112 protein-coding genes, 2 tRNA genes and 9 pseudogenes (2 of these 123 running past the window's edge) are annotated in these 108,860 nt (G+C 62.4%); 67 read left to right on the forward strand and 56 right to left on the reverse strand.

What is annotated here, in order from left to right; genetic code table 11:
* The 8 genes from AC1RGE_RS07100 to hpaI form a co-directional block, all read left to right on the forward strand.
* Positions 1-615: the 3' portion of a fumarylacetoacetate hydrolase family protein gene (locus AC1RGE_RS07100; RefSeq protein ID WP_492583751.1), read on the forward strand. 45 nt of this gene lie to the left of the window's left edge; only the last 615 of its 660 coding nucleotides appear in the window; the start codon falls outside the window, past its left edge; its stop codon occupies positions 613-615.
* Positions 616-624: 9 nt separating this feature from the next.
* A complete protein-coding gene (locus AC1RGE_RS07105) occupies positions 625-1,425 on the forward strand; it encodes a fumarylacetoacetate hydrolase family protein (protein WP_019095470.1) in 801 nt (266 codons plus the stop codon).
* On the forward strand, positions 1,426-2,886 hold the full coding sequence (gene hpaE / locus AC1RGE_RS07110; protein ID WP_492583753.1) for a 5-carboxymethyl-2-hydroxymuconate semialdehyde dehydrogenase: 1,461 nt from the start codon (positions 1,426-1,428) through the stop codon (positions 2,884-2,886).
* Positions 2,887-2,940: 54 nt separating this feature from the next.
* The gene (gene hpaD / locus AC1RGE_RS07115) at positions 2,941-3,798 is read left to right on the forward strand and encodes a 3,4-dihydroxyphenylacetate 2,3-dioxygenase (protein WP_041118526.1); all 858 of its coding nucleotides are present in this window, start codon (positions 2,941-2,943) and stop codon (positions 3,796-3,798) included.
* A gap of 65 nt (positions 3,799-3,863) precedes the next feature.
* The gene (locus AC1RGE_RS07120; RefSeq protein ID WP_011061656.1) at positions 3,864-4,253 is read left to right on the forward strand and encodes a 5-carboxymethyl-2-hydroxymuconate Delta-isomerase; all 390 of its coding nucleotides are present in this window, start codon (positions 3,864-3,866) and stop codon (positions 4,251-4,253) included.
* A gap of 135 nt (positions 4,254-4,388) precedes the next feature.
* Complete coding sequence (locus AC1RGE_RS07125) at positions 4,389-5,696, forward strand: MFS transporter (RefSeq protein WP_011061657.1); 1,308 nt, start codon at positions 4,389-4,391, stop codon at positions 5,694-5,696.
* A gap of 2 nt (positions 5,697-5,698) precedes the next feature.
* A complete protein-coding gene (hpaH, locus tag AC1RGE_RS07130) occupies positions 5,699-6,502 on the forward strand; it encodes a 2-oxo-hept-4-ene-1,7-dioate hydratase (RefSeq protein WP_015635875.1) in 804 nt (267 codons plus the stop codon).
* Between the two features lie 10 nt (positions 6,503-6,512).
* Positions 6,513-7,313, forward strand: a complete 801-nt coding sequence (hpaI, locus tag AC1RGE_RS07135; protein ID WP_011061659.1) for a 4-hydroxy-2-oxoheptanedioate aldolase — start codon at positions 6,513-6,515, stop codon at positions 7,311-7,313.
* Between the two features lie 102 nt (positions 7,314-7,415).
* On the opposite strand, the gene AC1RGE_RS07140 is transcribed toward hpaI, so the two are convergent.
* Positions 7,416-8,555: a glycerate kinase gene (locus AC1RGE_RS07140; protein ID WP_492583755.1), complete on the reverse strand. Its 1,140-nt coding sequence runs from the start codon at positions 8,553-8,555 to the stop codon at positions 7,416-7,418.
* A gap of 469 nt (positions 8,556-9,024) precedes the next feature.
* Positions 9,025-10,146 carry a sugar diacid recognition domain-containing protein gene (locus AC1RGE_RS07145; RefSeq protein WP_492583757.1) on the reverse strand — a complete coding sequence of 374 codons (1,122 nt, stop codon included), beginning with the start codon at positions 10,144-10,146 and terminating at the stop codon, positions 9,025-9,027.
* A gap of 191 nt (positions 10,147-10,337) precedes the next feature.
* Between AC1RGE_RS07145 and AC1RGE_RS07150 the strand changes: the two genes are divergently transcribed.
* Positions 10,338-11,648 carry an MFS transporter gene (locus AC1RGE_RS07150; protein ID WP_011061662.1) on the forward strand — a complete coding sequence of 437 codons (1,311 nt, stop codon included), beginning with the start codon at positions 10,338-10,340 and terminating at the stop codon, positions 11,646-11,648.
* A gap of 78 nt (positions 11,649-11,726) precedes the next feature.
* Here the strand turns inward: AC1RGE_RS07150 and AC1RGE_RS07155 are convergent, their stop codons facing one another.
* Together AC1RGE_RS07155 and AC1RGE_RS07160 are read right to left on the reverse strand one after the other, a co-directional pair.
* Complete coding sequence (locus tag AC1RGE_RS07155; protein ID WP_492583759.1) at positions 11,727-12,137, reverse strand: VOC family protein; 411 nt, start codon at positions 12,135-12,137, stop codon at positions 11,727-11,729.
* Positions 12,134-12,865, reverse strand: coding sequence for an SDR family oxidoreductase (locus AC1RGE_RS07160; RefSeq protein ID WP_161466322.1), 732 nt, complete (start codon positions 12,863-12,865; stop codon positions 12,134-12,136). The genes AC1RGE_RS07155 and AC1RGE_RS07160 overlap by 4 nt, the downstream gene beginning before the upstream one ends.
* Before the next feature lie 100 nt (positions 12,866-12,965).
* Here AC1RGE_RS07160 and AC1RGE_RS07165 point away from each other — a divergent pair, with 100 nt between their 5' ends.
* From AC1RGE_RS07165 to rarD, 3 genes are all read left to right on the forward strand, one after another.
* Entirely contained in the window at positions 12,966-13,865 is a 900-nt protein-coding gene (locus AC1RGE_RS07165) for a LysR family transcriptional regulator (protein WP_011061665.1), read from the forward strand.
* A 227-nt stretch (positions 13,866-14,092) separates the two neighbouring features.
* Complete coding sequence (locus AC1RGE_RS07170) at positions 14,093-15,106, forward strand: aldo/keto reductase (protein ID WP_053158935.1); 1,014 nt, start codon at positions 14,093-14,095, stop codon at positions 15,104-15,106.
* 204 nt (positions 15,107-15,310) lie between these two features.
* Positions 15,311-16,192, forward strand: a complete 882-nt coding sequence (gene rarD / locus AC1RGE_RS07175; RefSeq protein ID WP_492583761.1) for an EamA family transporter RarD — start codon at positions 15,311-15,313, stop codon at positions 16,190-16,192.
* A 48-nt stretch (positions 16,193-16,240) separates the two neighbouring features.
* Here the strand turns inward: rarD and hpaR are convergent, their stop codons facing one another.
* The 3 genes from hpaR to AC1RGE_RS07190 all read right to left on the reverse strand — a co-directional run bounded on the left by hpaR (position 16,241) and on the right by AC1RGE_RS07190 (position 19,076).
* Positions 16,241-16,663 carry a homoprotocatechuate degradation operon regulator HpaR gene (gene hpaR / locus AC1RGE_RS07180; protein WP_011061668.1) on the reverse strand — a complete coding sequence of 141 codons (423 nt, stop codon included), beginning with the start codon at positions 16,661-16,663 and terminating at the stop codon, positions 16,241-16,243.
* Positions 16,664-16,791: 128 nt separating this feature from the next.
* The gene (hppD, locus tag AC1RGE_RS07185; protein WP_011061669.1) at positions 16,792-17,868 is read right to left on the reverse strand and encodes a 4-hydroxyphenylpyruvate dioxygenase; all 1,077 of its coding nucleotides are present in this window, start codon (positions 17,866-17,868) and stop codon (positions 16,792-16,794) included.
* A 251-nt stretch (positions 17,869-18,119) separates the two neighbouring features.
* A complete protein-coding gene (locus AC1RGE_RS07190; protein ID WP_492583763.1) occupies positions 18,120-19,076 on the reverse strand; it encodes a DMT family transporter in 957 nt (318 codons plus the stop codon).
* A gap of 85 nt (positions 19,077-19,161) precedes the next feature.
* Between AC1RGE_RS07190 and AC1RGE_RS07195 the strand changes: the two genes are divergently transcribed.
* The 3 genes from AC1RGE_RS07195 to AC1RGE_RS07205 all read left to right on the forward strand — a co-directional run bounded on the left by AC1RGE_RS07195 (position 19,162) and on the right by AC1RGE_RS07205 (position 22,271).
* Complete coding sequence (locus AC1RGE_RS07195) at positions 19,162-20,034, forward strand: LysR family transcriptional regulator (protein ID WP_011061671.1); 873 nt, start codon at positions 19,162-19,164, stop codon at positions 20,032-20,034.
* Positions 20,035-20,123: 89 nt separating this feature from the next.
* A complete protein-coding gene (locus AC1RGE_RS07200; protein WP_492583765.1) occupies positions 20,124-21,662 on the forward strand; it encodes an EAL domain-containing protein in 1,539 nt (512 codons plus the stop codon).
* Positions 21,663-21,905: 243 nt separating this feature from the next.
* On the forward strand, positions 21,906-22,271 hold the full coding sequence (locus AC1RGE_RS07205) for a histone-like nucleoid-structuring protein, MvaT/MvaU family (protein WP_011061673.1): 366 nt from the start codon (positions 21,906-21,908) through the stop codon (positions 22,269-22,271).
* A 230-nt stretch (positions 22,272-22,501) separates the two neighbouring features.
* Here AC1RGE_RS07205 and AC1RGE_RS07210 read toward each other — a convergent pair whose 3' ends face one another.
* Positions 22,502-23,029, reverse strand: a complete 528-nt coding sequence (locus AC1RGE_RS07210) for a DUF4946 domain-containing protein (RefSeq protein WP_015635885.1) — start codon at positions 23,027-23,029, stop codon at positions 22,502-22,504.
* A gap of 198 nt (positions 23,030-23,227) precedes the next feature.
* On the opposite strand from AC1RGE_RS07210, the gene gloA reads away from it, so the two are divergent.
* A complete protein-coding gene (gene gloA / locus AC1RGE_RS07215; protein ID WP_011061675.1) occupies positions 23,228-23,749 on the forward strand; it encodes a lactoylglutathione lyase in 522 nt (173 codons plus the stop codon).
* 172 nt (positions 23,750-23,921) lie between these two features.
* On the opposite strand, the gene ahpF is transcribed toward gloA, so the two are convergent.
* From ahpF to AC1RGE_RS07230, 3 genes are all read right to left on the reverse strand, one after another.
* Positions 23,922-25,487 carry an alkyl hydroperoxide reductase subunit F gene (gene ahpF, locus AC1RGE_RS07220; RefSeq protein WP_011061676.1) on the reverse strand — a complete coding sequence of 522 codons (1,566 nt, stop codon included), beginning with the start codon at positions 25,485-25,487 and terminating at the stop codon, positions 23,922-23,924.
* 124 nt (positions 25,488-25,611) lie between these two features.
* Positions 25,612-26,175: an alkyl hydroperoxide reductase subunit C gene (ahpC, locus tag AC1RGE_RS07225; RefSeq protein ID WP_011061677.1), complete on the reverse strand. Its 564-nt coding sequence runs from the start codon at positions 26,173-26,175 to the stop codon at positions 25,612-25,614.
* A 151-nt stretch (positions 26,176-26,326) separates the two neighbouring features.
* A complete protein-coding gene (locus AC1RGE_RS07230) occupies positions 26,327-27,265 on the reverse strand; it encodes a site-specific integrase (protein ID WP_019094164.1) in 939 nt (312 codons plus the stop codon).
* Positions 27,266-27,445: 180 nt separating this feature from the next.
* Here AC1RGE_RS07230 and AC1RGE_RS07235 point away from each other — a divergent pair, with 180 nt between their 5' ends.
* A complete protein-coding gene (locus tag AC1RGE_RS07235) occupies positions 27,446-28,453 on the forward strand; it encodes a DNA-binding protein (protein ID WP_011061679.1) in 1,008 nt (335 codons plus the stop codon).
* Here the strand turns inward: AC1RGE_RS07235 and gorA are convergent, their stop codons facing one another.
* Together gorA and galU are read right to left on the reverse strand one after the other, a co-directional pair.
* A complete protein-coding gene (gene gorA, locus AC1RGE_RS07240; RefSeq protein ID WP_492583767.1) occupies positions 28,454-29,812 on the reverse strand; it encodes a glutathione-disulfide reductase in 1,359 nt (452 codons plus the stop codon).
* A 130-nt stretch (positions 29,813-29,942) separates the two neighbouring features.
* On the reverse strand, positions 29,943-30,782 hold the full coding sequence (gene galU / locus AC1RGE_RS07245; RefSeq protein ID WP_011061681.1) for a UTP--glucose-1-phosphate uridylyltransferase GalU: 840 nt from the start codon (positions 30,780-30,782) through the stop codon (positions 29,943-29,945).
* Positions 30,783-31,247: 465 nt separating this feature from the next.
* Between galU and AC1RGE_RS07250 the strand changes: the two genes are divergently transcribed.
* Positions 31,248-31,529 carry a hypothetical protein gene (locus tag AC1RGE_RS07250; protein ID WP_011061682.1) on the forward strand — a complete coding sequence of 94 codons (282 nt, stop codon included), beginning with the start codon at positions 31,248-31,250 and terminating at the stop codon, positions 31,527-31,529.
* Positions 31,530-31,543: 14 nt separating this feature from the next.
* Here the strand turns inward: AC1RGE_RS07250 and AC1RGE_RS07255 are convergent, their stop codons facing one another.
* The 4 genes from AC1RGE_RS07255 to AC1RGE_RS07270 form a co-directional block, all read right to left on the reverse strand.
* On the reverse strand, positions 31,544-31,774 hold the full coding sequence (locus AC1RGE_RS07255) for a hypothetical protein (RefSeq protein ID WP_011061683.1): 231 nt from the start codon (positions 31,772-31,774) through the stop codon (positions 31,544-31,546).
* A 69-nt stretch (positions 31,775-31,843) separates the two neighbouring features.
* Positions 31,844-32,695 carry a c-type cytochrome gene (locus tag AC1RGE_RS07260; RefSeq protein ID WP_492584254.1) on the reverse strand — a complete coding sequence of 284 codons (852 nt, stop codon included), beginning with the start codon at positions 32,693-32,695 and terminating at the stop codon, positions 31,844-31,846.
* Between the two features lie 65 nt (positions 32,696-32,760).
* On the reverse strand, positions 32,761-33,411 hold the full coding sequence (locus AC1RGE_RS07265; protein ID WP_011061685.1) for a c-type cytochrome: 651 nt from the start codon (positions 33,409-33,411) through the stop codon (positions 32,761-32,763).
* 297 nt (positions 33,412-33,708) lie between these two features.
* A complete protein-coding gene (locus AC1RGE_RS07270) occupies positions 33,709-34,059 on the reverse strand; it encodes a hypothetical protein (protein ID WP_011061686.1) in 351 nt (116 codons plus the stop codon).
* A gap of 211 nt (positions 34,060-34,270) precedes the next feature.
* Between AC1RGE_RS07270 and AC1RGE_RS07275 the strand changes: the two genes are divergently transcribed.
* The 5 genes from AC1RGE_RS07275 to ada all read left to right on the forward strand — a co-directional run bounded on the left by AC1RGE_RS07275 (position 34,271) and on the right by ada (position 37,434).
* A complete protein-coding gene (locus tag AC1RGE_RS07275; protein WP_011061687.1) occupies positions 34,271-34,573 on the forward strand; it encodes a DUF1883 domain-containing protein in 303 nt (100 codons plus the stop codon).
* A 29-nt stretch (positions 34,574-34,602) separates the two neighbouring features.
* Positions 34,603-34,773, forward strand: coding sequence for a hypothetical protein (locus AC1RGE_RS07280; RefSeq protein WP_011061688.1), 171 nt, complete (start codon positions 34,603-34,605; stop codon positions 34,771-34,773).
* A 103-nt stretch (positions 34,774-34,876) separates the two neighbouring features.
* Complete coding sequence (locus AC1RGE_RS07285; protein ID WP_011061689.1) at positions 34,877-35,593, forward strand: 2OG-Fe(II) oxygenase; 717 nt, start codon at positions 34,877-34,879, stop codon at positions 35,591-35,593.
* A complete protein-coding gene (gene alkB, locus AC1RGE_RS07290; protein WP_492583769.1) occupies positions 35,583-36,263 on the forward strand; it encodes a DNA oxidative demethylase AlkB in 681 nt (226 codons plus the stop codon). Before AC1RGE_RS07285 ends, alkB begins: the two co-directional genes overlap by 11 nt.
* An 85-nt stretch (positions 36,264-36,348) precedes the next feature.
* Positions 36,349-37,434, forward strand: coding sequence for a bifunctional DNA-binding transcriptional regulator/O6-methylguanine-DNA methyltransferase Ada (gene ada, locus AC1RGE_RS07295; RefSeq protein WP_492583771.1), 1,086 nt, complete (start codon positions 36,349-36,351; stop codon positions 37,432-37,434).
* Here ada and AC1RGE_RS07300 read toward each other — a convergent pair.
* The gene (locus AC1RGE_RS07300; protein ID WP_011061692.1) at positions 37,386-37,874 is read right to left on the reverse strand and encodes a GyrI-like domain-containing protein; all 489 of its coding nucleotides are present in this window, start codon (positions 37,872-37,874) and stop codon (positions 37,386-37,388) included. The two genes, ada and AC1RGE_RS07300, sit on opposite strands and share 49 nt — an antisense overlap.
* 214 nt (positions 37,875-38,088) lie before the next feature.
* On the opposite strand from AC1RGE_RS07300, the gene AC1RGE_RS07305 reads away from it, so the two are divergent.
* The 7 genes from AC1RGE_RS07305 to AC1RGE_RS07335 all read left to right on the forward strand — a co-directional run bounded on the left by AC1RGE_RS07305 (position 38,089) and on the right by AC1RGE_RS07335 (position 45,281).
* A complete protein-coding gene (locus AC1RGE_RS07305; protein WP_011061693.1) occupies positions 38,089-39,153 on the forward strand; it encodes an NAD(P)H-dependent flavin oxidoreductase in 1,065 nt (354 codons plus the stop codon).
* A 174-nt stretch (positions 39,154-39,327) separates the two neighbouring features.
* Positions 39,328-40,095, forward strand: coding sequence for a molybdate ABC transporter substrate-binding protein (gene modA, locus AC1RGE_RS07310; protein ID WP_011061694.1), 768 nt, complete (start codon positions 39,328-39,330; stop codon positions 40,093-40,095).
* Complete coding sequence (gene modB, locus AC1RGE_RS07315) at positions 40,096-40,776, forward strand: molybdate ABC transporter permease subunit (protein ID WP_015635894.1); 681 nt, start codon at positions 40,096-40,098, stop codon at positions 40,774-40,776.
* A 4-nt stretch (positions 40,777-40,780) separates the two neighbouring features.
* Positions 40,781-41,863, forward strand: coding sequence for a molybdenum ABC transporter ATP-binding protein (gene modC / locus AC1RGE_RS07320; protein ID WP_019094157.1), 1,083 nt, complete (start codon positions 40,781-40,783; stop codon positions 41,861-41,863).
* Positions 41,864-41,943: 80 nt separating this feature from the next.
* On the forward strand, positions 41,944-42,981 hold the full coding sequence (locus AC1RGE_RS07325) for a DNA topoisomerase IB (protein ID WP_123430656.1): 1,038 nt from the start codon (positions 41,944-41,946) through the stop codon (positions 42,979-42,981).
* A gap of 178 nt (positions 42,982-43,159) precedes the next feature.
* Entirely contained in the window at positions 43,160-44,800 is a 1,641-nt protein-coding gene (locus AC1RGE_RS07330; protein ID WP_492583773.1) for an ABC-F family ATP-binding cassette domain-containing protein, read from the forward strand.
* An 88-nt stretch (positions 44,801-44,888) separates the two neighbouring features.
* Positions 44,889-45,281: a VOC family protein gene (locus AC1RGE_RS07335; protein WP_011061699.1), complete on the forward strand. Its 393-nt coding sequence runs from the start codon at positions 44,889-44,891 to the stop codon at positions 45,279-45,281.
* 20 nt (positions 45,282-45,301) lie between these two features.
* Here AC1RGE_RS07335 and AC1RGE_RS07340 read toward each other — a convergent pair whose 3' ends face one another.
* Positions 45,302-45,622 (reverse strand): YbjQ family protein, encoded by a 321-nt coding sequence (locus AC1RGE_RS07340; protein ID WP_492583775.1) that lies wholly within the window; start codon positions 45,620-45,622, stop codon positions 45,302-45,304.
* Between the two features lie 123 nt (positions 45,623-45,745).
* Positions 45,746-45,904, reverse strand: a complete 159-nt coding sequence (locus AC1RGE_RS07345) for a hypothetical protein (RefSeq protein WP_011061701.1) — start codon at positions 45,902-45,904, stop codon at positions 45,746-45,748.
* A gap of 179 nt (positions 45,905-46,083) precedes the next feature.
* Between AC1RGE_RS07345 and AC1RGE_RS07350 the strand changes: the two genes are divergently transcribed.
* On the forward strand, positions 46,084-46,368 hold the full coding sequence (locus AC1RGE_RS07350; protein ID WP_492583777.1) for a hypothetical protein: 285 nt from the start codon (positions 46,084-46,086) through the stop codon (positions 46,366-46,368).
* Between the two features lie 193 nt (positions 46,369-46,561).
* On the opposite strand, the gene AC1RGE_RS07355 is transcribed toward AC1RGE_RS07350, so the two are convergent.
* On the reverse strand, positions 46,562-46,948 hold the full coding sequence (locus tag AC1RGE_RS07355) for an MliC family protein (RefSeq protein ID WP_019094152.1): 387 nt from the start codon (positions 46,946-46,948) through the stop codon (positions 46,562-46,564).
* Between the two features lie 269 nt (positions 46,949-47,217).
* Between AC1RGE_RS07355 and AC1RGE_RS07360 the strand changes: the two genes are divergently transcribed.
* A complete protein-coding gene (locus tag AC1RGE_RS07360; protein ID WP_072441566.1) occupies positions 47,218-47,892 on the forward strand; it encodes a polysaccharide lyase family 7 protein in 675 nt (224 codons plus the stop codon).
* A 64-nt stretch (positions 47,893-47,956) separates the two neighbouring features.
* Here AC1RGE_RS07360 and AC1RGE_RS07365 read toward each other — a convergent pair whose 3' ends face one another.
* Positions 47,957-48,556 carry a GNAT family N-acetyltransferase gene (locus AC1RGE_RS07365; protein WP_011061704.1) on the reverse strand — a complete coding sequence of 200 codons (600 nt, stop codon included), beginning with the start codon at positions 48,554-48,556 and terminating at the stop codon, positions 47,957-47,959.
* Positions 48,557-48,773: 217 nt separating this feature from the next.
* Here AC1RGE_RS07365 and AC1RGE_RS07370 point away from each other — a divergent pair, with 217 nt between their 5' ends.
* On the forward strand, positions 48,774-49,721 hold the full coding sequence (locus AC1RGE_RS07370; RefSeq protein ID WP_258610840.1) for a hypothetical protein: 948 nt from the start codon (positions 48,774-48,776) through the stop codon (positions 49,719-49,721).
* 71 nt (positions 49,722-49,792) lie between these two features.
* On the opposite strand, the gene AC1RGE_RS07375 is transcribed toward AC1RGE_RS07370, so the two are convergent.
* The 6 genes from AC1RGE_RS07375 to AC1RGE_RS07400 all read right to left on the reverse strand — a co-directional run bounded on the left by AC1RGE_RS07375 (position 49,793) and on the right by AC1RGE_RS07400 (position 53,688).
* On the reverse strand, positions 49,793-50,176 hold the full coding sequence (locus AC1RGE_RS07375; RefSeq protein ID WP_492583779.1) for a c-type cytochrome: 384 nt from the start codon (positions 50,174-50,176) through the stop codon (positions 49,793-49,795).
* A gap of 483 nt (positions 50,177-50,659) precedes the next feature.
* Entirely contained in the window at positions 50,660-50,980 is a 321-nt protein-coding gene (locus AC1RGE_RS07380; RefSeq protein ID WP_041774282.1) for a hypothetical protein, read from the reverse strand.
* 265 nt (positions 50,981-51,245) lie between these two features.
* Positions 51,246-51,878, reverse strand: coding sequence for a hypothetical protein (locus tag AC1RGE_RS07385; protein ID WP_492583781.1), 633 nt, complete (start codon positions 51,876-51,878; stop codon positions 51,246-51,248).
* Positions 51,879-52,512: 634 nt separating this feature from the next.
* Positions 52,513-52,599, reverse strand: a tRNA-Leu gene (locus AC1RGE_RS07390).
* 356 nt (positions 52,600-52,955) lie between these two features.
* Positions 52,956-53,156, reverse strand: coding sequence for a hypothetical protein (locus AC1RGE_RS07395; protein WP_492583783.1), 201 nt, complete (start codon positions 53,154-53,156; stop codon positions 52,956-52,958).
* 268 nt (positions 53,157-53,424) lie between these two features.
* Positions 53,425-53,688, reverse strand: a complete 264-nt coding sequence (locus tag AC1RGE_RS07400; RefSeq protein WP_015635907.1) for a DUF1652 domain-containing protein — start codon at positions 53,686-53,688, stop codon at positions 53,425-53,427.
* 352 nt (positions 53,689-54,040) lie between these two features.
* Between AC1RGE_RS07400 and AC1RGE_RS07405 the strand changes: the two genes are divergently transcribed.
* Complete coding sequence (locus tag AC1RGE_RS07405) at positions 54,041-54,529, forward strand: P-loop nucleotide/nucleoside kinase family protein (protein ID WP_011061709.1); 489 nt, start codon at positions 54,041-54,043, stop codon at positions 54,527-54,529.
* A 607-nt stretch (positions 54,530-55,136) separates the two neighbouring features.
* Here AC1RGE_RS07405 and AC1RGE_RS07410 read toward each other — a convergent pair.
* Positions 55,137-55,745: an NAD(P)H-dependent oxidoreductase gene (locus AC1RGE_RS07410; protein ID WP_492583785.1), complete on the reverse strand. Its 609-nt coding sequence runs from the start codon at positions 55,743-55,745 to the stop codon at positions 55,137-55,139.
* A 93-nt stretch (positions 55,746-55,838) separates the two neighbouring features.
* Between AC1RGE_RS07410 and AC1RGE_RS07415 the strand changes: the two genes are divergently transcribed.
* The 3 genes from AC1RGE_RS07415 to AC1RGE_RS07425 all read left to right on the forward strand — a co-directional run bounded on the left by AC1RGE_RS07415 (position 55,839) and on the right by AC1RGE_RS07425 (position 57,901).
* Entirely contained in the window at positions 55,839-56,480 is a 642-nt protein-coding gene (locus AC1RGE_RS07415; protein WP_011061711.1) for a TetR/AcrR family transcriptional regulator, read from the forward strand.
* Positions 56,481-56,534: 54 nt separating this feature from the next.
* On the forward strand, positions 56,535-57,071 hold the full coding sequence (locus AC1RGE_RS07420; RefSeq protein WP_072441549.1) for a hypothetical protein: 537 nt from the start codon (positions 56,535-56,537) through the stop codon (positions 57,069-57,071).
* 95 nt (positions 57,072-57,166) lie between these two features.
* Positions 57,167-57,901 (forward strand): HAD family hydrolase, encoded by a 735-nt coding sequence (locus tag AC1RGE_RS07425; protein ID WP_492583787.1) that lies wholly within the window; start codon positions 57,167-57,169, stop codon positions 57,899-57,901.
* A 125-nt stretch (positions 57,902-58,026) separates the two neighbouring features.
* Here AC1RGE_RS07425 and AC1RGE_RS07430 read toward each other — a convergent pair whose 3' ends face one another.
* Complete coding sequence (locus AC1RGE_RS07430; protein ID WP_011061714.1) at positions 58,027-58,512, reverse strand: winged helix-turn-helix transcriptional regulator; 486 nt, start codon at positions 58,510-58,512, stop codon at positions 58,027-58,029.
* 116 nt (positions 58,513-58,628) lie between these two features.
* Between AC1RGE_RS07430 and fabF the strand changes: the two genes are divergently transcribed.
* Entirely contained in the window at positions 58,629-59,897 is a 1,269-nt protein-coding gene (gene fabF / locus AC1RGE_RS07435; protein WP_011061715.1) for a beta-ketoacyl-ACP synthase II, read from the forward strand.
* A 64-nt stretch (positions 59,898-59,961) separates the two neighbouring features.
* Here the strand turns inward: fabF and AC1RGE_RS07440 are convergent, their stop codons facing one another.
* The 3 genes from AC1RGE_RS07440 to AC1RGE_RS07450 form a co-directional block, all read right to left on the reverse strand.
* Positions 59,962-60,429: an anti-virulence regulator CigR family protein gene (locus AC1RGE_RS07440; protein WP_011061716.1), complete on the reverse strand. Its 468-nt coding sequence runs from the start codon at positions 60,427-60,429 to the stop codon at positions 59,962-59,964.
* A 132-nt stretch (positions 60,430-60,561) separates the two neighbouring features.
* Entirely contained in the window at positions 60,562-60,795 is a 234-nt protein-coding gene (locus tag AC1RGE_RS07445) for a YceK/YidQ family lipoprotein (RefSeq protein WP_011061717.1), read from the reverse strand.
* Positions 60,796-60,864: 69 nt separating this feature from the next.
* The gene (locus AC1RGE_RS07450) at positions 60,865-61,368 is read right to left on the reverse strand and encodes a hypothetical protein (protein WP_015635914.1); all 504 of its coding nucleotides are present in this window, start codon (positions 61,366-61,368) and stop codon (positions 60,865-60,867) included.
* Between the two features lie 196 nt (positions 61,369-61,564).
* On the opposite strand from AC1RGE_RS07450, the gene AC1RGE_RS07455 reads away from it, so the two are divergent.
* Together AC1RGE_RS07455 and AC1RGE_RS07460 are read left to right on the forward strand one after the other, a co-directional pair.
* Positions 61,565-61,810, forward strand: a complete 246-nt coding sequence (locus AC1RGE_RS07455; RefSeq protein WP_011061719.1) for a hypothetical protein — start codon at positions 61,565-61,567, stop codon at positions 61,808-61,810.
* A gap of 104 nt (positions 61,811-61,914) precedes the next feature.
* Entirely contained in the window at positions 61,915-62,556 is a 642-nt protein-coding gene (locus AC1RGE_RS07460; protein WP_015635915.1) for a hypothetical protein, read from the forward strand.
* Between the two features lie 134 nt (positions 62,557-62,690).
* Here the strand turns inward: AC1RGE_RS07460 and AC1RGE_RS07465 are convergent, their stop codons facing one another.
* Complete coding sequence (locus AC1RGE_RS07465; protein ID WP_011061721.1) at positions 62,691-63,659, reverse strand: threonine ammonia-lyase; 969 nt, start codon at positions 63,657-63,659, stop codon at positions 62,691-62,693.
* A gap of 227 nt (positions 63,660-63,886) precedes the next feature.
* On the opposite strand from AC1RGE_RS07465, the gene AC1RGE_RS07470 reads away from it, so the two are divergent.
* The gene (locus AC1RGE_RS07470; protein ID WP_019093062.1) at positions 63,887-64,360 is read left to right on the forward strand and encodes a hypothetical protein; all 474 of its coding nucleotides are present in this window, start codon (positions 63,887-63,889) and stop codon (positions 64,358-64,360) included.
* Positions 64,361-64,450: 90 nt separating this feature from the next.
* Here AC1RGE_RS07470 and AC1RGE_RS07475 read toward each other — a convergent pair whose 3' ends face one another.
* Together AC1RGE_RS07475 and AC1RGE_RS07480 are read right to left on the reverse strand one after the other, a co-directional pair.
* Entirely contained in the window at positions 64,451-64,588 is a 138-nt protein-coding gene (locus AC1RGE_RS07475; protein WP_011061723.1) for a PA0050 family protein, read from the reverse strand.
* Between the two features lie 61 nt (positions 64,589-64,649).
* Positions 64,650-64,790, reverse strand: coding sequence for a PA0050 family protein (locus tag AC1RGE_RS07480; protein WP_003083582.1), 141 nt, complete (start codon positions 64,788-64,790; stop codon positions 64,650-64,652).
* 291 nt (positions 64,791-65,081) lie between these two features.
* Here AC1RGE_RS07480 and AC1RGE_RS07485 point away from each other — a divergent pair, with 291 nt between their 5' ends.
* The 6 genes from AC1RGE_RS07485 to AC1RGE_RS07510 all read left to right on the forward strand — a co-directional run bounded on the left by AC1RGE_RS07485 (position 65,082) and on the right by AC1RGE_RS07510 (position 69,540).
* Complete coding sequence (locus tag AC1RGE_RS07485; protein ID WP_015635918.1) at positions 65,082-65,555, forward strand: hypothetical protein; 474 nt, start codon at positions 65,082-65,084, stop codon at positions 65,553-65,555.
* A gap of 120 nt (positions 65,556-65,675) precedes the next feature.
* Positions 65,676-65,837 (forward strand): DUF2986 domain-containing protein, encoded by a 162-nt coding sequence (locus AC1RGE_RS07490; RefSeq protein WP_072441542.1) that lies wholly within the window; start codon positions 65,676-65,678, stop codon positions 65,835-65,837.
* 442 nt (positions 65,838-66,279) lie between these two features.
* A complete protein-coding gene (locus AC1RGE_RS07495) occupies positions 66,280-66,843 on the forward strand; it encodes a hypothetical protein (RefSeq protein ID WP_011061726.1) in 564 nt (187 codons plus the stop codon).
* Between the two features lie 25 nt (positions 66,844-66,868).
* Positions 66,869-67,264 carry a hypothetical protein gene (locus AC1RGE_RS07500; protein WP_492583789.1) on the forward strand — a complete coding sequence of 132 codons (396 nt, stop codon included), beginning with the start codon at positions 66,869-66,871 and terminating at the stop codon, positions 67,262-67,264.
* 559 nt (positions 67,265-67,823) lie between these two features.
* Positions 67,824-68,483, forward strand: coding sequence for a class I SAM-dependent methyltransferase (locus tag AC1RGE_RS07505; RefSeq protein ID WP_019093065.1), 660 nt, complete (start codon positions 67,824-67,826; stop codon positions 68,481-68,483).
* A gap of 7 nt (positions 68,484-68,490) precedes the next feature.
* Positions 68,491-69,540, forward strand: a complete 1,050-nt coding sequence (locus AC1RGE_RS07510; RefSeq protein WP_123577926.1) for a hypothetical protein — start codon at positions 68,491-68,493, stop codon at positions 69,538-69,540.
* Between the two features lie 260 nt (positions 69,541-69,800).
* Here the strand turns inward: AC1RGE_RS07510 and AC1RGE_RS07515 are convergent.
* Positions 69,801-70,196: pseudogene (locus tag AC1RGE_RS07515) on the reverse strand (DUF1214 domain-containing protein); the annotation flags it as partial.
* 206 nt (positions 70,197-70,402) lie between these two features.
* On the opposite strand from AC1RGE_RS07515, the gene AC1RGE_RS07520 reads away from it, so the two are divergent.
* Positions 70,403-71,446 (forward strand): hypothetical protein, encoded by a 1,044-nt coding sequence (locus AC1RGE_RS07520; protein WP_011061732.1) that lies wholly within the window; start codon positions 70,403-70,405, stop codon positions 71,444-71,446.
* A 139-nt stretch (positions 71,447-71,585) separates the two neighbouring features.
* Positions 71,586-71,966 carry a hypothetical protein gene (locus AC1RGE_RS07525; protein ID WP_492583791.1) on the forward strand — a complete coding sequence of 127 codons (381 nt, stop codon included), beginning with the start codon at positions 71,586-71,588 and terminating at the stop codon, positions 71,964-71,966.
* Positions 71,967-71,993: 27 nt separating this feature from the next.
* Here the strand turns inward: AC1RGE_RS07525 and AC1RGE_RS07530 are convergent.
* Positions 71,994-72,202 (reverse strand): annotated as a pseudogene (locus tag AC1RGE_RS07530) (2,4-dienoyl-CoA reductase); the annotation flags it as partial.
* Here AC1RGE_RS07530 and AC1RGE_RS07535 point away from each other — a divergent pair.
* The 4 genes and pseudogenes from AC1RGE_RS07535 to AC1RGE_RS07550 form a co-directional block, all read left to right on the forward strand.
* A pseudogene (locus tag AC1RGE_RS07535) lies at positions 72,177-72,526 on the forward strand (IS3 family transposase); the annotation flags it as partial. The pseudogenes AC1RGE_RS07530 and AC1RGE_RS07535 sit on opposite strands and share 26 nt — an antisense overlap.
* 173 nt (positions 72,527-72,699) lie before the next feature.
* Entirely contained in the window at positions 72,700-73,359 is a 660-nt protein-coding gene (locus AC1RGE_RS07540) for a carbonic anhydrase (protein ID WP_492583793.1), read from the forward strand.
* Between the two features lie 499 nt (positions 73,360-73,858).
* The gene (locus AC1RGE_RS07545; protein ID WP_492583795.1) at positions 73,859-74,821 is read left to right on the forward strand and encodes a bifunctional GNAT family N-acetyltransferase/nucleoside diphosphate kinase regulator; all 963 of its coding nucleotides are present in this window, start codon (positions 73,859-73,861) and stop codon (positions 74,819-74,821) included.
* A gap of 605 nt (positions 74,822-75,426) precedes the next feature.
* Positions 75,427-75,879, forward strand: a complete 453-nt coding sequence (locus tag AC1RGE_RS07550) for a DUF1090 domain-containing protein (RefSeq protein WP_492583797.1) — start codon at positions 75,427-75,429, stop codon at positions 75,877-75,879.
* 968 nt (positions 75,880-76,847) lie between these two features.
* On the opposite strand, the gene AC1RGE_RS07555 is transcribed toward AC1RGE_RS07550, so the two are convergent.
* Complete coding sequence (locus AC1RGE_RS07555) at positions 76,848-77,864, reverse strand: fimbrial protein (RefSeq protein ID WP_492583799.1); 1,017 nt, start codon at positions 77,862-77,864, stop codon at positions 76,848-76,850.
* Between the two features lie 149 nt (positions 77,865-78,013).
* On the opposite strand from AC1RGE_RS07555, the pseudogene AC1RGE_RS07560 reads away from it, so the two are divergent.
* The 6 genes and pseudogenes from AC1RGE_RS07560 to AC1RGE_RS07585 all read left to right on the forward strand — a co-directional run.
* Positions 78,014-78,193: pseudogene (locus tag AC1RGE_RS07560) on the forward strand (IS630 family transposase); the annotation flags it as partial.
* A pseudogene (locus AC1RGE_RS07565) lies at positions 78,189-78,257 on the forward strand (IS66 family transposase); the annotation flags it as partial. The pseudogenes AC1RGE_RS07560 and AC1RGE_RS07565, both read left to right, overlap by 5 nt.
* A gap of 690 nt (positions 78,258-78,947) precedes the next feature.
* Positions 78,948-79,186: pseudogene (locus tag AC1RGE_RS07570) on the forward strand (low affinity iron permease family protein); the annotation flags it as partial.
* Positions 79,187-79,462: 276 nt separating this feature from the next.
* A complete protein-coding gene (locus tag AC1RGE_RS07575; RefSeq protein WP_492583801.1) occupies positions 79,463-79,918 on the forward strand; it encodes a PA2171 family ribosome-binding persister protein in 456 nt (151 codons plus the stop codon).
* 345 nt (positions 79,919-80,263) lie between these two features.
* On the forward strand, positions 80,264-80,530 hold the full coding sequence (locus AC1RGE_RS07580; RefSeq protein WP_492583803.1) for a DUF6555 family protein: 267 nt from the start codon (positions 80,264-80,266) through the stop codon (positions 80,528-80,530).
* Between the two features lie 55 nt (positions 80,531-80,585).
* Positions 80,586-80,849, forward strand: a complete 264-nt coding sequence (locus AC1RGE_RS07585) for a hypothetical protein (RefSeq protein WP_492583805.1) — start codon at positions 80,586-80,588, stop codon at positions 80,847-80,849.
* A gap of 60 nt (positions 80,850-80,909) precedes the next feature.
* On the opposite strand, the gene AC1RGE_RS07590 is transcribed toward AC1RGE_RS07585, so the two are convergent.
* The 5 genes and pseudogenes from AC1RGE_RS07590 to AC1RGE_RS07610 all read right to left on the reverse strand — a co-directional run.
* Entirely contained in the window at positions 80,910-81,446 is a 537-nt protein-coding gene (locus tag AC1RGE_RS07590; RefSeq protein ID WP_492583807.1) for a lysis system i-spanin subunit Rz, read from the reverse strand.
* Positions 81,443-81,995, reverse strand: a pseudogene (locus tag AC1RGE_RS07595) (glycoside hydrolase family 19 protein). Before AC1RGE_RS07595 ends, AC1RGE_RS07590 begins: the two are co-directional and overlap by 4 nt.
* A 27-nt stretch (positions 81,996-82,022) precedes the next feature.
* On the reverse strand, positions 82,023-83,066 hold the full coding sequence (locus AC1RGE_RS07600) for a phage late control D family protein (RefSeq protein ID WP_492583809.1): 1,044 nt from the start codon (positions 83,064-83,066) through the stop codon (positions 82,023-82,025).
* 61 nt (positions 83,067-83,127) lie between these two features.
* A complete protein-coding gene (locus tag AC1RGE_RS07605) occupies positions 83,128-83,334 on the reverse strand; it encodes a tail protein X (RefSeq protein ID WP_492583811.1) in 207 nt (68 codons plus the stop codon).
* Positions 83,309-83,410 (reverse strand): annotated as a pseudogene (locus AC1RGE_RS07610) (phage tail protein); the annotation flags it as partial. The gene AC1RGE_RS07605 and the pseudogene AC1RGE_RS07610, both read right to left, overlap by 26 nt.
* On the opposite strand from AC1RGE_RS07610, the pseudogene AC1RGE_RS07615 reads away from it, so the two are divergent.
* Positions 83,390-84,181 (forward strand): annotated as a pseudogene (locus tag AC1RGE_RS07615) (tyrosine-type recombinase/integrase). The pseudogenes AC1RGE_RS07610 and AC1RGE_RS07615 sit on opposite strands and share 21 nt — an antisense overlap.
* A 101-nt stretch (positions 84,182-84,282) precedes the next feature.
* Here AC1RGE_RS07615 and AC1RGE_RS07620 read toward each other — a convergent pair.
* Positions 84,283-84,356: transfer RNA gene (locus tag AC1RGE_RS07620), tRNA-Cys, on the reverse strand.
* A 405-nt stretch (positions 84,357-84,761) separates the two neighbouring features.
* Here AC1RGE_RS07620 and AC1RGE_RS07625 point away from each other — a divergent pair.
* The 3 genes from AC1RGE_RS07625 to AC1RGE_RS07635 all read left to right on the forward strand — a co-directional run bounded on the left by AC1RGE_RS07625 (position 84,762) and on the right by AC1RGE_RS07635 (position 88,290).
* Entirely contained in the window at positions 84,762-85,862 is a 1,101-nt protein-coding gene (locus AC1RGE_RS07625) for a polyamine ABC transporter substrate-binding protein (protein WP_019094478.1), read from the forward strand.
* 53 nt (positions 85,863-85,915) lie between these two features.
* Positions 85,916-87,334 carry an aminotransferase gene (locus AC1RGE_RS07630; RefSeq protein WP_492583813.1) on the forward strand — a complete coding sequence of 473 codons (1,419 nt, stop codon included), beginning with the start codon at positions 85,916-85,918 and terminating at the stop codon, positions 87,332-87,334.
* A 74-nt stretch (positions 87,335-87,408) separates the two neighbouring features.
* Positions 87,409-88,290: a helix-turn-helix transcriptional regulator gene (locus AC1RGE_RS07635; protein WP_011061748.1), complete on the forward strand. Its 882-nt coding sequence runs from the start codon at positions 87,409-87,411 to the stop codon at positions 88,288-88,290.
* A gap of 105 nt (positions 88,291-88,395) precedes the next feature.
* Here the strand turns inward: AC1RGE_RS07635 and AC1RGE_RS07640 are convergent, their stop codons facing one another.
* The gene (locus AC1RGE_RS07640) at positions 88,396-89,436 is read right to left on the reverse strand and encodes an ABC transporter substrate-binding protein (protein WP_011061749.1); all 1,041 of its coding nucleotides are present in this window, start codon (positions 89,434-89,436) and stop codon (positions 88,396-88,398) included.
* A gap of 514 nt (positions 89,437-89,950) precedes the next feature.
* Here AC1RGE_RS07640 and AC1RGE_RS07645 point away from each other — a divergent pair.
* The 3 genes from AC1RGE_RS07645 (at position 89,951) to AC1RGE_RS07655 (ending at position 93,442) form a co-directional block, all read left to right on the forward strand.
* Positions 89,951-91,099 carry a MalY/PatB family protein gene (locus AC1RGE_RS07645; RefSeq protein ID WP_011061750.1) on the forward strand — a complete coding sequence of 383 codons (1,149 nt, stop codon included), beginning with the start codon at positions 89,951-89,953 and terminating at the stop codon, positions 91,097-91,099.
* A 278-nt stretch (positions 91,100-91,377) separates the two neighbouring features.
* Complete coding sequence (locus tag AC1RGE_RS07650; RefSeq protein ID WP_401260224.1) at positions 91,378-92,436, forward strand: Rieske 2Fe-2S domain-containing protein; 1,059 nt, start codon at positions 91,378-91,380, stop codon at positions 92,434-92,436.
* 55 nt (positions 92,437-92,491) lie between these two features.
* On the forward strand, positions 92,492-93,442 hold the full coding sequence (locus AC1RGE_RS07655) for a PDR/VanB family oxidoreductase (RefSeq protein ID WP_401260226.1): 951 nt from the start codon (positions 92,492-92,494) through the stop codon (positions 93,440-93,442).
* A 4-nt stretch (positions 93,443-93,446) separates the two neighbouring features.
* Here AC1RGE_RS07655 and AC1RGE_RS07660 read toward each other — a convergent pair whose 3' ends face one another.
* The 6 genes from AC1RGE_RS07660 to mdlC all read right to left on the reverse strand — a co-directional run bounded on the left by AC1RGE_RS07660 (position 93,447) and on the right by mdlC (position 101,445).
* Positions 93,447-94,160, reverse strand: a complete 714-nt coding sequence (locus AC1RGE_RS07660; protein WP_011061753.1) for a GntR family transcriptional regulator — start codon at positions 94,158-94,160, stop codon at positions 93,447-93,449.
* A gap of 267 nt (positions 94,161-94,427) precedes the next feature.
* A complete protein-coding gene (locus AC1RGE_RS07665) occupies positions 94,428-95,666 on the reverse strand; it encodes an OprD family porin (RefSeq protein WP_492584256.1) in 1,239 nt (412 codons plus the stop codon).
* 138 nt (positions 95,667-95,804) lie between these two features.
* A complete protein-coding gene (locus tag AC1RGE_RS07670) occupies positions 95,805-97,280 on the reverse strand; it encodes an aldehyde dehydrogenase family protein (protein WP_011061755.1) in 1,476 nt (491 codons plus the stop codon).
* A 138-nt stretch (positions 97,281-97,418) separates the two neighbouring features.
* On the reverse strand, positions 97,419-98,342 hold the full coding sequence (locus tag AC1RGE_RS07675) for a ketopantoate reductase family protein (RefSeq protein WP_041118691.1): 924 nt from the start codon (positions 98,340-98,342) through the stop codon (positions 97,419-97,421).
* 43 nt (positions 98,343-98,385) lie between these two features.
* Positions 98,386-99,777: an MFS transporter gene (locus AC1RGE_RS07680; RefSeq protein ID WP_015635941.1), complete on the reverse strand. Its 1,392-nt coding sequence runs from the start codon at positions 99,775-99,777 to the stop codon at positions 98,386-98,388.
* Between the two features lie 81 nt (positions 99,778-99,858).
* Positions 99,859-101,445 carry a benzoylformate decarboxylase gene (mdlC, locus tag AC1RGE_RS07685; protein WP_492583815.1) on the reverse strand — a complete coding sequence of 529 codons (1,587 nt, stop codon included), beginning with the start codon at positions 101,443-101,445 and terminating at the stop codon, positions 99,859-99,861.
* Positions 101,446-101,560: 115 nt separating this feature from the next.
* Here mdlC and AC1RGE_RS07690 point away from each other — a divergent pair, with 115 nt between their 5' ends.
* Entirely contained in the window at positions 101,561-102,457 is an 897-nt protein-coding gene (locus AC1RGE_RS07690) for a LysR family transcriptional regulator (RefSeq protein ID WP_492583817.1), read from the forward strand.
* Positions 102,458-102,503: 46 nt separating this feature from the next.
* Here the strand turns inward: AC1RGE_RS07690 and AC1RGE_RS07695 are convergent, their stop codons facing one another.
* The 4 genes from AC1RGE_RS07695 to AC1RGE_RS07710 all read right to left on the reverse strand — a co-directional run.
* Positions 102,504-103,829: an MFS transporter gene (locus AC1RGE_RS07695; RefSeq protein ID WP_492583819.1), complete on the reverse strand. Its 1,326-nt coding sequence runs from the start codon at positions 103,827-103,829 to the stop codon at positions 102,504-102,506.
* Positions 103,830-104,397: 568 nt separating this feature from the next.
* A complete protein-coding gene (locus tag AC1RGE_RS07700; RefSeq protein ID WP_492583821.1) occupies positions 104,398-106,152 on the reverse strand; it encodes an acyl-CoA dehydrogenase family protein in 1,755 nt (584 codons plus the stop codon).
* Between the two features lie 59 nt (positions 106,153-106,211).
* The gene (locus AC1RGE_RS07705; protein WP_492583823.1) at positions 106,212-107,453 is read right to left on the reverse strand and encodes a thiolase family protein; all 1,242 of its coding nucleotides are present in this window, start codon (positions 107,451-107,453) and stop codon (positions 106,212-106,214) included.
* Positions 107,450-108,860 carry the 3' portion of a feruloyl-CoA synthase gene (locus tag AC1RGE_RS07710; protein ID WP_492583825.1) on the reverse strand. The gene runs 473 nt beyond the window's last position, so the window shows 1,411 of its 1,884 coding nt (coding positions 474-1,884); its start codon lies off the right edge, out of view; its stop codon occupies positions 107,450-107,452. The genes AC1RGE_RS07705 and AC1RGE_RS07710 overlap by 4 nt, the downstream gene beginning before the upstream one ends.

Consider the following 108,860-nt stretch of genomic DNA (forward strand, 5'->3'; position numbering starts at 1 on the left):
GTTGCGCTGAACTACCAGGGGTTGCTGCAGAGCCATCTGCAGAGCTTCACCCAGCCGCCCTACCAGAAGCCGCCGGTGAAGCCGGTGCTGTTCATCAAGACCCCCAACACCCGCAACAGCCATGAGGCGCCGGTGGTGTTTCCCCAAGGTGTAGAGCGCCTGCAGCCCGGCCCGGCCCTGGGCGTGGTGATCGGCAAGCGCGCCAGCCGGGTGCGCCTGGAAGACGCCCTGGAACACGTGGCCGGCTACACCATCGTCAACGAATTCAGCCTGCCGGAAGACAGCTACTACCGCCCCGCGGTCAAGGCCAAGTGCCGGGACGGCTTCTGCGCCATGGGCCCGGAGCTGGTACCGGCCGCCGAGGTGCCCGACCCCCATGCCCTGAGCCTGGAGCTGTGGGTCAACGGCGAGCGGGTGCAGCACAACAGCACCGCCAACCTGGTGCGCAGCATTCCCCAGCTGATTGCCGAGATCAGCGAGTTCATGGCCCTGCACCCCGGTGACGTACTGATCACCGGCACTCCGGAAGGCCGGGTCGATGTACGCCCCGGCGATCGGGTCGAAGTGCAGATCAGCGGCCTGGGCCGCCTCGCCAACACCATCGTGGCCGAATAAGGAACCGACATGAAACATGCACGCATTCGTTATCAGGGCCAGGTCCACCAGGCCCTGGTCACCGGCCCCAACACCCTGCAACTGGAAGACGGCCGGGTCCTGGCCGAAGACCAGGTGCAGTGGCTGCCGCCGGCCACCGGGACCATGTTCGCCCTGGGCCTGAACTATGCCGACCACGCCGCCGAGCTGGCCTTCAAGCCGCCCACCGAACCGCTGGTGTTCATCAAGTCTCCCGGCACCTACACCGGCCACAAACAGGTGACCTGGCGCCCGGACAACGTCGCCTACATGCACTACGAGTGCGAGCTGGTGGCGGTGATCGGCAAGACCGCGCGCAACGTCAAGCGCGAGGATGCCCTGGACTACCTGGCCGGCTACACCCTGTGCAACGACTATGCGATCCGCGACTATCTGGAGAACTACTACCGGCCCAACCTGCGGGTGAAGAACCGCGATGCCACCACCCCGGTAGGCCCGTGGATCATCGACGCGGCCCAGGTACCCGAACCCAACAACCTGACCCTGCGCACCTGGGTCAACGGCGAGTTGCGCCAGCAAGGCAGCACCGCCGACATGATCTTCGACATCCCCTACCTCATCGAATACCTGTCCGGCTTCATGACCCTGCAACCGGGGGACATGATCGCCACCGGCACCCCCGAAGGCCTGTCCGACGTGGTGCCCGGCGATGAGGTGGTGGTGGAAATCGAAGGCATCGGCCGGCTGGTCAACCGCATCGTCAGCGAAAGCGAATTCTTCACCCATCACGCCCACCCGGAGCCCACTGCCGTGGCCAAGGAGCACGCATAAATGATCAAGCACTGGATCAACGGCCGCGAAGTCGAAAGCCGCGAAGTGTTCACCAACTACAACCCCGCCACCGGTGACGCCATCGGCGAAGTGGCCAGCGGTGGCGCCGAGGAAATCGCCCAGGCGGTGGCCGCGGCCAAGGAGGCCTTCCCGAAATGGGCCAACACCCCGGCCAAGGAGCGCGCGCGATTGATGCGCCGCTTGGGGGCGCTGATCGAGGAGAACGTGCCGCATCTGGCGGAGCTGGAAACCCTGGACACCGGCCTGCCGATCCACCAGACCCGCAACGTGCTGATTCCCCGGGCCTCGCACAACTTCGATTTCTTCGCCGAGGTCTGCACCCGCATGGATGGCCACAGCTATCCGGTGGACGACCAGATGCTCAACTACACCCTGTACCAGCCGGTGGGCGTCTGCGCCCTGGTGTCGCCATGGAACGTGCCGTTCATGACCGCCACCTGGAAGACCGCGCCGTGCCTGGCCCTGGGCAATACCGCGGTGCTGAAGATGAGCGAACTGTCGCCGCTGACCGCCAATGAGCTGGGCCGGCTGGCGGTGGAAGCCGGGATTCCCGCCGGGGTGCTGAACATCGTCCAGGGCTACGGCGCCACTGCTGGTGATGCCCTGGTGCGCCACCCGGACGTGCGGGCGATTTCCTTCACCGGCGGCACCGCCACCGGCAAGAAGATCATGCAGACCGCGGGCCTGAAGAAGTACTCCATGGAACTGGGCGGCAAGTCGCCGGTGCTGATCTTCGAGGACGCCGACCTGGAACGGGCCCTGGACGCCGCGCTGTTCACCATCTTTTCCCTGAACGGCGAGCGCTGCACCGCCGGCAGCCGGATCTTCATCCAGGAAAGCGTCTACCCGCAGTTCGTCAAGGAGTTCGCCGCCCGGGCCAGGCGCCTGATCGTCGGTGACCCGCAGGACCCCAAGACCCAGGTCGGCTCGATGATCACCCAGGCCCACTACGACAAGGTCACCGGCTATATCCGCATCGGCCTGGAAGAAGGCGCGACCCTGCTGGCCGGCGGCCTGGAACGCCCGGCCAACCTGCCGGCGCACCTGGCCCGCGGGCAGTTCATCCAGCCCACGGTGTTCGCCGACGTGGACAACCAGATGCGCATCGCCCAGGAAGAGATCTTCGGCCCGGTGGTGTGCCTGATCCCGTTCAAGGACGAGGCCCAGGCCCTGCAACTGGCCAACGACACCGAGTACGGCCTGGCCTCCTACATCTGGACCCAGGACATCGGCAAGGCCCATCGCCTGGCCCGTGGCATCGAGGCCGGCATGGTGTTCATCAACAGCCAGAACGTGCGCGACCTGCGCCAGCCCTTCGGCGGCATCAAGGGTTCGGGCACCGGTCGCGAAGGCGGCGAATACAGCTTCGAGGTCTTTGCCGAGATCAAGAACGTCTGCCTCTCCATGGGCAGCCACCACATACCGCGCTGGGGCGTGTAAGGTTCAGAACCGTCCCGGATCACCCCAACAAGAAGATGTTTCAGGAGAAGCACCATGGGCGAAGTCGTCATGGCCGCCAAGGTCTGCCACGTACCATCGATGTACCTGTCCGAACTGCCGGGCAAACACCACGGCTGCCGTGAGGCGGCCATTGCCGGGCACAAGGAGATCGCCCGCCGGGCCCGGGAGCTGGGGGCCGACACCGCGGTGGTGTTCGATGTGCACTGGCTGGTCAACAGCGGGTACCACATCAACTGCGGCGAGGCGTTCAACGGCACCTACACCAGCAACGAGCTGCCGCACTTCATCAAGAACATGACCTACGACTACCAGGGCTGCCCGGAGCTGGGTGAGCTGATCGCCGCCGAGGCCAATGCCGCCGACGTGCGCACCCTGGCCCACAACATTCCCAGCCTGGAACTGGAGTACGGCACCCTGGTGCCCATGCGCTACATGCACATGGACGTGCCCGCTGCCGAGCACTTGAAGGTGGTGTCCATCGCCGCCTGGTGCGCCTGGCACCGCCTCGAAGACAGCTTCACCTTTGGCGCCGCGGTGCGCCGGGCCATCGAGAAGAGCGATCGCAAGGTCCTGGTGCTGGCGTCGGGCTCCCTCTCCCACCGTTTCTCCAACGACCGCGAGGCCGAGGCCAACATCCACAACTGGACCCGGGAATTCGACAAGCAGGTGGACCAGCGGGTGGTGGAGCTGTGGCAGCAGGGCCGCTTCCGCGAGTTCTGCGCCATGCTCCCGGACTACGCCAGCAGCTGTCATGGCGAGGGCGGAATGCACGATACGGCCATGCTCCTGGGGCTGTTGGGCGGGCCTGAATACAACCGCCCAGCGGAAATCGTCACTCCGCTGTTCGGCAGCTCCGGCACCGGCCAGATCAACGCCATCTTCCCTGTCTAGGCCCAGCTGCCCCCCTGACTCGCAAGCGGCCGGGTTCCCGCCGGCCACTTGCGAAGGAGTTCCCCATGCCGCATTTCATCGCTGAATACACCGACAACATCGAACAGGCCGCCGACCTGCCGGGGCTGTTCGAAAAGGTCCATGACTACCTGGGCGCCACTGGCGTGTTCCCCCTGGGCGGCATCCGCAGCCGCGGGGTGCGCCTGGACACCTGGCGCATGGCCGACGGCAAGCACGACTACGCCTTCGTCCACATGCGCCTGCAAGTGGGAGCCGGCCGCGACCTGGCCACACGACGCCAGGTCGCCGAAGGCCTGTTCGAGATCATCAAGGCGCACTTCGCCGAGCTTCAGGGCCAGCGCCTCTTGGCCCTGTCGTTCGAAATGAGCGAGCTGGATGCCGAGCTGAACTTCAAGCACAACAACGTGCACGAGTTCCTGCGCGGACAAGCCTGAGGGTAGCCGCCGGTAGGAACCGGCTCGCCAGCGAAGCGGCCCTCAGGCCTTGTGCCAGCCCCGGATCCGCCTTCGCCGGCAAGCCGGCTCCTGCAGGCCGGCCACCCACACAAGAACAATAACGAGATCATTGCCATGCCCCACTCAACCCTTGCCACGGCGCCGGTCGCCGAGGTCGATGACTGCTATCGCAAGATCACCTGGCGGCTGATGCCGCTGTTGTTCGTCTGCTACATCTTTGCTCACCTGGACCGCATCAACATCGGTTTCGCCAAGCTGCAGATGACCCAGGACCTGGGCTTCAGCGACAGCGTCTATGGCCTGGGTGCCGGGCTGTTCTTCGTCGCCTACGCGCTGTTCGGGGTGCCCAGCAACCTGGCCCTGGACCGGGTCGGCCCACGGCGCTGGATCGCCTTCCTGATGCTGGTCTGGGGCCTGCTGTCCAGCGCCCTGATGCTGGTGGACAGCGCCTGGGGCTTCTATGTTTTGCGCTTTCTGCTGGGGGTCGCCGAGGCCGGCTTCTTCCCCGGCATCCTAGTGCTGCTCAACCGCTGGTTCCCGGCCAGCCGCCGCGGCCAGGTCACCGCCCTGTTCGCCATCGCCGTGCCCATGGCCGGAGTCATTGGCGGCCCCCTCTCCGGGTGGATCCTGGAAAGCTTCCACGACTTCGGCGGCTTGCGCGGCTGGCAGTGGATGTTCCTCATCGAAGGCCTGCCGGTGGTGCTGCTGGGCCTGGTGGTGCTCAAGGCCCTGCCGGAAAGCATCGAACAGGTGGGCTGGCTGACCCCGGCGCAGAAGACCTGGCTGCTGCAGGCCCTGCAACAGGAAGAACAGCACAAGTCCATCACCCGTTTCAGCGGCATCCTCAGGGACCGCCACGTCTGGCTGCTGGTGTGCATCTACTTCGCGGTGATGCTGGCGGTGAACACCATCGCCTTCTGGATGCCGACCCTGATCCACCACGCCGGCATCGCCCGGGACAGCAATGTCGGCCTGCTCAGTGCCCTGCCCTACCTGGCAGGCTGCCTGTTCATGCTCGGCGTCGGCCGCTCCTCGGACCGCCTGCGCGAACGCCGCTGGCACCTGGGGGTGCCGCTGCTGATGTCCAGCCTGGGGCTGATCCTCACCGGGCTGGCCCCGGACAACCCCTGGCTGGTGATGTTCGGCCTGCTGGTGGCGGGCATGGGCGCCAGCGCCGCCTTGCCGATGTTCTGGCAGTTGCCGCCGGCCTTTCTCGCCAGCAGCACCCAGGCCGCGGGTATCGCCCTGATCAGTTCCTTCGGCAGCGTCGCCGCGTTCCTTGCCCCTTACCTGATCGGCGTGGTGCGCGACGCCACCCAAAGCGCCAGCCTGGCCCTCTACGCCCTGGCCCTGCTGATTGCCTGCGGCGCCTGGCTGGTGCTCCAGGTGCCGGCTCATATCGTCAACCCTCGGGAGAAATAACCATGCTCAGCCCCTCGGATATCCAGGAAGCCGCCGCGCGCCTCAACGCCGCCGAGCGCAGCCGTGAACAGATCGGCCAGCTGTCCCTGCAATACCCCGCTATCAGCATCGAAGATGCCTACGCCATCCAGCGCAGCTGGGTGGAACAGAAAATCCGCGACGGGCGCAAGCTGGTGGGCCACAAGATTGGCCTGACCTCACGGGCCATGCAGGTTTCCTCGAACATCACCGAGCCGGATTTCGGCGCCCTGCTGGACGACATGCTGTTCGATGAAGGCAGCGACATTCCCTTCCAGCGCTTCATCGTGCCCCGGGTCGAGGTGGAACTGGCGTTCATCCTCGGCAAGCCGCTCAAGGGGCCCCACTGCACCCTGTTCGATGTGCTGGACGCCACCGACTGGGTGATCCCGGCGCTGGAGATCATCGATGCGCGCATCCAGCAGGTGGACCCGCAGACCCAGGCCACCCGCAAGGTCTTCGACACCATCTCGGACAATGCCGCCAACGCCGGGGTGGTGATGGGTGGCCGCGCCGTGCGTCCAGGGGATGTGGATTTGCGCAAGGTGCCGGCGGTGCTCTACCGCAATGGCGTGATCGAGGAGTCCGGGGTCTCTGCCGCGGTGCTCAACCACCCGGCCAAGGGCGTGGCCTGGCTGGCCAACAAGCTCGCGGCCTATGACGTCGGCCTGGAGGCCGGGCAGATCATTCTTGGCGGCTCCTTCACTCGCCCGGTGGCCGCCCGTCCCGGAGATGTATTCCACGTGGACTACGATCAGTTGGGCAGCATCGCCTGCCGCTTTGTCTGAGGAGACGGCCATGGACATGCCACTGAACCTGTTCAAGCAACGCCTGCAACAGCGCGAACCGCAGATTGGCCTGTGGCTGGGCCTGGCGGACGGCTACTGTGCCGAGCTGGCGGCCAACGCCGGTTTCGACTGGCTGCTGCTGGACGGCGAACACGCGCCCAACGATCTGCGCAGCCTGCTGGCGCAGTTGCAGGCCATTGCCCCTTACCCAGCCCAAGGCATTATCCGCCCGCCCATTGGCGATACCGCGCTGATCAAGCAATTGCTGGACATCGGCGCCCAGACCCTGTTGATCCCCATGGTGGAAAGCGCCGAGCAGGCACGCCAGCTGGTGCGCGCCATGCGCTATCCGCCACTGGGGGTTCGTGGCGTAGGCAGTGCCCTGGCCAGGGCGTCGCGCTGGAACAGCATCGCCGGCTACCTGGATCAGGCGGACGAGCAGATGTGCCTGCTGGTGCAGATCGAGAACCTCGAAGGCCTGCGCAACCTGGATGAGATTCTCGCGGTGGACGGGGTCGACGGGGTGTTTATCGGCCCGGCGGACCTGTCGGCGGCCATGGGCCAGCGGGGCAACCCCGGGCACCCCGACGTGGTGGCCGCGATTGAAGACGCCATCGTGCGGATTCGTCGGGCGGGCAAGGCCGCAGGGATTCTCAGTGCCGATCAGCGACTGGCGCGGCGCTGCATCGAGTTGGGGGCAAATTTTGTCGCGGTGGGCGTGGATACCACCGTCCTGATGAAGGGCCTGCAGAGCCTGGCCGGCCAGTACAAAACCCTGGACGCCCCCACCAGCGAGGGTGGGGTTTACTGACGGGCGATGGCTGTAGGAGCCGGCTTGCCGGCGAAGGCGGTCTTGCGGATGCGGCAAGGCTTGAGGGCCTATTCGCTGGCAAGCCAGCTCCTACGGGGGTGCCTAGTGGTTGCTGGCCAGGCGCCAGAGGCGGGCGATGTCGGCGGCGCGTTCGCGCAGCAGGCGCGGGGCTTCGCGGCAGGCCTGTTCCAGGCTCATGGGGCCTGAGGTCAGGGCGAAGGCCGCATCCACGCCGTGGGCGTACATCTGCTGGTAGCCCTCGCCCAGGGTGCCGGCAATGACAATCACCGGAACCCCCTGCTCACGGGCGATGCGCGCCACGCCAAAGGGGGTCTTGCCGCGCAAGGTCTGGGCGTCGAAGCGACCTTCACCGGTGATCACCAGATCTGCACCGCGCACCGCCTGTTCCAGGCCCACCAGTTCCGCCACCACTTCCACCCCGGGACGAAATTGCGCGCCGAGAAACGCCTTGGCGGCAAACCCCAGGCCACCGGCCGCGCCGCTGCCGGGTTCATCACGCACATCCTTGGGCAGTACCTGGGCGCACAGGTCGGCGAAGTGTCCCAGGGCCTGGTCCAGTTGCTGCACCTGCTGCGCCGAGGCGCCTTTCTGCGGGCCGAAGATGGCTGAAGCGCCGTGCTCGCCGCACAGCGGGTTGTTGACGTCGGCGGCGATGTCGAAGCGCACCTGGGCCAGGCGCGGGTCCATGGCATCCAGTTCGATGTGGGCGAGGTCGGCCAGGGCCAGGCCGCCGCGAGGCAGTATCCGGCCCTCGCGGTCCAGCAGCTTGACCCCCAGCGCCTGCAGGGCCCCCGCGCCGCCGTCGTTGGTGGCGCTGCCGCCGATGGCCAGGATGATGCGCCGGGCACCGGCCTCCAGAGCGGCCTGGATCAGCTCCCCGGTGCCGAAGGTGCTGCTGTTGCACGCATCGCGCTGCTCCAGCGCCAGCAGTTGCAGGCCACTGGCCTCGGCCATTTCGATGATTGCCGTGTGGCTCTGGGGCAGCCAGCCCCAGCGCGCCTCCACGATCGCTCCCAGCGGCCCCTGGACCCGATTGCTGCGCAGTTGCCCGTCACAGGCGGCGAGAATCGATTCCACCGTCCCTTCGCCACCGTCGGCCATGGGGCATTGGCACAGCTCGGCGTCGGGCCACACATCCGCCAGCCCCTGGGCAATGGCCTGGGCCACGCCTTCGGCACTCAGGCTGTCCTTGAACGAGTCGGGGGCGATGATGATCTTCATGGGCTTTCTCCGGTTCTTGTGCCGCCATGCTGCCATCTGGCGCAGGCGCTGACCCCGGGCCACTGCACAAGTCCGAGGGCGCTTTATTGTTCATTGCTACAACCGCGCAACCTCGCCTAGCGTTGAAACCGCTGCCGCAGGCTGCGAACGGGCGCGTAGCGCTCGCGAAGGTCTTGGAAGCGATACAGGTTTAGCTGGAGATTGCCAGGCAAGGCCCTGCGGGCCTTTGCGCAGCCTCGCTGAAGCTCGGCAGCGGCTACAGACCCGTTAAATCCTCCTGGGCCTGTAGCCGCTGCCGCAGGCTGCGAACGGGCGCGTAGCGCTCGCGAAGGTCTTGGAAGCGATACAGGTTTGGCTGGAGATTGCCAAGCAAGGCCCTACGGGCCTTTTCGCAGCCTCGCCAAGGCTCGGCAGCGGCTACCACCCCTGTTGGATCGGGATAGGCGATGGTGGAGATCGGCGCGATAAATCAGGCCGGCTCGCTGCGGTGGGGCAGCAGCTGTACGCCAAGATAAAGAGCCAGCATGCCGTCCAGGCGCAAGGGGTCGACGCCGCTGAGCTCGGCTATCCGTTCCATGCGGTAGCGCAGGCTGTTGCGGTGGATGCCCAGGGCATCGGCGCAGGCCTGGCTCTGGCCGTCGTGGTCGCACCAGCTGCGCAGGGTCGCCAGCAACTGGCCGTTGCTGTCCTTGGCCAGGACCTTGCGCAACGGCGTCAGCAGTTCGTCCAGGGCGTCATCGTTGCGGTGGCGCCAGAGCATCACCGGCAGCCGGTAGCGGTTGAGGGTGAGCAATCGCGCGTCCGGCAGGATATCCCGGCCGTAGGCCAGCAGGTCGCCGACCCGGCGGTAGCAGCGGCGCAATCCGGCCAGGCCCTCGGCCTGCCCGCCCACCGCCACCCGCAGGATGTTCCAGCCGTGGCCGTCGAGCTTTTCCAGCAGCCGCGGATTGTCCAGGCTCAGGCTCGCCGGGCGGCACCAGAGCAGGGAACTCTTCGACGAGCTGACGCACCAGCTGTCCGGATAGCGGCTCAGCAACCAACTGCTGAGGCTATCCACGCCCTGCCCCGAGGCCGGTTCCTGGGCCAGTTCGAACAGATAGGGCGTACGCGCCAGCTGTGGCTTGAGGCCCATCTGCTGGGCTTCATCCACCAGCCGCGGTGAGTCGCCGCCGTCGCTCAGCAGCAGGGCCAGCAGGTCGTCGCAGCGCTGGCGCCGCCATTGCTGCTCGGCCTGCTGGTGGCGCTGGCCCACCAGCATCTCGGCGGTCATGCGCACCAGTTCGGCATAGGTGCGCAACTGCGCCGGGTCGCCGGTAATGCCCAGCACCCCGATCAGCCGCTGGTCATGCAGCAACGGCAGGTTGATGCCCGGCTGCACGCCCTTGAGCTGGCGCGCGGTGGGTTCGTCGATCTCCACCACCCGGCCGTTGGCCAGCACCAGTTGCGCGCCTTCGTGCCGGGTGTTGATACGCTCCGGCTCGCCGCTGCCAAGGATCAGGCCCTGGCTGTCCATGACGTTGACGTTGTAGGGCAGGATCGCCATCGTACGGTCGACGATATCCTGCGCCAGGTCATGATCCAGTTCGAACATGGGGGGATGATCCTTGACGGCTACAGCTGCGGGGACGGGCCGCGGGGTACGCGGCGTTGTTCAGTGGCACAGGGCCAGGGGCCAATCGCTGTGCGCCGGCACAAAGACAGGCCCGCGCCGGTGACCGAGACTCTCAGGGCGGTCAACGTTACCCTTGCACCGCAAAAAATCATAATAAAGAGAGACACACCATGTCACAGAGCGCCGCTGCCCCACTGGCCCAGGCTGACGACAAGAACGCCGTCTACAAGCGCATCACCCTGCGCCTGATCCCCTTCATCTTCGTCTGCTACCTGTTCAACTACCTCGACCGGGTCAACGTTGGCTTCGCCAAGTTGCAGATGCTCGATGCCCTGAAATTCAGCGAAACGGTCTACGGCCTGGGTGCCGGGATTTTCTTCATCGGCTACGTGCTGTGCGGCGTGCCGAGCAACCTGGCACTGAACCGGTTCGGCCCGCGGCGCTGGATCGCGCTGATGATGATCACCTGGGGCACCTTGTCCACCTGCCTGCTGTTCGTCACCACGCCGACCCAGTTCTACACCCTGCGCCTGTTCACCGGGGCCGCCGAAGCCGGCTTCTTCCCCGGCGTGGTGCTGTACCTCTCGCAGTGGTTCCCGACCTTCCGCCGTGGCCGGATCATGGCCCTGTTCATGTCGGCGATCCCGGTGTCCGGCCTGCTGGGCAGCCCGTTTTCCGGCTGGATCCTCAACCACTTCGCCGCCGGCCAGGGCGGCCTCGCCGGCTGGCAGTGGATGTTCCTGCTGCAGGGCATTCCTACCGTGATCCTCGGCGCCCTGGCGTTCTTCCTGCTCAGCGACAGCTTCGCCCATGCCAAGTGGCTGACCCCGACTGAACGCGCAGTGCTGGAGGCCGACCAGGCCAGCGACCTCGCCAACCAGCCCAAGACCGCCAGCGACTCCCTGGCCGCGGTGTTCAAGAACCCGGCGATCTGGGCCTTCGGCCTGATCTACTTCTGCATCCAGAGCGGGGTCTACGCGATCAACTTCTGGCTGCCGTCGATCATCAAGAACCTGGGGTTTGCCGACAACCTGGTGATCGGCTGGCTGAGCGCCATTCCCTACCTGCTGGCGGCGGTGTTCATGCTGCTGGTGGGGCGCTCGGCGGACCTGCGCAAGGAGCGCCGCTGGCACCTTGTAGTGCCGATGTTGATGGGCGCCGTGGGGCTGCTGATCGCGGTTAACTTCGCCGCCAACCCGGCCATCGCCATTCTCGGCCTGACCCTCGCCACCATGGGTGCCCTCACCGGCCTGCCGATGTTCTGGCCGGTGCCCACTGCCCTGCTCAGCGCCGGTGCAGCTGCCGGTGGCCTGGCGCTGATCAACTCCATGGGCCAGATGGCCGGTTTCCTCAGCCCCTATATCGTCGGCTGGGTCAAGGACAGCACCGGTTCCACCGACGCCGCGCTGTACCTGCTGGCCGGGGTGATTGTTGCCGGCAGCCTGCTGGCGCTGCGCATGACCCGCACCCTAAACCGCTAAGCCCCGGCACTACACAGCCCCGGCCACGACAAAAGCCCGTTCGAGCCTCGGCTCCAACGGGCTTTTTCATGGCTGGGTTCAGGCCGGTGCCCCACCTTGTCCGGCGTAGTCGTGGCTGATGCTCAACGCCCCCATCGCCGGAGCATCCAATTCCAGCACCAGGCCGCCGGGCAAGCGGACGAAGATCTGCCAGATGCCGTCTTCCGGCACCTGCGCCACTTGATGCTCCAGGCCACTGGCCTGCACCCGGCGCAACACGGCTTCGGCTGCCTCCTGGGTACTGAAGGCGATGTGGCTCAGGTGCGGCTCAGGGCAATGGGCCTGTTCGATGACGTGCACCAGCGCCGCCTCGCCCTGGTACAACCAGCGCCCGGGAAAGGGAAACGGCGGCCGCCGACCCGTTTGCAGGCCCAGCAGATCGGCGAAGGCCTGCTGCAACGCCTCGCCCTCGGCGCAGTTGAACGCCAGGTGATCGAAGCGCCAGTTCATAGCAGGCCTCCACCATCGACATCGATCAGGCTCCCGCTGATAAAGCCGTTCTCCATGGCCAGGATAAAGGCCGCCGCCACCTCATCCGGCTGGCCGACGCGGCCCACCGGCAGGTTGGCACCGGTGCGGGCGAACATCGCTTCGCGAGCGTCCTCGGGCATCCCGGCATAGGCTTCGGTGGCGGTGACCCCGGGGCTGATGACATTCACCCGGCGTGGCGCCAGCTCCTTGGCCAGGTGCTTGCCCAGCGCTTCGAGGGCGGCGTTGAGGGTGGTCTTGAGCACTTGCCCGGGGACCATTTTGCGCGACAGCAGGCCCGAGGTCAGGCTGATGCTGCCTTGCGGCGCGAGTGTCGGCAGCGCCGCCTGGACCGCGCGCCACACGCCCCAGAACTTCACCTCAAAAGCCCGCTGGGCATCCAGCAGATCGGTGTCGGCCAGGGGCTTGGCGGCAATGGCCGGACCGGCGCTGATCACCAGGTGATCGAAGGCCCCCACCCTGGCGAACAAGGCCTTGAGACTGGCGGCATCGGTAATGTCCACGGCGATGCTGCAGGCCGATTCCGGCAGCTGTGCCTGCTGGCGCTGCAAGGCCTCGAGGCTGCGCCCCGCCAGTACCACCCGAGCGCCACGGGCCGCGGCCTGGCGCGCCACCGCGGCGCCAATGCCGCTGCCGGCGCCAATCACCACCAAGGTTTGCTGGGCCAGGCTTGAGTTGGAAAGAGTCATTGCGATCACCTGCTGCGATTGAAAGTGATTGCATCTTCCCAGCTTGCCAATCGAGGAAAAATCCAGCTAAAACGCAAAGATCTTTAAAGAATTTTTATTAATGAGCTCGATACTGGACCTGGAAATCTTCGTACGCACCGCCGATGCCGGGAGCATTTCCGCCGCGGCCCGCTCCCTGGGCCTGACCGCCGCAGCCGCCAGCATCGCCCTCAAGCGCCTGGAAACCCGCCTCGGCAGCCGTCTGCTGGCGCGTTCCACCCGCAGCATGCGGCTCACCGAGGAAGGCCGCCGCTACCTGGAAAGCGTGCGCCTGGCCCTGGCCACCCTGGAGGACGGCGAGCTGGCGCTCAAGCAGCAGAGCCTGGGCCTGGCCGGGGTGCTGCAACTGTCGGCGCCCTCGGACTTCGGGCGCAATGCCCTGCTTCCCTGGCTCGATGAATTCAAGGCCGAGCACCCGCAACTGCGCCTGCAACTGCGGCTCGATGATCGCCACGCCGACCTGTTCCGCGACGCTGTGGATGTGGCCCTGCGCTTTGGCGTGCCCGAGGATTCCAGCCTGGTGGCCTTGCCGATTCTCCCCGGGCACCGGCGCATCGCCTGCGCCAGCCCGGCCTACCTGGCCCGTTGCGGGGTGCCGCAAAACCCCGAGGCGCTGGCCGGGCACAGCGCCCTGCTGTACCTGCGCAACGGCCAGCCCTATGACCGCTGGCGTTTCAGCCGCGGCAGCGAAACCCGCGAAGTCCTGGTGCGTGGCGATTACCTGTGCGACGACGGTGAGGTGGCCCGGCGCTGGGCCCTGGCCGGCCACGGCATTGTCTACAAGGCCCGGCTGGATGTGGCCGAGGACATCCGCGCCGGGCGCCTGGTGCCGCTGCTCGGCGACTGGCAAGGGGAACCGGCCCCCTTCAACTTGCTGTGCCCCCATCGCCTACAGGTTTCCCAGCGGGTGCGCCTGCTGCACAGCTTTGTGTTGCAGCGCTGCCGGGCGCTGTGCCCCTGACCCGCAGCGGCTCCGGGACGGCTGGCCGCTGCGCGGTTCGCCGGCAAGCCGGCTCCTACGGAACCTCCTTGCAGGAGCTGGCTTGCCAGCGAAGGCGACCTCACGGGCACCTATGCCGGCAAGGAGGCGCCATTCAGGCATTGCAGAGGCCCGGCGTTGTGGTATTTGATGGTCGCCCCCATGGCCGGAAACGCACTGGCCAGCCCTCTAGCACAAGGATTCCACCCATGAGCTATCGCACCCTCGGCCATTCCGGTCTCAAGGTTTCCACCCTGACCCTGGGCACCATGATGTTCGGCGAGCAGACCAGTACCGAAGACTCGCTGCGTATCATCGACAAGGCCTGGGACCAGGGGATCAACTTCATCGACACCGCCGACGTCTATACCCAGGGCCGCTCCGAGGAGATCGTCGGCGAAGCCATTGCCAGCCACCGCCATGAGTGGGTGCTGGCGTCCAAGGTCGGCTTCGGTCCGGTGGACGGCGTGCCCAACCGCAGCGGCCTGAGCCGCAAGCACATCTTCAACGGCATCGAGGCCAGCCTGACCCGCCTGGGCACCGATTACCTGGACATCTACTACCTGCACCGCGAAGACCACAACACGCCTCTGGAAGTGAGCATCTCGGCCATCGGCGACCTGTTGCGCCAGGGCAAGATCCGCTACTGGGGCCTGTCCAATTATCGTGGCTGGCGGATTGCCGAGGCGATTCGAGTCGCCGACCAGTTGGGGGTGGACCGCCCAGTGATCAGCCAGCCGCTGTACAACATCGTCAACCGCCAGGCCGAGGGCGAGCAGATCACCGCCGCCCGCGCCTATGGCCTGGGCGTGGTGCCCTACAGCCCCCTGGCCCGTGGTGTGCTCAGCGGCAAGTATGCGCCGGACGTCGCCCCGGACGCCGCCAGCCGCGCCGGGCGCCAGGACAAGCGCATCCTGGAGACCGAATGGCGGGTCGAATCCCTGCGCATCGCCCAGCAGATCCAGGAATACGCCCAGGGGCGCGGGGCCGGGATCGTCGAGTTCGCCATTGCCTGGGTACTGAACAACCAGGCGGTGAGCTCGGCCATTGTCGGCCCGCGCACTGAAGCCCAGTGGGACGCCTACACCCGGGCCCTGGAGGTGAAGATCAGCCCTGAGGACGAAGCCTTCATCGACGCGCTGGTGACCCCGGGGCACGCCTCGACACCCGGTTTCAATGATGTCGGCCATTTTGTCTCCGGACGTTTTGCGCACCTGGGCTAAACACGGACCCTGGCCGCGCAAACCCAGCGGCCATCGCAGTCCGGCCTTTCCCTGGAAGGCCGGGCCGCGCCACAAACGAGAAATTTTCCCGCCGGGGTGTCGCAAACAGAGCAAAAATCCCGGGGCAAACCCTCTATATTCCCCCTCGCTCCACTCTCCCCTTCTTTTTGTGCATCCCGAGCGTTCGGGTTCTACGAGGACTGCGTGTCTAAAGGTATTGCGTTATCGGTTCTGGCGTCGGTGCTGTTTGCCGTCATGTATTTCTACACCTCGCTGCTGGCGCCCCTGACCGGGGTGGAGATCTTCGGCTGGCGGATGTTGCTGACCCTGCCCTGCATGACCCTGTTCATGCTGCTGGCCGGTGAATGGCATCGGGTCGACGAAGTGCTGCGACGGGTACGCAGCAAGCCCGTGCTGGGCCCGGCGCTGCTGCTGTCGTCGGCGCTGGTCGGGGTGCAGCTCTGGCTGTTCATGTGGGCACCGCTCAACGGCCACAGCCTGGATGTATCCCAGGGCTATTTCCTGCTGCCGCTGACCATGGTCCTGACCGGACGCATCGTCTATGGCGAACGTCTGTCGCGGCTGCAGAAGCTGGCAGCGGTGCTGGCCTGCATCGGCGTGCTCAACGAGCTGTACCAGGTGGGCAGCTTTTCCTGGGCGACCCTGGTGGTGGCCCTGGGCTACCCGCTGTATTTCGTCTTGCGCAAGCGCCTGGGCACCGACCACCTGGGCGGCCTGTGGGTGGACATGGCCCTGCTGATGCCGGTGGCGCTGTGGGTGGTGCAGAGCGGCGAACAGGGCATTGCCGTGGTCGCGGCCCAACCCTGGCTGTACCTGCTGATTCCCGTGCTGGGGGTGATCAGTGCCTCGGCGCTGGTGTGCTACATCATTGCCAGCCGCTTGCTGGCCTTCAGCCTGTTCGGCCTGCTCAGCTATGTGGAACCGGTACTGCTGCTGTTGGTGGCGCTGCTGCTGGGGGAAAGCATCAAGGCCGGGGAATGGCTGACCTACGTGCCGATCTGGCTGGCGGTGCTGGTCCTGGTGCTCGAAGGCGTACGCCATCTGCTGCGCCAGCACCGGGGCTGAGCCCGGCTGCGGGGGTATCTCGCGTGCATCAAGGCCTGCGGTACAGGCTCAGGGCTTGATCTGCTTCAGTTCGTTGAGCAGGGCCAGCAAGGCCTGCATCTTGTCTTCGCCGAACTGCTGCTGGATCTTCTGGTAGTTGATTTCCATGTCGCCGCTCATGGATTCGAAACAGGCCTGGCCCTTGTCGGTCAGGGTGATGAACAGGCGGCGCTGGTCTTCCGGAGACTTGCGCCGGCTGACGTACTGGTCGCGCTCCAGGCGGGTCAGCACGCCGGTCATGCTCGGCGGCAGGATGCAGGCCATCTTCGCCAGCTGATGGCTCTCCAGCTCGCCGTTCTGGCGCAGGATGCGGATCACCCGCCATTGCTGCTCGGTCAGGTCGTGCTGGTTCAGCGAGGGACGGAAAAACGCCATGGCGGCCTCACGGGCCTGCAACAGGGTCAAGGTCAGGGAAGGTCTGGGTGTGTTCATCGAGGCATCGGTCAGGGGCTGGGAATCGGGGGCGAAACATTAACACATTCACAATCGCCAACCGACAGGCAAAATAAAGCCCGACCAGAAACCTCCTGATCGGGCCTTGGACTCAAGCGTGCCGGGGCTTACTCGGTGGCGAGTACGCCACGACGCACCTGGTCGCGTTCGATCGATTCGAACAGCGCCTTGAAGTTGCCCTCGCCGAAGCCATCGTCGCCCTTGCGCTGGATGAATTCGAAGAACACCGGGCCCATCAGGGTTTCCGAGAAGATCTGCAGCAGCAGGCGCTTGTCGCCGGCTTCCGAAGAACCGTCCAGCAGGATGCCCCGCGATTGCAGCTCGTTGACCGGCTCGCCGTGGTTCGGCAGGCGCCCTTCGAGCATTTCGTAGTAGGTGTCCGGTGGCGCGGTCATGAAGCGCATGCCGATCTTCTTCAGAGCGTCCCAGGTCTTGACCAGGTCGTCGGTGAGGAAGGCCACGTGCTGGATGCCCTCGCCATTGAACTGCATCAGGAACTCCTCGATCTGCCCGGCGCCCTTGGACGATTCCTCGTTCAGCGGGATGCGGATCATGCCATCCGGAGCGGTCATGGCCTTGGAAGTCAGGCCGGTGTACTCGCCCTTGATGTCGAAGTAGCGGATCTCGCGGAAGTTGAACAGCTTCTCGTAGAAGCCGGCCCAGTAGGCCATGCGCCCGCGGTACACGTTGTGGGTCAGGTGGTCGATGATCTTCAGGCCCGCGCCCTTGGGGTTGCGGTCCACGCCTTCGAGGAACACGAAGTCGATGTCGTAGATCGAGCTGCCCTCGCCGAAACGGTCGATCAGGTACAGCGGCGCGCCGCCAATGCCCTTGATCGCCGGCAGGTTCAGTTCCATCGGGCCGGTTTCAATGTGAATCGGCTGGGCGCCCAGTTCCAGGGCGCGGTTGTAGGCCTTTTGCGAATCCTTGACCCGGAACGCCATGCCGCACACCGACGGGCCGTGCTCGGCCGCGAAGTAGGAAGCGACGCTGTGGGGTTCGTTGTTGAGGATCAGGTTGATCGCACCCTGGCGATACAGATGCACGTCTTTGGAACGATGGGTCGCGACTTTGGTGAAACCCATGATCTCGAAGATCGGTTCGAGGGTGTTGGGGGTAGGCGATGCAAATTCGATGAATTCAAAGCCCATCAGGCCCATTGGGTTTTCGAAGATATCTGCCATGGTTGGCGCCTCATCATATTTTTAGAATTAACGGATCGTTAGTTGCTAGCAATGCTGAGAAGGGACGGTGGCGCACAGGAGATACCGCGCACGCTGCGGGCGAGGAAGTCACCATAGATCAGTTGAAACCCGAGAATCTTCATTTCGACCCTGTCTTACAGGCTGGGGGGCGAGGCTTCTGCTGCCAGAAGACTTTATTATTGTATGCGTAACCGGATTCTACACAGCGTAAAAGCCTTTGTCCGCATTCTCTATAAAATCGCCTTTTTTGCCCCGCCCGCAAGGGGTTTGTTGCACTGGTAGATACCGCCGAGAATCAGCGCCCCGCCCAACCCCATCACCGGGCTCAACTGTTCTCCCAGCACGAGCGCGCCGAGGATCACCGCCGTCAGCGGATTGAGGGCGATGAATACACCGCAACGGGTGGCACCAATCCGCCGCAAGCCGTCGTAATACCAGATATAGGCCAGCGCCGAACCCAGCACGCCCAGGTACAGCAGGCTCAAGCCCTGGGCCAGGTTCAGGCGAGCCACCGCCTGCAGGTCGAACTCGCCACGGATCAGGGTGGCGGCGCAGAGCATCAGGGTGCCCAGGAGGATCGAGCAGGTCACGGTTTGCAATGAGCCCAGGCTGTGGTTCAGCCCCCTGGAGAACAGCGAGTACACGCCCCAGCCCAGCACGCAGCCAAAAATCAGCAGGTCGCCTTGCCAGCTCCCGGCCTGCGCCGCCAGGGCCGAAGGGTCACGGCTGCAGATCACCAGGGCCGCGCCACAGAGGCACAGGGCAATGCCCAACAGCGTGCGCCGGCCCAGGCGCTCCTTGAACAGCGCCCAGGACGCCAGGGCAATCACTGCCGGGTTCAGGGCCACGATCAACGATGCCCGAGAAGCCTTGACTTGCTCCAGGCCGAGGAAGAAACACAGGTTGTAGAAGAAGATCCCGAAGAACCCCAATAGTGCCAGTTGGCCGAACTGCCTGAGGCTGGGCCGCACCAGGGGAATACGCGCCACGGCCATGAAGCCGAGCAAGGCCAGGCTGGCCAGCAGGAACCGCAGGCTGGCGGCCAGCAAGGGCGAGAGCCCGCCGGCCAGGTAGCGCCCGGCAACGAAGGTGCCGCCCCAGATCATGGTGACTGTCGCCAGGCGGCCATACACCGCCAGGTCCCGGTATTCGCCCGCCAGGGGGCCGCTGATATTGCTTTCACTCATGGTCAAGACGCTCTGAGGCAATGGGTTTGTACTGCACGACCATTTTTTGTCTAATGCTTGATCATCGTAAAATGAGCTTTTACTCATGACCCTGACCCAGCTGGAGATCTTTTCCCGGGTGGCCGAACTCCAGGGCTTTACCAGCGCCGCCACGCGCCTGGGCATCACCCAGTCGGCGGTGTCCCATGCCATCAAGTCACTGGAGCAGGAGCTGCAGGTGGACCTGTTTCGCCGGCACCAGGCCCAGGTCGAACTCACCGACATCGGCACCCAGTTGCTGCTGCGCGCCCGGGCCATGCTCGGCCTGGCGGCGACCCTGGCCCAGGAAGCCGCGGATGCCCGGGGCATGAAGCGCGGCACCTTGCGCATCGGCTCGTTCGGCCCCACCTCGTCGATCCGCCTCCTGCCCCGGATTCTTCACGACTACCGCCGCGAATATCCGGACATCGAAGTGCATATCGACGAAGGCCCCGATCGCCAGGTCCTGCAATGGCTGGAAGAACGACGGGTGGACCTGGGCTTCGTGGTGTTGCCCCAGGAGCGCTTCGACACCGTGCCTGTGGTCGAGGACCAGTTGCTGGCATTGATTCCAGCCAGCCACGCCCTGGCCAGTGAAGCGCAACTGCGCCTGGACCAACTGTGCCATGACCCCTTCGTGCTCACCGAAGCCGGCTCGGCGGAGCTGGTGTCACGCCTGTTCATCGGTGCCGGCCTGCGGCCCAATATCCGCTACCGCAGCACCCAACTGCTGAGCACCCTGGAAACCGTGGCCCGCGGCGATGCCTTGAGCATCGTTGCCGAGTTGTCCCTGCCCCAGGCCGCGGACCCGCGCTACACCAGCCGCCCCCTGGAGCCTGCCGTGCGCCGCCAAGTGGGGATCGCGGTGCTCGACCGACGCCAGGCGTCGCCGGCGGCCCTGGCCTTCATCCAGCACGCGCAGCGCCTTTATCGCCGGTAAAAGCCGGCTATCCTGCGATGATCAAGACAGCCGCAGAGGCCATGCCCCCCGGTGCCATCCTCCCCCTCGCCCGCCGACAGGTCCGATCCATGCCCCTGACCGCCAAAGGTCCATTGAAGCGCTCTACCCGTACCTTCTGGACATTGCTGGCCATGCTTCTTCCCATCGGGCTCGGCGCCCTCATCCTCTACGCCCAGGCCGAACGAACACTGATGCACAGCAGCCTGGAAACCGCCGAAGAGGCCATCCGCCAGTTCGACCTGATGCTCGACAACACCGACATCGCCGCCAGGGCGCTGCTGCCCCAGGTGGGCCGCGATTGTGATGAAGTCCGGCAACTGGCCCTGCGCGAACAGGTCACCCGCCGACCGTTCGTGCGCTCGACCAACCTGGTGTGGCGCAACAACAACTATTGCAGCTCCCTGCTCGGCAGTTTCGCAGTCCCGCTCAACCCCCTGGACTACGTGGACGGCCGCCTCTGGCTGATGAGCGGCAACCCTGTCACCCCCGACACGGCCCTGCTGGTCTATCGCTGGAGCGAGGGCGATCGCGCCGCCCTGGCCACCATCGACGGCTATCACCTGACCAATGCCCTGCGCCTGATCAGCCGCTTCGCCGACCTGCAATTGCAGGTCGGCGGGCATTGGCTGTCCAGCGACGGCCGTGTCCACGAGGGCAGCCCGCCACTGGCGGCCGTGGCCAGCCAGCAACTGAGCTCATCGCGCTATCCCTACAGCGTCAGCTCGGGGTTTCCCGAGGGCGACGTGTGGAACTACATGAAGAGCAAGTACCCGGCACTGTTCAGCCTGCTGGTGTTTTTCGGCGCGGCGGCGGGCGTACTTGCCCACTGGCTGCAAAAGCGCTCCGCCTCCCCCACCCACGAGCTGCAACGGGCACTGGGGGCGCAGGAGTTCATTCCGTACTTTCAGCCGGTGGTGCGCGGGGACACCCTGGCGTGGGCCGGCATCGAAGTCCTGATGCGCTGGCAGCATCCGAAAGAGGGGCTGGTGCGCCCGGACCTGTTCATCCCCTTCGCCGAGCATTCGGGGCTGATCGTGCCCATGACCCGCTCGCTGATGCAGCAGACCCAACAAGCCCTGGCGCCCCATGCCGCGCACTTTACCGACGGTTTCCATATAGGTATCAACATCACCGCCAGCCATTGCCACGACCTGCAGTTGCTGGAGGACTGCCGGGAGTTCCTCGCCGGCTTCCCCCCAGGCAAGGTGATCCTGGTGCTGGAGTTGACCGAACGCGAACTGATCGAGCCCACGGCCACCACCCACCAGCTGTTTGCCGCCCTGCACGAACTGGGTGTGATGATCGCCATCGACGACTTCGGTACCGGGCATTCCAGCCTGGGTTATCTGCGCCAGTTCAATGTGGATTATTTGAAGATCGATCAGAGTTTCGTCGCCATGATCGGTGCCGACGCACTGTCCCTGCATATACTCGACAGCATTATCGAACTCTCGGCCAAACTCGATCTGGGCATTGTCGCCGAAGGTATTGAAACTGCAGAACAGCGGGATTATCTAGCAGCTAAAGGGGTGGATTTCCTGCAAGGTTATTTATTCGGACGCCCCATGCCCAGTGCCGAATTTGTTGCAGCCCTGGCGCGCCATTAAATAGCCATACCCGAACAAAAAGTACTGGATCTAACAACTCGGGGCCTGCACAAATTTGAATCAATTGGTCAATATCGCATTTAACAAGAACAACCTGATTTACTCTCGATGCATTAACTACTACAATTTTTCCCGCCTGTACAAGATTCACAGGTAGGCCACTTAATCGAGCCTTAATCGGCTCATGGCTTATAGCTTTGTTTGTGGTTTGTATCAGCCAAATAGACTAGTGGAGTGAAGATATTGTCCAGACTTGCTGAGTTTCGTGCTGCAGAAAAAGCACTTCAAGAACAGCTCGCGCAGCTTGAATCCCTGAAAAACGACGCCGGGCTCAAGAAGGAAATCGAGTTCGAAGAAAAGCTCCAGGCCCTGATGAAGTCCTACGACAAGAGCCTGCGTGACATCATCGCCATCCTTGATCCCAACCAGGGCAAGGCCGGCCAGCCACAGGCCAACGCCCCCAAGCAGCGCCGTGCCCGCGTGGTCAAGGTCTACCAGAACCCGCACACCGGTGAACTGATCGAAACCAAAGGCGGCAATCACCGCGGCCTGAAGGCCTGGAAAGAACAGTACGGTGCCGCCACTGTGGATTCCTGGCTGCGCGCTTGAACAAAGCCGCACCCCGAAAAAGGCCCTGCATATGTAGGGCCTTTTACATTGATTAAGAAAATTCTTATTACGACTTGCATCTAAGGGAAGAGCCGAGCGGGATCCCACCCCTCCCCCTAGCCGATACATCGCGCAATAACGTCTGATTCCCGAGCAACTTCAGGCTTAATGCCTTTTCGCTAACGAACGGGCAACCTGCAGAAAGCGAACCGATTGGTTCAGATTTTTCCTTAAAGTTTAAGGCCATTTCGTACAGCGAGTATTTCATCCTGGCTCTCGGCAAAAGCCGCAGCCTGGCCAGCGTATGAAAGTACATAAGCCTTATCCCCATTCAGTGCCGCCACCAATGTTTGCGAGAGCACATGCCGGCCATTCTGGGTAATGGTGCAAGTAGTCTCCAGCGCCTCGAGACGACTCAACTGCGCGGCATGAATCTTGTTACAGACACTCTGATAACCGCCCTGGGCAAAGTCCTTTTGCACCGACTTGCGCATCTCCAGCAATACCCCCTGCAGATTGACTACATGCCCACTGTCCACCTGAGTCATGGTCAACTCCATGACCATGAGTGGATTGCCAGCGGTATCGCTCTTGACCGCTCTCTGCCGGGACACCTTGGCGGCCTCTTCGCCTTCTTGGGCCGGCAGCGGTTCCACCGTCCAGCCCTGGGGCCAGGTCACTTGCGGCTCGGCCTCTGCAACACCGGCCAGCGCCAGTAGCAACAGAGCTGCGGCGCGGAACTTAAAAGACTCGATCATGCGTTTGCACACTGAGGTAAAGGGGCCTGGAAGTCTGAGCCCGGCGCCAGGAATGGGCAATAGATCAGGAGCTTTGGGTTTGGCGCCAGCCGACCCACTTGCGTATCATTGCCCGATCCCAAGGATGTCCGAACCACTGCCAGCCAAGGCTGCTTGCCCCGGCAAGCAGTCTTGGCCGCACTTTCTTCTGGAGGGCCCATGAGCCTCAACGAACTCAATACCTTTCCCGGCGTGACCGCCCAACCGGATGCGGCCACTGCCCGTTTCGTGTTCAACCACACCATGTTGCGCGTCAAGGACATCACTCGCTCCCTGGACTTCTACACTCGGGTCCTGGGCTTTTCCCTGGTAGAAAAACGCGACTTCCCTGAAGCCGAGTTCAGCCTGTACTTCCTGGCCCTGGTGGACAAGGCACAGATCCCGGCAGACGCTGGCGCACGAACCGAGTGGATGAAGTCGATTCCCGGCATTCTCGAACTGACCCACAACCACGGCACCGAGAACGATCCAGCCTTCGCCTACCACAACGGCAACAGCGACCCGCGCGGCTTCGGCCACATCTGTATCTCGGTGCCGGACATCGTCGCCGCCTGCGAGCGCTTCGAAGCCCTGGGCTGCGATTTCCAGAAGCGCCTGAACGATGGCCGGATGAAAAGCCTGGCCTTCATCAAGGACCCGGACGGCTACTGGGTCGAGATCATCCAGCCAGCACCGCTGTAAACCTATGCAGGTGCGAAGCCGGCCTGTGTAGAAGCTGGATTGTCAGCACTTCCTTTCTCAAGGGCGGCGCAAGACCCAGCGGCCACTTCAGCGACAAGCCGGTGCCTGCCGGCACAGCAATAAAAAACCCCATGAGCCAGGCTCATGGGGTTTTGTTTTTCTAAGCGACCGATCAAGCCGGTGCTGAGGTACGGATCAAGTGATCGAATGCACTGAGGGAAGCCTTGGCGCCCTCGCCCACGGCTATCACGATCTGCTTGTAGGGCACCGTGGTGACGTCACCTGCAGCAAATACCCCAGGCAGCGAAGTCTCGCCGCGGGCATCGACGATGATCTCGCCACGAGGCGACAGCTCGACGGTGCCCTTGAGCCAATCTGTGTTGGGCAACAGGCCGATCTGCACAAAGATGCCTTCCAGGTCCACCGTGTGGAACTCGCCCGAATCACGGTCCTTGTAGGCCAGGCCGGTGACCTTCTGGCCGTCACCCTTCACTTCGCTGGTCAAGGCGCTGGTGATGACTTTGACGTTGGGCAGGCTGAAGAGCTTGCGCTGCAACACCGCATCCGCCCGCAGCTTGCTGTCGAACTCCAGCAGGGTCACGTGGCTGACGATACCCGCCAGGTCGATGGCCGCTTCGACACCGGAGTTGCCGCCGCCAATCACCGCCACACGCTTGCCCTTGAACAGCGGGCCGTCGCAGTGCGGGCAGAAGCACACGCCCTTGGCCTTGTATTCCTGCTCACCCGGCACGCCCATCTCGCGCCAGCGGGCACCGGTAGCCAGGATCACCGACTTGGCCTTGAGGCTGGCGCCGCTTTCGAACTGGATCTCGTGCAAGCCGCCGACTTCCTTGGCCGGCACCAGGGCACTGGCCCGCTGCAGGTTCATGATGTCCACGTCGTACTGCTTGACGTGCTCTTCCAGGGCGGCGGCCAGCTTCGGCCCTTCAGTTGCCTGCACCGAGATGAAGTTCTCGATCGCCATGGTGTCCAGCACCTGGCCACCGAAACGCTCGGCAGCCACACCGGTACGGATGCCTTTGCGAGCGGCATAGATGGCTGCCGAAGCACCCGCTGGACCACCGCCGACCACCAGCACGTCGAAGGCTTCCTTGGCGTTGAGTTTCTGCGCCTGCTTCTCCACCGCACCGGTGTCGAGCTTGGCGAGGATTTCCTCCAGCCCCATGCGCCCCTGGCCGAAGTTCACGCCATTGAGGTAGACACTGGGCACCGCCATGACCTTGCGTTCATCGACTTCGGCCTGGAACAGCGCGCCATCGATGGCCACGTGACGGATGTTGGGGTTGAGCACCGCCATCAGGTTCAGCGCCTGGACCACGTCCGGGCAGTTCTGGCAGGACAGCGAGAAATAGGTTTCGAAATTGAACTCGCCCTTGAGCGAGCGGATCTGCTCGATCACCTCGGCACTGGCCTTGGATGGATGACCACCCACTTGCAGCAAGGCCAGCACCAGGGAAGTGAATTCGTGGCCCATGGGAATACCGGCGAAACGCAAGCTGATATCACTTCCCGGGCGATTCAACGAGAACGAAGGCTTGCGCGCGTCGCTGCCGTTATCGAGCAAGGTAATCTGGTTGGAAAGACTGACAATGTCTTTGAGTAACGCGAGCATTTCCTGGGATTTCGCACCGTCGTCGAGGGAGGCTACGATCTCGATCGGCTGGGTGACCCGTTCCAGGTAAGACTTCAACTGAGCTTTAAGATTGGCGTCCAACATACGGGCGATCTCCTGTTTTGATTCGGTAGAAAAAACAACGCCCGAGCGAATCTCGCCCGGGCGTTGTTTGAGGGCGGTGCAGCTGGCTTAAGTGCGGATCACCGCCCTTGGGTAATGCATGGACTTAGATCTTGCCGACCAGGTCCAGGGACGGAGCCAGGGTGGCCTCGCCTTCTTTCCACTTGGCTGGGCAGACTTCGCCTGGGTGAGCAGCGACGTACTGAGCGGCCTTGATCTTGCGCAGCAGCTCGGAAGCGTCACGGCCTACACCGCCGTCGTTGATTTCAACGATCTTGATCTGCCCTTCAGGGTTGATCACGAAGGTGCCACGGTCAGCCAGACCGGCTTCTTCGATCAGCACATCGAAGTTGCGGGAGATGGCCAGGGTCGGGTCGCCGATCATGGTGTACTGGATCTTGCCGATGGCTGGCGAAGTGTTGTGCCAGGCAGCGTGGGCGAAGTGGGTGTCGGTGGAAACGCTGTAGATCTCGACGCCCAGCTTCTGGAATTCGGCGTAGTTGTCGGCCAGGTCTTCCAGCTCGGTTGGGCACACGAAGGTGAAGTCAGCCGGGTAGAAGAACACGACAGACCATTTGCCTTTCAGATCGGCGTCCGACACTTCGACGAATGCGCCGTTTTTGAATGCGGTAGCTTTGAAGGGTTTAACTTGGCTGTTGATGATAGGCATCGTTGACTCTCCATCAGTGGTTGAGAACATTGGGTGAAAACTTGATGGGGAGAATCCTAACCAATGAATCGCCCCTTGGCTCATTGGCAAACCTGATGCTGCCGATTGGTTTTGACTATCAGCCAACAGTATTAATAGAAGAAACCTTAATCTACTGCTGTACCGGCTTCTCGCCGATGCGCGCCATGCCCATGAACGGGTTGGCCTCGACGTAGCGCATGGCGGACTGCATGTCCTTCCAGCCGACATAGCTCATCAGTGATTTCAGATCCCAACCGCTGCGGTGCGCCCAGGTGGCGAAGCCCCGGCGCAGGGAATGGCTGGTGTAATGTTCGCCAGCGATACCGGCACGCTCCAGGGCTTGGCGCAGCAACGCGATCACGCTATTGGCATGCAACCCCTGCTCGCTCAGGCGCCCCCAGCGGTTGATGCCGCGAAACACCGGCCCGCGCACCAGCGCCGCGCTGTTGATCCACTCGATATAGGCCTGCACCGGGCACAGGCGCAGCAAGGCCGGGGTGTGAAAGGTCCGCCCAAGGTTGTCACGGTCACTCTTGCTGCGGGGCAGGTAGAGGCTGATGCCCGACCCGGCCACCGCTTGCACATGCTCGATCTGCAAGCGGCACAGCTCATCACTGCGAAAACCGCGCCAGAAGCCCAGCAAGATCAGCGCCCGATCACGCCGGGCACGTAACAGATCCCCCTGGCGCTGTTCAGCTGCGGCACTCGCGACCTCCTTATCTAGCCAGGCGACGACCTGTTCCAGGTGCTGCAGCTCCAAGGGTTGCGCCTGTTTTTCCTGTACCGGGTGCAGCGCACGGATGCCCTTGAACACCTGGCGCACCACCGGTGCCTTGGTCGGGTCGGCAAAGCCCTGGCTGCTGTGCCACTGGGCCAGGGCCGACAGGCGCAACCGCAGGGTATTGATCGACAGCTCACCGGCATAGGCGGCCAGGTAGCGGGCCACGCTTTCGGCCGTAGCCGGAAGGAAACCGCCCCACTGCACTTCGAAATGCTCGATGGCCGCCCGATAGCTGCGACGGGTGTTGTCGCGGGTGGCGGCTTGCAGATAACGATCCAGCTCGCTCATGGCAGCTCAACTCAGGCAAATGTACGGCGATGGCTGGCGAAAACCGCCCTCAGCGCCTATCACAGGGGGTAATACCATAATATCCCATGTCAGTTTCAGGCTTTTGATAATTTCACATCTGCTGTACAATTCCATGTAATTACATACCACGTAACACAGTATTAAATCGTCGGAGGATGCATGGCTCGCGGAGGCATAAACAAGGCGGTGGTGAAGAAAGCGCGTCAGGCGATTCTTGCCCGCGGCGAACACCCCAGCATCGACGCAGTACGCATCGAAATGGGCAATACCGGCTCGAAAACCACCATCCACCGCTATCTCAAGGAGCTGGATGACGGCGCCAGCCGGCGTGACAGCGGCCCTGCGCCCCTGGACCAAGAATTGGGTGAACTGGTGGGGCGCCTGGCGCAACGCCTGCAGGAGCAGGCCCAGGAACCCCTGGAGCAAGCCCTCGCCCACTTCGAAGAACAGAAGCAGGTGCTGGAACACCAGTTGAACGAAGCCCACCAGCTTCAGGAGCAGTTGCAACAGCAGTTGCAGATTCAGGCCAGCGCCCTGGCCGGGGAAAGCGCCGCCCTGCAAGACACTCGCTCCATGCTGCAGAGCGAACAGACCCGCAACGCCGAACTCAACCAGGCACTCAAGGGCCTTGAGCTGCGGCTGGAGGACAAGGAGCAGCAGATCCACTCCCTGGAGGAAAAGCACCTGCATGCCAGGGACGCCCTGGAGCACTACCGCGCGGCCAGCAAGGAACAGCGCGAACAGGAGCAGCGCCGCCACGAAGGGCAGTTGCAACAGATCCAGATGGAGCTGCGCCAGGCCCAACAGAGCGCGCTGGTACGCCAGGACGAGATCACCCAACTGCATCGCGATAACGAGCGCCTGCTCAGCGAACAGCGCGCCATCCACAAAGAGCTCAAGCAAGCCCAGGATGCCGCCAGCAAGAACTCGGCGCTACAGGCCCGCCTGAGCGAACAGGTCGCCCGCCAGGACAGCGAAAGCACCCTGCTCCAGGAACGCCTGCGCGTTGCCCAGGAAGAAGTTCAGGCACTCAAGGAACAAACCAGGAAACAGGCTCGATCGAGCAAGGAGATGGAGTTGCGCGCCACCAAGGCCGAGGCCGGCCTGGAGGCGTTGCGCCTGGCTGCTGCCACCAAGGCCCAGCCAGACGCACCTGCGAAGGCTTGATCAGCCCGCGACAGGCGTACGCATGGTGACGAACTCTTCGGCGGCCGTCGGGTGCACGCCGATGGTTTCGTCGAAGTCGCGCTTGGTCGCCCCCGCCTTCAGGGCAATTGCCAGGCCCTGAACGATTTCACCGGCATCCGGGCCGACCATGTGGCACCCCAGGACCTTGTCGCTGTCGGCGTCCACCACCAGCTTCATCAGGGTGCGTTCCTGGCAGTCGGTCAGGGTCAGCTTCATCGGCCGGAAGCGGCTCTCGAAGATCTGCACCTTGTGCCCCGCTTCTCGCGCCTGCTCTTCGGTGAGGCCGACGGTACCGATGTTCGGCAGGCTGAACACCGCCGTAGGAATCATCTGGTAATCCACGGGACGGTACTGCTCGGGCTTGAACAGGCGCCGAGCCACGGCCATGCCCTCGGCCAGGGCCACCGGCGTCAGTTGCACGCGACCGATGACATCGCCAATCGCCAGGATCGACGGCTCACTGCTCTGATACTGCTCGTCCACTTCGATGAAACCGCGCTTGTCGAGCTTCACGCCGGTATTCTCCAGCCCCAGGTTGTCCAGCATCGGCCGGCGCCCGGTGGCATAGAACACACAATCGGCGACCAGCTTGCGACCATCCTTAAGGGTGACCTCAAGACTGCCGTCGGCCTGCTTGTCGATGCGCTCGATGTCGGCATTGAACTGCAGACCCAAACCACGCTTGGTCAGCTCCTCCTGCAAGTGCTTGCGCACTGCGCCGTCGAAACCGCGCAGGAACAGCTCACCGCGATACAACAGCTGGGTATCGGCGCCCAGGCCATGGAAGATCCCGGCAAACTCCACCGCGATGTAGCCACCGCCCACCACCAGCACGCGCTTGGGCAGCTCATTGAGGAAGAAGGCCTCGTTGGAACTGATGGCATGCTCACGCCCCGGGGTATCCGGGATCTGTGGCCAGCCGCCGGTGGCAATGAGGATGTGCTTGGCGCTGTAGCGCTGGCCGTTGACCTCTACCTGGTGCGGATCGATCAGCTTGGCGTGGCCTTCATGCAGGGTCACGCCGCTGTTGACCAGCAGATTGCGGTAGATGCCGTTGAGGCGATTGATTTCGCGATCCTTGTTGGCGATCAGGGTCGCCCAATCGAAATTCGCCTCACCCAGGGACCAGCCGAAACCCGAGGCCTGCTCGAAGTCTTCGGCGAAGTGCGCGCCGTACACCAGCAGCTTTTTCGGCACGCAGCCGACGTTGACACAGGTACCGCCCAGATAGCGGCTTTCAGCGACCGCGACCTTCGCGCCAAAACCCGCCGCGAATCGCGCGCAGCGCACACCGCCGGAACCGGCACCAATTACATAAAGATCAAAATCGTAGGCCATTTCACTCTCCCAGGCAGGCTGACAAGCATAACCGCAGATGGCGATCGGGTCAGCGCAGAGGTCTACATAAGGGCGACAAATGAAAAAGCCACCCGAAGGTGGCTTTTCCGAAAAACCCGTGCAGCGGCTATCAGTAAGCCTTGCCGGTCTTGTAGAAGTTCTCGAAGCAGAAGTTGGTTGCGTCGATGTAGCCTTCGGCACCACCGCAGTCGAAACGCTTGCCCTTGAACTTGTAGGCCATCACGCAGCCGTTCTGCGCCTGCTTCATCAGGGCATCGGTGATCTGGATCTCGCCACCCTTGCCCGGCTCGGTCTGCTCGATCAGGTCAAAGATGTCCGGAGTCAGGATGTAACGACCGATGATCGCCAGGTTCGACGGTGCGTCTTCCGGCTTTGGCTTCTCGACCATGCTGTGAACGCGGTAGATGTCGTCACGGATCATCTCGCCAGCAATCACGCCGTACTTGTTGGTTTCCTGCGGATCGACTTCCTGGATGGCCACGATCGAGCAGCGGAACTGCTTGTACAGCTTGACCATCTGGGTCAGTACGCCGTCGCCTTCGAGGTTGACGCACAGGTCGTCCGCCAGCACCACGGCGAAGGGTTCGTCACCGATCAGCGGGCGGCCAGTCAGAATGGCGTGGCCCAGGCCTTTCATTTCGGTCTGGCGAGTGTAGGAGAACGAGCACTCGTCCAGCAGCTTGCGGATACCGACCAGGTATTTCTCCTTGTCGGTGCCCTTGATCTGGTTTTCCAGCTCGTAACTGATGTCGAAGTGGTCTTCGAGGGCGCGCTTGCCGCGGCCGGTCACGATGGAGATTTCATTCAATCCGGCATCCAGCGCTTCTTCAACGCCGTACTGGATCAGTGGCTTGTTCACCACCGGCAGCATTTCTTTAGGCATGGCTTTAGTCGCTGGCAGGAAGCGAGTACCGTAACCGGCTGCTGGGAACAAGCATTTCTTGATCATATGAGTCCTTAAAAAGGCTGTGTGTACGAGTTTCGGCGCAGTCTAATGAGGGCGCGAGCGCCTTACAATGCCCCGCGCTGGCTAACCGCTGCCATCATAGAGAAATAAAGTGCCGGATAGTTCCGCAGCATCCTCCAGATAGCCTGCCAGGTAAACCTCCATCACCGCGCAGCGCTTGTAAACCGGCACCTGCACAGGGTTGCCGGAATGCCCCAGGCATCGACCAGGTACACCCTCGACTCAACAGCCAAGGCGGGCCATCCGGACTCCATGATGGCACCGTTTTCGCCCTGGCGATGTTCCCCCGCAGGCACCACAACCCCCTCACCCAGAGGGGCTGCGGCACTTTTGCAGGCCCGCGAAGGACTAAGGTGACGTGCTGTACCGAAATGGCCATTAGCTATAGCATCGCCACTGGCATGCACGGCCATTTCACCCCCTCCCCCTCAGATGACGAAATCCCCCATGAACAGACTTTTCACTGTCACCGCAGTACTGGCCCTGAGTGGATGTGCCACCGCCTCCAATACCTACCTGGCCAATGGCGAACAAGGCCTGAGCATCGATTGCTCTGGCGAGGCCAGCTCCTGGGCCAGCTGTTACGAGAAAGCCGAGGCGTCCTGCGCCGGCACCGGCTATCGGATCGTCAGCACTGTCGGCACACCCGCCACCAAGGAAAGCGACAAGACCCTCGGCGTCGATGTTGGCAACTATAAGAGCCGCAGCGTGGTAGTGGTCTGCAAGTAGAAGGCGCACGCCCTCTACATATGAATTTCGGCGAACTTGATGCCCAGGCCTCGAATGGTTTCGATCAGGTCGTCGAGACGACAGAAAGATTCCACCTCGTCGCTGTCGTCCACCAGAAAATAGCTGCGCCCGGCGCTCTTCTTGAAAAACACAATCCATTCCCCTGAATTGGCCGGGTTCTGGATCACGTGGGTGGCAGAGATCAAGCCCTCTGCATGCTTTGCCCTGACATCTTCCCGCTTCATGCTTTCTCCCAAAAAATCGATGCCGCCCAGGCGTGAGCCCGGGCGGCACCGGCAACAATGGGCGCTAGTTTATCGGATGCCCTGGCCTATCAGCACGCCTTCTACCGTCTGACCGTACAAATTCACCCCATCATTGGCGTGGAACTTGACCCGGGTCTTCTCGATGGAACCCTCCACCAGGCGCGGGTCCTGCGGCCGCTCGTGGCTGTTGACGAACGCCGCCACGTCCCAGGCCTGCTGATCGCTCAGGCTGCCGCCCTTGCCCAGAGGCATGTTGTGCTTGATGAAGGACGCCGCAGTATTGATCCGGTGCATCCCTGCACCCCAGTTGTAGGAATCCTTGCCCCAGAGTGGCGGCATCACGTAATCCGCACCGGCCTTCTGGCCCTGGCCGTTGTCACCGTGGCAAACCGCACACTGCGCCTGATACACCGCCGCACCCTGCTTGAGGTCGTAGCCTTTGGCGGGCTGCGCCACGTCGGGATACCCGCGCCCGGGCAGCTCGACGCCCAGCGGCGCCTTGCTCGCCAGCCAGTAGGCATACACCGACAGCGCGGTAATCTGCGGACTGTCCGCCGCCGGCGGCTTGCCACCGTTCATGCTGAACTGAAAACAGCCTTGCAGGCGCTCGGCAAAGGTATTCACCTTGTCGTTCTTCTTGCGATAGGCCGGGTACATCGGGTACGCGCCCCACAGTGGCGCCGAGTTGGCCAGGCGCCCCTGGTCAAGGTGGCAATTGCTGCAATTGAGGCCGTTGCCAACGAACTGCGGCGCCAGGCGCTTGGTATCGACGAACAGGGCGTAGCCTTCGCGTACCAGCTTGCCGTAGGCGTTGTCCGGCAGCTCGCTTTCAGCCGGCGGCTTGAAGTACTCGACACGGGCGGAAGCGCTCGGCGCCGGGATCTGCGACTGGTCCTCCATGGCGATGGTGGCCGCCTGGACCTGGATCGCGAGCAGGCTCAGCAGCGCCCCTGGAATCAATAGTTTCATGGGCGCGCCTCCTGGGAGTTCAAGGTTGCAAAGTAGTCCGCCACGGCAGCCACTTCTTCGGCGCTCAGGGATTTGGCGATGTGCCCCATCAAGTCATTGGGGTCGTTGTGGCGGGTACCTTCACGCCAGGCGTTGAGCTGTGCCACCAGGTAGCTGGCAGGCTGCCCGGCCAGGGGTGGGAAGGCGGTACCGACGCCCACGCCACCCGGTCCGTGGCAACTGACGCACTCGGGCACTTGCCGTTCCCAGGCACCACGCAGGGCCAGGCGCTCACCGACACCGGTGGCCACCTGGCTACGGCTGACAGGAGCCAGCTTGGGCGCAGGCATGGCGGCCAGGGTCGTGGTGACCGCGGTGATTTCCTCTTCACTCAAGGCCTTGGCCAGCGGTTGCATCACAGGGCTGGTGCGGGCGCCGCTGCGAAAGTCGTGCAACTGCTTGCCCAGATATCCCGCTGGCAACCCGGCAAGGCGTGGAAACCCGGCCGGAGCCAGGCCCATGCCATCGGCGCCATGGCAGGCCAGGCAAGCCGTCGCCCCCGGCTGGGCGCCTCCCTGGGTAAAGACTTTCTGCCCCTCCACGGCATGGGCAGTTTGAACCAACAGCAGCATCAGGCCACTCAATAGCATTCGATCCAGTGGGATCATATGAACTCCATTATTCTAGTTATATGCTTAGACCTGCATGGCATAAGCACACAAATAGTAGGTCAATTGATCCACCGGGACAACGCGAAATTGCCCCGCGCCTATCGAATACCGAACAGCAAAACAAGGTTTTACCAGGCGAAAAAAAGCGGCTAATCGCCGCAGTGCAACAAGGCTTCTGCCCACGCAAAAGCAGCCCCGGGCGGCGCTTGGCGGCGCTACCCGGGGCCTGGGGCAAAGTCTGGAGAAGGGATGCAAGCGGGTAACCGGGGCCGGTCACCCGCAGGGAGCAACGGCTTAGCCGGAGATACAGTCTTCACCGGCCTTGCGCACATCCTGAGGGCGCAAGGGGTTGTTGCTCATCTGCTCGTGCAGCTTGATGCTGCTGCCACCGGAACGCGCCTCAATGTAGAACACTGCAGCCGGGGCCGGCGACAGGCTCTGGGGCACTAGTACCCGAAAGCCGTCCTTGTGCGGCTCGACCTGCAGCGCGCCGCGGCTGCCGGAGAGCTTGTCGGCCAGGCACTTGGCGTATTCCTGAGGCTTCTTGCCGGAAATCACGCTCAGGGTTGGCGGTGTCTGGTTGATGTCCGAGACGCTTGCGCAACCGCCGATGGCCAAGACCAGAACCCACACCCAGCGCTTCATATAAAAATCTCCAATAAAGTCCCTCCGACAGCAAAGGCGCCGTTTTTCTCCGGAGGCACGGCTTTATCGCCGATAAAAATCCAAATAACTGTTTTAAATTGTCAAAGCTCGACGCCGGGGCCGAATAATACTCCTTTGGGCCTGATAAACTGCGCCACCGCCCACGCAAACGTTTTTTGCTTTTGTAGCTATAGCCCTTCTGGAGGCGCCCATGAAATTCATCCACCAGCGCGAGCACCTGAACGAAGACGATATCGTCGTCATCGAATGCTCCCAGGTCTGTAACATTCGCCTGATGAGCGACGCCAACTTCCGCAGTTTCAAGAACGGCGGCCGTCATACCTATCACGGCGGCGCCTTCGACAAGTTCCCGGCAAAGATCACCGCCCCCAGCACTGGCTTCTGGAACATCACCATCGACACCGTCAACCGTCGGCCCATCAGCGTGACCCGCAAGCCGAACCTGACGCATTCGATCCGCATCATTCGCCGCTCCAGCTCGAAACTGCGCTAAGCCCTCCCCTCGCGACAACAGGTAGCCCCGTGCCCCAGACCACCAAGTACGTCATCAAATACAAGCTCAACGGTGAGCGCCGCTTCGAATTCGCCCAGCTGCAGACCGGCTCCGAGGAAGAAGCCCGGGCCGCCCTCGAGGCGCTGCATGGCCAGTCCGACGATGTCATCAGCGACGTCAGCGCCAGCAAGGCCTTGTAGAGCGCCGCTGCGCACCACCGATTCAAGCGCAAGCAACGGAGTGTTCCGCGGCCAACCGTGCCGCAGACTGGCCGGGTTCCCTACCGCCCAGGACACTCCCGCCATGCCCGCCCCCTCGCTACACGATCGCCTGCAACAACTGGATTGGGCCCGCATCGAGCAGGCCCTCGACCAGGACGGCTGCGCCCGCCTCGAAGGCCTGTTGACCCCAGCGCAATGCCAGGCCCTGAGCCGGCTTTACCAGAGCCCCGAGTTGTTTCGCTCGAAAGTAATCATGGCCCGCCATGGCTTTGGCCGTGGCCAGTACCAGTATTTTGGCTATCCGCTGCCGGAGCCCGTGGCGCAATTGCGCCAGTTGCTCTACCCGCGCCTGGTGGACCAGGCCAACCGCTGGAACCGCCTGATGAACATCGACGTCCAATACCCGATGCAACACGCCGCCTTCATCCAGCGCTGCCACGACGCCGGGCAGATGCGCCCGACGCCCTTGCTGCTGCAATACGGCCCCGGGGACTACAACTGCCTGCACCAGGATCTGTACGGCGAGCACGTATTCCCCTTGCAAGTGGCCTTCCTGTTGTCGCAGCCGGGAAGCGACTTCAGCGGCGGTGAACTGGTGCTCACCGAACAGCGCCCACGCATGCAATCGCGGCCGCAGGTCATTGGTCTGAAGCAGGGTGATGGGCTGGTTTTCGCCGTGCATCATCGCCCGGTAGCCGGAGCGCGCGGGCACTATCGGGTGACCTTGCGCCACGGTGTCAGCCGCGTTCACAGTGGCCAGCGCCATACCCTTGGAGTGATTTTTCACGATGCACTGTAATGATGACGGCCCAGCCACCCTCGGGCTGTTCAGTGACAGCGACCTGCAGCAGCCTGCCCGCGTCGAGGTCCTGGGCCCAGAGTCCCAGGTCTTGCGCGGCTTCGCCCTGCCCTGGGTCGAAGCGCTGCTGCCGCAACTCGATGCCGTGCTCGCCGCCGCACCCTTTCGCCAGATGCAGACGCCCGGCGGCTTCACCATGTCGGTGGGCCTCAGCAGTTGCGGGCAACTGGGCTGGACCACCGACCGCAGCGGCTACCGCTACAGCCCCATCGACCCGCAAAGCCAGCGCCCCTGGCCAGCACTGCCCAAGGTATTCCAGGAGCTGGCCGAAGCCGCGGCCGAGGCGGCCGGCTTTCCCGGGTTCGCCCCGGACTCCTGCCTGATCAACTGCTACCGGCCGGGGGCAAAGATGTCACTGCATCAGGACAAGAACGAGCGCGACTACTCGGCCCCTATCGTGTCCCTGTCCCTGGGCCTGCCGGCGATCTTTCTCTTCGGCGGCCGGCAGCGCAGCGACAAGAGCCAGCGGGTCGCGCTGCTGCATGGCGACGTGGTGGTCTGGGGCGGCGTCGACCGCCTGCGCTATCACGGAGTGCTGGCCCTGAAGGACGGCCACCACCCGCTGTTGGGCCAGCAACGGATCAACCTGACCTTGCGCCGGGCCGGCTGACGTTGAGAATTCAAGCGCAAGGCCCGGAGTGCCGAACGGCCCCAGCTTGGTTAATCTGGCCGCCACCGCTTACCGAGTACCGACCATGACCGCCTTGTCGCGCAAGCACCGCATCGAACAGGACCCCCGCTGGCAAGCCGTGCTCAAGCGCGATGCCAGCGCCGACGCCAGCTTTGTCTACGCCGTGCGCACCACCGGCGTCTATTGCCGCCCCAGCAGCCTGTCGCGCTTGCCCAAGGCCGAGAATGTCGAATTCTTCGACAGCGCCGAGCAAGCCGAAGCCGCCGGCTACCGCCCGAGCAAGCGCCTGGCCAGTGACCAGACCCAGGTCGCGGCGCACCATGCCACGCTGGTGGCGCTGGCCTGCCGGCAGATCGAGGGCGCCGAAACACCGCCCAGCCTGAGCCAGCTGGCGCAGCAGGCCGGCATGAGCAGCTATCACTTTCACCGAGTGTTCAAGGCCGCCACCGGGCTGACCCCCCGGGCCTATGCCAACGCGCAACGCTCACGCAAGGTACGCTCCCACCTGGAACGCGGCCAGTCGGTCACCGAAGCCCTGTATGACGCCGGCTTCAACTCCAACAGCCGTTTCTACGAAGCGGCCGACCAGTTGCTGGGCATGACGCCCAGCGACTACCGCGCCGGCGGCCCCAACACCGATATCCGCTTCGCCCTCGGCCAGTGTTCCCTGGGGGCAATACTGGTGGCGCAAAGCGCGCGCGGTGTGTGTGCGATTCTCCTGGGGGATGAACCCGACCCGCTGCTGGAGCAACTGCAGGACAAGTTCCCCCGGGCCAACCTGATCGGTGCCGACCGCGATTTCGAGCGCCTGGTCGCCCAGGTAGTGGGGTTTATCGAGGCCCCGGCCATTGGCCTGGACCTGCCCCTGGATCTGCAGGGCACGGTGTTCCAGGAGCGGGTATGGCAGGCCCTGAGGAGCATTCCTCTGGGCAGCACCGCCAGCTACGCCGAAATTGCCCAGCGCATTGGCGCGCCCAAGTCCATGCGCGCCGTGGCCCAGGCCTGCGCGGCCAACAGCCTGGCGGTGGCCATTCCCTGCCACCGGGTGGTACGCAGCGACGGCAGCCTTTCAGGCTACCGCTGGGGTGTGGAACGCAAGCGTCAGTTGCTGGAGCGCGAAGCGGCCTGCGAGGCCTCGATGCCGATGTAGATCGCCACCGAATCGGCACTGGTGTAGACCTCGAAATCCGTGGCGAAGGCGCGCCGGACCTGGGGGTTGTCCTGGAAGTAGGCCCAGATCAGCCCCCAGGTCTGGATCACGCAATCGGGCATAGCGCCCTTGGCACTGAACACCAGGTAGTCCCCGCCCTGGACAGCCACGCTCGGGTAGTCGGCGCAGGCACCTTCCAGCGCCACGCCGGCGGTCACGTCGAAGTGCCCGCTGGCATCGGACTCGTAGTTGGAATAGACGCCATAGACGAACGAATCAGCCTGGCGAGGGCTGATCTTGTCGAACAGCCCCTCGACATAGAAGCGCTGCCACATCGGCCCGATCCGTGCGCTGTCGGCCTGTTGCTCGGCGGCGTTGAGGGTCCTTACTTGCAGGCCTGCAACGCTGAACGGCAGTACTTCACGCAGTTTTACATCCATGGCCAGCCTTCCTTGAGGGGTGCGATGAGGAAAAATATCCGCCGCAGTCTAGCGCCGGATCGACGCCGCCGACAGCCGTCGGCAGCGGCCGCCGTATCGGTTGCAAAGGCCTGGAATCGAGCCCCGTGGAAAAGTCAGCTGGCCTCGGGGCGCCATCTCCTGATAAAAACCACGGGCTGCATCGTCTAAACCTGCCGACGGAGAATTCCCGCAAATGAGCCAATGGACTGATCGCCGCCTCTTAGACCTGCTGGGTATCGCCTTGCCCATCATCCAAGCGCCCATGGCCGGCCCCTCCGGCTCCGCCATGGTGATCGGCGCCTCCCGGGCCGGTGCTCTGGGCTCCCTGCCCTGCGCCATGCTCGACGCCGGGCAGATCCGCCAGGAAGTACAGGTGATTCGCTCAGCCACGCAGAACCCATTGAACCTGAATTTCTTCTGCCACCAGGTGCAGCCCGTCGATGCCGAACACGAGCAACGCTGGAAGAACGCCCTGGAGCCCTACTATCGCGAGCTGGGCGCCGACTTCGATGCTCCGACCCCGGTCAGCAACCGCGCGCCCTTCGATGAGAGCACCTGTCAACTGGTGGAAGAGTTGCGCCCTGAAGTCGTGAGTTTCCACTTCGGCCTTCCAGAGCCTTCGTTGCTGGCCCGGGTCAAGGCCACCGGAGCCAAGGTGCTGTCCTCGGCCAGCACCGTCGATGAAGCGCTCTGGCTGGAGGAGCGCGGCTGCGACGCGATCATCGCCATGGGCTACGAAGCCGGCGGCCACCGGGCAATCTTCCTCGGCGACGATCTCAACAGCCAGGTCGGCACCATGGCCCTGGTGCCGCAGATCGTCGACGCGGTGCAACTGCCGGTGATTGCCGCCGGCGGCATCGGCGATGCCCGGGGCATCGTCGCGGCGCTGGCCCTGGGAGCCTCGGCGGTGCAACTGGGCACCGCTTACCTGTTCACCCCGGAAGCCAAGGTCAGCGCCGCCCACCACCATGCCCTGCGCCACGCCAAGGAAAGCGAAACCGCGTTGACCAACCTGTTCACCGGGCGCCCGGCCCGGGGCATCGTCAACCGCGTCATGCGCGAAATCGGCCCCATCAGCCCGTTGGCGCCGGCCTTCCCCCGGGCCGGCGGCGCCTTGATGCCGCTGCGTGCCAAGGACGAGGCAGGCTTCGCCAACCTCTGGTCCGGCCAGGCCCTGCGCCTGGGGGTGGAACTGCCCGCCTACGAACTGACCCTGCGCCTGGCCGAACAAACCCTGGCACAACTGCGCAGACGCTGATTCACTAGAGCCGCGATCCACATCGCGGCCCGGGCAACAAGCGCTGGCAACAGAGTTCCGTTCATCGACAAATCGCTATATATTCCGCTATATAGCGATTCCCCCTCGCCTTGGTGCAGGCCCCTTCCAATAACTCACTGCCCAACGCATCCGCCCCCCCAATGGAGCTGTTTGATGAACCTTCGCGCCTCAGGTTTTGCCCCGACTTGCCTCGCCGCCCTGCTCGCTGTCTTCGCCCTGGGTTCGGCCCAGGCCGATGAAGTCCAGGTCGCGGTGGCCGCCAACTTCACCGCACCGATCCAGGCGATTGCCGCCGACTTCGAGAAAGACACCGGGCACAAACTGGTGGCCGCCTACGGCGCTACCGGGCAGTTCTATACCCAGATCAAGAACGGCGCGCCTTTTGAAGTGTTCCTCTCGGCCGACGACAGCACCCCGCAAAAGCTCGAAAGCGAAGGCGACATCGTCAAGGGCTCGCGCTTCACCTACGCCATCGGCACCCTGGCCCTGTGGTCGGCCAAGGACGGCTACGTTGACGCCAAGGGCCAGGTGCTCAAGGACAACCAGTACCAGCATCTGTCCATCGCCAACCCGAAAGCCGCACCTTACGGCCTGGCCGCAACCCAGGTACTGGCCAAGCTGGGCCTGACCGACAAGGTCAAGGACAAGATCGTCGAAGGCCAGAACATCACCCAGGCCTATCAGTTCGTTTCCACCGGCAATGCCGAGCTGGGCTTCGTCGCCCTGTCGCAGATCTACAAGGACGGCAAGGTCACCAGCGGTTCGGCCTGGATCGTCCCGGCCCAGATGCACGACCCGATCAAGCAGGACGCGGTCATCCTCAACAAGGGCAAGGACAACCCGGCCGCCAAGGCACTGGTGGACTACCTCAAGGGGCCAAAAGCCGCCGCGGTGATCAAGTCCTACGGCTACCAACTGTAAATGAGCCTGTCGAGTGCCGATTTTTCCGCCATCTGGCTGACCCTCAAGCTGGCGTCCCTGACCACGCTGATCCTGCTGGTGGTCGGCACTCCGATAGCCCTGTGGCTGTCGCGCACCCGCTCCTGGCTGCGGGGGCCGATCGGCGCCGTGGTGGCTTTGCCCCTGGTGCTGCCACCCACGGTGATAGGTTTCTACCTGTTGCTGGCCCTGGGGCCCAACGGTTTCTTCGGCCAGTTCACCCAGTCCCTGGGGCTGGGCACCCTGACGTTCAGTTTTGCCGGCCTGGTGCTGGGCTCGGTGATCTACTCCATGCCCTTCGTGGTACAGCCGTTGCAAAATGCCTTTTCTGCCATTGGCAGCCGTCCCCTGGAAGTGGCCGCAACCCTGCGCGCCAACCCCTGGGACACCTTTTTCACGGTGATCCTGCCCCTGGCGCGGCCAGGCTTCATCACCGCCTCGATCCTCGGCTTTGCCCACACCGTCGGCGAGTTCGGCGTGGTGCTGATGATCGGCGGCAACATCCCCAACAAGACCCGAGTGGTCTCGGTGCAGATCTACGATCACGTCGAGGCCATGGAATACGCCCAGGCCCACTGGCTGGCCGGGGCCATGCTGGTGTTCTCGTTCCTGGTGCTGCTGGCGCTGTACTCCAGCCGCAAGACCAAAGCCGGCTGGAGCTGAGCCGATGAGCATTCACGTCAAGCTGCACCTGGGCTACCAGGACTTCGCCCTGGATCTCGACCTGCAACTGCCAGGGCGCGGGGTAACAGCCTTGTATGGACATTCGGGCTCGGGCAAGACCACCTGCCTGCGCTGCATCGCTGGCCTGGAAAAAGCCGGCCGCGGGCGCATCCAGATCAACGACGAAGTCTGGCAGGACAGCCAGCGCAAGCTGTTCGTCCCGCCCCACAAGCGCTCCCTGGGCTATGTGTTCCAGGAGGCCAGCCTGTTCGCCCACCTGTCCGTGCAAGCCAACCTGGAATTCGGCCTGCGGCGCATTGCCAAGACACAGCGCCGGGTGGACATGGCCCAGGCCACTGAACTGCTGGGCATCGGCCACCTGCTGCAGCGCCACCCGCAGCACCTTTCCGGCGGCGAGCGCCAGCGCATCGGCATTGCCCGGGCGCTGCTCACCAGCCCGCGGCTGCTGCTGATGGACGAGCCCCTGGCGGCCCTGGATTCGAAACGCAAAAGCGAGATCCTGCCCTACCTGGAGCGCTTGCACGACGAGCTGGATATCCCGGTGCTGTACGTCAGCCACTCCCAGGATGAAGTGGCGCGCCTGGCCGACCATATCGTCCTGCTCAGCGATGGCCGGGCCCTGGCCAGCGGCCCCGTGGGCGAGACCCTGGCGCGCCTGGACCTGCCCCTGGCCCTGGGTGACGACGCGGGCGTGGTGGTGGAAGGCCGGGTCAGCCATTACGACCCGGACTACCAGTTGCTGACCCTGCAACTGCCCGGCAGCCAGCTGACTATCCGCGTGGCCCACGAGCCTCTGGCACTGGGCAAGGCCTTGCGGTTCAAGGTCCAGGCCCGGGACGTCAGCCTGAGCCTGCAGGACAGCGAGCACAGCAGCATCCTCAACCGCCTGCCGGTAACGGTGCGCGACGAAATCCCCGCGGACAACGCCGCCCATGTGCTGGTGCGTCTGGACGTGGCGGGCAGCCCGTTGCTGGCGCGCATCACCCGCTTCTCCCGGGACCAGTTGAGCCTGCACCCCGGGCAGCAACTCTGGGCACAGATCAAGGCAGTGGCCGTCCTGGCGTAAACCGCAGAGAAAATCGGCACCCTTGGCCGAGGCCGCGGTCCATGGTCTACCGGCCCGCACTTTGCCCAGGACCTGCCGCCATGCCCGACGCTTGCGATACCCCCGCCCTGCCCGCCGACCTGCACTACACCGACGACCGCCAGCCGGGCATCCGGCGGCGCAAGCTGCGGGGCAAGTTCGTCTACTACGACGCCCAGGGCCAGCGCCTTACCCAGGCCGCCGAGGTACAGCGGATCAACGCCCTGGCGATTCCCCCGGCCTACGCAGAGGTGTGGATCTGCCCCGACCCCAAGGGCCATCTGCAGGCCACCGGCCGCGACGCAAGGGGCCGCAAGCAGTACCGCTACCACCCGCGCTGGCGCGAAGTGCGCGACGGTGACAAGTACGCTCGCCTGCTGGCGTTCGGCAACGCCTTGCCCAAGCTGCGCCGGCAGTTGCAGGCGCAATTGGCGGTGCCCGGCTTCAGCCGGGAAAAGGTCATGGCCACCTTGATCCTGCTGCTGGATGAAACCCTCATCCGCGTGGGCAACAGCCAGTATGCCCGGGACAATCGCTCCTACGGCCTGACCACGTTGCGCAACCGCCATGTACAGGTCAGCGGCAGCGCCATCCACTTCCAGTTCCGTGGCAAGAGCGGGGTCGAGCACCAGATCACCGTCAAGGACCCGCGCCTGGCACGGGTGGTCAAGCGCTGCCTGGAGTTGCCTGGGCAGCAGCTGTTCCAGTACCTGGACGAAGACGGTCAACGGCACCACGTCAGCTCGTCGGACATCAACGCCTGCCTGCAGCAACTGACCGGAGCCGACTTCACCGCCAAGGACTACCGCACCTGGGCCGGCAGCGTCCTGGCCCTGGAACGGTTGCGCCAGCAGCCCTGGGAGCCCCAGGCCGAGGCGAAGAGACACATAGTGGCAACGGTCAAGGAAGTGGCCCGGGAACTGGGTAACACTCCGGCGGTGTGCCGCAAGTGCTACATCCATCCGGCGCTGCTGGAGCGCTTCGTCCTCGGTGAGTTGGCGCAGCTGCCCAAGGCCCGGGCCCGCCAGGGCCTGAAGGCCGAGGAAGCGGGCCTGGCGAACTTTCTGCGGCGCCTGGCAAAGGAGGCCCAACCGGGCTGACGACGGCCACCTTCGAATTTGCGTACTTGTCAGCCAGAGAATTCTGAGGTTAGGCTACGCACCTTCTTTCCCGTCCAAGGACGATTGCCGACGTGAACAACTAAGCCTTCCAAAAATGTATCCGCGATGAGCACTGCTAGCGCTCATTGGCCTGTTGCCACATTTTCCGGAGGTGCTGATGACTCACGTCACCCGGCTGCCCGCACTGGTTTCCCTGAACCAGCTGACCTATCAATTCGCCAATGGCGAAACCCTGCTTGATGCCCTGAACCTGAGTTTCGATCGCCTGCCCACGGCCATCGTCGGGCGCAATGGCGTGGGCAAGTCCCTGCTGCTGCGCCTGATCGCCGGCGACCTGCAACCCTCCTCCGGGAGCATCAGCCACACTGCCAGCGTGGCCTATGTGCCCCAGGACCCGCAGGTACAGCCGGGGCAGAGCGTGGCCCAGGTCGCCGGCCTCGCCGAGACGCTGGGCGCCCTGGAGCGCCTGGCCGACGGCAGCGCCAGCCTGGAAGACCTGCACCTGGTGGATGATCGCTGGGACCTGGCCCAGCGCCTGCGCCTGGCCCTGGATGAAGCCGGCCTGGAGCACGTGGAACCGCAGGGCCCGGCGGACGTCCTCAGCGGCGGCCAACTGGCCCGGGTGGTGCTGATCGGCGCCCTGCTGGGCAACGCCGACCTGCTGCTGCTCGACGAGCCCAGCAATCACCTGGACCGCCACGGCCGGCGCTGGCTGACGGAACAACTGCAAGGCTGGCGTGGCGGGCTGATCCTGGTCAGCCATGACCGCCAGTTGCTCATGCAGGTGCAACGCATCGTCGAACTCGGCCCCCAGGGCGCCCAGGTCTATGGCGGCAACTATGCGCTGTACCAGGCGCAGCGCCAGGCCCACAGCGAGGCGGCGCAGGCGGCGCTGGACCATGCGCGTACCCAGCGCAGCCGCGAGCACAAGCGCCTGCAACGGGAACACGACACCATCCAGCGCCACGCCGCGGCCTCGCGCCGGCACGCCAAGACCGCCAACGTCTCAGGCTTCGAACGGGCCAAGCTGCTCGGCGCCGCGCGGGACATCATGGGCCAGGTACGCCACGCCCATCAGGGGCACAAGAGCGAGCTCGACGAGCAGGTGCGCGCCGCCTTTGCCCGGGTCGGCGCGCAGTCACCGACCTTGCTCGCTCTGCCCGCCACCACATTGCAGGCCGGCCAGCCGGTATTCAGTCTACTGCAGGCGCAACTGCCCTGGCTGGACCCGCAAGCCCCGGCCAGCCGCCTCACCTGCAACGTCGTCGGCCCGGCACGCATCGCCCTGGTCGGCCCCAATGGCTGCGGCAAGTCCACCTTGCTGAAGCTGCTGGCCGGCCAGTTGCAGCCACTGAGCGGCGAATGCCGAGTGGCGGTAGCCAGTGCCTATCTGGATCAGCATCTGGCGCAACTCGATCCCGCACGCTCACTGCTCGAACAACTGGGCAACGCCGCCACGCCCCTGGAGGAAAGCGCCTTGCGTACCCGCCTGGCACGCCTGCAACTGGATGCCCGGCGGGTGCTGCAACCCTGCGCGCAACTGAGCGGCGGCGAGCGCCTGAAAGCCGCCCTGGCCCTGGCCCTGTGGGGCGGCAACCCAGCCCAACTGCTGTTGCTCGACGAACCCACCAACCACCTGGACCTGGAATCGGTGCAGGCCTTCGAATGCGCCCTGCGGGACTTTCCCGGGGCCCTGGTGGTGGCCTCCCACGATCAGGCCTTTCTCCAGGCCCTGGCGGCGACCCATGAGCTGCAATGCTCGGCCCTGGGCTGGCACCTCAGGGAGCAGCAGCCATGAAACAGCGGCTTACAACGACGGGCCCTGCGCAGCCGCAGGCCCGTGCTAGATTCGCCGCCTCACAATCCATGGACAGGAGCGTCACGCCATGCAGTTCGGATACACCATCATCTACGTACCCGAAGTCGAAGGTTCCTTGCGCTTTTTCGAGCAGGCCTTTGGTTTCAAGCGGCGGTTTCTCCACGAATCCGGCACCTATGGCGAGCTGGAAACCGGCAGCACTACCCTGGCCTTCGCCGACCATGACCTGGCAGAAATGAATTTCCCGGCCGGCCATGTGGCGGCTCACTCCTCGCCCAAGCCCCTGGGCATGGAACTGGGGCTGGTCACCGCAGACGTGCAGGCGGCCCATGCCCGGGCCCTGGAGCACGGTGCCCGGGAACTGGCGCCCCCCACAAGCAAGCCCTGGGGGCAGACGGTGTCCTATGTGCGCTGCCCGGACGGCACTTTAGTGGAGCTGTGCACCCCGGTCGCGCCCTGAACGCCCGGAGGCGTTGAACGCTACTTGAGCCTGACGGCGGTGCCGGTGGCGAAGACCACTACCATGCCACCGCGCCCTGCCGGCATGCTGATCTCGAAATCCACGCCGACCACCGCATCGGCGTTGCACTGCCGAGCGCGCTCCTTGATTTCATGGGTGGCCTGTATCCGCGCTTCCTTCAGGGCGCGCTCCAGGGTCTGGGAGCGGCCGCCGAAAAAGTCGCGCATGCCGGCGAACAGGTCACGGACCACGTTGATGCCGTGGACCGATTCGGCGCTGACGATGTCCAGGTAGCTGGCAATTTCCCGGCCTTCGATATGGGCGGTGGTGGTGACAATCATGTGTTTCTCCCTTGAACGGACCACTCGCCCCGGCGCTTCGGGGCGGCAAAACAGAGGATGGTAACAGAGCCCGCCCAAGGCTTTGCCACAAACGACAGCCCCGCTCTGGAGCGGGGCTGTGGGTCACGGTTTCAAGGGACGTTCTTCATCCAGTTCCGACAGGCTTTTGCCATCATCCGGATGCTTCCAGGTCTGCGGAGGCGGCTCCTTGTGTTCAACCTCGTAGGGTGCCGTCTCATCGCTGCGTTCCTGCTCGTAAGGGCGTTGCTGTTGCGTTGCCATGCCCACCTCTCTTCCTGAAGGGATTTTTCACTCGCCTTAGCAGGTTAGAACAGATCTGCCGGTGGCTCGGGGTTTGCCGACAAAACAACGAACGTCGCCTGTGCCCTGCGGTCGTAAAAGTATGGAGACGCATCGAACACACGACGCGTGCTCCGTACTCACTCCGAAGGAGAAACGCGATGGTTACTCACTTCAAGGTCGCCGGGCACCTGGCCTGCGGTCATCACGGCACCCAACTGGCCTCCACCGGCGAACTGAACCGGGTCAAATGCCGCAGTTGCCGAAACACCGAGGTCTACAAGGAGGCCCGACGCAACCAGCGCAATTCCGCTCGTCGGGCTGCACGCAAGGCCAAGGCCAGCCATGGCAGCCAACTCTGGCGTAACGCCTGGACCGAACGCCTGACCGCCCTGCCGGGCCTGCAGCGTCTGCCACGGGGCTTTCACAGCCAGCTCTTCGTCTGAAACCGAAGCACGCCAACGTACCGGCCGAGTACGGGACTGGGCAAGGCCGGCCCCCTGAGGCGGAAGATGAAACTTCTTTCACCCAGCAGCGAAAAAGCGCTGTGTATAGTCGCCTCGCTCATTCAAGCAACTACGTTCGCCCGCACTCCCCGCGGGCTTTTTTTTGCCCGCGGGAAAGTGCGTAGGCGGTTTTTCAGTCCTGCTCGAGTTCCTTGCAATCCTTGAGCAGGGTTTGCTCCGTGGCGGTGTGGTCCGCCTCCAGGAACGAGAGCACCCCCATCTTGCCCTTGGTGTGCCAGCGGAAGCTGTTCTGCTCGTCGTCCGCCACATACAGGGCGCCGGAAGCGGAACGCGCGATGTGCATGGGGATCAACTGGTCCTTGTAATACAGCGTGGCAAACGAGGAGCCGTTGTCGATGTTCAGGTAGGCGGCGTCGATGCGCACCTGCCCTTCACACTGGTAGCGTGCTACCTGGCTCTGGTAGGCCGGCTCGGCGGTAGTGGTCTGGGCAGCCTGTGCCAACAGCGCCTGGCTTGAAGCCAGAACCGCGGCGCAAAGCATTGCAGGATGAGTTTTCATGGTGTTCCCCCAGTCGTTCAAAGATGCCCAATGGGACTGGCAGGGGCGTTTTTAGTTCAGGCTGATCAAGCCCCTCGGACCACGGTGCGGCAAAGCTCGAGATAGAACTGCGGGTCGGTGAGGAACGGGGTCGACAGCCACATCGGCACCGCGGTCTAGCGGCTCCGGGGGCGCTCCGGGAAACAGCTCCCGCTGATGCCGCGGTCCCGCAGCCGCGAGCATCGCCCTGGACGCTGGCCCACCGACCGCCCCGACAAGGAAACCTCCACATGCCGGTAGACATCAGCACACTCGACATCGCCACCCCACTGCCCACCTCGGCCAGCAACCCGCTGGCACTGGAGCTCAACGGCAACCTCGCCCTGGCCCAATGCCCGAGCGTGATCTCGCGCCTGGCAGATGGCTCGATACAACTGTGCGCGCCGACCCGGGGCGCGGCGAGCAAAAGCACCCATCGAACCCGCTGCGAGTGGAAGGAATCCCGCTACTGGGCCCTGAGCAGCGCCGCCGATCATTGGAGCCGCCAGCAGATGACCCTGACCAAGGTCAACTCGGCGCAGAAAGTGGTGGTTGCGCAAATGCATGTACGCGATGACGTGAATCCGGCCGTCAAGGTGTTCTGGGACAAGGGCACCCTGACCTATGCCCTGCGCCAGAGCTTCAACGGCGCCGACCCCAGGCCGCTACTGCTGCTCGGCGGCGTCCCGCTCGACGCGCTGTTCCAGCTCAGCATCCACTGCACCTACGCTGGGCTGATCACCATCGGCGCCAGTTGCAATGGTCAGCAAGCCAGCTCTCCCCCGCACGCCCTGGACTCGACCTGGAATGGCCAGGTATTCGACTTTCATGGCGGGATCTACAACCAGATCGATTTCACCCCCAGCACTCCGGCGGAGGACGGCTCGGCCTGCATCATCAGCCAGCTGTCGCTCAGCCACGCCTAGCACCTGGCTGGGGGGGGGGGGTGCCTTGCGGTAGTCACGCCGTCCGGGTGCTCCTGGCACCTTGTCAGGAAGGTACCTGCTCCTCGCTGCGATCACGGGGCATCAGGGCCAGGTAGTCGGCCAGCGCATCCCCGGCCAGGGGCTTGATCATGATCCGCACCTGGTGCTGCAAGCGCCCCAGCTCGATCCCGTCACGGGTACGCACCTGGGCATAACCGCAGGCATTCCAGAAGCCCTGTGCCCGGGCATTGTCCTGGACCACGCTCAAGCGCAGCCAGCGTGCGCCCTCGCCCGCAGCCCAGGCCTCCAGCTCAGCGTGCAACTGCCGGGCAAGGGAGCTGCCATGACAGGGGGTAGCCAGCATGAACAGGCCTATGTGCCAGACCCCTTGTGCCAACAGGTCGGTGACAATGCTGACGAACGCCAGCAGGCGCCCTTCACTGTCGAAGTAACCGATTTTCCACTTGTGGGTGTAGGACCAGCCCGCTGGCAGTGCATCATCGATCTCGTCGCGCGCCTCGTCCGGCTGCGGCGCTGCACCGTGGACGATATGGAAATACTCCGGGTTCTCGACAAAGAAACGCTGCAACAGCGCTGCGTCATCCAGGGTGATTTCCCTGGGCGCGAGCCCGGTTGCTGATGACGGCAGTAGCCTTGATTGCATGCTGTGGAGCCCCTGGAAAACACTAGGCCGGCAGGTCGGCGACGGATCCTAGCGTCCGGCCAGGTCCTGACGACAGAGTTTATTTGTTGGAAAAATGTGTACCGCCCAGCGCTCGCTTCACAGCGGGCCGCCCTCGCCGCTTTGTTATGATCGGCCCTCACCATGCCCAGCGTTTATCCAGCAGGCCCGCGCCTGCGTTACCCGCGGAATCCAGCCCATGTCCAATCCCTTGTCTTCCCCTGGCTACCAGCGGCTGCTGGCCCTGCAGCAACGCATCCATGAGTTCACTCGGGAGCAGGCCGCCGAGCACGACGACACCGGCGAAGACCCCGCCGGCCCATTGTGGGCCAGCGACTACAACTACCTGGCCCTGGCGCCGATGCGTGACGGCCTGCATCTGGAGTACTACGGCGAGCTATGGGACGAGCCCTTTGCCTGGACCTTGGAATGCCTGGCAGAGCAGAGCGTGGCGGACACCCTCAGCTCGCTGCTGTTTTCCGGTGCCGATGAAGGCGCGAACGGTACCCGCGAGTGGGAGTTCAGCCCCTTGCTGGACAGTGCGGTGCAATTTCCCCGCCTCAGGTCATTGGCGATTCGCCCCACCGAACCTCAGGACCATAACGTTTCGTTGATCCAGAAGGCCGGCACCATCATGGAAGAGGCCGGTGAAATCGCCCGCTGGGTAGCAAAGACCCCGTACCTCAGCGAACTGACCCTGCCCAATGCCCCCAACGCGGACTTCTTCCAGGTCGACCTGCCACACCTTGCGCAACTGCGTATCGGCGCCCATTTCGACACCCAGGGTTTTATCGACAACCTCGCAGGCTCCAGCAACCTGCCGCGGTTGAGCAGCCTGGATTTCAGCGAATCCAGCGCACTTCAGCAAAGCTGGGCAAAAGACCGCGAGGAGCACGCCATCACGTCTTTTACCAGCTATGAAAGATTGTTTGCCAGCCACGCGTGCGACCCATTGCGGGCGCTGCGCTTGCGCAATACCTGCCTGAGCCTGGAACAACTCGAAGCCCTGCAGCGCCAGCGACCCAAACTGCCGATCATGGTGATCCAGGCCACCACTGGCGGTTACGTAAAGAATTTCGCCCGACAGGTATTTCCCTGGCAGCACCTGGTGCAGCCCGACCCGGGCAGCGATGAGCCTCAAGGCTGAAGCGAAGATTGATTGGCCACCGTCTCGGAGCAAGTGGCTCTTGGAACGCTATGCCAACGCATATGAAGAACTCATCGAGTCTTTGAAATCACGTCACTCATGTATTGATTCAAATCGCGAAAATCCTTAACGCTCCAAGCATGCGGGGGCACCTTCACACCGTTCTCCCGCAAAGTTCTGGGAATCAAGTCTCCATTGGGACGCAGTATTACCGACGACACAATCACACCCGGATACTCTTTAAGTCGTTTTTTGAAAGCAGGGGTCGTCAGATCAGGTGTAGGAGGATTGCTCTTATTGGCCAACGGCCCAGTTCCCTTGATATCGGCGCCGTGACACATGGCACATCGTTGCACATAGAGACTCTTGCCATTGGTGTTGTCCGCAAAGGAAAGCGTTGCTTGAATCAGCGAGAGCCCCCCCAGCGAAGCGATGAGCAATGCGTTTATTTTCATTTTTGCATCTGGCCTTATTGTAGAAATCAGATCCCGGAGGCGGCACAGCAACGCTCTGACTCACATCTGAAACGAGAGTCTTAGTCAGCAATAAACATGTGTTTGCCAGAGGTGAACTTCAGCTCAGACGCAGTTCCGCATTTCCTATGCACCCGCGGGGTGGGAAAACACCCCAAAAAACTGTGTATGCAACCAGCGTAATGTGTCCGGTGCTCTATCTCTCCTGCCCAGAAGGATCCAGATCCGTGCCAGGAAGAACAGCCTCCCCCATCGCACACGCCGATGCATGGGTTGAAGCGTCCCGCAGGCGAATACATTCGTTAAGTACTACTGGGGGCTTCTCGGAGGTAGTCCTCCATACGCTTAAACCGCTCCGCCAACCTTGATCTCGGCACCTTCGAGCGGGCACTCCCCAACAGCAGACCGCACCAGCCCTGGCCATAAGGGCTGGAGGGGTAATGGAACCGTAAATGCGCTGTAGGATTACTGCAGGAGGTTAGGCTGGGTGGGAATCAGGTCCTGAATTTGAGCACAAGAGTAGGTGTTGGAGTAGTCATGGAAACGTGGCTTTATTTCGGCGCCATAGGTCACGCACTGGAACGCCGACGAACCTTTTTGCAAGATCAGAAAGTGCACCAGGCCGACTCGTGCTGGCGCCTGGTAGGCCGCCTTGACTTCATAGCCGCTACGCAGCAACTCGCTCACCGGAGTGGTGTCGTCCGCCAGGGAGAATGGGCTAGCGCCTACGAGGCCCAGCAGGGAGATGCTCAGGGAGATTTTTGCAATACGCTTGGTGATTGGCATGAATCCGTCGTCCATGAATGGAAAATGCCAAGTTACCTAAATTCAGCAACCCCGTCACGATCCCGGCCCGATCGAATTGCAGAATTTAGCGACCTGTGGAGCAGTTTGAACAGTCCAGCCCCGGATGCGATCAGCACCCTATGAAACATGCCAATTGGCGCTCGTCCTGGCCGGTGCAGGCCGTTCGAGAATCCGTTTGAAACACCCCGGGCAGTCGAGCGCAGAGCCGCCTCACCTCGATAGTGGCTGGAGAGACGTGCTTCGTTCATTTATCCAGATTCAATAGTTCCTGCATCCGGTCCCCTATCATTCCCCGCAACCACGCAGCATGAAACTCCATCTCCTCCAGAGAAGTGCCCTCGGCCAATCGATATACGAACTCCTTGCCCCTCGGCCTCTGGCACACGACACTAAAATGGCCATCGCGGTCATAACTGGCGAGCACGTAAGGGCAGATACAAATGATGTCGCTAAATGGCACTTGCACTTCGGCGGGCTTGCGAGCGCGACGGGTGACCGTGAGAGTAAGCAGTTGCTGGTTTTCGTCGAACGTGAAGGCCAGCACTCTAGATGCAGAAAAAATCCACGCGAAGACCAGCCCCATGAGCACAACAGACCCACACAGGAGCAGGATGAACGACGACGTTGTGAGGCTAGACCCATCGCGGCTCGGTTCAGCTGGGATCGCTTCGAACCCGAGTAGGAGCAGTAGCGTCAGCACCAAGCCCGGCAACAACCCAAGCACCACAAAGCAGAAACCCAAAATGGCCGCACCCGTGCTTCCAAGGTTCAGCAAGTCCGGGCCGCGATGCCAAACAGGTGGATGAACGGCAGGGTTTTCAGCGCTTGACGCAACTAGAGGCGTTGCGATGCGGTGAGGTGGACTTTGACCATCCATCTAGCAGGCTCCAGAGATGTAGCGTAGACGGTACCACTACTGCCAGATAGTTCGGCCTAGAGTTACCAGGCTTTTTTCACCACCTCTACTTGCGAACTTCCCCCAAAGAACCACCGGCAAATACCTGGCGATCAGGGCGCCAACAAATAGACGCACATAGCGGATTCATCGATGCTGAAGGGGCGCAAGCCCTTCTCTGCCGCAAGAGCATGCCAAGTATCCGAGCGCTGAGTTGATTTACCCGCCTACTCGACAACTAGTAACAGTGTGATCTATCAATCAAGATCAAGTTGCCGCCATGCTATCCGGCACACGCTCTTGCTCGCCTGATCAAGTAGTAGGCGATCCCCAAGGCAATGATTGCGGGCCCCACGTTATCGAGCTTTGTAGCACCATCGGCCAAATGTCGCCCGGCCTGCACGAGCATGAGGACAGCACCGACATACAGGATCGCCACCTTAAAACGCTTCCAGCTCATTTAGCCCTCCCGCTTTGGAGATGACCGAACAGTGCACGCGCAATCGCAAGGGCAAGAAGGTCTCACCCACAAAGCGAATTGCGGAGCAGTATTTGAAGTTGCGAATTGATTCAGAGTAAGGCTCACTCAAAAAACCGTGCAAGCCCTTGAAATAGATGGTGCCCGAAGCCGGAATCGAACCGGCACGCCCTTACGAGCGGGGGATTTTAAGTCCCATGCGTCTACCAGTTTCGCCATTCGGGCGGTAGCGCGATAACGCGGCACTGGAACATTCAATCGGCATCAGGCCGTCCAGTGCTTGAAGCAGGGAGTGGAATATATACATCCAGTCCTTGTGAAGCAAGGTCGAAGCCGGCAAAAAAGCCCGGTTCCCGACTCGCTGTCGAGGGTAAAAAAACTCGGTAAATCAGAGATCTACAGCGTCATCCCGAGGTTCAACCAGGGGCCACACGGCCTCTCGCCAATTCCCTCAGCGGCGGCAAGACTAACATGGCGCTATAAGCCAACCAACTGATTTTTAAAGACTTATCCTGAAATGACAGCCTCGGACGAAGCTCCTGCCAGCAATGTCCAGCAAGAGCTTCCTCCCCGGGCAGCTCTCAAGCTTGCGCGGAAAAACTCAAGGAGAGCTTGAGCGCGTCGTCCTTGGCGACCGTCTGCTCGGCCTCCAGATGCGCCGCGAACTCCTGCTCCACAGGCGCCTCGGGACCTTTGACTTGAGCAACCGAGCGGTTGTGTTCCAGTACTTTCGAGAGTTGGGCGTAGCTGTAGTTGGCGGGAGGCGTATTGCCGATGTTCATGAAGACCTTCCTTGAATGGGTAAAGACCAAGCCAGGTGCAGAAAGCCTCGAGCACCGCCCGAGTTGCGCACCCTTGGGTGAAAATGGCGAGGGAGGTTAACAGCTATAACCAGAAAGACGTACATCAAGCGCCTGTGGAGTTCGCCCAGTACAGATGACCTCGCCATCCATGAACCGGTAAAGAGTCATAGATACTGGGCGAACGCTGTAACGCTATGCCCTCGCAATGACATGTTCAACTGTCAGCAATACGCGCCTCCCCGCCCCCTCAGCCGGCGTAGTGGGTGAAGGCCCCGGCAAAGGCTCGGCGCCCTGCCCGCAATTCGGTACGCAGCTCGCCAATCAGATTGGAAATGTCGCGCACGCTGGTGAGTTCGGCAGTGGAGACACCGGTGAGCAGCAAGTCCACCCGGCCCGACTCTGCATCGTAGATCTTGATGGTCAGGGAGCCGTTGGGGTTCAGGGCGCAGGCGCAGGACAGCGGGAGAAAGCCGGACTCCAGTATGTGGCAAAGCTCGCTGGTAGAGAGCATGGCTTCTCGCCTGTATGGGGGAGGTGAAGTTCGCCCGTTCAGGATAGGCCTGTATGCGCTTTTGTGTATCAGAAAAAACACAGAGAAATGTTAACTACCCCGCAGTTATCGAATGCCTGCGCAGTGCCTCAGCGCTTCGAAATGATGAAGGCTTGTGCATGGCCGGGCTGTTTTTTTTCGTGGCGACTCTGTAGTTTCCACTACATGAACCCGATCCCCCGGCCTGGCCTCGCAGCGATTATTACCCCCTTCATCAGCAAGGTGGGCTAGCGGCCGTCCAGGCTGTCAAGAACCCGCCTCGGAGGCGGGGTTGACCACCACTCTTCTGAGGCAACTACCCCAGGAGAAAACCATGAAGCACTCATCACCCGCCGTACTGCATTTACTGTGCGGCAAGATCGCCTCGGGCAAGTCCACCCTGGCCAGGCAGCTGGCAGAGGCGCACGGCAGCGTCCTGATCTCTGAAGACCAGTGGCTGGCAGGCCTGTATCCGGAGCAGATTCATTCGATCGCCGACTACCTGCTCCACGCCCAGCGCCTGGCAAGTGTGCTGGAACCGCTGGTGATCGCCATGTTGCGCGCTGGAACCTGTGTCGTCCTGGACTTTCCCGCCAATACCGTCGCCCAGCGAACCTGGCTGCGAGCGCTGGCGGACCAGGCCGGCACCCCTCATCAATTGCATGTACTGGATGTGGATGAAGCCCAGTGCAAGGCAAGGCTGCGCGAGCGCAATCGTCTGGGCGATCACCCGTTTGCCGCCAGCGACGAGCAGTTCGAACGGATTAGCCGCTACTTCGTGCCGCCTCAGGAGGAGGAAAGGCTGCACATCGTTCGGCACTAGGCTATCGGCAGTCACGGTCGGGTGAGCCAGGTGCCCGATCGTGAATCCTGTGCATCCAGCCCATGGGAAAAAGCGGCCCGTGACAAATTCCAGGCAAAAAAAAGCCCAAGTAGCTGATGGACACTTGGGGCTAAAAATGCATAAACCGTGGTAGGTGAACGCAGGGCTATAGTAACGGAATCGTACATTCTGTAACAACATATTTTGAGAAAAAAACCACAAATAAAATCACCTAAGTCATTAAATATCCACACTTTTTTTGAGTATTTGGATTTCAGGACAGGTTTCTGGAAGGCCTCTATCAGTGTCGGAGCCGCGAAAAAAAGGTGCCAGCCACGCACCTGCAATGCTTCGTGAAGCATTCAACAAAATAGCGTTGAAAATTCACAGAATCGCAACAGACAGATAACAGCAGCCACCTTAAATTGCCGGCACCCGTCCGAATGGAATGTGCCGGTATGAATGAATTTCTTGATGCCCTGCCCTTGCTGCTCTGCCTGACGACCTTCGCCTGGTGCTGCTGGGGCTAGAACCAGCCCGACCTTCGACCGCGACCACCGCCCGCCCCCCTTCCCGCCCTGCCCCTCTGGATATGCCTGGCAAAGCCTTACACCGGCTCGGCGAGCCTGTGGGCGCTGAACAAGGCCTGCCCGATAGCCCGGGCCCTTTGCAGATTGGCGGCTTGGGCGCCGGACTCCGATTCGTACAGCAACTGCGACGTCAGCACACTGGCCCCGCAGTAATCGAAGATCCCGTGATCAATCTGAGCCTGCATCGCTTCGAGGTAACGGTGACGCTCATAGGTACCGGCATCAGCCCCAGCCACCCCCACCAGATGCACCCGAAGGCGCCCCAGCTTTTTCACCAACCTGGCATCGGCCTGGAAATCAAACGCCCAGCCATTGCTGAACACCCGGTCGATCCACCCCTTGAGCAGCGCTGGCATGGACCACCAGTAGACCGGATAGACCAGTACCAGAGCATCAGCGCGATCGATCCGGGCCTGCTCGGCGAGAACGTCACCAGGAGGGGTGACCTGGGTTCTGTGTACCGCAATATCTGCAGCGCCGAAACGCGGCTCGAAGCCTTCGCTCCAGAGATCGGCAAGCTCGAAGGAGTGCTCCGCAGACTCGGCCAGGCCTTCGGCAATCTGCCGGGCAAGGCTGTGGGTCAGGGACCTGGGGTCGTGATGGGCAAAGACAAGAAGTGCGTGCATGGCGACTACTCCCACAAGCGCATTGCGCTGATTGCAGAGGATTTATATACTTTTAGTAAGTTACGACCAATAACCTACCTTTGGTATATAAGCATGTCAAGCCGCCAGAACACCGATACCTCACCGCGCCGTCGCCTGACACGGGAACAGCGCCTGCAGCAGTTGATGGGCGTGGCCTGGCAGATAGTTCGCGAACAAGGCACCGAGGCCCTGACACTGGGGCACCTGGCAGAACAGGCCGGTGTCACCAAACCCGTGGTCTACGATCATTTCGACACTCGGGCGGTACTCCTGGCGGCCCTCTACCAGGACTACGATCAGCGTCAGACCGCACTCATGGAGCAGGCGCTGGAGACTGCCAGCCCCACGCTGGCGGCTCGCGCCGATGTGATTGCCGCGTCCTATATGGATTGTGTGCAGCGCCAGGGCCGTGAAATCCCTGGGGTGATCGCCGCCCTGGCCAGCTCGCCGGAGCTGGAACAGACCAAGCGTGAATACGAGGCCACCTTCCTGGAAACCTGTCGAGGTGCCCTTGAGCCCTTCGCGAACGGCGCCGTGATAGGCACCGCGGGCCTGCGGGCCATGCTCGGCGCCGCTAAAGCGCTGTCCCATGCCGCCACATTGGGAGAGATCAGCTTCGGCCAAGCCCAGGAAGAGCTCTGCGACACCATCGTGGCCATGGTCGAAAGAGCCCGCGCCAGGCAACGCACGCCGGCATCCGGCGCTTCCCGTTAATTGTGAACCGACCCTTGAAAACACGACCCGAAGGGGTACCGCAAGGACGCTGCAATGCTATTGACCCAACTGGAACTGCTGGACGAACTGCTGCAACGCTATCGCGGCGAGCTGGGCAAGGATTTCACCGGCTATCGCAACCATGTGTACCGGGTCATCAACTTCTGCCACCTGCTTACAGGCACTGATGCCCTGCAGTTGCAGAAACTCTCCATTGCCGGAGCCTTTCATGATCTGGGGATCTGGACCGCCGGGACCTTCGACTACCTGCCACCCTCGTTACACCTGGCCGAAGCCTATCTGGAGGAAATCGGCAGGCCGGAATGGGCAGCCGAGGTGCTGCCAATGATTGAACTGCACCACAAGATCACCCCTACTGCCGCGCAGCCGGGTAGCCTGGTGGAAGGCTTTCGCCGCGCCGACTGGATTGATGTCTCCCTGGGCATGCTGAGCTTTGGTCTATCGCGCCAGGATCGGCGTCGAGTGTTTGCCGCATTTCCCGATGCCGGCTTTCATCTGCGCCTGGTTCAATTGTCCGCCAGACGGCTGTTGACCCGTCCCTGGAACCCCCTTCCCATGCTGCGTCTGTAGACCTGTAGCAGAAGCATCCACTCGGAACGCGTAGACTGCAGCGATCCCAGGCAAAACCGGCCGCGCATCCACGGCCGCCATCAATGAGAACACCCATGCCGCCCCACCCGCCAACCGGCCCCCTCGCCCCCACGGGCTTGCCATCCCAGGCCCTACAATCCGTAGCCCAGGCGCTTGCCCCGGACACCATCGGGATCAACCCCGATGCCAGCCAGGTGCTCTCGGTGTTCGATTTCGACGGCACCCTGACCCGCCATGACAGTTTCGTACCCTTTCTCAGGTTTGCCTTCGGCCACCGCCAGTTCAACCGGCGGATACTCGGCCTGGCCCTGCCCAGCCTGAGGTTCCTGATACGCCGGGTCGATCGCGACCAGCTCAAGGCGCAACTGATCAGCACCTTCCTCACGGGCGTCGAAGCCGCCTGGCTCCAGCAGCGGGCAGAAGCTTTCTGCCAGCAGGCCTGGAGCCGACTGATGCGCCCGGCGGGCCTGCAGGCGGTGGCCCAGGAGCTGCGCTCAGGCGCCCTGGTAACCCTGTGTTCTGCCTCCCCGGCCCTGGTCCTGCAACCTTTCGCCACACGCCTGGGGATCAGCTTGATCGGCACCGAACTGGAGGTGGTCGACGGCATACTGAGCGGGCGTATCACCGGCAACAATTGCCGTTGCCAGAACAAGGTCCTGCGCCTGGAAAGCGTCTACGGTCCGCTGAACCAGTATCGACTCCGGGCCTGGGGCGATACCCGCGGCGACCGTGAGCTGCTGGCTGCAGCCCAGGACGCCCACTGGCGGCACTTTCACCCTTCCTGGCGGCGCGGGCAGCGAGCACGCTGAGACGCCGGCCAGCCTGCGGACGATAACGCCCTGGCGGCCACCAGCCAGAATCTGCTGGATACCCCAGAACCTGGCCGTCGCACAGCAACCCGCCGCACCCGCGGCATCGAACCAGCCGCCAGGGCTCAGTCAGCCGTAGCCCCCAGGCGCTGGCGCATGCTGGCACTGGCCGCGGGCCCGGCTTGCACCGTGCACGCCTGCAATGCCACCAACCGGCCGCTGGCGACCTCCGCCATCACAGGCTGTACCGCAAGCCCGGTTTCCCGCTCGACAAGTTGCACGCTCTCACCTTCGGGAGCGTAGTGACGATTGCCCCAGGCCACAAAAGCCATGAGCACCACGCGAAAGTCCTCGCCCTTGGCCGTGGGCACATATTGATAGCGCAGAGGGCGCTGGCTGTAGGCCTCACGCACGAGCAACCCATCCTCCACCAGGGAATTGAGACGCCGGGTCAGCATGTTCGGGGCGATCTCCAGGCTGCGGGCAAACTCGTCGAAGCGCCGCAAGCCATGCAAGGCATCGCGCATGATCAAGATGCTCCACCACTCCCCCACCCGCTCCAGGCCTCGGGCGATCGGACACTCGGCTTCAATCAGACTCTTTCGTTGCATGGCTGGCTCCTGCACTGCACCTCGGTAATTATGGATTCGGATGTTACTTTCATGATGATAGTATCGTCCACGTTTCGTTGTTCCCCAATCACGTACGCTGAAGGAGCAGGATCCGCATGAGCAAACGCATCGTAGTCACCGGCATGGGCGCAATCACGCCACTGGGTTGTGGAGTCGAACAGGTATGGCGGCGCCTGCTGGCAGGCCAGTCCGGCATCCGCTCGTTACCGGAAGAACTCATCGGCGAGCTGTCGACCACCATCGGCGGCCAGGTGCCCGACTCGCTCCAAGACCCGGAGGCCGGCTTCGACCCGGACCAACTGCTGGCCCCCAAGGAACAGCGCAAGATGGATCGCTTCATCCTCTTCGCCCTGGCCGCGGCCGAGGAAGCCCTGGCCCAGGCCGGCTGGAAGCCGGATACCGCAGAAGCCCAGGAACGCACGGCCACCATCATTGCCTCCGGAGTGGGCGGCTTCCCGGCCATCGCCGAGGCGGTACGCACCACCGACAGCAAGGGCCCGCGCCGCCTGTCGCCGTTCACCATTCCCTCGTTCCTGAGCAACATGGCCGCCGGGCACGTGTCGATCCGCCATGGTCTCAAGGGCCCCCTGGGCGCGCCGGTGACCGCCTGTGCCGCCGGGGTCCAGGCGATTGGCGATGCCGCGCGGATGATCCGCGCCGGGGAAATCGACATCGCTGTGTGTGGCGGTGCAGAGGCGGCCATCCACCGGGTCAGCCTGGGCGGCTTCGCCGCAGCCCGCGCCTTGTCCAGCGAATTCAACGACACCCCGGAACGCGCTTCCCGTCCGTTCGACCAGGCTCGGGATGGTTTTGTCATGGGTGAAGGCGCCGGCCTGCTGGTCATCGAGGAACTGGAACATGCCCTGGCCCGCGGCGCCCGGCCCATCGCCGAGCTGGTGGGCTACGGCACCAGCGCCGACGCCTACCACATGACGGCCGGCCCGGAAGACGGCGACGGCGCCCGTCGCGCCATGCAGCAGGCCCTGCGCCAGGCCGGTATCCAGGCATCCCAGGTGCAGCACCTCAATGCCCACGCCACCTCCACCCCCGTGGGTGACAAAGGCGAGCTGGCTGCTATCAGAACGGTGTTCGGCACCGACAGTGGGCTGGCCATCAGCGCCACCAAATCCGCCACTGGCCACCTGCTGGGTGCGGCCGGAGGAATCGAGGCGATCTTCACCATCCTCGCCCTGCGCGATCAGATCGCCCCGGCCACCCTCAACCTGGAAAACCCGGACAGCGCCGCCGCAGGGCTGGACCTGGTCAGGGGGCAGGCTCGCCAACTGGCCATGCAATACGCACTGTCCAATGGCTTCGGCTTTGGCGGGGTGAATGCCAGCGTGCTGTTCAAGCGCTGGGAATAGCCCTTCGGGCCAGGGCTCCCTGCCGGGGTTTGAGTTGCGATTGGCTGAAACCCCGGCAGCCCCATCAGTTCAACACGTCATTCAGCACTTCGTAGATGACCCCGCTGGCAATGGCCACCAGGATCAGGTCCGTACCGGCCTGCCGCCACTCATACCCCTCATAGCGTGGCAGTTGCCCGAGCAGCCGGCTGTCCAGCTTCTTGGCGATGCCTGGTGGAAGGGGTTTGCCACGGGCCAGGTTCTTCTGGATACCGGGAGGCAACGCCGGTCCCGGGCTCCAGTAATCACGGTGCCCACCCAAGATGCCGAGCACGTTGCCACGATCGATGCTCGGGCCATGGCTCCAATCGTCAGCAGCAGGTTTCTTGCCCTTGCCGTGGCCCTCCCGGTTGCCCTGGCCACGATCATCCTGGGCGCCCTGCTTGGAATGGCCTTGCCCCTTGCCCCCGCCCGGATCGGCCAGTACCAGGGGGGAAGCCACAGCCAGGAACAGGCAGGCAAGAACGGTAACAAGCGGACGCGATGTGTGCATGGTGGTTCTCCTCAGGCAGCGATTGCCAGAATTAACTCTAGACGGCCTTTCTATCCTGGGGTCGCCCCCGCCCCTGAGCACGGATCGGCCCGCCCACTCACCTGACCGCTCAGCCCAGCTGAACCTCGAGAATCAAAGGCTGCAACTGTGCTGGTATTCAAAGGGAAACATCAGCGTATCCACCACCCCGGAAAACGGCGCATCCAGCGCCAGAAACGGCCAGAGCACGCCGTTGTTTTCCTTTGCCAGGGCCCAGTCCATGCGCACGCCGATATAGGGACAGGTGTAGGGAGTGGTTCGGGTCATCAATGCCGTGCACCCGCTCAGCCCCAGGGTCAGCACCAGCCACAACAGACTACGCAACACGTAACGTCCTTATTACTTGCATCGGCAAGCACCATGGGTGCTGCATGACCAACGCTTCAGAGATCGAGATCAAGCCTTGTAGTCGCAATGGATCTGCAGGCTTTCGGTAGGGTTGCGATGAATCTGAAAACCGCACTGCCCCAGGGTGGCCTTGACCTCCTCCACTACCGCCGAGTAGCGCGCCTTGCGCTGTTCCTGGCGGGCCGGCGAGGTAAACACACCCAAGGGCAGAAAGCGCAAGCGCTTGCCATCGAGGACGATGGACAGGTCGACATGAGTGCCGTCCACGTCATGGCCATTGGAGCCGAAAATATCCTCCAGCTCCTGCTTTCGCCGCGGGTAACACAGGCAGAAAAGCCGGATGCCCAGCCAGCGCGACAGGGTTCTGAAAAACCCCAGGCAACTGCTGTTGGGTTCGTAACCCCGGGTTACCAGCAGTTGCACGGAGCGAGGCAGTCTCGACTGGACCTCAAGCAGTTGGGCGAAGACCCGGGCATCTATCGAGACCTCTGAAGACGGCCAGCGTGGCCCTATCCTCAAGCCCTGGTGATCACCCTTTTTCAAAATCAGCATGCAGATCAAATCTGGTTTCCAGGCGGACCAGAATGGTACACAGAGCGGCCCCTGAGCGCTGGAAAATCGCCGTACAAAAAACCAGCTCACTGGCGCAACTCCCCCCTTTTCTCCCCGTGACAGCCCACCGACGGTTTAGTTAAACTGCTAGTGGCTCATAGCCATTACCCTTCATCACAGTGACCGCAGGGGCTGTATGTACGACTTAACGAATCTGGTCATTGTCGATAGCCGCTTCGGCTTGAACGTCTTGCAGGTCACCGCGGACCTGGTTGCCGGGGCACTGGAAGAACTGCTGCAAAATTGCGCAAGCGGCGCGAACATCACCCAGAAACTGGATTACTCCATCCTGAGCATCTACCAGGACAAGCTTGAAGCGGCCATCCGCGATATGAGCCTCCCGGTCCTCCCCATGCTCAGTGCTGCCGACAGCCTTTGCTGACAAGCCGCCAACAGGGGATGGCCGGGCTGAGGTTTCCTGGCAACGCCTGAGCAAACCCTTTACATTGCCCGCCGGCCCCCCCTCTTGATTAAGGACAGATCAACATGAAGCTTGTTTACGCCCTCTCACTTGCAGCGCTTGCCCTGGTTGGATGCGACAAGAAACCCGAGCCGGTGGCAACCGGCCAGGCAGGCGCTGCCGCCCAGTGCTTCAAGGACACCGATTGCAAGGGTGATCGGATCTGCGAGACCGGCAAGTGTGTATCGCCACAGGCGGCTCCTGCCCTCGGCGAGCGCCCCGCCCCGACAGTCGCCACCCAACCGGCCCCAGAAGCGCCCCGGGTCAGCTACGTACCGCTGATCATCAGCGGCGACGACATCGGTGGCGTATTCACCACCAGCACCCGCGAAATGGGCGGTTCGGCCATCAACTATGTATCCCGCGCCGGTGTCGTCAACGTGATGGACTACGTGGTTGAAGACCCGGACCTCACAGGATACGTCGCCGTCGAGAAAGCCTATGCCTTCGGTGGCAAGTATCTGCTGGTGGTCTCCACCGGAGAAGGTGGCGCCAGCTGCCCCGCCACCACCTACGCCTTCACCTTTGACAGTGCCTCGGAATCGGTGACCGGCAAGATGGAAATCAACAACTGCTCGGAGCTGGTCGAAAGCCTGGCCGATGGCAACAAGCTGATCGTCAAGAAAGAAGACGTACAGCACGTTTTCTACAATGGCGATGTGAAGTAGGACCTGCACGGCTGGCTGGCCAACCTGGTGCGCTGAGAGGGCTGCTCGCCCCCTCTCAGCGCCGGAGCGCGTACGTCAGCCAGCACTCGCTTTCGATAGCGAGCGACCTGTTACAGACATCACCCTGGGAATGTTCAGGAAATTCCCGCATAGGCAGCCCATTTCGTCATGTCTTGAAGGGATATGTTCCCACCACAGACGACAAGGCCAATAACCGCGTCGGCAGGCAGCCTGGGCGCGGTGGCAATGACCGCGGGCACAAGCGCGCCAGAAGCCAGCTCAACCCATTGCCTTGCCCCTTGCGCAAAGGACAGCATGCCCTTGATCGCCTCTTCGTCAGGGACCACAACCATGTCTTCGACATAGTGGCGAGCGTGGGCAAACATCAGCTCGTCGATGATCGGAACGCCAAGGGTGGAGACGATCGAACTGACGTCGATATCCACCGGCCTGCCCGCCTGCAAGGCCTGGCTCATGGAGTGTGCGCCGGCGGTCTCTACGCCCCAGACCCGGATCCCGGGCTTGATCGCCTTCAAGGCCGTGGCCACCCCCGCCAGCATCGCCCCGCCGCCGACCGCGACAAACACGTCGGTCAGGGATGGGCAGTCGGCAATGAACTCAAGGGCCAGTGTTCCATGCCCCTCGGCAATCAGCGTGTCGGCGCAATCGTCGATCACCACATAGCCCTCTGCCTCCAGGGTCTTGGCCCGAGCAAAGGCAGCATGCACATCCGCTTCGACAATGACCGTACTGCCGGAGGCGCGAATGCGCTCGACCGACGAAGACGGCGCGCTCTCGGGCATGATCACCGTCACCCTGGCGCCGAAGCGCTTGGCCGCCTCGCCGATGGCAATGCCGAAGTTACCCCCACTGACGGCGACGAAGTGGCTATCGCTCAGGCCCTCCTGCAACGCCGAGAACTTGTTGAGTACCCCGCGGGCCTTGAATGAACCACCGGCCTGCAGGTTTTCAAGCTTGAGAAAGACAGGTCGTTCAACCATGCCTGCCAGCATTGAACTTTCCACCGTCGGCGTACGAACTACCGATCCATCTATCCGCTGCGCTGCTGCAACGATGGATTTGAAATCAATCAGCTGAGTCATCTGGGGCCAATATCCTTGGTCTGAATGTGTGCAGGACTCCCAACGTCCGTGCCTGGCCAGCTTCGCCAGCCGCGATGAACGCTACAGGACAAACCGGGGAATACGCCACCTATTCAAGAGTTATGGCCAGCCGATGAGCAACCTGGAGTAGCTCATGGATCATCGCTGCAAAAACAGCGTCGCCCAGTGGTAGGCTAGCGGCCCTCCACCACCAGGAAGCCTTCCCAGTGACGCCCATCATCTGCGCCAACGAGTTCGACATCTGTGTTTCCATGCCTGACTTCGTCACCTGGGCGCAGGACGAGCCTGTTCCCAACGCCGATCTGGCGGCGGCATTGCACACCCTGGGAATCGCTCTCGACATTCGCAAGCTGTACACCAGCTACTTCGACGAAACCCCGGTTGGCGCTGGCGACGTCCACATTTATCCGGGTACCGAAAGTGCAAGCCTACTGGTCATCGATCTCTACCGAGACCCCACCGACCAACTGGATATCGTCAGTATTTCGTTGAAGATAGAACCTCTGTTGCTGCCCTTGGCCCTGCCTCATCTACGAGGTTTTTTTGATGCTGCCGAGTGCCAGGTCGCCTTCAGGCAGTCCAGCCATTCACAGCAGTTGCGCGCGCTGATCGATGAAGCCCGATACCCCGCCCCAGCCGATGAAAACGGCTATCGGCAGCAGCTGATTGCCCATCTTTGAAGAACCGGCCACAGGCCCTTCGGCACCTGCCGATCAAGCCCAAGGCAGAAGCAGGCCCGACCTGGGCCGGGCCTGCCATTGGCAACTAGCTCAAGGGCATTCGCAGGTGGACGGACCGAATACCGGGCCGCTGCACGGATCTTCGGACGGGCCGAACACCGGGCAAGAAGCCTGGGCCGTCAGGGTGAAGCCCCACAGCAGCAATACCGCCAACATCACTTTTTTCATTTGCGACCTCCTGGTCAGTCATCCAGTCACCCATGCCCCCTGACGAGGGCACGGACATTCATCAAGGGCATTCGCAGACCGTAGGCCCGAGCACCGGGCCAGCGCACGGATCCTCTCCCGGCCCCAGCACCGCGCAGTCGGCTTGCGCCGTCAGCGAAAACATCCACAGCAGCAGCGAAGCCGCCAGCATTTTCCTTTTCAACCTGACCTCCTTGGTCGAGACCTCGATAGTGTTCTGTGCCCTGCTCTGTCACCAGAGGCGGACACAGGCCCCCTGTATGGCATGACGCAGGCTCAGTCCGCGCGCCCTGCCGCCGGGCCCGAGACAGCAAAGACCACTGCCGGCGATTGCGCCAGTGTGGCGTGTTGTCGCGCCTGTATGGCCGGCGCAAATCAGCGCACGGCGGCTCTTCAGCACAATCTTGCACTGGCCATGCCGATATTTTTCAGATTATCTTTTGCCGAAAATCCAGGAACACAAGGAATCTGTGTCATGCCTTCACTCAAGCTCGTATGCCTTGCCCTCACGGTTCTGACCATCAGCGCCTGTGCCATCCCAACAGCCAAGACCGAACCCAACGACGTCGAGATCGCCGCCCAGAAACTGGTGGGGCAGCCGGCCAAGAATGCGTTTCAACTGTTCGGCAGGCCCGACCAGGGCATGGGGCCTTCTTCCTACGGCAGTGGAGGTTTCTACCTGTGGAACCGAGTGCAGACCCATACCACGCCAGAGAAGGTCTTCGTGCAGACCGGCGTCGAGTACGTCGGCCAGAAGGAGACCTGGGTAGGCATTGGCGGTGGCGGAGTCGGCGGCATGATGCCGGTGGGGAGCGAAGCGGTCTATCGCAAGACCGGGTATGAGGAAAACCGGACAGTGCTCGATTACTTCTGCAGCATCACCCTGTACACCGATAGCCAGAACATCATCACCGATGCCAGCGTAATCGACTGCAACAGCAAGAAGTGATCGGGTGATCCAGCTAAACAGGGCCGCCCCCCAATCTTGTGCCACCAGGGTTCACCCCGGGTGGCCGGCCTGCCCCCCTTAGCTGATATCATTCGGCAACTTACCCGCCGAGTCGCATACATGAATCGCCGCAAGAAAATCAACCAACTGCTGAAGGCCAACGCCAAGAAGGCCAGCGCCAAACTGGCACCGAAGAAGAAGTGCACCTACATCAGCAAGGCCGACCGCTTGAAGCTGGCGGCTGAAGCCGTTCAAGACCCGGTCATCGCACCCGAAAGCTGATCCAGCCCCCCCAACAGCCTTGGCCGCCGTAGCACACTGCCCCCCTCCCTGAGCGGCCCTGGCCTTTACCTGAATTCACCCTGCCCCCTCGGGCCTGAACGCTCCATCGACCTCCTGCGGCCTGCCCTGGGAAGCTGCCCGCCGCAGTTTCCGCGGCTCTGCTCGATAGCGGCAATACGCCATTAGCACATTTGCCCTAATCGACCCACGACGCCCGGCGCACCTATATTTCTACCCTTGAGCGGCCCACCTGCTGCCACGAACAAGAAACTCGAGGGGCGCCCTCTGGTCATCGCAGCCACTCACCAGAGTCCGCCCTGCCCATCGCCCGATACAGCCCCTGAGCTTGGCCACTCACCGTCTTGCCAACGGACTGAGTTGATTTTTCTTCACCCGTAAGCACCACCTCCAGGTGCCCACAACAGCAAAGGATTGTTGCCCTATGCTCACCTCCCTCAGACCCTGGCTGCCCGCCTTGCTGCTGTGCAGCCCGCTGGCTGCACAAGCGGAAAGTGCCCCGGCCGGCGACTTCTGGATGATTCATCACCAGGGCAGCCTCAACAAGAACGAAGCCTTCATCGTCGACGGTGAACCTTCCAACATCTTCCTGCGCAAGGGCGGTGTCCGTTCGCTGGGCGTCTATCAGCTCTACGAAGAAGGCGGCAAGCCAACGATGACCGCGTATGACGTCGAAGTCGACTGCGCGAAGAACCGGGTGCGCCTGAACGGCGCGCAGAACTACAGCAAGTTCTTCAACGACTTGCGCCCGAAGAAGGTTTCCACTCAATGGCAAAAGCAGCCCGAGCCCTGGATAGCCCAGACCCGGGACTTCCTCTGTCATCCGGAGCAGCGCCAGGCGAAGCAGATGTATCCGCTCGGCAAGATGCCTACCTCGCAGATGATTTCGGCCGCTCCGGGGCTGTTCCAGTTAATGAATCACGAGCACACCAAGACGGCCATCCTGAAGATCGTCGACCAGGCATTCGATCAGATGCCCGCCAAATGAACGCACTATTTATGGAGAGCGTGCGATGAAAAGACTGCTCGCACTGGGAATATCCGCCATCCTGCTCAGCGGATGCTCGGCCATTCCGACCCTGCCCGAAGCCCAGGCCCGCAACTACTGGAAGAACCGCCCGGTTGGCGAGGCGATCGAGCACTTTGGCGTCCCCAACCAAGTCGCCACCGCCCCCGAAAAGGACTGGGTGGTACTGATCTATAAACGCGACACCTCGTACACCTCACGCGAAGCGCTCGGCACCTACACCGGCCCACAGAACGGCCAACTGGTACACGCTGAATACTGGGGCGACGTGACCAACTCAGCCAGCTGCGAAATCCGCGTCGCCATCAACCGCGCCAGGCAAGTGGACTACCTGCTGACTCGAGGCCGATGCGCCGGCATAAAGCTCAAGCCAGAAGCCTGACCCTCCACGACCTCGACCCGGGTGGCCAGAGCCACGCCGGGCCAGGGGTCTGCTCCTGGCCCATGGCCAACCTCCATAGCGGCGGCACCAGATGATCTACTGGGCGGTATAGCTCGCGTGGCATCGAACAACCATTCCAAATTTGACCTGTCGCCACGGCTACAGCACTATCCGCCTGCCGAAAAACGTGTAGGGGTCGTGCTCGATGGCAGGGCGGCGAATTACGCTGCCACGAGCTACTCCCGCAGGTTCAAATGGCGGGCTACCGGCTGATCAATCTGCAGTCACCCCGGACAGCGCAGGGGAGGCTCGCAGGGGAGTATCGCAAGACCCAAGGTTAGCTTGGCCAGTGTCGCCTTGCCCGGCACGGTAGCGGGCGAACACTGCAAAGGATTGTTGGGAGCTGTACGTGGGCGACAGTTACCTGGCAACAGTTTTTATGACAAGTTGAGCCCCCTAGGCCCCAGGGTGTTCACGTACTAATCATTTATTTACGGTGCCTGGAGTCCGGGCATTTAGTGCCGAGGTATTTATGGGATTGCTTGATAGAGATTTTAGGTTGGACAGTGGTGAACGACTCACCGCATTGCACCCGGATGCACTCCCGCCCGATGCCATCGCTCGCTATGAATTCGCACGCGAGGTCCTCGCCGACCTGCCGGGGCCGCTGCTGGGCGCCGATATCTTTTGCGGCAATGGCTATGGCACTCATCTGCTGGCGCAATCCCTGCCCTGCTTCATGCACGGCATCGACGGCTCGGCCGAGTCCATTGACCTGGCTAACCGCAATTATGTCGATTTGAACGTACTGTTCAGCCAGAAATTTTTCCCGTTTTCACTGCCAGCCAACCACTTTGATTTCATTGTGTCGATCGAGTCCATTGAGCACGTCGAGCAGGGCGAAGCGTTCTTCGGGTTGATGGTCCATGCATTGAAGCCCGGCGGCCGATTGATTATCTCCGCACCCAACTCACAGGTTGTGGACCTGAGCAAAAACCCCTACGCGTGGCACTACAAGCACTACACCGTGGAAGAGTTCCTGAGCTTGGGCGAACGGCATGGTTTGACCCTGATGACCTGGCTGGGGGCCGACTGCACATTGGTCAATCCAAGTAGCGGAAAGGTGGTCTCGGGCAATTACTACAGCCCCCATAGCGGTGCTTTGACCGCAGGCCGTATCGGCGATACGCAAACTTTTTACTTCCAGAAACCACAGTGAGCCCGGCATGACTGTTCGCAAGAAACTCTACTTTATCGGTTGGGATTACAGTACGCCGCGATCAGTGCCCTTCAAGCGCGCGTTGCAGGATCTGGACTTCCCTTGGGAACCGGTGGCGTTGGTGCACGACAAGGTACTGATTGATGCCGTTGATGGCATTCAACTGATGACCACTGAAGACTTCCTGGCGCAATGCATTCCGGGACAGACGACGGCCCTGCTGTTTTCTCACGATGAGCAGCAACGCAGTCTGTGGCAACGCCGTGGCCGTGACCACGGTATTCAATGGGTCGACCAGGGCGAGTTGCTGATGGACTACGCCGCGCTGTTGAGCGACAGCGGGCGATCCCGGGATCTGGGGACGATGATCCTGCCGCAGGCATTCGACTCGGCAGCCCGTGACGCACTCAGGGCTTTTTGCGGGTGCTGGCCTGACGCGAAGTCCAACCAGACCTTCGAGGCGTATCTGAGCTTTCTTGATACCGGGTTGGCCACTCGGCTGTCCGAGGTCATGCAGCCCCTGAGTGAGCATCCGTTTTATCAGGCTGCCGCTCAAAGGCAGTCCATGCAGCCTTGCGAAACTGAAAACACCCTGGTTTGGGAGATAGCACCCAAGCGTACGGCCTTTCTTGAGCAAGCCGTATTGCAGTCCCCGAGCAAGCGCGTCAATTACGCATTCTCTGCCATGAATGCCGCAGGCATTGCCGGCGAGGCTGCCAGGCTTAAATTGCTACTGCAGGGCCTGGGTATTTCACCTGCTGCGTCCTCCGTTCACAGCGAGGGTGGGGAGCTGTTCCAGACAGGCGTCGACGGCTTCGATTTGCCGGATATCGCGGCGCCGCGCAAATGGCTGCATCTGCAGGTTGATGATCCCGCCACCCTGCTACAAGCGCTGTCTCAGCACACTCGCGAGTTGCTGGCACATGTGCGAGTAGGTCTGCGCCCGACGCAACTGCTTCAATTGCTGGAGCGTCATCCCATCGACAGCATGACATTGATCTGCGACAGGCCCGGCCCACTGGGATTACAGGTGACAATCAATATAAAGGGGCAGTGAGCGAACTCCCCGCTCTGTGCAAATCACCCACGGGTCGACAGTCACTATGGCTGTAATCGTCCGGCCTGATCCCAACGCTCAGGGAAATGGTGTCCACCTATTGAAGTGGGCACCATTTAGCCTGATTCAGGCATACCTGACGGCTATTAATGAATGCTCAACGCTATCGCGCAGAGGGTTCAACGTACCGCTCACCGGCTACCCTTCGAAAAGCGTTGTTCGCATTGGCCGTCTTATCGGGCACGACACGAGCACACTCATCACTGCTTGAGCAAATCACTCGGTTTCCAGCTCTGGTCAAAGAATGCCTGCTTGGGCCCGTAAAGCCGCACGATCACCAGGAAGCCCTTGTCCGGTACGGTCTTGATCCAGTTCTTGCCCTCACCCGGAGATTTCGGGCCAAAGTAGATATCGGTGGAGCCGTCGCTGTTCTGCACCGGCTTATCCATCTGATTGAGAGACGGGAACGGCTGGCCGTTGTCCAGGCCCGAGGCGGTCAGGTTGTCGTAGGCGGTCACCGACCAGAACAACGCCGCGGGTACATTTGCCGGCAGGTTGAGCTTGTAGGTCTGGGCACCGTCGAGGAACTTGCCGTCGGCATCACGGGTGGTCGCGGGATACTTGGCACCGGCACCGACCATGTTCATGACGTCCCCTCCCTGCCTCTACCTGCGCGAGTCGTTATGGGCCTGCGAAGTCGAATTCGCACAGCGTTCAGAGTTCGATATGTGAGGTGAATCACAGCGTATTCTTGCTCTTTGCGCATGCCATCGGACCGGCCTTCCTAAATATTGCGCTCTACCCTCAAACCAGTAATATTGCTGTTCAACATCCCCTGCCAACGCCCATCAAGGATTGATACATGAAACTGTTCCGGCAGCGCTCTGCCCTACCCGCCGCGTTGCTCCTCGCTCTTTCCCTCTCCGGTTGCGTCTCCGATCTCGATTCGGGTGCCTACGGCAGCATGGACGATCCGCGCTACGCGCAGCTGTTGGACCAGGTGGACGCAGCACTCAAGGCGAACATGGCGGTGGTGCTGGTGGCGGACGTGATGCCGCACAAGTCGCTGAGCGATGCGCTGACCATGACTCAATGGACGCCGACGGTGATCTGGGAATACGAGAAGGATCCGAAGGTGACCTTCGGCCGCAAGTTCCAGACCAACGCGCTGCAGAGGCCGCCTGGCGAAACCTATCTGTTCAAGGCCTTCGAGGTGCACATCCTGCCACCAGGCAAATACTTGCTGACCGGCGGCGACGACTACCAGATCCACGGCTTGCTCGACCAGGTCGGCGCCCGCAGCGGCCCACCCGGTTCGGGCCATGGCGCCAACGGGACTGCCTACCTGTCCCCCGAGCTGTACCGCGAGTATTACAGGGAAGAGGTCTGGAAGGACGCGACCTATGGCAGCGAGACCAAGACCGAAGGTGTCTGTACCGCCGTGCTCAGGGCTTCGGGTGCCTGCGTGAGCTGGGGTGAACAGCAATATACCCAGACGACGGCGCTCTCCCCGGGCGGCTATTACCAACAGACCGATTCTCGCGACGTTCCCGCGATCAAGGTCCAGGCGCGCCTGCCGGTCGACAAGGCGCTTGCCAGTTTCACCATCCAGGGCGGCCAATTGCTGCTGGCCCCACGCATGCACCTGAAGACCCCTGGCTACAAGTACCAGCAGTCGAAGTGCCGGGCGATCGACCCGAAGAAAATCGAGTGCCCTCTCGACAACCTGACCGTCTACACCTGGCCGGCGCCCATGAGCTTTACGCAGAATCTCATCGAGCAGCGCAACCTGAGCGAGAAGCACCGGCAGTTGCTGTCCAGGCTCCAGCCCATGCAAATCACGCCGCTGGGCAAGCAAGGCATGGAAGACCCCATCTGGGGCGTGCCGTTGTCACTGGCCAAGTAAGACCAGTCCGGGGGGATGGGCGCCTCATCGAGTACCGTGTCGAGCATGCGCTCGGGGGCCTGTTTGCCTGAATTCGGCACGCCCCCAGTGCAGGCCGGCCGACTGCCCACTTGCCCCTCTTGGCAATCGGAAGGCTGCGATGAATAAACGTGTCCCCGCCCTGATTTTCTCATCCGCCTTGCTGGCCGCATGCGGCCCCAACAAAATTGTCTACGACCTGCCTTCACCCAGCGGGAAATATCATGTGCAAGTACGCCAGTGCCCGCAAAGCGGATCCATCACATGGAGCGAGAAGCTCCAGGTCTCGGTACTGGAATCCGGCGTATCGGCAGCCTGCCAATCTGCGGTGCAAGCCTTGGCTCAGTTCGACGCCAATGAGGCCGCAAGCCAGCTCCAGCTCGAATGGATTTCAGATACTGAACTCAGGGCCTGGCTGCCAGGCTTCAACCTCGACTACGGACCATCATCGGCAACCTTCAAACACGACAATCCGGTCAAGGTGACTTTCTCGCCCAAATAATGAGCGGTGGGTTTGCGAGGTATCGACTTACATCGAACGCTTCTCTACCCAACGTCGATATTGGCGGGTGCGAAAGGCCATGGCGAGTTGTTGCAGCACCAGCGCACGCAACGGCGACACGCTCGGATCGTTTTTTTGGCCCGGCTGAGTTTGCGTAATTGATACTTGACCACCGCCATATTGGCCAAGGCCGCAATGGCCTTGTTTTTCCAGGTGATCGGCGGCAGTTGCGGCGCAAGTCTCCATACCAGTGATTTGGCCATTGATTCGTTATTGGTGGTGGTTTGGAGACCTAAACCGAAGTAGCAGGCAATGGTTCACTACGACCTGGGCAACCTGTACAGCAGCTTCGATTAGCGCATTCTTTTGAGGGCGAAGAATTTAGTTGCCAGCAAAAGTCGCCGAGACAACTGTCATGACAACGCCGTGGCTGAAAGCTTTTTCCAGCTTTTTAAAGAGGGGACGAATCAAGCGGAACATCTACACCACGGGATTTCAACAATCAGCGGTCACCGATAGCGCTTGAAAAGCATTACGCAATGAGCTCTCAAGGTGTCTAAAAAGTCGGAGCGATTCGCCTAGCCAGTCGACACCAAAGTCAGTCCCGGATCGCCGCCCATCATTGATCGAATACAGCCAATGCGAGCGACGTCTGCGATAATGACGACCATAACGACGCGAAGGCCTATCGAATGCCCGTGTCAGCACCCTGAATTCGGCTTTGGAGGACTCCATGCGTGACATTATTGACGGCTTTCTGCGCTTTCAACGAGAGGTTTATCCGCAACGCGTCGAGCTTTTCAAGCAGCTAGCGACGGAACAAAATCCCAAGGCGTTGTTCGTCACCTGCTCGGACAGCCGTGTTGTGCCCGAACTCCTTACACAACGCGAACCGGGCGAACTGTTCGTGATTCGCAACGCCGGCAACATTGTTCCGTCGTATGGTCCTGAACCCGGCGGCGTCTCGGCTACGGTTGAATATGCGGTTGCAGTGCTCGGTGTAAAAGACATCGTGATCTGCGGCCATTCCGACTGCGGAGCGATGGGCGCGATTTCACGCTGCACGTGCCTGGATCATCTTCCTGCGGTCGCTAACTGGCTACGCCACGCAGACGCGGCGAAAGCGATTAACGCAGCGCATGAATTCGACACGCCTCGTGCAAAGCTCGACGGTCTCGTGCGCGAAAACGTGATCGCGCAACTCGCGAACCTGCGCACACATCCATCGGTGGCACTTGCACTCGAGCAGGGACGCATGAATCTGCACGGCTGGGTCTACGACATCGAGGCAGGGTGCATCGATGCGCTGGATGGTGCGACACGCCAATTCGTTTCCCTTGCTGATTCCCCGGCAACAATTGCGATTGCTGCGCGCAACGGCAGACAAATGTAATGGCGACCGACAAGTGAAGATGACCGTATTACTTGCGGCGTACTTTCGCCCAAGCCAAGGTTAGCGAAACACTACCGGAAAAGTTTAGGCGCTCGCCAGCCGCTTGAATGACGGTTCGGCGGGACAGGTGCCCGATCACGTTGTGCTCCCACTACTTGGGTTGTCGAACAGACTTGGCCTGGTCGCCGATGAGTATGGGTGACCCACATGTTCATGGGCGAATACTAGGAGCAAGGTGTTGCGCTGAAACGCCGCCAGAGGAGCCTTGGCGGGCCGAAACTCTCGCCCCCCCCCAAAAAAGCCGGTTCGGCCACATGATCCAAAGCACTGAAACTGTTACGCCCGGCCATGCCAGGACATCCACATACATTTGATGGAGCAGCCTGCGGCGAGCCTCTGGACCGGATCCTGGGGCAGAACGATGGTTTCCTCGAACACGCCGGGATGTTCGCCATTCCTCGCGGTATATCTTAAAATGCGCGGTTGCCGAAGAACCGTCATGACCATAGCCATGAAAGGCTTCCATTCTTTACAGATAAGTGTGGTCAAGATGAACAAGCCTTTCATTACCCTGTGCCCTGAAATTACTCGGGCGCATGCCCTGACATTGATGGATTGGTTGGAGGATGAGCGCGTTACCTGCTATTTGAGCGATTCGCGTCACGTCTCCCGCTCCATCGAGCAAGTCATCGATCGGACTCAATTGCCGATCCTGACCCATCTATTCAACCGGGACGGCCGGTTCTTCATGGCCTATGACCGGCATGACGCCCCGGTGGGCTTTGTCCGTCTGGTCAAGACCGGCGCCAATTGCGAGATAGTCCTGGTCATCGGAGACAGCGACAAATGGGGCCGGAACCTGGGCGCCCGCACCATCCGCGAAGGCATGAAACTGGCCTTCCTCGACATGCGGGCCGAGAAACTCATCGCCAAGATCCACCCGGACAACACGCGCTCGCTGAAAGCCTTTCAGCGCAGCGGCTTTGTGCTTGAAAGCGAAACGACGACATTGAGATCATTTTCCATGACGGCCGAGCGCTATCTCCAGTTCTTGCGCGAAGGTACCGTTGTCGACTCCACTGAGATCTACATCACTGAAATCGACAAGGCCAGGCTCGAGAGTCTGATCGTGTTCGAGCAAGGCCCGACGATTGTTGAACTCGAACATGAGCTTGAGCGAGCCATTGTCGTCAAGCCGCAGCAGGTGGCGCGCAACGTCATCACGATGAACTCCAGGGCCTTGCTGCAACTGGACGATGAAGAGATCGAAGTGGCCTTGGTCTACCCTGAAGACGCGGACAGCACCGCAGGGAAGCATTCGGTGTATTCCGATATAGGCGCCGCCATACTTGGCTATCAGGAGGGGGACACCATCGACTGGCGAATCTCTGATCGCACCCGCCGGATTGAAATCAGAAAAGTGCTTTACCAGCCGGAGGCTGCGGGGGATTTCCACCTGTAAGTGCGCCCTTTGCTTAGTGTTCGGCCATCAAGCGCGAGCGTTTCCCAGAGGACAGCGCCTCGCGCTCCATGCGTGAGCGCCCCACTGCTTCTACACCTCCAATCGGTGCCCGTAATACTGGTGCCAAAGGGTGCCGAGCAGATCTCCCTCAGGCGCTCCGCATCTCGTCGCTACAACTCAAGAGCTCGATTTAAAACCCGGGTTATTCAGGTTGCCGCGGCCTGCAGACTTGGCATGTACCTGGCCACCGCCTTCGAACCATGCGAACCGATGTCGCCGGCTACAGCGACTTGGCTGGTGCAGCGATCCCTTCCAATCGTCTAAGGAGTGGACATGCTGTTTTCCAGATACAGAAAAAGCGCTCACCCCGAGGGTATGAAAACCTCGTGACATGTTCGCTGGATTGCTTATGGCGGGGTGTTTTGTAATAAATTTGCAACATAAAAAACATGCTGATATTTTTTAAACATGGAATATCCCATCACATAAGAATATTCCTATTTTAATGAAAAATATGATTGCGCCATTGACACATTTATATTTTTTGTCTGAAAAAACAGGAGTAACGGATCTGTGGGTTAGCCCGCAGAAAGGAGAACTCTGCTATGAAACTACACCACTCACTATTTCTAGCACTACCACTACTTGTGTATTCCTCGCTCTCATTGGCGACACCAAACTGTGCAATAAAAGAGCAGAAAATCAGAACACAACTCGAGTATGCAACTCACTATGGCAATATTCATCGCATTGCCGGGTTGAATCGCGCCTTGACCAATGTGCAGACCTATTGTTACGACGGCTACAAAAATGGCTATACCGGATACGATTACACCTCTGCGACTAAATCCACCACGCCCTCTGCCACTCCATTGTATGCACCGATTCGGCCTTCTCAAGTGGCGGAAAAGCAGCGCAAAGTAGAAAAAATCAAGGAAAAGCTGCAAGAGGCACAGCTTAAAGGTAAACCAAGCAAAGTCGCCAAGCAGCAGAGAAAATTGGATGAAGCTGAATTTGAACTAAGGCAGGCGCAGTCATTGGAGCAACAACCTGGCTGATGCGAGCAACGTTTAATCTCGGATAAACAATGCTGTAATTTTCTATATTTATTAAGGTGACCGATCACTCGGTCACCGAACTACGCTATAAAAATATTATTTTATTTGCATCTGCCTTGCTCAAGCCAACATATGAATCACTTCAGCCCCCTTCCATTCGCAAACTGAATAATTCAGGGCTTCACCGCTACCGCTGCCGCCTTCTGGCCTCAGATCGACTATCCAATTGGCCGATTTGATGGCATCCAGGTCACGCACTCAATGGAGAGAACACTCTCTCAAACGCCAGGCTAAGAACAGGCTATTTGCAGAATCGATCCGCACAATTGCGGAAGCGATTGCCCAAATCCCAGGCAATAAAAAACCCCGTAGACGTTAATCTACGGGGTTTACAAGGGTGGAGGCCGAGGTCGGAATCGAACCGGCGTAGGCAGATTTGCAATCCAGATAAAAACTTATGATTTTCAGCAAGTTAGCGATAAAACCGTTCCGCAAGTGGCATCTCCTAGAAAGGCTGCAACCCACGGCCTACGCGGGCCCTAAATTTGATTGCGGAACTGATTTGCCCCCGCCTAAAGGTTCAGGACCCAACGACGGCCGCCATTCGAGAAGCCTCTAGCTCTAGCCCTTCGCCCCCCTTGCCAGTTCAGTCGATCCGATGATGAATCGAGCACATTAAACAAAAAATTAAATAGAGTTTAGTAGGCTGATTAACCCATAATTTTTCTGTAGCAAAAATTAAGCAGATTAGAGGGAAAGACCGACTAACCGTTCAATTTTCGATCAAAGTCCTTTCACTCAAGATAACCACAGAGAGGATAGGGATTCGAATCGATTCCTCATTATTCCAAGGCCGGTTTCGGCCACAAGCGATCATATGTTGATTACAAAACCAGGGCCAATTCACTGGAGAATGCCGGCGGTCACATCAGGCGATTCTTAAACTTGCGAGTCCGGTGGTCAGCTTGTCATTCGTAGGTAATCGTATATGTCACGTTGCTGTTGGCTGTGCCCGATTTCAATGTCTCGGCGCTGCGATAATAACGGGCCTTAAGGGGAATGGTGAATGCGCCGGTGGCATTTTGCATACCGATATCCAGTGTCTTGTCGTAGGCGACGGGTATGTCATTCGACAGTATCTGGATTTTCACCCCTTGGGCGGTATCTGGGGAGGTGGCGTTCGCGAGGTTGAGCAAACCTTTGGTGTTGTCGTAAATACCTGCGCCGTGTGCACTGAGGGTCAATTTCACCTTGGTACCGACATCGCAGCTCAGGGGGATTGAAAATGCCTGTTCAGCGGCAGTCGTGCCCGCATTCGCCAGTTGCTTCATTCCGACTTCACCCAATGGCACCGCGATTTCAGTCTTGTCGACGAAGCAGCCCAGTGTGCTGACCGTGAAGGCGGAGGACTGCACGTGCGACTCCGGATAAACCCAGTCGGTATTGTCATTTTTCAAGGCGAAGCTGCCAACGAACTGAGGTGCCGTTTTGCCTGGCCGGATCGTGCCGATCTTGTAGAACACCAGTTTGAATGCGGCCTGCATGGGTTGTGTCGGAAAGGTGCCGTTGAGCGCCTGGCACAAGCGCTGTACGTCCACGCCGCCGATCTCGCTGGTGCCCGTCACGGGCTTGAATCCCTTGCACGAGCCTATCGACTCGCCGTACACCGCATAACCTATGCCGGCGTCAGCGCCGCCAAGTTTATAGATGTTAAGGCCATTGATTTGCGAAGACGCCGGGCCATACCCTTTTACATAGAACCCTTGGTGGTTGAAGCCGGCGGTGCAGTTGAAGGTGTTGATGGGGGCGGTCACGACAGATGTGCCGATTTCGGCGCCAATCGGTGTGTCGCGCCGCACCGTCATGTCGGGAATGGTGAGTATTGTTTCAGCGGTCAGGGTCGTGCAGCTGGCTGCATTCGCTGGCGTCGAGTAGATGGCGGACAGCGAAAACAGGGATATGAGCAGTCGTGCATCTATTTTCATTAGCTAAGAGGTCGCTATATTAGTTTCGAAGAAACTAGCGGGCACACGACTCGGAAGCCATCAGGCAATTCCTAAACAAGACTGCGTGTAAAGGATTTTTCAAGTGTTGCGCAGGTAGCTAGTGTGCTGTTCTCGAAATAACTTTTCTCAGATCAGAGAGCGCTCGTTTGACCGGTTTCTCACTCCCCACAATCACCTGTTGGTGCCAGTATTTTCAAACGCCGCGATTGGACGGTTTGCTCGACAGGCCGGGTCGTGGGCGCAAAACGTCCTTGCCGGCTGAGGCAGTGTGTCGTGTCCTTGAACAGGTCACTCAGCCGCAAAGGGGCCGTGCCCATCGACAACAACCCGGTCGAAAACACCATCAGGCCATGGGTGCTTGGGCGCTCCAATTGAATGTTCGCTGGGTCTCTTCGCAGCGGTAAACGAGCAGCAGCAGCTGTGCCGGCCAACAGGAGACTTCGAGTGGTATCGGGTTGGAACAGAGGTAGGGAACGTCAATAATCAAACCTGCAACTGATTCATCCCCTCCACTAATGCCTTCGATTCACCCACATTTACTTCCTATTTTCACCGGCTACTCTTAGTGGACCGCTGGAATGCCGGAGAAAATGGCAATGGACACAATGAGCAAAAGCGAACTTGAAGCCGTACTTTCAAGCCGTTTGCCGCAATGCTCCATCAGCTGTTCGATCAATCCAGATAGCACCATGACAGTCGAAGTAACGGGGCCCGAGTTGCAGCAATTCACGATTACCAACATAGATCGAGCTCAGTATCACGGCGAACCAGGCATAGCGATGCTAACTCGTGAGATTCTGGAAGAAATGGTCGTATCTCGGCAAACATCTCGCTTGAAGTGCTTGAACAACAAGCTGCGCCATCCTCTATTCCCGTGTTGAACTTACCTCTCGCCCCACTGGAACGCTGCTAGATCCGGTACTAAATCAACGTGCCCGCCCATAAGGGAAAATGTTTCACGTTCCCTCGGCCTACTAATTTGTAAAACAAATAGAATTCCTCACGCATAGATATGTCTATTTATTACAAATCCAAAATAGGCTCAACCATGAAATTCTCGAAGTAATGGTTTTCTTAATTCAGAACACGCAAAACCGTGAAAACGACATTTGCACCTGAAGATCGATGAATTGGTGCGGGCTTCAAAGGATGCGAAAAATGCAGTTCTTAATCTCGAAAAGATGGACACCAAAGAACTCCACGAGTTGCGAAAAAATATAGCATACTGGGAAATAGCGAAATCCAAGACAACAGCAAAAATTTTTCCACTGAAGAAATACCACCTCTGCCATCCCAATTGAAATATTAACGATTTACAACGACCAACAGCGCCATTTCTAACTATGCATCAAGCATCTCCCAGCTACTAAACGATTTAGAAAACTGCTTTTTGCCCCCCCCCTACAAGGAGTCTTGCAAGATGCATGACGCTACTCTTCTGCCAGGTCAAATAACCGCCTGAAAACGGTAGTTTGGAAAATTCAAGGAATGGCACAGAGCATGCTTAATTCAATAGGAGTGTCTTTAGCACACTCCCTTTTAGCCATGACGAGGTCAACATGAACGCTATTTAACTTTTGAAAGCTGACCATGAGAAAGTGAAAACTATCCTTACCCAGTTGAGTGAGTCCACGGATCGAGCCATCAAGAAGCGAACGGAACTTCTCGAAAAACTGGAGGCCGAGGTAGCTGTTCACACCCAACTTGAAGAGAAAATTCTTTACCCTACATTCAAAGCCGCTGGGGGCAAGGAACAAGCGGAAATGTACTACGAGGCCAAAGAGGAGCACCGCACAGTCGACTCATTGGTATTGCCAGACCTGAAAAAAACAGATCCGACAAAGCCTGAGTTCGCGGGTCGCGTCAAGGTAGTCAAAGAGCTACTAGAACATCACATTGAAGAAGAGGAGTCTGAAATGTTCCCTCAAGTCGAAAAACTTATTCCTCTCAACGAGCTTAATGAACTGGGCGAGAAAATGAAAACTATGAAATCCTCACTCAAAAAGATAGTAACTCCATCCAAAACGACGTAAGACCTGTAAAGTATTCAGCAACACACGCAGCCCGCGTTATGCGGGCTATTTACTGAGACAATATTGTCAATAGATAATCACAATAACCCCATCCTAACGCTTAATGATGGCAATTTAATAACACAAAAAAAAGCCCGCATGCATTGCGGGCCAAGTTCGGAATTACCCTCTGAGCCCTCCTTGCCGTCAGCGGGCTCAAGCTTGAGAAACTCAAACTTGAGCACCGTTCTCTTTTTCCTTTGCTTGCTCGACGAGCGGAAAACTTATACAAAAAAACCTTAATGTACAAATAATATTTTGAACCCTCCAGCATTCCCTCCTTCAAACACCCGGAAGGAGGACAACATGGACAAGTTCTACATAATCGAATACGCCCTAAATAACGAGCAGAGGTCTTTTATTATCCGAGCCAGGGGAATGGATAATGCCGAAGCTTGGCATTGGGCATGCTGTGATGCGGGAATAGGGCGAATCCCAAGATTCGGACGAGAAAGGGTTAAGCGAATCAGCAAACCGATGGCTGAACGCTATGGTGTCAAGGATGTGATGTGGCGACCTTCGGGAAGCGCCCCTTTCCAGCCCAAGCCGTACACCCCCCCTCCGCCCGAATAGAGAGCTCCCCATTTGCAAGAGTAATACACCGGGCTAACTACCGGCTGGAGGGAATGTGAGAAGAAAATCGATAGTTAAAAAGCCTGAAATCAAAACTTTATGGTTAGAAGCCACTGAGCTTAGCAACCGATTATTCAGAGAGGCTGCTGATCTGGACGACGCTGCATATCTAATACTTAGTGATGGATTGACTAGCGATGCTATCCTAAAAGAATTTCAAGCTGCAAAAGATAAAGCAAGATCTAAACATGAAGAAGCTATGAACGCCTGGAGAAATGCAAACATCAAAATAGAAAAGGCTCTTCATCCGCGGAAGTAGAACGCAATGCCGCCCCATTGTTAATAATGGGGCGATATGGTTGGCAATTGCTAGGGATAGCTACTTCGGCGCTCTTTTTGACTTTACAAATATCTCTTTCACATAAGCCTGGCACGCGGTCAAGGCGATCAATCCTTGGTCACCGTCTCCGGCGATGGCAACAGTTCGTTGAGCAGCCGCTGGGTCAAGTTCGGCTCGCGCTCGTCCACGAACCACGCCGCAGGTGCCGGCGGTGGCTGACACCCCACCGCTACCACCCGAGGCGGCGGTGTTGAGTAGGACTGACAGCCGCAAGTCAGCAGTAGCAAGCCGATCACGCAAGCGAGCTGGGTTCGATTGAGCATCGCGCAATTCCTTGTAGTGGGTTTTGTCATTCACCTGCAGGCGATCCTCCAGGGCCCGGCGGGCTTCCTGCTGAGTTTCCTGCCAGTTGATCACCGCCCTGGCGGCCTGCTCGCGATCCCGGCTGTACGACTCGGCCTGATCAGCGAGATCCTTGCCGTAGGCGTTGGCCTGCCACGTCCAGGCCAGCCAACCACCCAGGGCGAACCCCAGCACCAGGGCCAGGACCGGCAGCAGCCAGCACGGGGCCTTCACGCCAGCACCTCCAATGCACGCTCATACAGCGCCTCGCGATCCGCCAGGCCGTTGGTTCCGCCGTTGATGCGCTTGGTGATGGTGAGAAAGTCGCCCTTATCGGCCAGGGTGTTCAGGCCCGCACGCTGCCAGAACCAACCCGCCGACAGCGCGGCATAGCCTGGGTTTTCCAGTAGCTCAGGGGTGTCGAGCAATCGAGCATCGCTGAACAGCGCTTCACTGCAGGCTTCATAATTCGCCCGGCCGGTGACCTGAATCAGCCCCCTGCCCCGATACTTCTGGCCGTCACCGTCCGCTTCGGGGGGTATTACCCAGGCGCTTGGCCAGGGCGCCGGTGTCGTACTTGCTCAGGTACTGATTGCTGCCCAGTTCGCGCACGTACAGGAGCTGGCCGGACTCGTGGCCGATCTGCGCGATGAACGCCGCCATGCGCAAGCGGGTGATGATCACGTACTTGCTCATTGCGGCGTTGAGAGCAGGAACAAAAACGCCGGCTTTAGGGCCGGCGTTGGGGAGGATCTGCAGCAGCTGCTGCGCGGTAATGGTCATACGTGGTTTCTCCAGTGGTGATGGGGTTCAGAGCTGCTCGACCCTGAGCGGCTTGGTTGCTTTCTTTTTCTTGCCTTTGGCTTTCGCCTTGCCCTTCTTGCCGCCATTGCACTCAACCGTGGTGCTCCACCCGGACTGGGTGAACACCTGCTCGACCGAGTCCACCAGGTACTCGCCATCGAGGCCGACCTTGAAGCCCTGGGCATTGATCATGCGTTCAGCGAATAGATCGGTTCGGCCAGGCATCTCCAGGCGCACACCGGCGGTGCTGCGGTTGAATGCAGCCAACCGTGCCTTAGCGGCTTGCTCGGCAGCGGACTTGTTCGGATAGATGTGGCGGTCGGTGTGCACCGGCGGCAGGCCGTCCGGGGAGTCCTCGTTGCCCAAGTCGACGACCCGCAGCTTTCCGCTCTTCTTGTCCTGGTGCTTGGTCTGCACCGCCTTGTGGGTGGTTTTGTCCCCCAGGCGAAACTGATAGCGGCTCACATCGCGGCGGGTGATGGTGACGGTGCCAAGGGCCTTGCCGCTCGCGCTCTGCCCGGCCTGCCGAGGCAGCACCAGCATCCTGCCGTCGGCCACCTTGGCTGTGCAGTCGTACAGCTTGGCCAGGCGGGTGATGAAGTTGAAGTCAGATTCGTTGAGCTGGTCGACCCGGGGCACCTTGGTGGTCACCGTGCACACTGGCTGCCAGCCGTTGCGGGTTGCCACATCGCGCGCGATCTGCTGCAGCGGGACGTCTTCCCAGCTACCGCTGCGGGTGGTCTTGCCACTGCCGCGCATGTCGCTGGCCTTGCCCCGGATCTCGATAGAGTCGGGCGGCCCCGTCACCACGACCTCGTCTACCGTGTAGCGACCCAGCCGGGTCAGTGACTGGCCGGCGTAACCCATGAACACCTCGATACTGGCACCACGGCTGGGCAGCGCCACCGCGCCATCTCGGTCATCGATGCGCAGCTCAAACTCGTCCGACTCCATGCCGGGCTTGTCCGAAGTGCGTAAGGTCAGCAGCCGGTCGTTGATCAGGGCGGTGATGTTTTTACCGTCGGCAACGATTCGGAACCCTGGTTTCATTGCTCATGCTCCAGAAACAGAAAACCCCGCACATGGCGGGGTCTATGGGTGACTCTGGCAATTAGTCCCAGAGCAGCACAGAAGCATCGGTCTGGCTCGGCAGATCCGGCAGCACAATCAGCACCCCAGCCCGGAACGGCTGGGGCTCTTCGGCCAGTCCCTGGTTGGCATCCAGCACCGCTTCGACACTGCCATTGAGGTGCCCGTAATACTGGTGACACAGGGTATCGAGCAGAGCCCCGTCAGACGTTCTGCATGTCGTCGCCATAGCTCACGAACTCCAGTGAAAAGCCCTGCTTACGCGGGATGCCCCCAGCCAGCTGATGGCTCTGTTCTTCCTCGAGGAGCTCAAGCAACTGCGCAAAGCCTTCGAGACCGCTCCCATCGATGCGATCATGCCTCAGATCGTGGCTCAGTACCGCGACGCCCGCACCGCCAAGGTGAGGGCCAATCGGGAAATTGCCCTGCTCTCCCACGTGCTCACCATCGCCAGAGAATGGGGCATGACTGATTAGGCCAACCCTTGCTTTGGTGTGCGCCGCAACAAGGAAACACCGAGGGACTACTACGCGGGCGATATCGTCTGGGACGCAGTATATGCCCAGGCAGCACAGGAGCTCAGAGACGCCATGGATCTTGCGTATCTCACCGGGCAGCGACCCGCGGATGTGCTGAAGGCTGCGACCACAGACATGAGCGAAGGCTTTCTGCGGATTGGCCAGGGCAAGACCGAGAAACGCTTGCGAATTCTTCTGGAAGACGCTGGCAAACAATCAGACCTGGCGGTCTTCCTGGAGAAACTAAAGGAACGACGCGCCATGAATCGCATCAAGACCTCGGTGCTCATCACCAACGCTTCAGGCTTGCGCATGAGCCAGCAGATGCTGCGCAATCGGTGGGATGAAGCCCGGGAAAAGGCCGCTATCAAGGCAGCTGCCGATGGCGATAACGCTCTGGCAACGAGCATCCGCCAATTTCAGTTTCGTGACATACGACCAAAAGCCGCCAGCGAGATAGCCCTCAAGCATGCAAGCAGACTGCTCGGCCACTCTTCCGAGGAGATCACCAAGAAGGTCTATCGGCCCGTCGGAGAGATCGTAAAACCCACGAAATAAGGAGGGGGGGTTGCGAAACACATTCCAAGAGTTGCGGAGCAACTGACAAATTTCAGGCAAGAAAAAACCCCGTAGATCATTGATCTACGGGGTCTTTAGAGTGGAGGCCGAGGTCGGAATCGAACCGGCGTAGGCGGATTTGCAATCCGCTGCATAACCATTTTGCTACTCGGCCCCAAATGCCCAATGCCTGAAACACAACACTGGACACGTACAAACTGGAACGGCTAACGAGATCAACTTCATCTCGTAACTCTTTGATTTCTAAAGAGTTTTTCCGTTTCCTCGCTGAGGAATGGTCGCAATTATGGACGTGTTTTCCATTCCTGGCAACTCCTATTCGAGATTTTTTCTGCCGGGCTGTTTCTACAGATTTCCGGGCTGAGCCAATCCGTCGGGCGAACAGCCTGGTGTTCGCCAACGAGGCGGGATGATTGCACAAACCCATCCAGATAGCTGCCCCCTTCTGTGTTTGCCCACCTACCCGATCGGGTTATGGCGTGGGCCGAGGCACTCGCGGACAGTTACGCCAACGGCTCGACCCGGGCTCCTTCCATCACGTTCAAGGCGGAATTGAAGTATGCGTACAGCTTTCCCTGCGATGTTTGGCGTGGTTCTGGCACTGACGGCGGCTTGGGCCCAGGCCGGTGAGCCTGGAGACAAGACCCTGCGTTTGTACAACTGGTCGGACTATATCGGCGAGAACACCCTCGCCGGGTTCGAGAAGGCCACCGGGATCAAGGTGATCTACGACACCTTCGATTCCTATGAAACCGTCCAGGGCAAGCTGCTGCCGGGGCGCTCCGGCTACGACCTGGTGGTGCTCAACGCGGCCCTGGTACCGCCCTTGATCAAGGCGCGGGTGTTCCAGCCGCTGAACAAGGCCTTGCTGCCCAGTTGGCAGAATCTCGACCCGCAGGTGCTCAAGAGCCTGGAAAGCTACGACCCGGGTGTGCAGTACTCGGCGCCCTACACCTGGGGCAGCAATGGCGTGACCTATAACGTCGACAAGGTCCGCGAGCGCATGCCGGACGCGCCCATCGGTTCTCTGGCCATGCTCTTCGATCCCAAGGTGGTGTCGCGCTTCGCCGATTGCGGGGTGACACTGCAGGATTCGCCCACCGACATTCTGCCGCTGGTGCTGGCTTACCTGGGACGCAATCCCAACAGCGCCGCCCCCGATGATTTGAAAGCGGCGCAGGATGCCTTGATGGCGGTGCGCCCCTATATCCGCAAGTTCGACTCCACCAGCTACCTCAATGGCCTGGCCAATGGCGACCTGTGCGTCAGCGCCACCTGGTCCGGCGACTACGCCACGGCCCAGGCCAGGGCCAACGAGGCCGGGGCACCGGTCAAGCTCGACTATTTCATTCCCAGGGAAGGCTCGCTGATCTGGTTCGACGATTTCTATATCCCCGCCGACGCGCCGAACGTGGCCAGCGCCCATGCCTTTATCCAGTACCTGCTGCAACCTAAGGTCATGGCCGAGGTCAGCGACTACATCCGCTACGCCAACGCCAATCTCAAGTCCACGCCACTGTTGAGCGCCGAGGTGCGGGACAACCCGGCGATCTACCCCGATGCCCAGACCCGCGAGCGGCTGTTCACCCAGAAGATCCAGACGCCCGCCAGCACCCGGCTGATCACCCGTACCTGGAACATGGTGAAGATCGGCAAGTGAGCCCCCCGCCCCCACAGACTTTCCACCCCATATTGCTACCCGAGGTGAAGCCCATGGCTATCCAACCCAACGCCTTCTTCCAGCAGTTCGACGATTCGAAACTGGTGGCCGCCGACAAGGCGCACTACATGCACGGCTTCCATATGTTCGACGAACACCGCGAGCAGGGGTCGTTGAATATCGCTGCCGGCGACGGCGCCTACATCTATGACACCGCCGGCACCCGCTACCTGGATGCCGTAGGCGGCATGTGGTGCACCAACATCGGCCTGGGCCGCGAGGAAATGGCCGAGGCCATCGCCGACCAGGTGCGGCAACTGGCCTACTCCAACCCGTTCTGCGACATGGCCAATGTCAGCGCCATCGAGCTTTGCCAAAAGCTGGCAAGCCTGGCCCCAGGGGACCTGAACCACGTGTTCCTGACCACCGGCGGCTCCACCGCGGTGGACACCGCCTACCGCCTGGTGCAGTTCTATCAGAACAGTCGCGGCAAGCATGAGAAGAAGCACGTGATCTCGCGGCACAACGCGTACCACGGCTCCACCTTCCTGACCATGTCCATCGGTAACAAGGCCGCTGACCGCGCGCCTGAATTCGACTTCATGAGCGACCTGTTTCACCACATCTCCTGCCCCAACTACTACCGGGCGCCGGCCGGCATGAGTGAAGCGGACTTCCTCGAGTTCCTGGTAGCGGAATTCGAAGACAAGATCCTCACCCTGGGCCCGGACAAGGTGGCGGCGTTCTTCGCCGAACCCATCATGGGCTCCGGTGGGGTAATCATTCCGCCCGAGGGTTATCACCGGCGGATGTGGGAAATCTGCCAGCGCTACGACCTGCTGTATGTCGCCGACGAAGTGGTGACCTCCTTCGGCCGACTAGGTGCTTTCTTCGCCTCCGAGGAAGTGTTCGGCATGCAGCCGGACATCATCACCACTGCCAAGGGCCTGACCTCGGGCTACCTGCCCCTGGGCGCGTGCATTTTCTCCGAGCGCATCTGGCAGGTCATCGGCGAGCCGGGCAAGGGTCGCTGCTTCACCCACGGTTTCACCTACAGCGGGCACCCGGTGAGTTGCGTCGCGGCGTTGAAGAACATCGAGATCATCGAGCGGGAAAACCTGCTGGCCCACGTCGAAGAGGTCGGCCTCTATATGGAGCAGCGCCTGCAGACCCTGGCCAAACTGCCCCTGGTGGGCAGCGTGCGCTGCAAGCGGCTGATGGCCTGCGTCGAATTCGTCGCCGACAAGCGCACCAAGGCGCTGCTGCCCGACGGGCTGAACATCGCCGAGCGCATCCATCTGCGGGCCCAGGCCAAAGGCTTGTTGGTGCGCCCCATCGGCCATCTCAATGTGATGTCGCCCCCCTTGATCATCACTCGCCAGCAGATCGACGAAATAGTCGCCACCTTGCGCGACTGCGTCCTCGAAGCCGCCGCCGAACTGCGCCAGAACGGCCAGTACCTGGGCCAATGACCCCTAGCCGCTGGCAGCGCGAATATCGGCCCGGGGTCTTACCGGGCCTGCGCCCGACCGTTAGACTGCCGGGCATGAGCGCACCAGCAAACACTTCTACCGCCCCCCTCAGCCTCCCTGCCCTGCAGGCCTGGCACGCCTGCCTGGCCCAGGCCTTCGGCAGCGTGGACGATGGCACTTTCCTGCAGCACCTGGCGACGGCGCTGAACGCCCTGACGCCCATCGAATCGATGATGATCAGCCTGGAACGCAAGGGCCTGCCACCGCAATTGCTGCATGAACGGGGCATAGTCGGCGCCTACCGCGACGAAATCATCAACCGCTACTTTTCCCGCGGTTATCTGCTGGATCCGTTCTGCCTGGCGGTGGAAAACGGCCTGGCCGAAGGTTTCTATCACCTGTCGGAAATCGCCCCGGACGACTTCTTCAGCAGCGAGTACTACAAGACCTACTACCTCAAGACCGGGGGCGCGGAAGACAGTTACTACATCGTCGACCTCGATCCCCAGAGCAAGATTTCCCTGTGCATGTTCCAGGGCCTGAGCGGTGAGCGCTTCGCCAGCGAACCCCTGGCGCTGCTGCGGGCGGTGGAACCGCTGGTGCGCGAGCTGATCCGCCGTTTCGGCGGTAGCGGCCTGCAACCGCTGTTGCGCCAGGCCAGTCAGGACGCGCTGCCCGCCCCGGCACCGGCCAACTTCAACCAGCAGATCGAAGCGGCGTTCATGAGCTTTGGCCAGCCACTGCTGACGGTTCGCGAGCGCGAAATTGCCCACCTGATCCTGCGGGGGCACTCGGTAAAATCCACGGCCAAGGTGCTGGAGATTTCCCCGGAAACCGTGCGCATGCACCGCAAGAACCTCTACACCAAGCTAACCATCAACTCCCAGGCCGAGCTGTTCGCGCTATTCATCGACTGGCTGACCCAGCCCGCACCCACCAGCCAAAGCCCCCTGTAGGAGCGAGCGTGCTCGCGATGCACTCAAAAACGCCGCGGTCACTGAGTGAACGCGGCGTTTTCGTTGACGATCTTCGCGAGCAAGCTCGCTCCTACGGCCTTTCCATCAGCGAGCGGCCCAGGCGTTGAAACGCTGCTCCAGCTCCTCGCCATGATCGACCCAGAACCCCGCGTCCACTGCCCTGGCGCCCTTCAAATTGGCCTCGAAGGTCGGCAGTTGCCGCTGCACCGCCTCAGGCAGCAACGGCAGCGCCTGACGATGCACCGGCCCGTAGGGGATGTTTTCAGAGAACACTTTCTGCGCCTGGGGCTGGCTGGCGAACAGAATGAAGGCTTCGGCCAGGGCCTTGTTCGGCGAGCCCTTGACCACCGCCCAGTACTCCGGGTCGTACAGGCTCTGGGGCCAGAGGATACTCAGCTGCATGCCCTCCTTCTGGGCCATGGCAATGCGCCCGTTGTAGGCTGCGCTCATCACCACGTCACCGGCCACCAGCCACTGCGGCGGCTGAGCCCCGGCTTCCCACCACTGGATGTAGGGCTTGATCTGGTCGAGCTTGGCAAAGGCCCGGGTCACGCCCTCGGGGGTGTTGAGCACCTGATACAACTGGGCAGGCGCCACACCGTCGGCCAGCAAGGCAATTTCCAGGGTGTACTTGGCGCTCTTGCGCAAGCCGCGCTTGCCGGGGAAGTCCTTGAGGTTCCAGAAATCCGCCCAGGACTGCGGCGCCTTCGCCAGCTTCTGCGGGGCAAAGGCCATGACCATCGACCACACATAAGTGGCGACCCCGCATTCGGTCAACGTGCCGGGCACGTACTGCGCCGGGTCCCCGAAACGGGCCAGGTCCAGGGGTTCGAACAGGCCCTCGTCACAGCCACGCAGCAGCTCCGGGCTCTCCACTTCGACCACATCCCAGCTGGTCTTGCCGACATCGACCATGGCCTTGATCTTCGACAGCTCGCCATTGTATTCGCCGGCCACTACCCGGGCCGCCCCGCTCTGGTTGAAGGGCTGGAAGTAGGCCTGCTCCTGAGCCTGTTTGGTGGCTCCGCCAAAGGAAATGACCGTGAGGTTCTGCGGCTGGGCGTAAGCCCCGGTGCACAGCAAGACCCACGACAACGCAACGCCGCAACGCAAGGTGTTGGACATGAAACCCATCCTCAAGAAAGCCGGCTCGCCCGCACGAACCCGCACAACAAGAGCCTGGAAGCGACCGTATGCAACGGGCGGTACAGCACCAGGCACTACGAGTCTTGGTCAGCGGCGCAAGGGCTCGCGCGGCGCAGGCCGCGTAGCCGGATCATCACCGTTGCGGGCTCTGCGGCCCTGATCGTTTGGTGTAGTGGCGACCCGACCGGAGCAACCGGCCGTGGTCATGCGCGAATGGCAGTTCATCGCTTGCTCCCTGTTGTTTTTGTAGGAAGAACAAATCGATCGGCAGTGCATCGCAGGAGCGCCCGTGGCAGTCGGGCAGGCGGATGCAGGGGTTCATTGTTTCCATAACCCGGGGCGTTGCGAAACGAGGTTTTTGTGAGGCACAGGCAAGGGAAAAGCTGCCTAGAGGACAGCCGGGGTAAAAAAGCCGCAATCGGGCCGGCCGGTTCAGCGCCAGGTGAGGCTAGAATCAGTTCCTTTCTCCCCCGCGACCCGACGAGATCCGTTCATGAGCTTCGATTTCGATACCCTGCACCCCCGTCATGGCACCGGCAGCACCAAATGGAGCCGCTACCCCGAGGATGTCCTGCCGATGTGGGTGGCGGACATGGATTTCGCCGTGGCCGATGGCATCCTCCAGGCCCTGCGCCAGCGCCTGGAGCACCCGCTGCTGGGCTATAGCGTGGCCCGGGACGAATTGCGCGAGGCGGTGGTCGCCGACCTGTGGGACAAATACGCCTGGCGCGTCAGGCCCGACGAGCTGATTTTCCTCCCCGGGGTCGAGCCCGGGTTCAACATGGCCCTGCACGCCTTCGTCCAGCCGCAGCAGAAGGTGGTGCTGCAAACCCCCAACTATCGCCCCCTGCGCCTGGCCCCGGGCAACTGGGGCCTGGACAAGGTCGAAGTGCCGTTCCAGCTCACCGTCGACGGCACCTACGACACCCCCATGGATGCCCTGCGCCAGGCCTTGCAAGGCGCCGGCGCGATGCTCCTGAGCAACCCGCACAACCCCCTGGGCAAGGTCTTCCCCCGGGACGAACTGCTGGCGGTGGCCACTGCCTGCCTGGACCAGGGCGCGTTGATCATTTCCGACGAGATCCATGCCGAGTTGTGCTTCGACGGCCGCCGGCACATCCCCACCGCCTCCCTGAGCCCGGAAATCGCCCGGCGTACCATCACCCTGATGTCGGCCAGCAAGGCCTACAACATCGCCGGGATGAAGACCTGCTTCGCCATCATCCAGGACCCTGCCACCCGCCTGGCCTTCAACAATGCCCGCGCCGGCATGGTAGACAGCGTCAGCCCCCTGGGCCTGGAAGCCACCCTGGCCGCCCTGACCCACGGCGGCCCCTGGCTCCAGGCCCTGCTGGGCTACCTGCAGGCCAACCGCGACTACCTGCTGCACGCGGTGCAGACCCGCCTGCCCGGCATCCGCATGCACGCGCCCCAGGGCACCTACCTGGCCTGGCTCGACTGCAGCGCCCTGGGCCTCGACGACCCCCACGCCTTCTTCCTCGAGCAAGCCAAGGTCGGCCTCAGCGCCGGCCTGGAATTCGGAGACGACTGCGGGCAGTTCGTGCGCCTGAATTTCGGCTGCCCGCGGGCCTTGCTGGAAGACGGCATCCAGCGCCTGCAGGACAGCCTGCAACGGCGCTGATTCTGCAACCCCCACTTCGTCCCCGACACCGCAGCCGCCAGATCCCCCCTGGCGCTGCGGCCCGCCCCCCAGCCTCGCCCCGCAACTGCCCACCGGCCCTTCGGCGCGCCGCGCCTTGACGCGCGAACAATGGATCCATAAATCCCCTTCACTGGATCCAAAACCCCTATAGCAACCGATTATCGAACACTAAATCAGCATATTTGTTTGACACCCCCAGAGCACCAACCATTTAATGGATCCATTAAATAAAAACAACAAACGCCTGGAGAGACGTCATGTACCCCAAGAATGCCTGGTACGTTGCCTGCACCCCCGATGAATTGCAGGGCAAGCCCCTGGGCCGGCAGATCTGCGGCGAACACATGGTGTTCTACCGCGCCCATGAAGGTCGGGTAACCGCCGTCGAGGATTTCTGCCCCCATCGCGGCGCGCCGCTGTCCCTGGGCTATGTCGAGAACGGCAACCTGGTATGCGGCTATCACGGCCTGGTGATGGGCTGCGACGGCAAGACCGTGGAAATGCCCGGCCAGCGGGTGCGCGGCTTCCCCTGCAACAAGACCTTCGCCGCGGTGGAGCGCTACGGTTTCATCTGGGTCTGGCCCGGCGACCAGGCCCTGGCCGACCCGGCGCTGATCCATCACCTGGAATGGGCCGACAACGATCAATGGGCCTATGGCGGCGGGTTGTTCCACATCCAGTGCGACTACCGGCTGATGATCGACAACCTGATGGACCTGACCCACGAAACCTACGTGCATGCCTCCAGCATCGGCCAGAAGGAAATCGACGAGGCGCCACCGCAGACCACGGTAGACGGCGATCAGGTGGTCACCGCCCGGCACATGCACAAGGTCATGCCGCCGCCCTTCTGGCGCATGGCCCTGCGCGGCAACCAACTGGCCGACGACGTGCCGGTGGACCGCTGGCAGATCTGCCGCTTCAGCCCGCCCAGCCATGTGCTGATCGAAGTCGGCGTGGCCCATGCCGGCCACGGTGGCTACGACGCCCCTGCGCAGTACAAGGCGTCGAGCATCGTGGTGGATTTCATCACCCCCGAAAGCGACACCTCGATCTGGTACTTCTGGGGCATGGCGCGCAACTTCAACCCCCAGGACCCGGCGCTCACCGAGAGCATCCGCGAAGGCCAGGGCAAGATCTTCAGCGAGGACCTGGAGATGCTTGAGCGCCAGCAGCAGAACCTTCTCGCCCAGCCCCAGCGCAACCTGCTCAAGCTCAATATCGACGCCGGCGGCGTGCAGTCGCGCCGGGTCCTGGAGCGGCTGATCGCCCAGGAGCGCGAGCCCCGGGAACCCTTGATCGCCACAAGCCGTTAACCCCCCGAACCCGACAGGCTGGCGGCCCGGATGCGGCCACCGGCGAGGACCGATGATGATCGACGTACTGGTGGCCGCGCGCCACGATGAAGCCCTGGACATCTGCAGCTTCGAACTGGCCGCGGCCGACGCAAGCCCCCTGCCCGCCTTCAGCGCCGGCGCCCATATCGACGTGCATCTGGCCAACGGCCTGGTGCGCCAATACTCCCTGTGCAACCACCCCGCAGAGCGCCACCGCTACCTGATCGGCGTGCTCAAGGACCCTGCCTCCCGCGGTGGCTCCAGCAGCCTGCACCAGCAACTGGAGGTAGGCACGCGCCTGCGCATCAGCGAGCCACGCAACCTCTTTGCCCTGAAGCACGCAGCACGGCGCAGCCTGCTGTTCGCCGGGGGCATCGGTATTACCCCGCTCCTCAGCATGGCCGAACAGCTGGCCCACAGCGGCGCGGATTTCCAGCTGCACTACTGCGCTCGTTCCGCCCAGCGTGCGGCCTTCGTCCAGCGCTTGCAGGCCTCGCCCTTTGCCGAGCGGGTGAGCCTGCATTTCGACGAACAACCGGACACCGCCCTGGATATCGCCCAGGCCCTGGCCGGGCCCCGGGACGACGTGCACCTGTATGTCTGCGGCCCCGGTGGCTTCATGCAACACGTGCTGGACAACGCCCGGGCCCAGGGCTGGAAGGAGCAATGCCTGCACCGCGAATATTTCAGCGCTGCGCCCATCGACCACAGCGCCGACGCCAGCTTTGCGGTGAAGCTGGCCAGCAGCGGCCAGGTGTTCCAGGTACCGGCCGATCGCAGCGTGGTCCAGGTGCTGCAGGACCAGGGCATCGAAGTGCCGATTTCCTGCGAGCAAGGGATCTGCGGCACCTGCCTGACCCGGGTGCTGGAAGGGGTACCGGAGCACCGCGACCTGTTCCTCACCGAGGACGAGCAGGCGCGCAACGATCAGTTCACGCCCTGCTGTTCCCGGGCCAGGAGCCCGCTGCTGGTGCTGGATCTGTAGAGCCTCACTGCGGGCGCAGGATCAGCCTCATGCGCTCGTCGGCCACGGCCGAGCCGAAGATCTCGGCATAGCGCAAAGTGGCGTTGGCATGCTCGCGCATCAGGGCCTCGGCCCGCGCACCCTGGCCATTGACCAGGGCATCGAATATCGAGTGATGCTGCATGTGGGCATAGTTGAAGCGCCGGTATTCCCGGGCCATGTCCTGGCGGTCTACTGCCAGGGCGGTGACCGAGGCGAACGGCAGGTGGTCGTTGCGCGCCAGGGCATCGGCGATCGCCGGGTTGCCGCTGCCCGCCACGATCACCTGGTGAAAACGCATGTTGAGGTCGTGATAGAGCTCCAGGTCCTCTTCGTTGACATAGCCCTTGTCGAACAGCGCATCGCCCTCGACCAGGCAGCGTTCGAGAATCGCCCGGCCCTCGGCCGACAGCCCGCGCTCGGCGGTCTGGCGCGCCGCCAGGCCTTCCAGCACCCCGCGCACCTCCACCGCCCCGGCGATGTCTTCGGCGCTTACCGAACGCACCTGAAACCCGCGACCGCCGAACCGCACCAGCAGGCCTTCCTGCTCCAGGGTGCGAAAGGCCATGCGCACCGGCATGCGTGACACCCCGAACAGCTCGGCGGTGGGCACTTCCATCAAGCGCTCGCCTGCCGCCAACTCGCCCGAGGCGATCATCTTGCGCAGCGCGACCAGCACCGTTTGACCGGGTTTGCTCATCCGGGCAGCTTCCTGAAAACGTGGGCGGCCATAGTAACGCAAGCCCCCCCGCAACACGCACCCCGAGATTGCCGTTGCCATACGAAGCAGCACGAAACAGCGGCTACCTTGTAGCCGCTGCCGAGCCTCGGCGAGGCTGCGCAAAGGTCCGCAGGACCTTGCCTGGCGATCTGCCGCCGGACCTCCAGCTCCCGTGGAATCGCTGCGTCTGCTGCGTCGGAATGCCGCCCAAACCGCTCGCAGCCTTCGGCAGCGGCTACAGGGTTTTCAGAGCGACAGCGGGTAGCTGACAATCAGCCGGGTCTGGTCGAAGTCGCTGTTGAAGCTGCGTCGGTTGGTGGCGTTGTTCAGCCGCAGGCTGAGGTTCTTCAAGGTGCCGCTCTGCAGGGTGTAGCCGATCTCGGTATCGCGCTCCCACTCATGGCCGTCATTGCCAACCTTGGTGGTGGCGCTGTCGCCACGACCGTAGCGCACCATGGCCAGCAGCCCGGGAATCCCCGAGGCGGCGAAGTCATAGTCATAACGCACCTGCCACGAACGCTCGCCGGCGTTGCTGAAGTTGCCGTTGAACATGTCGTTGCCCAGGGTCCGGCCGCTGCTGCCGTAGACCGACATCCAGGGGCTGTCGCCGCTGACTTTCTGCAACCCCAGGTACAGCGTGTGCCCGGCCCGGGAGGCGGAGAACAGGCCATAGGCGGTGTGGCTGTCGACCCGGCCGATACGCGCGCTGCCATCGTCGCGGTCGATGAAGTAGCCCAGGTTCGCCCCCAGGGTCCAGTCCCCCAGCGGTTGCTTGTGCAGCAGGTTGAAGTAGCTCTGGCGGTAAATGTCTTCCAGCTGCGAATGCCAGACCCCGAGCAAGGTGCGCTGCTGGTTGAAGCGGTATTCGGCACCGGCGTAGTTGAAGCCGTCGGACTTGACCCCGGGCGCGGCCCAGGCCGAAAGATCCTGCATGTCCGAGGAGTTGCGCAGGCTGACGGCACGGTACTGCCCGGCCTGCAGCCCCAGGCCGCTGATCTCTCGGGAGACCAGCATGGCCCCGCGGAAGGTTTGCGGCAGCAAGCGGCCGTCGTCATAACGCAGCAGTGGAATGTCCGGCAGTAGCTCGCCGACCTTGAACTCGGTGGCGGAAATCCGCGCCTTGAGGGCCGCTCCGGCGCGACCGAAATTGTCCACGGCGCGCCCGTCGTCGTGCACCGGCAGCAACTCCGAACCGCTAGTCTCGCGACTGCTGTCGAGCTTGAGGCCGAACAGGCCGATGGCGTCCAGGCCAAAGCCCACGGTGCCCGGGGTGTAGCCGGAGCTGAACTTGAGGATAAAGCCCTGGGCCCACTCCTCGACCTGGCCCTTGGGCGCGTCATGGTCACGAAAATCCCGGTTGAAGTAGTAGTTGCGCAGCAGCAGGTCGGTCTTGCTCCCTTCGAAAAAACCGCTGTCGTCGGCGGCCCAGGCGGGCACGCACAGGCCCACGGACAAGCAAGCCCCCACCAGGGAACGGCACTGCATCGGATGACGGGTGTTCATTATTATTGTTCTCCGCTTTTCATAGGCGCAGCCGTGCCCGACAGGCCGACAAGGGCCCGCGCGCTCACGGATGCTCAAAAGCCCGGCCAGGGCGGCCGGGCGTTATTCAAAGGTGCCGGGTCAGAAGGGATACTGACGCGGCCGGTGCTGCAGGCTGATCCAGTGGTCCCGGGTGAATTCATCGATCGCCCAGTCGCCGTTGAAGCGCCCAAGGCCTGAGTTCTTCTCGCCACCGAAGGGCGCGTTGGCCTCGTCGTTCACCGGCACATCGTTGATGTGGGTCATACCGGCGCGCACCTGCCGGGCGAAGTTCACCCCGCGCTCCAGGTTGCCGGTGAACACCGCGCTGGCCAGGCCGAATTCGCTGTCGTTGGCCAGCTCCAGGGCATGGGCTTCGTCCCGGGCGCGCAGCAGCCCCACCAGCGGGCCGAAGATTTCATTGCGCGCCAGGTCCATGTCGGCACGCACTTCGCCGTACACATGGGGCGCCAGCAGGTTGCCGTTCTGCCCGCCCTCGTACAGTGGCTCGGCGCCCTGCTCGCGGGCCAGGGCGATCTTGTCCTGCAGGCCCTGCAACTGGCGGGCGTTGATCACCGGGCCGATCACTGTGTCCAGCGATTGCGGATCACCCACCTTGAGCTGCTTGACCCGGGCCACGAAGCGCTGGGCGAAGGCGTCATAGAGGCGCTCGTCGACGATGATGCGGTTGATCGCCATGCAGATCTGCCCCTGGTGCAGGAACTTGCCGAACACCGCGGCGTTCACCGCCTGTTCCAGGTCGGCATCGTCCAGTACCACGAACGGGCTGTTGCCCCCCAATTCAAGCGCCACGTGCTTGAGGTGCTCGCCGCCACTGGCGATGCGGCCGATGCCGCGCCCCACCGGGGTCGAGCCGGTGAAGGTGATCAGCGCCGGCACCGGGTGCTCGACAAAGGCATCGCCGATCTCGCTACCGGCCCCCACCACCACGCTGAACACCCCGGCGGGCAGGCCCGCTTCCTCGAAGATCCTGGCCAGCAGCAGGCCGCCGCACACCGGCGTATCGCTGGCCGGCTTGACCACCACCGCGTTGCCCAGGGCCAGGGCCGGGGCGATGGAGCGCTGGGTCAGGTGCAGCGGGAAGTTCCACGGGCTGATCACTCCGACCACCCCCAGGGCGCTGCGGTACACCCGGCTTTCCTTGCCCGGCACATCGGATTCGACAATCCGCCCGTGGACCCGCGCCGGGAAGGACGCCGCCTCCAGGGTGATGGCCCGCGCCGCGCCCCACTCGGCCAGGGCCTTGATCCGCGTGCTGCCGGATTCGCGAATGATCCAGTCGACAATTTCCTCCTGGCGCCGGTCGAAGATCGCCACCGCCTGGTGCAGCACCGCCGCGCGCTGGGACGGGCCCAGGGCCGCCCATTGCGGCTGCACCTGGGCGGCCTTGGCGTAGGCCGCGTCCAGGTCGCTGCGGTTGGCCTGGGCCAGTTCCAGCAGCTGTGCACCGTCGAATGGATTGCTCACCACCAGGGTCTTGCCGGAGGCGCCGGCGCGCCACTGTCCGGCGATGGGTTGCAGGTGCAGATCGCGATAGACCGCGTTGGAATCACTCATGGAAAATCTCCTCATGGAACAGCATTCATAAACCGATGTGTCACACAAAAGCCGGCGTATGCAGGAGCTGGCTTGCCAGCGAAGGCGCCCGCCAGCGCCACACAAGCCCCAAGGCCCTCTTCGCCGGCAAGCCGGCTCCTACGAGGCGGCGCGTTTTTCGATCAGGCGCAGCAGGCCCAGCAGGGTTTCGGTGTGGGGCACAGGCACCCCCGCCTGCCGCGCCCGTTCCAGCACCTGGCCATTGATGGAGCCGATCTCCGTGGGCCGCCCTGCCAGCACGTCCTGCAACATCGAAGGCTTGTGGGTGCGGTGATGGGCAATGGCGAACGCCACACTGTCCAGGCAGCCCTGGGCATCCAGTTCTATTCCCTGGGACCTGGCCACCGCCACCACCTCCAGCACAATGGACCGGGCCAGGGCCACGCCCTCCGGCGCTGCGTCCAGCTGGCCCACGGTGCAGCCGGTGGCGGCGCACAGGCTGTTCAAGGCGGCGTTGAAGGCCACCTTCTCCCAGATAGAGGTCCAGACCTGCGGGTCCACCGCACAGTTCAGCCCGGCAGCGTCCAGCACCGCCGCCACCTCCTGGCTGGCGTTGCGCTCGCGGCTGCCTGGGGCCAGCACCCGCACCATGCCCTGGCCGTGGGAATGCACCTGCCCCGGCCCGACCATGTCGGCGGGCCAGTTGGTCATGCCGATCAGCACCTGCTGCGGGGCCACATGCCGGGACAGCGCCTCGGCATTGCCCAGGCCGTTCTGCAGGGTCAGTACGAGGGTGTGGCCGGCGATATGCCCGGCGACACTGCGCAAGGCACTGTCGGTGTGCAAGGTCTTGGTGAAGACCAGCAACAGGTCGGGGTGCCCCGTGGCCTGCTCCGGACGGCAGGCGTGCAGGCCGGTAATGCGCCGCTCGCCGCTGTCGGTGGCCAGCAGCAGGCCGTCGCTGCGGATCGCCGCAAGGTGCCCGTCGTTGATGTCCAGCAGGGTTACCTGCTGGCCGCTTTGCGCCAGCAGGCCGCCAAACAGCGAACCCATGGCGCCCGCGCCAAGAATGGTGATGTTCATCGAACCTCCTGTTTGAGTGGCCGGTTCACGCACCGGGCCGCGTTCATGACTGGCCCGGCAGGCGCCGGGGAATGTGCCGGCCCACGATCAGCAGCGCCAGCAGCGCCATGACCATCACCGACCCCAGCAGCGTGAGGTAGCCGTTGGCGCCGCCCTGGGTAATCACCAGGGCTCCGGCGAAGGCACTGAGGATCGCCCCCAGGCGCCCAAAGGCCAGGGCCGATGCGGTGCCGGTGGCGCGCACACTGGTGGGGTAGATAAAGGCGCACAGGGCAAACATGGTGGACTGCACGGCGTTGACGAACAGGCCGTGCACGCCGAAGCCGAAGATCAGCAGCCCGGTGTCCTGGTGGATGTCCACCACCTGCAACAGGAAGGCGCTGGCCGCGCCGCCGGCGCAGCAGATCAGCAGCGGCCAGAACGAACCCCAGCGAGTGATGGCCACCGCGCACACCAGTGCCCCGATCACCCCGCCCAGGTTGTAGGCGGTCAGCCCGGAACCGGCCACCGACAGCTCCAGGCCTTCGGACAGCAGCATGGTGGGCAGCCAGCTGAAGGCGCTGTAGACCGCGGTCAGGCACATGAAGAACGCGACCCAGAGGGCCAGGGTGTCACGCCCGTAGCCCAGGGCGAACAAGGCGCGGAAACCACCCTGCTTCTCGCTCTTCTGCTCCAGGGCATCGGTGTAGACCACCCCCGCCGCCATCGGCCGGCCCATGCGCCCGAGCAAGGTGCCCAGCTCGTTCCAGCGCTGGGGCCGGCGCGCCAGAAAGCGCGGCGACTCCGGCAGCGTCGCCAGCAAGGCAAAGCCCAGGACGATGGGCAGGCTGCCGCCGATGAAAAACAGGGTGCGCCAGCCGTACAGCGGCAACACATGGGAGGCGAACAACCCCGCCAGCATCCCGCCCAGGGGCACGCAGACAATGGTGGCCGTCACCGCCAGGGTACGCCGCCGCGCCGGGGTGAACTCGGCCGTCACCGTGGTAGCGCTGGGCAGCGCGCCACCGATGCCCAGCCCGGCGATAAAACGCAGGGCCGCCACCGCCAGCGCATTGGGCGCCAGGCCAATGGCGCAAGTGGCCGCACCGAACACGAAGACACTGGCAATGATCGCCATGCGCCGGCCGAACCGGTCGGCAAACAGACCGGCACAGGCACTGCCGATGCCCATGCCGATCAGCCCGGCCGCCACCGCCGGAGCGAACGCCTCGCGGGTGATGCCCCACTCCTTGATCATCAGCGGAATGGCAAAGCCGATCAGTTGGCCGTCGAAGCCGTCCATGACGATAGACAGCGCCGCCAGCAACACCACCAGCTTCTGCATGCCGGTGAAGGGGCCATGGTCGAGCAAGGTGCCGATGTCGGCGTGGGTGGAACCGGAACGCGCCGGCTGGGGCGCGTCATCTATCACAGCAGTGACCGAAGTCGTGTTCATAACCACCTCTTTTTATTCTTCTGGTGAGTCCGCAGGTTGCGGTTGGCAAGGCCGGGCTCGCGCCCGGCGACAAGGCAGCCCTCAGGGTTCGATGGTCAGGGTCGGCACCTCGATCAGTACCGGGCGGTCGCCCGCCAGGGCCTCACTCAGGGCCTGGGCGAACGCCTCGCGGGTGTTGGCCTGCACCGAGTGCACGCCATAGCCGCGGCCGATGGCGCAGAAGTCCAGGCCGGGCACGTCCAGGCCCGGGGCGTCGCTGACCTGCAGCACACCGGCGAACCAGCGCAGGGCGCCATAGGTGCCGTTCTTGAGGATGATGAACACCACCGGGATCTGGTACTGGGCGGCCGTCCACAGCGCGGTGATACCGTAGTTGGCCGAGCCGTCGCCAATGACCCCGATCACCCGCCGCTCCGGCCGGGCCAGTTGCACCCCCACCGCCGCTGGCAGGCCGAAGCCCAGGCCACCGGCGGCCGGGAAGTAGTAGCTGCCGGGTTCGCGCATTTCCACCCGCTGCCAGAAGGCGCCTACGGTGGAGGTGGACTCCTTGACGTAGATCGCATCCTTGGGCGCCAGCTCATCGATCACGTCGAACACGGTTTCCGGGCGCAGCAGGCCGCCCAGCTCCTCGACCGGAGCAGCCGGCGGCAAGGCCCGGGGCTGCGGCCGGTCGCAATCCGGCAGCGCCCAGACCAGGGCCTGCAGGGTCTCGGCGATGTCCCCCACCAGCGCATCGCCCATGGGCGCACGCGCCGCTTCGCTGGGGTCGCAGGTGATGTGCAGCAGCTCGGTGCCCGCGGGCAGGTAGTCCCCCGGGGCGAACTGGTGATAGCGGAATACCGGGGCCCCCACCACCAGGATCAGGTCATGGTCCGCCAGGCAGCGGCTGATGCCGGCAATGGCTGCCGGCAGCACCCCGCGAAAGCTCGGGTGACGGGTGGGAAACGGGCAGCGCGAAGCGGACGGCGCGACCCAGGCCGGCATACGCAGTTTCTCCGCCAGTTGCACGGCCAGGTGGTTGCTCTGGCTGCCATCCACATCCGGCCCCAGCACCAGCACCGGGTTGCGCGCTGCCGCCAGGCGCTGCACCAGCGAACGCAATTGCGCCGCCGAGGGCAGCCCGGCAGTGGCCACCTGGCGCCGGGCCAGATGCTCGACCCCGGCCGGCGCCGGGCGGGCCCAGTCGTCGTAGGGAATGGACAGGTACACCGGGCCCTTGGGCGCCTGGTTGGCCATGTGGATCGCCTGGCTCAGGGCCCGCGGCACGTCCTCGGCGCAGGCCGGCTCGGCGCTCCACTTGACCAGGGGCTTGGGCAGCTGCGGTGCATCGACGTTGGCCAGCATCGCCTCGACGCCGATCATCGAGCGCACCTGCTGGCCGGCGGTGATCACCAGCGGGCTGTGGGAGTACCAGGCATTGGTCAGGGCGCCCATGCCATTGCCGGTGCCGGCCGCGGCGTGCAGGTTGACGAAGGCCGGCTGGCCGCTGGCCAGGGCGAAGCCGTCGGCCATGCCCACCACCGCGCCTTCATGCAGGCCGAGGATGTAGCGGAAGTCTTCGGGGAAGCCCTTGAGAAAGGGCAGCTCGTTGGAACCCGGGTTGCCGAACACGGTGGTCAGGCCTTGTTGCCGCAGGATGTCGTAGGAGGCGCTATGGACGGTTTTCATATGGACCTTTGCCGCTGCTTTTTAGAATTTGAGTTACTCTTGCAGCCGCCACGAAATTGATCAAATCGATACTATCTCTATTAAAAATAAGACCCGTCTATATCCATGAGGCAGCATGAGCCACATCGATCTGAACCTGATCCGCACCTTCGTCACCCTCTACGAAGCCCGCAGCGTGACCCTGGCCGCCGAGCGCCTGTTCGTCACCCAGCCCTCGGTCAGCTACGGCCTGGCGCGGCTGCGCGAGCTGTTCGACGACGGCCTGTTCAGCCGCACCCGGGACGGCATCCAGCCCAGCCAGTTGGCCGATGAGCTGTACCCGGCCTTTCGCGAATCCCTGACGCGGATCGAGAACACCGTGCACAGCACCCGGCGCTTCGACCCGGCGACCACCGAACGGCGCTTTCGCATCGCCCTCTCCGACCTTGGCGAAATGGGCTTCCTGCCGCTGATCCTGGCGCGCCTGAACCAGCAGGCCCCCGAGGCCGAAGTCGAAGTCCTGCCGCTGCAGGTGGACCAGGCCGGCGAGTGGCTCAGCAGCGCCAAGGTCGACGCGCTGATCTGCCGCAAACCCTTGACCGGCACCCGCAGCCAGGTGCTGATCCGCGAGCGCTACGTGTGCCTGCTCAGCGACCGTCATCCGCGCATCGGCACCCAGCTGAGCCTGGAGCAGTTCCTCGCCGAGCGGCACATCGCCGTGACCCGCACCACCGGCCACGGCAGCGTCGAGGACGTGCTCAAGCAGATGGGCGCCCGGCGCCGCATCAGCCTGCACGTGCCGCACTTCTCGGTGCTGCCCAAAGTGCTGCCCGGCACCGACCTGCTGACCGTGCTGCCAGCGCAGATCGCCCGCCTGTTCACCCTCGAAGGTGGCCTGCGGCAACTGGAACTGCCGTTCCCCGTGGGGGAGTTCGAAGTCTCGCTGCACTGGCATCCCAACAGCGACAGCTCCCCCGCCCTGAGCTGGTTCCGCCAGGCCGTGGCCGCAGCGATCATCGACGGCCAGTCTTGAGGTGACGCCCGCCGCCGTGCAGCGCGACGTCACCCTGGCTACCGGGCTAGGCCAGGGCCGGCTGCGGTTGCGCCGATACCGGACGCAGCAGCAACAGGCAAGCGGCCGCCAGCACGAAGACCACGGCAAACACTGCGTACAGGTGCAGCGGCTGCCAGCCGGCATCCAGCAACACCCCGGCCACCGTGGGCGAGACAATCGCGCCCATGCGCCCGATGCCGATCCCCCAGCCGACCCCGGTGGCCCGTACCGAAGCGTCGTAGACCACCGGTGACAGGGCGTAGAGCCCGGCCACGCAGCCATTGGCGAACAGCCCGATCAGCAGCCCCAGGCCCAGGGCCGCGGCAATCGAGGAGGCCGAGCCAACGAACAGCACCAGCAGCCCGGCGGTCACCAGCATGAACAGCGACAGCACCCGGGTCAGCGGCCAGCGTGAGGACAAGCCGCCGATCAGTGCCGCACCGAAGATCCCGCCGACACTCAGCAGCACCCCGCCAGTGATCCCCTGCTGAGCCGAGAGCCCGGCGGCCACCAGCAGTTTCGGGGTCCAGCTCATGACGAAGTAGAAACCGAACATCACCAGGAAAAACAGCAGCCAGATCAGCAGCGTGGTGCGCCGCATCGGCCCGGCGAACAGTTGGCCAAAACCGCTGCCGGCGCCCTGCTCGCGTACCGCCGCCGCGGGCATTTGCAGCAGTTGCGGATGGCCCAGGCGCCCGGCCAGGCGATTGATGCGCGCCAGGGCATCGGCCGGCCGCCGGGCCAGGAGAAAGTCCAGGGATTCGGGGAGCCAGAGCCGCACCAGGGGGATCACCAGCAAGGTGACGATGCCGCCGAACAGGAACACCGAGCGCCAGCCCCAATGGGTCAGCAGCCACACCGCCAGCAGCCCGCCCAGGGTCGCGCCCAGGGCATAGCCGGTGGATTGCAGGCTGACCGCCAGGCCGCGCCAGCGGCGGCTGGAATACTCGGCGGCGATCACGTTGCTGCTGGCCAGGATGCCGCCGATGCCCAGGCCGGTCAGGCCGCGCAACAGCGCCAGTTGCAAAGGGCTCTGGCTGCCGGCCGAAAGCAGCATGCCGACACCCGACAGCAGCAGGCAGAACAGGATCAGCGGCCGGCGCCCGAAGCGGTCGGCCCAGGGCGCGATAAACAGCGAACCGGCGGCCATGCCGAACAGACCGGCACTGAGCAGCAGACCGATCTGCGCCCCGTTGAGTTGCCACTCGGCGGACACCGAAGCGGCGGTGAAAGCCATCACCAGCACATCGAAGCCGTCGATCATGTTGAGGACGATGCAGATACCGATCGCCAGGCACTGGAAGGAGCCCATCGGGCCTTGATCGACCCGTTGTTTCAGATCACCGTTCATGGGCTCACCTGCCGTTCGGCTGCGGGCCGTAGCGAAATGAGCGACAAATGTTTGCACACAGACAGGTAGCGCGCGCAGGCCAGGCTGCTGCGCGGCATTGAGAGGCCATTCATGACGAAACCCTTTTTTGTTGTTTTTATTGCGCACGGTCAGGAGGGGTCCTGCCATCGCCAGGTCGCCAATAAAGCGCTTAATGGATCCACTAGCAAGAGACAGGTGAGTTGAAAAGGCTGGTCAAAAGGTTCCTGGCCAACCATGACCGGGGGCATTTCCCATAGGGATCAAAAGCTTAGGTGCCGGACAAGGCGCCTGGATTATCGGGCGATTATCGGCCAGCGGCGTTCAACCCAGCGATGCGCTCCCCCACGAAGCGTACTGCCAACCAAGCACGTGGCGAGGGCGTTTGCTCCCGTTCGACCGCGTAGCAGTCGCAAAACCTGAAGCCGTGATCTCCGAGCGGGAACTGGGTGGCCGCCATTGGGGCAGCTGCGCCACCCAGCGGGAACGAGCCCCCTTGCCACAAGGCTTGGTTCGCCCTCGCCAATTGGATCCAATAGCCCGCATCGCATCAGACAAAGGCCAAGGCTGCCCGCGCGCTGCGCACGGCGGTCATCCGCTGTTCGACCTGGGGCCACAGGTAGCTGAAAAAGAATTTCGCCGTCTCAAGCTTCGCCCCACGCTGCGGATCGCCTTCGGGCAAACTGCGCGAGACCCGCGCCGCCCGGGCCCAGGCCAGCGCCAGCAGGCTCAGGCCACACAACGGCAGAAAATCCCCGGCCGCGCGAAACGGGTATTCGGCGTCCTCCTGCGCCCACTGTTTTACCTCCCCCACCAACACCTGCAAGGCCGCGCAGACATCCACCAACCGACGTGCAAACCCCACGCACTCAGGCACCTCGGCGCCCCGCCCGGCTTCGTCGCGCAATTGCTGGAGCAACAGCGCGAACCCCTGCCCCCCATCCCCCAGCACCTTGCGCACCAGCAAGTCGTTGGCCTGAATCTCGTTGCTCCCTTCATAGATCATGGCAATACGGCTGTCGCGCAGGGTCTGCTCGATGGCGAACTCAGCGGTGTAGCCGTAGCCGCCGAAAACTTGCAAGGCGTTACTGGCCTGGCGAAAGCCCTGCTCGGTGAAGTAGGCCTTGATGATCGGCGTCAGCAGGTGCGCCAGCTGTTCGGCCTGCTGCCGGGTCGAGGGTTCGGGATGATGCTCGGCCTGGTCCAGCAGGTGCGCAGCCCAGTAGCCGATGGCGCGCAGGCCCTCGCTGATGGCGCGCAATTCCAGCAGCACGCGGCGCATGGCCGGGTGATAGCGAATCGGGTCGGCGGCCTGGGGAGCGGCTCCGTCGGGCCGCCGTGGCGCACGCATTTGCTGGCGCTCGCCGGCGTAGTCGCGGGCGTTCTGCCAGGCCGCTTCGACATGCCCCAGGCCCTGCAGGCCAACGTGCAGGCGCGCCGAATTCATCATCACGAACATTGCCGCCAGGCCGCGGTTAGCCTCGCCCACCAACCAGCCCTGGGCTGCCTCGAACAGCAGCGAACAGGTGGCGCTGCCCTTGATCCCCATCTTGTGTTCGATGCCGTCGCAGCGCACGCCGTTGCCCTGGCCCTGCTCCAGGCGCTTGGGCACCAGGAACAACGAGACCCCCCGGCTGCCCTCGGGTGCGTCCGGCAACCGGGCCAGCACCAGGTGCAGGATGTTCTCGCTGAGGTCGTGCTCGCCACCGGAAATGAACAGCTTGCTGCCGCTCAGGCGATAACTGCCATCGGCCGCAGGCTCGGCGCGACAGCGCAGCAGGCCGACATCACTGCCGGCCTGGGGCTCGGTCAGGCACATGGTGGGCAGGCTCTGGCCGCTGATGATCGCGGGCAAGTAGCGCTCCTGGAGCCAGGGCGCGCCGTGGGTCTTGAGGCACAGGTAGGCGCCGTGGGCGATGCCGGTGTACATGGCCCAGGCGTGGTTGCTGGCGTAGAGCATCTCTTGCAGCGCTGCGTCCAACAGTTGTGGCAGGCCCTGGCCACCCAAGGCTTCGGCGCAGGCCAGGGCCGGCCAGCCGCCCTCGACATAGGCCCGATAGGCCTCGGCAAAACCCTCTGGGGTGCTGACCTGCCCGTCCGCCCACTGGCAGCCCTGGCGATCGCCGCTAGCGTTCAGCGGGGCCAGCACGCCCTGGCTGAAACGCGCCGCCTGCTCCAGCACCTGCAGCGCCAGGGGCAGGTCCAACGCCTCGAACGCCGGGCTCTGGCGCCACGCTTCGGGCGCCTCCAGCCAGTGTTCAAGGACAAATTGCATATCGCGCAGCGGCGCCTGGTAGCTCCACATGGGGACACCTCATCGAGTAGGAAAACAGTGACCCGCCAGGGACGGCGGGCCGATCGGGCTCAGGCGCGCCACGCCGGGTTTTCGATCAGCAGCGCCATGCCCTGGCCGCCGCCCACACAGGCCGCGGCGATGCCGTAGCGCAGGTTGTGCTCGCGCAGTTGCCGGGCCAGGGTCAGCACCAGGCGCAGGCCGGTGGCGGCCAGGGGATGGCCCAGGGCCAGGGAGCCGCCCTGGACATTCAGGCGATCACTGTCCAGTTCCAGCTCCCGGGCTACGGCCAACACCTGGGCCGCCTGGGCCTCGTTGATTTCAAGGCGGCCAATCTGCGCCAGGCTCAGGCCGCTGCGCTGCAGGAGCAGACGGATCGCCGGGGCCGGACCGATGCCCATGAACTCCGGCGCCACCCCGACCACCGCACTGGCTCGCAACAGCGCCAGGGGCCTGTCCCTGCACGCCGACGCCCGTCCGACCAGCGCCGCCGCGGCGCCATCGACCACCGCGCAGCTGTTGCCGGCGGTCTGCACCCCGCCTTCGTGGATCGTCCGCAATCGCGCCAGGGCAGACAGCTCACTGGGGCGGGGATGGCTGTCCTGGCTGACTGTCTCGACCCCGCGCGGCAGGCAAATGCCGCGCGGTCGATAGCCGTCAAGTTCGAAGGTCTGCTGGCTCACGGCGACGATTTCCGGCGCGAACCAGCCCGCTTGCCGGGCGGCCAGGGCTCGCTGATGGCTGGCACAGGCGTAGTCATCCACGGCTTCGCGGGCCAGGCCGTAACGTCGCGCCAGGTTGTCGGCGGTGGCAATCATGTCCAGCCCCGGCGCCGGGTCGTACAGCGCCTCCCATAAAAAGTCCTTGAACTGCACCGCCGCACCCAGGCGGAAGCCACCGCGATGGGTATAGGCGGCAATCGGGTTGCGCGACATCGACTCACTGGCCACGCACAACGCCAGGTGCACCTCGCCCCGCACCTGCTCGGCCGCCTGGCGCAGCAGCTCGAAACCGGTGGCGCAGATGCGCTGCACCCCCAGGGCCGGCACCGTTTGCCCGACGCCGCTGTACAGGCCGATGTGCCGGGGCAGCAGGTAGGCGTCGAAACTCGCCTGGGCCATGGAACCGGCCAGCACGCTGTCCACCGCCTGCGGATCGATGCCGGCCCGGGCCAGGACCTCGCGCCCGACCTTGATCCCCAGGTCGATCGGCGAGATCCCGGCCAGGTCCCCGCCAAGATCGACCCAGGGCGTACGCAACGCTTCAAGGATCGCCACATCGGCAAACCCGGTGTACTGCCCGGCGCCGGTCATGGCTGAGGCCCGGCGCGCAGGATCGACGGTTCCAGACCGCGATACAGGGCCTCGACCTGCTCGGCGCGCCACTGCAACACCGCGCGCTGGTTGATCGAGCCCTTGTCGGTAATTTCCCCGCGGTCGATGGACGCCGGCTCCACCTGCAAGGCGATCCACTCCAGGCGGCTGGCGTTGCCGCTGGCGTCGCGGTTCAGGCGCTGCAACCAGTCGCCGAACCATTGGCGCACCGGCGCGCTGGCCAGTACCTGGGCGTCGCTGGCCTCGGCGGCCAGCCCCGCCAGCCGCCGGCATTCATACAGGCGCGGGAACACCAGGGCACCCAGGCATTCGCGGTCGGGGGCGGCCACCACCAGGTCCTGGACGTAGGGCGCGCCTTCGAGCACCGCGCGATTACGCAGCGGGCCAACGCTGACAAACACCCCGGACGACAACTTGAAATCCTCGGCGATGCGCCCGTCGAACATCAGCCCCAGTTGCGGGTCATGGGGGTCAGCGAGCTTGAGCGCATCCCCCGAGCAGTAGAAGCCCTGGGCATCGAACACCTCGGCGGTCTGCTGCGCCGCGCGCCAGTAGCCGGGCATGATGTGCGGCCCGCGAAAACGCCCTTCGAGCTTGCCGTCCACCGGCACCAGGCGCACTTCGCAACCCGGTGCCGGCAGGCCGATGTAACCGGCCATCGACAGCGGCCCGGTGGTGAAGGTGCAGGACGGCGCAGCCTCGGTCATGCCGAGCCCGGCCATCATGCGAATGCGCTCGCCACAATGCTGCTCGGCGACCCGGTCCAGGCGGTCCCAGACACTTTGCGAAAGCCCGGCGGCGGCGAAGAAGAACAGGCTGATGCGTTTGAAAAAACACTCGCGCAACTCGGCATCCTGCTCCAGGGCATTGACCAGTTCCTCCCAGCCCTTGGGCACGGTCAGGTAGGCGGTGGGCGAGATCTCCTTGAGGTTGCGCAGGGTTTCGGCGAAGCCCTGGGCCGTGGGCTTGCCGTCATCAAGGTAAAAACTGCCGCCGTTGTAGAGCACGATGCCGACGTTATGGCTGCCACCGAAGGTGTGGTTCCAGGGCAGCCAGTCCACCAGCACCGGCGGCTCTTCACCGAACACCGGGAAGGTCTGCAACAGCATCTGCTGGTTGGCGCAGAGCATGCGCTGGGTGGTGATCACCGCCTTGGGCAACTTGGTCGAGCCGGAGGTGAAGAGAAACTTGGCGATGCTGTCCGGACCAGTGGCGGCAAAGGCTTCATCGGCCTCGGCGCCCGCGGGCTCTGCCAGCAGGCTGGCGAAGCTCGCCTGGCGCCGCCCTGGCACCTGGCCACGCACGGTGATCAGCGGCGTCTCGGGCGGCAGCACCGCGTCGATGGCCCGCTGGTAGGGGCTGGCATCGCTGACAAACACCAGCCCC

This window comes from Pseudomonas sp. GW823-FHT02C05 (genome assembly GCF_058797595.1).

What these genes read in the sequence shown, in the direction of transcription:
- AC1RGE_RS07490 (WP_072441542.1), top strand. Translation starts at nt 65,676, where the DNA reads ATGAATCGCCGCAAGAAAATCAACCAACTGCTGAAGGCCAACGCCAAG.
- ahpC (WP_011061677.1), bottom strand. Translation starts at nt 26,175, where the DNA reads ATGCCTATCATCAACAGCCAAGTTAAACCCTTCAAAGCTACCGCATTC.
- AC1RGE_RS07330 (WP_492583773.1), top strand. Translation starts at nt 43,160, where the DNA reads ATGACTCACGTCACCCGGCTGCCCGCACTGGTTTCCCTGAACCAGCTG.
- AC1RGE_RS07450 (WP_015635914.1), bottom strand. Translation starts at nt 61,368, where the DNA reads ATGCTGATTTTGAAAAAGGGTGATCACCAGGGCTTGAGGATAGGGCCA.
- AC1RGE_RS07155 (WP_492583759.1), bottom strand. Translation starts at nt 12,137, where the DNA reads ATGAACTGGCGCTTCGATCACCTGGCGTTCAACTGCGCCGAGGGCGAG.
- AC1RGE_RS07665 (WP_492584256.1), bottom strand. Translation starts at nt 95,666, where the DNA reads ATGCAGTGCCGTTCCCTGGTGGGGGCTTGCTTGTCCGTGGGCCTGTGC.
- AC1RGE_RS07430 (WP_011061714.1), bottom strand. Translation starts at nt 58,512, where the DNA reads ATGCAACGAAAGAGTCTGATTGAAGCCGAGTGTCCGATCGCCCGAGGC.
- AC1RGE_RS07255 (WP_011061683.1), bottom strand. Translation starts at nt 31,774, where the DNA reads ATGAAGCGGGAAGATGTCAGGGCAAAGCATGCAGAGGGCTTGATCTCT.
- AC1RGE_RS07475 (WP_011061723.1), bottom strand. Translation starts at nt 64,588, where the DNA reads ATGAAAAAAGTGATGTTGGCGGTATTGCTGCTGTGGGGCTTCACCCTG.
- AC1RGE_RS07335 (WP_011061699.1), top strand. Translation starts at nt 44,889, where the DNA reads ATGCAGTTCGGATACACCATCATCTACGTACCCGAAGTCGAAGGTTCC.
- AC1RGE_RS07380 (WP_041774282.1), bottom strand. Translation starts at nt 50,980, where the DNA reads ATGCCAATCACCAAGCGTATTGCAAAAATCTCCCTGAGCATCTCCCTG.
- AC1RGE_RS07405 (WP_011061709.1), top strand. Translation starts at nt 54,041, where the DNA reads ATGAAGCACTCATCACCCGCCGTACTGCATTTACTGTGCGGCAAGATC.
- alkB (WP_492583769.1), top strand. Translation starts at nt 35,583, where the DNA reads ATGCACTGTAATGATGACGGCCCAGCCACCCTCGGGCTGTTCAGTGAC.
- AC1RGE_RS07395 (WP_492583783.1), bottom strand. Translation starts at nt 53,156, where the DNA reads ATGAACATCGGCAATACGCCTCCCGCCAACTACAGCTACGCCCAACTC.
- modB (WP_015635894.1), top strand. Translation starts at nt 40,096, where the DNA reads ATGAGCCTGTCGAGTGCCGATTTTTCCGCCATCTGGCTGACCCTCAAG.
- AC1RGE_RS07500 (WP_492583789.1), top strand. Translation starts at nt 66,869, where the DNA reads ATGAAAAGACTGCTCGCACTGGGAATATCCGCCATCCTGCTCAGCGGA.
- AC1RGE_RS07125 (WP_011061657.1), top strand. Translation starts at nt 4,389, where the DNA reads ATGCCCCACTCAACCCTTGCCACGGCGCCGGTCGCCGAGGTCGATGAC.
- fabF (WP_011061715.1), top strand. Translation starts at nt 58,629, where the DNA reads ATGAGCAAACGCATCGTAGTCACCGGCATGGGCGCAATCACGCCACTG.
- AC1RGE_RS07625 (WP_019094478.1), top strand. Translation starts at nt 84,762, where the DNA reads ATGCGTACAGCTTTCCCTGCGATGTTTGGCGTGGTTCTGGCACTGACG.
- AC1RGE_RS07655 (WP_401260226.1), top strand. Translation starts at nt 92,492, where the DNA reads ATGATCGACGTACTGGTGGCCGCGCGCCACGATGAAGCCCTGGACATC.
- AC1RGE_RS07455 (WP_011061719.1), top strand. Translation starts at nt 61,565, where the DNA reads ATGTACGACTTAACGAATCTGGTCATTGTCGATAGCCGCTTCGGCTTG.
- AC1RGE_RS07580 (WP_492583803.1), top strand. Translation starts at nt 80,264, where the DNA reads ATGGACAAGTTCTACATAATCGAATACGCCCTAAATAACGAGCAGAGG.
- AC1RGE_RS07460 (WP_015635915.1), top strand. Translation starts at nt 61,915, where the DNA reads ATGAAGCTTGTTTACGCCCTCTCACTTGCAGCGCTTGCCCTGGTTGGA.
- AC1RGE_RS07705 (WP_492583823.1), bottom strand. Translation starts at nt 107,453, where the DNA reads ATGACCGGCGCCGGGCAGTACACCGGGTTTGCCGATGTGGCGATCCTT.
- AC1RGE_RS07365 (WP_011061704.1), bottom strand. Translation starts at nt 48,556, where the DNA reads ATGCAATCAAGGCTACTGCCGTCATCAGCAACCGGGCTCGCGCCCAGG.
- AC1RGE_RS07400 (WP_015635907.1), bottom strand. Translation starts at nt 53,688, where the DNA reads ATGCTCTCTACCAGCGAGCTTTGCCACATACTGGAGTCCGGCTTTCTC.
- AC1RGE_RS07645 (WP_011061750.1), top strand. Translation starts at nt 89,951, where the DNA reads ATGAGCTTCGATTTCGATACCCTGCACCCCCGTCATGGCACCGGCAGC.
- AC1RGE_RS07370 (WP_258610840.1), top strand. Translation starts at nt 48,774, where the DNA reads ATGTCCAATCCCTTGTCTTCCCCTGGCTACCAGCGGCTGCTGGCCCTG.
- AC1RGE_RS07635 (WP_011061748.1), top strand. Translation starts at nt 87,409, where the DNA reads ATGAGCGCACCAGCAAACACTTCTACCGCCCCCCTCAGCCTCCCTGCC.
- AC1RGE_RS07600 (WP_492583809.1), bottom strand. Translation starts at nt 83,066, where the DNA reads ATGAAACCAGGGTTCCGAATCGTTGCCGACGGTAAAAACATCACCGCC.
- AC1RGE_RS07640 (WP_011061749.1), bottom strand. Translation starts at nt 89,436, where the DNA reads ATGTCCAACACCTTGCGTTGCGGCGTTGCGTTGTCGTGGGTCTTGCTG.
- AC1RGE_RS07525 (WP_492583791.1), top strand. Translation starts at nt 71,586, where the DNA reads ATGAATAAACGTGTCCCCGCCCTGATTTTCTCATCCGCCTTGCTGGCC.
- AC1RGE_RS07275 (WP_011061687.1), top strand. Translation starts at nt 34,271, where the DNA reads ATGAAATTCATCCACCAGCGCGAGCACCTGAACGAAGACGATATCGTC.
- AC1RGE_RS07540 (WP_492583793.1), top strand. Translation starts at nt 72,700, where the DNA reads ATGCGTGACATTATTGACGGCTTTCTGCGCTTTCAACGAGAGGTTTAT.
- galU (WP_011061681.1), bottom strand. Translation starts at nt 30,782, where the DNA reads ATGATCAAGAAATGCTTGTTCCCAGCAGCCGGTTACGGTACTCGCTTC.
- AC1RGE_RS07300 (WP_011061692.1), bottom strand. Translation starts at nt 37,874, where the DNA reads ATGGATGTAAAACTGCGTGAAGTACTGCCGTTCAGCGTTGCAGGCCTG.
- AC1RGE_RS07695 (WP_492583819.1), bottom strand. Translation starts at nt 103,829, where the DNA reads ATGAACGGTGATCTGAAACAACGGGTCGATCAAGGCCCGATGGGCTCC.
- AC1RGE_RS07140 (WP_492583755.1), bottom strand. Translation starts at nt 8,555, where the DNA reads ATGAAGATCATCATCGCCCCCGACTCGTTCAAGGACAGCCTGAGTGCC.
- gloA (WP_011061675.1), top strand. Translation starts at nt 23,228, where the DNA reads ATGAGCCTCAACGAACTCAATACCTTTCCCGGCGTGACCGCCCAACCG.
- AC1RGE_RS07230 (WP_019094164.1), bottom strand. Translation starts at nt 27,265, where the DNA reads ATGAGCGAGCTGGATCGTTATCTGCAAGCCGCCACCCGCGACAACACC.
- AC1RGE_RS07425 (WP_492583787.1), top strand. Translation starts at nt 57,167, where the DNA reads ATGCCGCCCCACCCGCCAACCGGCCCCCTCGCCCCCACGGGCTTGCCA.
- AC1RGE_RS07510 (WP_123577926.1), top strand. Translation starts at nt 68,491, where the DNA reads ATGACTGTTCGCAAGAAACTCTACTTTATCGGTTGGGATTACAGTACG.
- AC1RGE_RS07355 (WP_019094152.1), bottom strand. Translation starts at nt 46,948, where the DNA reads ATGAAAACTCATCCTGCAATGCTTTGCGCCGCGGTTCTGGCTTCAAGC.
- AC1RGE_RS07200 (WP_492583765.1), top strand. Translation starts at nt 20,124, where the DNA reads ATGCCCCTGACCGCCAAAGGTCCATTGAAGCGCTCTACCCGTACCTTC.
- AC1RGE_RS07160 (WP_161466322.1), bottom strand. Translation starts at nt 12,865, where the DNA reads ATGACTCTTTCCAACTCAAGCCTGGCCCAGCAAACCTTGGTGGTGATT.
- AC1RGE_RS07410 (WP_492583785.1), bottom strand. Translation starts at nt 55,745, where the DNA reads ATGCACGCACTTCTTGTCTTTGCCCATCACGACCCCAGGTCCCTGACC.
- AC1RGE_RS07250 (WP_011061682.1), top strand. Translation starts at nt 31,248, where the DNA reads ATGAACAGACTTTTCACTGTCACCGCAGTACTGGCCCTGAGTGGATGT.
- AC1RGE_RS07680 (WP_015635941.1), bottom strand. Translation starts at nt 99,777, where the DNA reads ATGAACACGACTTCGGTCACTGCTGTGATAGATGACGCGCCCCAGCCG.
- modA (WP_011061694.1), top strand. Translation starts at nt 39,328, where the DNA reads ATGAACCTTCGCGCCTCAGGTTTTGCCCCGACTTGCCTCGCCGCCCTG.
- hppD (WP_011061669.1), bottom strand. Translation starts at nt 17,868, where the DNA reads ATGGCAGATATCTTCGAAAACCCAATGGGCCTGATGGGCTTTGAATTC.
- AC1RGE_RS07555 (WP_492583799.1), bottom strand. Translation starts at nt 77,864, where the DNA reads ATGAAAATAGATGCACGACTGCTCATATCCCTGTTTTCGCTGTCCGCC.
- AC1RGE_RS07270 (WP_011061686.1), bottom strand. Translation starts at nt 34,059, where the DNA reads ATGAAGCGCTGGGTGTGGGTTCTGGTCTTGGCCATCGGCGGTTGCGCA.
- AC1RGE_RS07190 (WP_492583763.1), bottom strand. Translation starts at nt 19,076, where the DNA reads ATGAGTGAAAGCAATATCAGCGGCCCCCTGGCGGGCGAATACCGGGAC.
- AC1RGE_RS07210 (WP_015635885.1), bottom strand. Translation starts at nt 23,029, where the DNA reads ATGATCGAGTCTTTTAAGTTCCGCGCCGCAGCTCTGTTGCTACTGGCG.
- ada (WP_492583771.1), top strand. Translation starts at nt 36,349, where the DNA reads ATGACCGCCTTGTCGCGCAAGCACCGCATCGAACAGGACCCCCGCTGG.
- AC1RGE_RS07495 (WP_011061726.1), top strand. Translation starts at nt 66,280, where the DNA reads ATGCTCACCTCCCTCAGACCCTGGCTGCCCGCCTTGCTGCTGTGCAGC.
- AC1RGE_RS07550 (WP_492583797.1), top strand. Translation starts at nt 75,427, where the DNA reads ATGAAACTACACCACTCACTATTTCTAGCACTACCACTACTTGTGTAT.
- hpaR (WP_011061668.1), bottom strand. Translation starts at nt 16,663, where the DNA reads ATGAACACACCCAGACCTTCCCTGACCTTGACCCTGTTGCAGGCCCGT.
- AC1RGE_RS07670 (WP_011061755.1), bottom strand. Translation starts at nt 97,280, where the DNA reads ATGAGTGATTCCAACGCGGTCTATCGCGATCTGCACCTGCAACCCATC.
- AC1RGE_RS07170 (WP_053158935.1), top strand. Translation starts at nt 14,093, where the DNA reads ATGAGCTATCGCACCCTCGGCCATTCCGGTCTCAAGGTTTCCACCCTG.
- AC1RGE_RS07690 (WP_492583817.1), top strand. Translation starts at nt 101,561, where the DNA reads ATGAGCCACATCGATCTGAACCTGATCCGCACCTTCGTCACCCTCTAC.
- AC1RGE_RS07340 (WP_492583775.1), bottom strand. Translation starts at nt 45,622, where the DNA reads ATGATTGTCACCACCACCGCCCATATCGAAGGCCGGGAAATTGCCAGC.
- AC1RGE_RS07630 (WP_492583813.1), top strand. Translation starts at nt 85,916, where the DNA reads ATGGCTATCCAACCCAACGCCTTCTTCCAGCAGTTCGACGATTCGAAA.
- AC1RGE_RS07260 (WP_492584254.1), bottom strand. Translation starts at nt 32,695, where the DNA reads ATGGAGGACCAGTCGCAGATCCCGGCGCCGAGCGCTTCCGCCCGTGTC.
- AC1RGE_RS07415 (WP_011061711.1), top strand. Translation starts at nt 55,839, where the DNA reads ATGTCAAGCCGCCAGAACACCGATACCTCACCGCGCCGTCGCCTGACA.
- AC1RGE_RS07660 (WP_011061753.1), bottom strand. Translation starts at nt 94,160, where the DNA reads ATGAGCAAACCCGGTCAAACGGTGCTGGTCGCGCTGCGCAAGATGATC.
- AC1RGE_RS07650 (WP_401260224.1), top strand. Translation starts at nt 91,378, where the DNA reads ATGTACCCCAAGAATGCCTGGTACGTTGCCTGCACCCCCGATGAATTG.
- AC1RGE_RS07235 (WP_011061679.1), top strand. Translation starts at nt 27,446, where the DNA reads ATGGCTCGCGGAGGCATAAACAAGGCGGTGGTGAAGAAAGCGCGTCAG.
- AC1RGE_RS07360 (WP_072441566.1), top strand. Translation starts at nt 47,218, where the DNA reads ATGCCGGTAGACATCAGCACACTCGACATCGCCACCCCACTGCCCACC.
- AC1RGE_RS07120 (WP_011061656.1), top strand. Translation starts at nt 3,864, where the DNA reads ATGCCGCATTTCATCGCTGAATACACCGACAACATCGAACAGGCCGCC.
- AC1RGE_RS07105 (WP_019095470.1), top strand. Translation starts at nt 625, where the DNA reads ATGAAACATGCACGCATTCGTTATCAGGGCCAGGTCCACCAGGCCCTG.
- AC1RGE_RS07165 (WP_011061665.1), top strand. Translation starts at nt 12,966, where the DNA reads ATGAGCTCGATACTGGACCTGGAAATCTTCGTACGCACCGCCGATGCC.
- AC1RGE_RS07545 (WP_492583795.1), top strand. Translation starts at nt 73,859, where the DNA reads ATGACCATAGCCATGAAAGGCTTCCATTCTTTACAGATAAGTGTGGTC.
- modC (WP_019094157.1), top strand. Translation starts at nt 40,781, where the DNA reads ATGAGCATTCACGTCAAGCTGCACCTGGGCTACCAGGACTTCGCCCTG.
- AC1RGE_RS07520 (WP_011061732.1), top strand. Translation starts at nt 70,403, where the DNA reads ATGAAACTGTTCCGGCAGCGCTCTGCCCTACCCGCCGCGTTGCTCCTC.
- hpaH (WP_015635875.1), top strand. Translation starts at nt 5,699, where the DNA reads ATGCTCAGCCCCTCGGATATCCAGGAAGCCGCCGCGCGCCTCAACGCC.
- AC1RGE_RS07605 (WP_492583811.1), bottom strand. Translation starts at nt 83,334, where the DNA reads ATGGCGACGACATGCAGAACGTCTGACGGGGCTCTGCTCGATACCCTG.
- AC1RGE_RS07675 (WP_041118691.1), bottom strand. Translation starts at nt 98,342, where the DNA reads ATGAACATCACCATTCTTGGCGCGGGCGCCATGGGTTCGCTGTTTGGC.
- AC1RGE_RS07345 (WP_011061701.1), bottom strand. Translation starts at nt 45,904, where the DNA reads ATGGCAACGCAACAGCAACGCCCTTACGAGCAGGAACGCAGCGATGAG.
- AC1RGE_RS07375 (WP_492583779.1), bottom strand. Translation starts at nt 50,176, where the DNA reads ATGAAAATAAACGCATTGCTCATCGCTTCGCTGGGGGGGCTCTCGCTG.
- AC1RGE_RS07420 (WP_072441549.1), top strand. Translation starts at nt 56,535, where the DNA reads ATGCTATTGACCCAACTGGAACTGCTGGACGAACTGCTGCAACGCTAT.
- AC1RGE_RS07700 (WP_492583821.1), bottom strand. Translation starts at nt 106,152, where the DNA reads ATGTGGAGCTACCAGGCGCCGCTGCGCGATATGCAATTTGTCCTTGAA.
- AC1RGE_RS07145 (WP_492583757.1), bottom strand. Translation starts at nt 10,146, where the DNA reads ATGTTCGAACTGGATCATGACCTGGCGCAGGATATCGTCGACCGTACG.
- AC1RGE_RS07465 (WP_011061721.1), bottom strand. Translation starts at nt 63,659, where the DNA reads ATGACTCAGCTGATTGATTTCAAATCCATCGTTGCAGCAGCGCAGCGG.
- ahpF (WP_011061676.1), bottom strand. Translation starts at nt 25,487, where the DNA reads ATGTTGGACGCCAATCTTAAAGCTCAGTTGAAGTCTTACCTGGAACGG.
- AC1RGE_RS07325 (WP_123430656.1), top strand. Translation starts at nt 41,944, where the DNA reads ATGCCCGACGCTTGCGATACCCCCGCCCTGCCCGCCGACCTGCACTAC.
- AC1RGE_RS07195 (WP_011061671.1), top strand. Translation starts at nt 19,162, where the DNA reads ATGACCCTGACCCAGCTGGAGATCTTTTCCCGGGTGGCCGAACTCCAG.
- mdlC (WP_492583815.1), bottom strand. Translation starts at nt 101,445, where the DNA reads ATGAAAACCGTCCATAGCGCCTCCTACGACATCCTGCGGCAACAAGGC.
- hpaE (WP_492583753.1), top strand. Translation starts at nt 1,426, where the DNA reads ATGATCAAGCACTGGATCAACGGCCGCGAAGTCGAAAGCCGCGAAGTG.
- AC1RGE_RS07265 (WP_011061685.1), bottom strand. Translation starts at nt 33,411, where the DNA reads ATGATCCCACTGGATCGAATGCTATTGAGTGGCCTGATGCTGCTGTTG.
- AC1RGE_RS07385 (WP_492583781.1), bottom strand. Translation starts at nt 51,878, where the DNA reads ATGGATGGTCAAAGTCCACCTCACCGCATCGCAACGCCTCTAGTTGCG.
- AC1RGE_RS07440 (WP_011061716.1), bottom strand. Translation starts at nt 60,429, where the DNA reads ATGCACACATCGCGTCCGCTTGTTACCGTTCTTGCCTGCCTGTTCCTG.
- AC1RGE_RS07285 (WP_011061689.1), top strand. Translation starts at nt 34,877, where the DNA reads ATGCCCGCCCCCTCGCTACACGATCGCCTGCAACAACTGGATTGGGCC.
- AC1RGE_RS07150 (WP_011061662.1), top strand. Translation starts at nt 10,338, where the DNA reads ATGTCACAGAGCGCCGCTGCCCCACTGGCCCAGGCTGACGACAAGAAC.
- gorA (WP_492583767.1), bottom strand. Translation starts at nt 29,812, where the DNA reads ATGGCCTACGATTTTGATCTTTATGTAATTGGTGCCGGTTCCGGCGGT.
- AC1RGE_RS07305 (WP_011061693.1), top strand. Translation starts at nt 38,089, where the DNA reads ATGAGCCAATGGACTGATCGCCGCCTCTTAGACCTGCTGGGTATCGCC.
- AC1RGE_RS07350 (WP_492583777.1), top strand. Translation starts at nt 46,084, where the DNA reads ATGGTTACTCACTTCAAGGTCGCCGGGCACCTGGCCTGCGGTCATCAC.
- AC1RGE_RS07485 (WP_015635918.1), top strand. Translation starts at nt 65,082, where the DNA reads ATGCCTTCACTCAAGCTCGTATGCCTTGCCCTCACGGTTCTGACCATC.
- hpaD (WP_041118526.1), top strand. Translation starts at nt 2,941, where the DNA reads ATGGGCGAAGTCGTCATGGCCGCCAAGGTCTGCCACGTACCATCGATG.
- hpaI (WP_011061659.1), top strand. Translation starts at nt 6,513, where the DNA reads ATGGACATGCCACTGAACCTGTTCAAGCAACGCCTGCAACAGCGCGAA.